This is a genomic window from Geomonas propionica (assembly GCF_016458235.1).
Classification (GTDB): domain Bacteria; phylum Desulfobacterota; class Desulfuromonadia; order Geobacterales; family Geobacteraceae; genus Geomonas; species Geomonas propionica.
This window is the reverse complement of record NZ_JAEMHK010000006.1, coordinates 115,344-229,425: the sequence shown is the minus strand read 5'-3', so window position 1 is coordinate 229,425 and position 114,082 is coordinate 115,344. Positions and strand designations below refer to the sequence as shown.

The following is a 114,082-nucleotide window of genomic DNA, read 5'->3' as shown; positions in this document are numbered from 1 at the left end:
AGTCGTAGATGAGCCGCTTGGTGTACTGGTGGTTGTGCGCGAAGGCTCCGGGATCGTTCTGCAGGAGGCTCGAGTTGAAGAAGGCCCCCATGGTGTTGGCGCCGCCGCCGGGGAAGGCCGCGTTGTAGTCAGAGTTCTTGTTGGCCAAGGGGCGCACCTTCGAGCGCGAGGGGTTGAGCGGGTTGACCGGCAGTGTCGAATCCGTCTTGAGGACGTTCAGCATGGCGATCGCCGCAGCGTAACCATTCTTCTCGGTCTGCAGGACCGCCGGAGTCAGCTGTACCGGGTCGCCGGTGTGGCAGTGGGCGCACGCCGTGCTGAGGATGGTCGATATCTTGCCTGCGCCGTCCTTCTCCACGGGTTCGAAGCCGTGCGGGGTGGCCGATTCCATGTGGCAGGTCACGCAGGGGCCAGTGTTGCCGGTTCCGCGCGTATTGGCCACGCCGATGCTGCCGTGGAGGAACCTGGTCGGAGTATAGTTCCTGCCGGGGAACTCGTAGCCGCCGGTCTCGAAGATCAGCGTTGCGGCGGCCCGGTCATGGGCTCCCGGCGCGGTTGTGTTGCTGAAGTCCATCCCGGCAGCCTGCGCGTCATAGATCATGGTGCCTACACCGCGGCCGGCATGGCAGGGGATGCAGATGTTCGATTTGCTGAGGTCGGGGTAGACGGTGACCTTGTCGTTGAGCTTTACCGTCGGGGAGCTGTTGGCCGACGAGAAGTTGTAATAGCCACGGTAGGCCGGTACCGCGCGGGTGGCCCAGCTGTAGGCCCGGCCGGCCCCGTTGTCGTGGCAGACGTTGCAGGCGGTGACTTCTTTGGTTTTATCCGGCGAGGGGGCGTCCGCAGGCTGCGCGGCACCAGGTGCGACCTTGACCGGGTAGTTCTGCACCACCTTGTAGCCGGGGCCGGCGAAGGGTCTCACGTCGGAGAAACCGCTGGTCACGAAGTTGATGTAACCGGTGGAGGTGTGGCAACGCACACAGTAGTACTGGAAGGTCAAGTTGACCGGCTCGTAGCTGCCGCGGGTCTTGAACTCGTAGCGGGTTCTCGCGCCGGAGAGGACGTCGCCGTGTCCGGACTCGGCCCACTCGGCGTTGGCCGACATCGCCGTGGTCGGGTCGTGCGGGTTATGACATTTGCGGCAGTTGCCGATGTAGTTGGAACTCAGGTACGAGGCGCGGTAGGTGCTGTTGTTGATGCTCGCGGTCATGTTGCCGAAGTGCTGCGGCGCGAGCCTCACCTGGATGTCGTTGGGGTGCGACAGCCCATGACATTTGTTGCACTTGCGCGAGGCGTCGGGGTTCTGCGTCGCCACGCCACTGCCGCCGCCGTGACATTTGGCACAGGACTCCGGGTGACCGGGGTGGGGCTCGTGACAGTCGGCGCATCCCGCACCGTTGTTGGTGTTGTGCGTGGAGTTCAGCCACTCCTGGACGATCAGGGCGCCGGTTCCCGGCGAGACCGAGCCGGCGTGGCAGCTTGCGTCCATGCACTTTTGGGACTGGGCAAGCTTAGAGACTCCAGTGGCATTGTTGGTGGAACCACCCCCGCACCCCGCCACCAGGAGCGTAGTGAGAATGAGGAAAACAAGGCTTTTTAGCAGCATAGCACGCCCTCCCAAAGATTTAAGACGCTACCTTATAGCATTTTCCAGAGCAAAAAAGTATAGAAAAATGAGTGTTAGCTCACAGCCGGTCAAATTCGCTTTTTGTTAAGTTGACTTCACTTCTGCAATATTGTATTAATCACCAGTCCAATCGCGTCAAGTACGCACGTGGTGAGGGATTGAGCCGCTTTAGTAGTGTTAATGTAATTTAATTTAAGCGCTGGTAGCAGTGTAGGAGACCAATCATGTTTCTGAAAAAGCATACTGTAGCGGTCATGTTCCTTCTCGGTATCTCCTGTGCCCCCCTGCTCGCCCCGGGCACGGCAAACGCCATCCCGGCGTTCAGCCGGCAACACAAGACGGAATGTTCCACCTGTCATACCATCTACCCCGAACTCAACGAGTTCGGCGATGCCTTCCTGAAAAACGGCTACGTCTACCCTCACAAGAAGGAGGGGGCGAAGGCGGCAGCTAAAGACACCGAGCCGGGCAACGAGTGGTCCTTCATCTCGGGTTTGCCCCAGCAGATACCGCTCTCGCTTACCGCGACCGCAGACATCGCCTACGACGAAGATGCCGCTGACGGCAACAAGGTCGACCTTTCCACCAGGTCGATCACCCTGCAGGCCGGCGGTTCGTTCCGCGACATGTTCGGGTTCTTCGCCACCTACAATCTCTACTCCCAGGGGATGCAGCGGGCTTCCTCGCTCACCAATCCTGCCAACAACACCAACGTTCCCCCCAGCAACGACCCCGACCTGGACGAGCTGTTCCTGGTCTGGCGCCAGGCCGTCGGTAGCCCGGTCAACGTGAAGGTGGGGCGCTTCGAGCCGAAGCTTTCGCTGTGGAAGAAGAGCAACCGTATCCTGCCGGTACCGTCCTATGCCTCGACCACCTACCGCGTCGGCGCCTCCCCCTTCAGCAGCGATGCCACCGAGGACGGAGTGGAACTGAACGCCCTGCTGGGTAACCGCGTCTTCGTCGCCGGCGGTGTCGTGGATCGCAACGGCCAGGACCGGGAAGACGGCTACGGGCACATCTCCTTGAAGATCGGCGGCACCGACTTCAAGGGGCAGGAGCCCGAGGTCGACCTGGAGAAGGACAGCCTGTGGGACTACCTGAGTGTGACCCTCGGCGGCTTTGGCTACTGGGGGCAAAACGGCGAGTTCAATGCCAGCGGCGTGGCGCAGAACCTGAACAACTTCAGGAGGATCGGCGCCGAGGCCGACATCCTTTACCAGCGGCTGCACTTAAAGGGGAGCGGCAGCTTCGGTCGTGATTCCAACCCCGAGTTCGGCGTCATGAAAGCTCCCGTCGACAGCAAGGCCTATGCCCTCGAGGCCGAGTACTACATGGGCGCGCCGGTGAACCTCGTCCCGCTGTTCCGCTACGAGTACCTGAATGCCGGCGACGGCGTCATCAAGCGCCTGACCCCGGCCATCACCTATGCTCCGCTGCAGAACGTACGGATGTCCATTGAATACACACACAGCATCGCCCCGGAAGGAACCGGCAACATCGCCTTTGCTTCCATCGCCTTCAGCATGTAGCTGACGGTCCGGACATGCCCAAACGGCGGACGCCGCCGACATAAATTTGGAGGACGTACTATGAAGAAGCTCCTGGTTACCATGCTCCTTGTTGCAGCAACCGCTGCCACCGCCCATGCCGGGCTGAAGGTTGTCGGCAAGGGGGACGCAATGCGTCTCGATCCTTCCTCGTTCCCGCCGAACATGAAAGCCAACTACGAGATCGTCAGGGTCAAGTGCGTGAAATGTCACACCCTGGAGCGCACCATCGTCGCCATCCAGACCGGTGTCGCCCCCATCTCCGGGCAGCCCTTCGACCGTAACGCCACCAAAGCCTACGGCATCAAGATGCTCAGGAAGCCGGACTCCAACATGACCAAGGCCGAAGTGAAGGCCTCCGTGGACCTGATGAACTACCTCCTCGCCGAAGCGGAGAAGTAATTATAATGAAAGACCTGACCTTGCGTACCCGCCTGATCGGGTCCTTCCTGATCATGGCCTTGTTGGTCGCCTTCACCGGCGGCTTTGGCGCCCTCAACATCAAGAGGGTCGGCGGACAGATCCAGAACATCCTCGAGCAGCTCGCCAAGCAGCAAAAGCTGGTGCTCCTCATGGGAGTGACCCAGAAGTACTGCCACGTGAGCCTGATGCAGGCGGCCCTGGTTCCCAACGACCCGGAGAAGCTCCAGGAGTACATCGACGACTATCAGATGAAGCGGGACACCCTGCTTAGTCAGGCCCAGATCATCCTGGAAGGGAACAAGAAGCTGGGAGTGCTCCCGGTGGCCAAGGGGAGCGTGGTCGAGAAGCGCACCCGGCAGTTCCTGGTCAGCTTGGGCGAGTTCGAGAAGGTCGCCGATGAGTTGATCGCCCGCAAGCAGACGCTCATGAAGGGGGTCCCCGCCGGGGCGATGAGCCAGGCGGCCAAGGATGCGCTTGCCGACCAGCGGCTGAACCAGCTTGCCAACGAGGAGATCGCCACCGCCAACGACAAGGCCAAGGAGGATCTGGACGACATCCTGGTCGAGGTCGGCAACCGGATGACCGACGCGAACAAGCAGGTGAGCGACATCCAGCAATCCGCGGGGATCACGTTCGCCGCGGTTATCCTGGTGGCGGTGGCCCTGGCGATTCTGCTCGGGCTCCTCATCACCCGCAACATCGTTTCCCGCCTCTCGGTGATGGCCGAGGCGGTCAACAGCGGCTCCGGGGGTGACCTCACCGCCCAGGTCGCGATGGGCAATCACGACGAAATCGGCAAACTTGGGAGCGACTTCAACGAGATGGTCGGCAAGCTCTCCGGGATGATCGGCAAGGTTTCCCGCTCCTCCAACGAGTTGGCCGGCATCTCCGATACCATGGCCAAGGCCTCGCATTCGGTGGTCGGTTCCGCCAAGACCCAGGCCGAGAGCGTCTCTAAGACCTCCGCCGCCATCGTGCAGATCAACACCTCGGTGAAAGGGGTGGCCCACGGGGTCGACTCCCTCTCCATTTCGGCTTCCGAAAGCTCTTCCTCCATCCTGGAGATGGCTTCCAGTGTCGAAGAGGTGGTGCAAAACATGGAGAACCTGGCCCTCTCCGTGAACGAGGTGAGTTCCTCCATCGTCGAGATGGGGGCCTCCATCAAGCAGGTCGGCAACGGCGTGGTGAGCCTCATGGAAGTTTCCACCGCCACCGCCTCCTCCGTCATGGAGATGGACAGCTCCATCAAGCAAGTGGAAAGAAACGCCAACGAAACTGCCGCCATTTCCAAGGCGGTTCGCATCGACGCCGAGACCGGGCGCGAGGCGGTCGACGCCGTCATCAACGGCATGCAGGAGATCAAGCGCGCCTCCAAGATCACCAGCGAGGTCGTCACCACCCTCTCCGAGCGTGCCGCCGACATCGGCGACATTCTCTCGGTCATCGATGAGGTGGCCGAGCAGACCAACCTTCTGGCCCTGAATGCCGCCATCATCGCGGCGCAGGCCGGCGAGCACGGCAAGGGGTTCGCCGTGGTGGCCGACGAGATCAAGGAACTCTCCGAGCGCACTTCCAGTTCCACCCGGGAGATCTCCCTGGTGATTCGGGGCGTCCAGGAGGAGACCCAGCGCGCCGTCGAAGCCATCGACCAAGCCGAGCGCTCCATCGCCGACGGCGAGCTGTTGTCGCAGAAATCGGGCGAGGCGCTCACCAAGATCGTAGTCGGCGTCGCCGAGGCGACTGCCCAGGTGAGCGAAATCGCGCGCACCACGGTCGAGCAGGCCAAGGGGAGCCAGATGATCCGCGAGGCCATGGAGCAGGTTTCCGAGATGGTGTCCCAGATCGCCAAGGCGACCCGCGAGCAGGGGCAGGGGAGCGAGCTGATCATGGCTGCGGTCGAGAACATGAAGAGCCTGACCTCTCAGGTGCTCTCCTCTACCCGTGAGCAGAACAAGGTGGGCAACCTGATCGCCCAGTCCACCGAGAGCATCACCGAGATGATCCGCCACATAAAGCGCGCCTGCGACGAGCAGACCCGCGGTTCCGAGCAGATCGTCATGTCGGTCGAGGATATTCAGCAGGCCACCGATGCCAACCTCGAAGCGACCCGGGTCATGGATGAGGCGGTTTACAAGCTCTTCCGCCAGACCGAGATGCTGAAGCAGGAGATGGACGCGTTTAAGATTTAGAGCGCGCCGAGAATTTTTTTGCAGCACCGACTAAATCCCCCTCTCCCCGAGGGGGACTTTTTTTGTTATAAGGGGAGACCGGCCGCGGCGCGGGGCCGGAGTCGAGCCATGGTAGAGCACTCTCTTCTCCGCTCGATTCCTGCTTCCCCCCTTCGCAAAGGGGGGTAACGGCTACAAACCTTTGAACGTGTCAAGGAGTGACCATGAGCAGGATTGCCGATAGATTCGCAGCATTGAAGTCACGCGGGGAAAAGGCGCTGGTGACCTTCGTCACCGCAGGCGACCCCGACCTCGCCGCCACCGAGCAGGTCGTGCTGGCGCTGGAGCAGGCGGGTGCCGACCTGATCGAGCTGGGGGTTCCCTTCTCCGACCCCATGGCCGACGGGCCGACCATCCAGCTCTCCTCTGATCGCGCACTGGCCGCAGGTACCACGCTCCCCGGGATACTGGAACTGGTGACCCGGCTCAGGACCCGGACCCAGGTGCCCATCGTCCTCATGGGATATTTCAACCCGATCTTCGCCTACGGCGCCGAGCGTTTCGCCTGCGACGCCGCCCAGGCCGGCGTGGACGCCCTCCTGGTGGTCGATCTTCCCCCCGAGGAGGCGCCCGAACTCAAGGAGCACACCGACCGCTGCGGTCTGGACCTGATCTTCCTGCTGACCCCCACCTCCGACGCCTCCCGGGTCGATTCCGTAGCGCGCCAGGGCTCAGGCTTCATCTACTACGTCTCCGTCACCGGGGTCACGGGTGCGAGGACCGCCGTCGCCGATACGCTGGCCGATCGCGTCACCGAGGTGCGCAACGCGCTGAGCCTCCCCCTCGTGGTGGGCTTCGGCATCTCCACCCCCGAGCAAGCGGGCCAAGTGGCCCGGGTCGCCGACGGCGTGGTGGTGGGAAGCGCCCTGGTGAAGTATTTCGAGAAGTACCAAGGTGAGGAACTGCTGCGGGAGGTCTCCTCCTTCGTCTCCGCTTTAAAACAAGGGGTGCGGCAGGGGGCTTAGAAATAATCGTCCGTGTTTTCAGAAAGTTAGCGGCGGCGCCGCACCGTTTTGTTTGACATAGCATGAGCGATCTGCTAAGAATCAGCGCTGATTTACGTCTTAATAAAACAACTTGGGGCATTTCCCCAAAAGAGGGCACATATGGCTTGGTTCAAAAGGGATAATCCGCCGATGGCGAAGGCTGGGGAGCACAAGGTAAAGGTCCCGGAAGGGCTCTGGACGAAGTGCGTCAGCTGCAACGAGACCATCTATACGAAGGACATCGAAAACAACCTGAACGTCTGCCCGAAGTGCGGCCATCATTACCGCGTCTCCACCAAGAAGCGTATCGAGCTGCTCATCGACGAGGGGACCTTCACTGAGTTCGACGCGGGCATCGTATCGGTCGACTTTCTCGAGTTCAAGGACAGCAAGAGCTACCAGGATCGCATCGACCAGGCACTGGCCAAGGGGGGCAGCAAGGATGCCATCGTCTGCGGTTCCGGCAAGATCGAGGGGACCCCGGTGCAGCTCTGCGTCTTCGACTTCTCCTTCATGGGCGGCTCCATGGGGAGCGTGGTCGGCGAGAAGATCACCCGCGGCATCGAGCGCGCCCTGGCAGAGGGCACCCCGTGCATCATCGTCTCCGCCTCCGGCGGTGCCAGGATGCAGGAGAGCATCCTGTCGCTCATGCAGATGGCGAAGACCTCAGCGGCGCTCGCTAAGCTGCGCGAAGCCGGTCTCCCCTTTGTCTCCATCCTGACCGACCCGACCACCGGCGGCGTCACGGCGAGCTTCGCGATGCTGGGCGACATCAACATGGCCGAGCCCAAGGCGCTGATCGGCTTCGCCGGTCCCCGCGTCATCGAGCAGACCATCCGCCAGAAGCTCCCCCAGGGCTTCCAGCGTTCCGAGTACCTGCTCGACCACGGCATGGTTGACGTCATCGTGGAGCGCGCCAAGATGAAATCGCAGCTCTCCAGCATACTGAAGATGCTGTACAGAAACTAAAACAGGTCGAGGTTGAGGTTGAGTAGACCACGACCGTAGCAAGGAAAGGTTAAGGCAGAGGAGGTTACACCCTTCACAGTCTTAACCTTTCTTTTTACCTGCTCCTCAACCTTAACCTTAACCTTAACCTGAGGTCACCATGGTCTCCCTTTCCCAACTGGTCCTGTTCGCCTTCACCTCCACCGTGCTTATCTTCACCCCCGGCCCCGACATCATTTACGTGATGACGCGGGGCGTGGCGCAGGGGAGGAAGGCGGGCCTCGCGGCGGCGGCGGGCTTCGCACTGGGGAATTTTGCCCACACCTTCTTCGCCATCGTCGGCCTCTCCGCCCTGGTCACCTCCTCCGCCACCGCGTTTGCCTGCGTGAAGTACGCCGGAGCGGCGTATCTCATGTACATCGGCTTCAAGATGCTGCGCAGCAAGGCTTCCCTGGTTCAGCATGGGGCGGCAGGGGAACTGTCGTGCTGGGTCATCTTCCGGCAGAGCATCCTGGCCAACATCATGAACCCTAAGGTGGCCCTCTTTTTCCTCGCCTTCTTCCCGCAGTTCGTGGACCGGGCCCGCGGCGGAGTCCCGATGCAGATGCTGATCCTCGGTAGCACCTTCGTCGTGCTCACCATGCTCGGCTTCGGCGTGGTTGCGCTCCTCTCCGGGGAGATCGGACGCTGGCTGAACCGCAGTGCGGGCGCCGGGAACCGGATCGGGCAGGGGGCCGGGTGCATCCTGATCGCCCTGGGACTGCGTCTGGCCTGGCCGGAGCGGTAGCCGGAGTCACCGGGATTAATATGGACTTTTTCACCTTCTTTACCTATAATCCCCGCCTGTCATGACCTACGCCGATACACTTGCGCACATCTATGCCCTTGGTCGCTTCGGCATCAAGCCCGGGCTGGAGAGGATCACGCGCCTTCTTGCCAAGTTGGGGAACCCGCAGAACGCCTTCAAGGCGGTCCATATCGTCGGCACCAACGGCAAGGGGTCGACGGCCTCCTTCCTCTGCTCCATCCTCAAATCTGGCGGCTACCGGACCGGGCTGTTCACCTCGCCGCACCTGATCTCCTTCACCGAGCGCATCCAGGTCGACGGCGCCGAAATAGGGGAGGCGGACGTGGTGCGGTTCGCAGAGATGGTGATGGCCGCCGCGCCTGCGGAAACCACCTTCTTCGAGATCGTCACCGCTCTCGCCATCCTCCATTTCGCGGAAGCGGGCGTGGAGATCGCCGTTTTCGAGGCGGGGATGGGGGGGAGGCTCGATGCAACCAACATTCTGCCGGGGGTACTCTGCGCCATCGCGCCGATTTCACTGGAACACACCGATTATCTTGGTAAAACTATCGAGGATATCGCCGCGGAAAAGGCCGGCATCTGTAAGCCCGGCGCCCCCATAATTTCGGCACGACAGGAGCGGGACGCCCAGTTCATCATCGAACACCAGGCGGCCCAGCTCGACGCACCGCTTTATCGCCAGGGAGAGTCTTTCGACGCCTTCTGGCTGGACGGCCTGCTCAACTACCGCGGCGTCGGCGTCACGCTGGACGGCCTTTCCTGCGGTCTTTACGGTCGCTACCAAAGCGGCAACGCGGCGCTTGCCCTGGCTTCTGCGGAGCTGATGCGGGCGGTCGGTTTCCCGGTGACTCCCCAGGCGATGATCGCCGGCCTGGCGAATGCGCGCTGGCCTGGTAGGATGGAACTTTTTCCCGGTCCGCCGCGCCTATTGCTCGACGGGGCCCACAATCCGGCAGGGGCCACCGCGCTCGCCGAGGCGCTTGCCGACGTCCCGCGCGGCCGGCTATTTCTGGTGGCCGGGGTGATGGCGGACAAGGAGCTTTCCGGGATACTGGCGCCGCTGCTGCCGTTGGTGGACCGGGTCTTCGCCGTTGCTCCCGCCCTGGAGCGCGCCCTTCCCGCTGGAGAATTGGCCACCTACTGCTTCGGCGCTGGCGTGGAGGCGATGGAGGCGGGGAGTGTGGCGCAGGGGATCGAACTGGCCCGGAACCTGGCCCAGGACGACGACCTGATCCTGGTCTGCGGGTCCCTGTTCACCGTGGGCGAGGCACGCAGCCACCTGAAGTCCCGGAACTTCGAGCCGTTCAGAGGGTGAACAACCACCAAGAACGTTCTACGTTCTATGTTCTACGTTCTGCGTTGAACGACAGAACCTTTACCCTCAATTGTTGCTGGTGCTGGAAATTACTCCCTTGTGGAGTCGGAGAGCTTTTAACCTAGAACCTAGAACGTAGAACACGTTTCAATGTTTCTGTTGGAGTCCGATGAAACCTGCAAGAGCCTTGTGGCTCCTCACATACCTGCTGCTGACAACGACTGTTGCCCATGGCAAGGACAACGCAATGTCTTTCAGCAAGGCGCCCCCTGCCCCGAAGGCGGCCCCTGCTGAGAAAGCGGCCACATCCGACAAGGCGGTGTTGCCTGACAAGGAGGTGACCCTGAAGGCGGATTCCCTCTACGTGGACACGCCGACCGAGAGCTACCATGCCCAGGGGCACGTGCAGATCATGCAGGGAGGGGCTTCCCTGCTCGCCGACAGCGCCGTCTACCGGCGCCTGACCAGTGACGCCCTCGCCGAGGGCAACGTGCTGCTTGAGCGCGGTGGCGATACCATGAAGGGTGACCAGCTCTTCCTGAACCTGCTCACCCAGAAAGGGGAGCTCCTGAACGGAGAGCTCTTCATAAAGAAATCGAATTTCCGGCTGCGGGCCCCGCGGCTTTTGAAAACGGGCGAGGATGACTACCAAGTCGAACGCGGCGTCTTCACCACCTGCGACGGCGAGCACCCGAGTTGGCGCTTCGAGGCGAAGAAGGTGGACGTCACCCTGGACGAGTACGCCACCGCCAGAAACGCGGTCTTCTACGTGGACAACGTCCCGATCTTTTACACCCCATACCTGGTCTTCCCCGCCAACACCGAGCGGCAGTCAGGTCTCATGATCCCGAAACTCGGCTTCTCGTCCAAGAAGGGCTTTTACGTGGATCAGCCCTATTACTGGGCCATCGACCCAAGCCAAGAGGCTACCTTAGACCTCGACATCGAAAGCTCGCGCGGCGTCGGCACCGGCGTCGATTACCGGTACCTGCGCCCCAACGACAGCCAGGGGCGCCTGCGCGCCTTCGGTATCTACGACACCAACGAGTCCAAGTTCCGCGGCGAGTTGCAGCAAAAGCATCTGGAACTGCTGACGCCTGAATTGACGCTCGCCTCCACCGTGCACCTGGTCTCGGACCGCAAGTACTACCTCGACTACGGCGAGTTCTCCGGCGAATACAATCGCCAGCTGCTGGAGTCGTCGGTCTCCTTCGACCGGCGCTGGGAGCGCTACGGCCTTTTCGGTGCGCTACGCTACGACCAGGACCTCGAGGCGCCCAACAACCGCGCCACGCTGCAGCGCCTCCCCACCTTCGGCTTTATCGCCGCCGGAGAAAAGCTGGGGCCGGTGTTCTTCTCCATGGATTCCAGCCTGACCAACTTCGAGCACGCGGTGGGGCCGACCGGGCAGCGCCTCGTCCTGCACCCCCGTGTCAGCTACTACGCGAAGCCCGCGGGTATCCTGGACTTCTCCCTCTTCGGCGCGTTCCAGCAGCGCATGTACAACGCGCACGGCGACACCGCAGAGACCGGCTGGCGCCAGATCGGCCAGGCCGACGGCGGCGGCGCACTGTCGCTGCCCTTGGAGCGGATCTACGACAACGGCACCCTGCGGCACCTGCTGGTCCCCGCGCTGCAATACAACTACGTGCAGCGGCGCAGTGACGAAGACCTCCCCTTCTACGACTACGGCGACCGGGTGCTCGGGCAGAGCATCGCCTACTGGTCCGTCGCCAATACCTTCACCCGCAAGTACGTGCGGGAAGGGATGCCGGACGAGTACCGGGACCTCCTCTACCTGAAGCTTTCCCAGGGGTACCAGTTTACCGGGCAGCGCCGCGACCTGCTTACCCTGGTGGACGAGGGGAATCGCCTCACCGACCTGATGCTGGAGAGCGTGGTTACCCCGCTGAAGGACCTGTCCCTGCTCGTCGACGGCCGCTACAACACGAACGACAACGTGGTGTCCACCGCAAACCTCGGGCTGCAGGTCAAGGGAGAGGGGCGCAACCAGGCCAGCATCACCTATCGGTACAGCCGCGAGGAACTCGACTACCTCGGGGCCGGGGTCACCTTCCCGCTCACCAGCCAGCTCACGGCGGATCTATTGGGGCGCTACTCCTTCGACAAGGGGGGCTTTCTCGAATCGCGCTACGCCCTGGAGTACCGGCAGCAGTGCTGGAGCGTGATTCTCGCCTATTCGGACCGGGTCAGCAGCCACCAGGTAAGCGGCGAGAAACAGTTCACCATCAACTTCTCGCTGGCCGGACTGGGATCGCTGGGGCCGATCCAGACCTTCTAAGTCGGGTTGACGGCAGCGCTCCCAGGCTAAGAAGTTGACACTTTTGCTTTTCCCGGTGTATCTACAATAGTCGGCTGAAAAAGGGCGCCGCTTCGCAGAGGTCCCGACACAGAGCCGGCCGGAGGCGTTATGCAGGATGTTTTCACACCCACATCGTTGCTGGTTACCGGTGGGGCGGGGTTCATCGGTTCCAATTTCATCAACCACTTCATGGCCGGCAACCCGCAGTGCCGGGTGATCAACCTGGACATCTTGACCTATGCCGGCAACCTGAAGAACCTCACCGCGGTCGAAGGGAGCGCCAACTACCGCTTCGTGAAGGGTGACATCTGCGACGGCGAGCTGGTGGCGCGTCTGCTGGCCGAGGAGAAGGTCGATGCCGTGGCGCACTTCGCCGCCGAGTCGCACGTCGACCGTTCCATCACCGGCCCCGACATTTTCGTGAGAACCAACGTGCTGGGGACCCAGACCCTTCTGGAGGCGAGCCGACAGCACGCCGAGAAGCTCCCCGACTTCCGCTTCCTGCAAGTCTCCACCGACGAGGTGTACGGTAGCCTCGGCGCCGAGGGGTACTTCACCGAGGAGACGCCGCTGGCGCCAAACTCCCCTTACTCCGCGAGCAAGGCCGGGGCCGATCTCCTGGTGCGCGCCTACTTCGAGACCTTCGGTCTGCCTACCTTGAACACCCGCTGCTCCAACAACTACGGGCCCTATCACTTCCCGGAGAAGCTGATCCCGCTCATGATCCACAATATCCTCAAGAAGCGTTCCTTGCCGGTGTACGGCGACGGCCTCAACGTGCGCGACTGGCTGCACGTGAAGGACCATTCTGCCGCCATCGAGCGCGTGCTCAAGCAGGGCAAGCCCGGCGATATCTTCAACGTGGGCGGCAACAACGAATGGAAGAACATCGACATCGTGAAGCTGGTGTGCGACCTGATGGACGAGCGCCTGGGCCGGGCCCCGGGAGAGAGCCGCGAGCTGATCACCTTCGTCAAGGACCGCAAGGGGCACGACCGGCGTTATGCCATCGATGCCTCCAAGTTGAAGCGCGAGCTCTCCTGGGAGCCGAGCTACACCTTTGAGCGTGGCATCGCCGAGACCATCGACTGGTACCTGGCCAACCAGGGGTGGGTCGAAGAGGTCGTCAGCGGCGCCTACCGCGAATACTACGAGCTGCAGTACGGAGCGACGGCATAAAAAAACGAGTTCTACGTTCTATGTTCTACGTTCTAGGTTAGAATCTCCTCTTGGTTTGCCGGCTGCGGTCGTCGGTCGCGGCAGGGCAAACAGGTTTGGGGTTAACGTAGAACATAGAACGTAGAACGTAGAACGTAGAACCGGTTCTATGGGGTTTGAGATGATTCTGGTAGTCGGCAGCAAAGGGATGTTGGGGCAGGAGTTGATGGCGCTGTACGGGAACGCGGCGCGCGGGGTCGACGTGGACGATATCGACATCACGGACCTCGAATCGGTGCAGCGGGTGCTCCTCACCCTGAAGCCGTCCGTCGTGATCAATGCCGCCGCCTACACCGACGTGGATGGCTGCCAGTCCAACGCGGAACTGGCCATGCAGGTGAACAGCGAAGGGGTCGCCTTCCTGGCCATGATCACCAAGGAGGTCGGCGCCAAGCTGGTCCAGGTGAGCACGGACTACATCTTCGACGGCCAGAAGGGCTCTCCCTACGTCGAGGACGACCTCGCGGGCCCGCTCAGCGTCTACGGGGAGTCCAAGCTGGGGGGCGAGATGAACACCTGGTTCAACCCCGACCACCTGGTTGTGCGCACCCAGTGGCTCTACGGCCACGGTGGCAAGAACTTCGTGGAGACCATGCTCAAATTGGGCGCGGAGAAGAAGGAACTGACCGTGGTGGACGACCAGATCGGCTCCCCCACCTGGACCCGCGACCTCGCCCTCGCCATCAAGGCGCTGCTGGACAAGGGATGCCAGGGGACCTACCACGCAGCCAACTCGGGGTACGTCTCCTGGAACGGCTTCGCGAAGGAGATCTTCCGCCTGGCCGGACTCGACGTCGCCGTCCTGCCGATGACCACCGAGCAACTGAACCGTCCGGCGCCGCGGCCGCTCTATTCCACCCTGGACTGCGGCAAGTTGCAGCAGGACACCGGCTTCGTACCGCAGCCCTGGCAGGAGGCGCTCAAGCGCTACCTGGAGTTGAGACCCGTCAAATAGCGCCTGGGGACTGGCTCCGCAGGTGCCGGTCCCCTTTCCCACGAACCTTGGGCGAAAGTTTATTCGCCCCCACAGACGTTAGGGCATCACAACCGACTAACCGGAGGACATCATGGAACGCGGAGAGCGTCCCTGGGGAACATACACCGTCCTGGACGAGCACAACGGCTACAAGATCAAGCGCATCGAGGTGCTGCCCGGCCAGAGGCTTTCGCTGCAGATGCACCATCACCGCAGCGAACACTGGATCGTGGTCTCCGGTACGGCCAAGGTCACCTGCGGGGAAAACGTGAAGATCATCAATATCAACGAGTCGACCTTCATCCCGATCGGGTCGACGCACCGCCTGGAGAACCCCGGCGTGATCCCGCTGGTGATCATCGAGGTGCAAAGCGGCGAGTACCTGGGCGAGGACGACATCGTCCGGTTCCAGGACGACTACCACCGCGTCGAGGCTCCGGGTGCGGAGAGCGTCGCCGAGGCCGCTGTGGAGCCCATCGTATAAATGCACAAACAACTGAGCCTGCTCAGGGAATTCTCGGTGCCCCTGGCCGGCGGCGTCATCGCCGCGCTGCTGTGGGCCAACCTGGCACCTGAGCAGTACCACCACTTCCTGCACGACCCGCTTTTCGCGGGTCTTTCTGTTCACTTCGTCACCAACGACCTGTTCATGGCGTTTTTCTTCGGCATCGCCGCCGTCGAGATCACCCAGAGCTGTCTGCCGGGGGGCGATCTACACCCCCTGCGGCGCGCCGTCAACCCGCTGTTGGCCACCGTAGGAGGGATCCTGGGGCCGGTCGCGCTCTACCTGCTCCTCAATGCCGCCTTCGGCGCTCCCGCACTGTCCCGTGGCTGGGGCATCCCGACCGCGACCGACATCGCGCTCGCCTGGCTCGCCGCCCGCTTCATCTTCGGCAAGGGTCATCCGGCCATCTCCTTCCTGCTCCTGCTGGCGATAGCCGACGACGCGGTGGGACTGGTGATCATCGCGCTTTTCTACGGCGATCCGCTGGCGCCGGTGCAGCCGGGATGGCTGCTTCTGTGCGTCGCCGCGCTCACCCTTTGCTGGGGGCTGCGTCGCGCCAGGGTCTTCAGTTACTGGCCCTACCTCATCTTCGGGGGGGCGCTCAGCTGGTTCGGGCTGCACGAGGCCCATCTGCACCCGGCTTTGGCGCTGGCCTTGGTGGTTCCCTTCCTGCCGCACCCGCCGGTGGAGAAGCGCCACATGTTCGACATGGATCCTGACGACCTCACGCCCCTCTCGCGCTTCGAGCATGACTGGAAGCTGTTCGTCGACGTGGGGCTCTTCGTCTTCGGGCTGGTCAACGCCGGCGTCGCCTTCGGTTCCGTCGGATCCGCCACTTGGCTGGTGCTGGCCTCCCTGATCTGCGGTAAGGTGATCGGCATCGTCAGCTTCGGGCTCATGGGGAGCAAGCTCGGCTTCCCGCTCCCCATCGGGGTGGGGCTGCGTGAGTTGATCGCCACCGGGCTCGTCGCCGGCATCGGTTTCACCGTGGCGCTCTTCGTCGCCGGAGAGGCGTTCCCCGATTCCGCCGCCGGCCCCTCCGCCAAGATGGGCGCCATGTTGAGTCTTTTCGCCTTCATCCCCGCGGTGCTGGTCATGAAAACGCGCCGCTCCAGGCAGGGAGGCGCGTAGTCGTTTCGTTGTTCCTTCCCCCTCCTTTGGCGGGGATTATTGCAGAGCTGGAGGAAACCATGTACATCGTCATCCTGGCGGGCGGCTCCGGCACCAGATTCTGGCCGCTGTCCCGCAAGAGCACACCGAAGCAACTCATGTCCGTCTTCGGCGGCAAGTCCATGCTGCAAAGGACGGTGGAACGGGTCCTGCCGCTGGATCCCAAGCGGGTTATGGTGATCACCAACGCCTTGCAGGCCGCCGAAACCCGGGCCCAATTGGCGTACATAGAAGGGGTTCCGGTCGACGTGATCGAGGAGCCGGTGGGGCGCAACACGGCGCCTGCCATCGGCCTGGCCGCCGCTATTATCGCGCGCTTCGATCCCGACGGCATCATGGTGGTGCTCCCTGCCGACCACTACATCGTCGACGAAGAGACCTTCCGCGCCACCCTGACCGCCGCCCGTTCCGTGGCCGTGAGTGGAGCGCTGGTGACCCTCGGAATCACCCCGACCAGGCCCGAGACCGGCTACGGCTACATCGAGGCCTGCGAGCCGGCCGATTCCGGTGCCGCGCCGGTGAAGCGCTTCGTGGAAAAGCCGAACCTGGAGCGCGCCGTCGAATTCTTGGCCTCCGGGCGCTTCTACTGGAACAGCGGCATGTTCGTCTGGGAAGCCTGCGCCATCCTGGACCAGATCGCGCAGCACATGCCCGAACTCTCCCAGGCCCTGGCCCGGCTCACCTTCGAGTCGGACGTCTGGGAAATCTCCGACCTGAAGCCTCAGATCGCCGAGATCTACGGCAGCATCAAGGGGGAGTCAATCGACTTCGGCGTGATGGAGAAAGCGCAGGACGTGCAGGTCATTCCAGCGTCCTTCGGCTGGAGCGACGTGGGGAGTTGGAGCGCGCTTCCCGAGGTGATGGAGGCGGATGCGGCGGGGCATGTGCTGATCAACTCGGCCGGTGCCGTATCCGTGGGGGCCAAGGAGTGTCTTGCCTACGGCAACGGTAAAATGGTAGCCTTTGTCGGCGTCAGCGACCTGATCGTGGTGGACACCCCCGACGCGTTGCTGGTCTGCTCCAAACAGGCCGCCCAGGACGTGAAGAAGGTGGTGGAAGAATTGGAGCGGCAGGGGAAACAGGAACTGCTGTAAAAGATCAAAGGATCAAAGGCGGAACACAGAGGGCACAGAGGAAAAGCCGAATCTACACAGAGGACAGGCACGAAGGTTTTGTTTTTCCCCTGAAGTAGCTTTTCCTCCCGGACCTCTGTGGGCCTCTGTGTCCTCTGTGGTAAAGCTTCTAACCTTTTTTTGAGGTTTGTATGTACGGCTGGACCGGAAAGTTGCTGCATGTCGATCTCACCCGTGGCATCTGCGAGCGCAGGGAGATTCCCACCGAAATTCTGCACGCATATCTTGGCGGACGCGGGTTGGGCGTCCGGCTGATGCGCGACTATTTCCGCCTCGGCCCCTTCGAGCCGGACCTGCCGCTCATCTTCGCCGTCGGCCCGCTGTGCGGCTCCAATTCACCCACGGCGGCGCGCCTCTCCTGTGTCTCACGTTCGCCGCTTACCGGCACCATCTACGACTGCTCGGCGGGGGGGCGCTTCGCCTGGCGGCTCAAAGCGGCCGGGCTCGACGCCGTCTTCATAACCGGCAAAAGCCCCCAGCCGGTCTTTCTCTCCATCGATCCGGCACGGGACGAGCTGCATCCAGCCCAGTTGCTGTGGGGCAAGGGGGTGAAGGAGACGGTGGCGGCCCTCAGCGAGCGCGGCTCGGTAACCACCATCGGCCCCGCCGGCGAAAACGGCGTCCTCTTCGCCAACATCATGATGGGGGAGGGCAACTCCATCGGCCGCGGCGGCCTGGGCGCGGTCATGGGGGCCAAGGGGCTGAAGGCGATCACCGCCCAAGGGGACGGCACGACCGCGATCGCCGATAAGGAGCGCTTCGACCGCGCCCGCGGCGACGTGATGCGCCTGTTCCGGGCGTCGCCAGTCATCTTCGGTGAGTTGGGCATCGCCGAGTATGGCACGCCCGCCCTGGTCGACCTGATGGCCCAGCGGCGCATGGCCCCCACCGAGAACTTCCGCTCCACCTTCTTCGCCGACTCGGGCAACTACTCGGGACCCGCGATCCGCAAGGAGTGCGGCGCCAAGAAGGAAGGGTGCTACGGCTGCCCGATCCAGTGCAAGAAGGCGAGCGCGGCCGGAGAGCCGCTGCCGGAATACGAAACGGTGAACCACTTCGGTGGCTTGAACGGCATCAGCGACCTGCACGCCATCGTCAAGGCCAACTCACTGTGCAACGAACTCGGGCTCGACACCATCTCCGCCGCGGCGACCCTGTCCGCGTTCGGCGAGGCGCGTGGTCGTTTCCCGGATGCAGCCGAAGTGGCGAGCCTCCTTGCCGACATCGCCTACCGGCATGGCCAGGGAGAGCTGCTCAGTCTCGGCTCGCGACGCATGGCGGAATTGCTGGGGAAGCCGGAACTCTCCATGAGCGTGAAATCCCTGGAGCTGCCCGCTTACGACCCGCGCGGCGCCTACGGCATGGCGCTCGCCTACGTCACCTCCAACCGCGGCGGCTGCCACCTGCGCGCTTATCCCATTTCGCACGAAATCCTGAGAAAACCGGTCCCCACCGACCGCTTCTCCTTTTCGGGCAAGGCCCGCATCATCAAGATCGCCGAAGACGTCAACGCGGCGGTAGATTCGCTGGTTGCCTGCAAGTTCGCCTTCTTCGGCGCAACCCTCGAGGAGTACGGGGAGCTTATCTCGGCGGTGACCGGCGTGGAGTACGGGCCGGAGTCGCTGAAAGCGATCGGCGAGCGGATCTACCTCACCGAGCGCTTCTACAACTGCGCCAACGGGTTCAGCCACACCCACGACATGCTGCCGCGCCGCTTCTTCGAGGAGGCGGGGAGTGCCGGAGAAGGGATCGACGTCCCCCCCATCGACCGGGCTCGCTTTGAAGAAGAGCTGCAGAAGTACTACCGCATCCGCGGCCTAGACGAGGATGGCCGCTTCGGCGACCGGGACCTCCTCGCGGAGCTGCCCTGATGCCTGCCATGGCAACCAAATAGAAGCGGTGAGATATGCGAGACCAGATCAGTAAATACACGGGAAAACTTCTTGCCGACCGCTCGGCCTGCGTCGACGGCATCGCCTTCGCCGCGCAGGACGACGTGCTGATCGCGGCCGGTGCGCCGGAGTTGGCCGCGCTGGCTGGCGCCACGCTGTCGCGCCTGAATTCCCTGGCGCTGGTGGCCGCGCGCCCGTCGCTTCCCTTCGCGGATTTCCTGATTGCCAGGGCGGGGCAGGGGGAGGAGTGCATCGTGCCGCAGGACACCGAGACCCGGACCTTCCTGCACGACATCCCCTTCCTGCGCCGCAAGGACCTCGCCGGGGATGCCGCTCCCATCCTGGCGCGGCTGCTCGGTAACCGGAAAGGGGTGATCGTCGAAGGGGTCGGTATCGTCGCCGTCGGCGCCATCACCGTGGAGCAGTCCTTCATCAACTACTCTTCCGTGTTCCATTCCACTTTCGTGAAATACCTGCAGGACGTGCTGGTCGACGGTTTCCTTCTGCCCGGCGAGCGCGAGGCCTTCGACTCTTTCCGGCAAGAGTGGTTGAGACCGCTCTCCGCCTCGGGGCTCGACTTCGTCGGCGCACTTTCCCTGGAGAAGGAAGAGATTCTTGCCGAGATCGAGCGGGTGGGGCGCTACACCGTTGAGCGGGGGCTGGTGGACTCCTTCTTCGGCAACATCTCTGCGGTGGCCGGCGAGCGGATCTATATTTCGCAGACCGCGGCGAGTCTGGACGAGTTGAAGGGGTGCATCGACCCGGTCCCCGCAGACAACTCCTCGACCACCGGGATTACCGCATCCAGCGAGCTTTTGGCGCACCGCAAGATCTACGAGCAGACCGGCGCCCGTGTCATCCTGCATGGGCATCCCAAGTTTTCCGTGGTGATGAGCATGCTCTGCGACAAAAAGGCGGAGTGCGCCATCAAGGACTGCTGGAAGGACTGCCCCCACGTGCGGGAATTGGGGGGAACCCCTGTGGTCGCCGGCGAGATCGGGGCCGGGGGGCTCGCCAAGCGCGTGCCGCCGGTGATTGGCGCCAGCGGTTCCGCCATCGTCTACGGCCACGGCGTCTTCACGCTGGGACGCGAGGGTTTCGGCGAGGCCTTCGCCGCCATGGTCGACGTTGAGAATTTCTGCCGCGAGGAATACTTCCGGCGGTTAGGCAGTACTAACGGCTCAAAATCTGATTGTTAACGCAAAGGCGCAAAGACGCAAAGTACGGCGTAAAGCTTTGGGTTTTTACCAGCCGTGTTTTGGTCTTCTTTGCGACTTTGCGTCTTTGCGTTAATTTTGTGGTTTTGAGGTTTTAGGAGGTTGTTTGTCTGAGAAGAAGAACATAGCCCGCGCCGCTGGTGTCTTGGGAGCGGCCACCATGCTCTCCCGCATCATGGGCATGATCCGCGACATGGTGGTCTCCCGCCTGTTCGGCGCCGGCCTCTACACCGACGCCTTCTTCGCCGCGTTCCAGATCCCCAACATGCTGCGCCGCTTCTTCGCGGAGGGGGCGCTCACATCGGCATTCGTCCCCACCTTCTCGGAATGGCACACCAACAAGGGGGAGGAGGAGACCCGCGCGCTGGCCAACGTCTGCTTCACCGCGCTGACCATCGTGATGGCCGGGATCACCATCCTCGGCATCATCTTCTCGCCGCAACTCGTGCACCTGATGTTCCCGGGGTTCTCGTCCAACCCAGAAAAGCTCTCAGTCACCATCCTGTTGAACCGGCTCATGTTCCCCTATATCTTCTTCGTGAGCCTGGTCGCCCTGTGCATGGGGATCCTGAACACGCTGCGCCATTTCTTCACCCCGGCCATCTCCACGGTATTCCTGAACATCTCCATGATCCTGTCCGCCCTGCTGCTGCACGACCGGTTCCAGGTCCCCATCGTCGCCCTGGCCGTGGGCGTGCTGATCGGCGGGGTGCTGCAACTGCTCCTGCAACTGCCGGTCCTGTACCGGATGGGCTTTCCGCTCAGGCCGAACTTCAACCTGGACCATCCGGCCCTGAAGCGGATCACGCTGCTCATGGGCCCCTCGGTGTTCGGCGTTGGCGTCTACTACCTCAACATCACGGTGGGTTCCATCCTGGCATCCCTGCTCCCCGAGGGGAGCGTTTCCTACCTCTACTACGCGCAGCGGCTTTTCGAGTTCCCGCAGGGGATCTTCACCGTGTCGGTGGCCCAGGCGGTGCTCCCCTCCATGAGCCGGCAGGCGGCGGCCGGTGACATGGACGCCCTCAAAGAATCCCTCTCATACGGCGTCCGGCTCACCCTGTTCATCACCATCCCGGCAATGGTCGGGCTCATGTTCTGCGCCACCCCGATCTTCTCGCTGCTGTTCATGGGGGGCGCCTTCGACTACGCCAAGGCGGTCAACTGCGGCACCGCGCTCCTTTACTACTCGGTGGGGCTCGCCTTCGTGGCGCTGGTGCGCGTGCTGGTCCCGGCCTTCTACGCGCTCAAGGATACCAAGACCCCGGTGGCGGTCGCCTTCGCCGCTTTCCTGCTCAACCTGCTCTTCAGTCTCATTCTGATGGGGCCGATGAAGCACGGCGGGCTGGCGCTGGCATCGTCGCTTTCCGCGCTGGGCAACATGCTGCTCCTGCTCTGGTTCTTGAGGAAGAAGATCGGTCCCTTCGGCGGCCGGGCCATTTCCGTGGCCGGCGTGAAAGGAATCATCGCCTCCCTCCCGATGGCGCTGGCGGTGTACTGGATCATGCGCCTCATCGACTGGTCGCCGCCCGGGAAAAGGCTCCTGAAAGGGGGCGTGCTGGGGGGAGGGGTGCTGGCCGGGATGGCCATCTTCCTGGTCTCGGCGCACCTGCTGCGTTGCGAGGAGGCCGGTGACGTGATCGGCCTGGTCAAGAGAAAGCTGTTCAAAAAGTAGATCGGGTTTTTTAGGAGAAGGATATGAGGAACCAGGCGGCGGTTACTGCGTGGTTCATGTACGAAACCTCTGCGGGATACGGTGGGGTGGCGCAACCTGCTGCCGGTCATCATCCCCTGCCACAGGGTGGCGGCGCGAGCGGCGGCATGACCGGATTCACTGCTCCGGGTGGGACGGACTCCAAGCGGGGGCTCTTGTCGATGGAAGGGGTGATTTTAGATACGAAAGGCGGCGTGACCCGGGCGAAAATCGGGTAGTTATGCACAGGATTTCCACCGGGGTTGCCACCTAATTAGGAGTAGCTAATTCTGTCTGAGGTCGATAGACCACGTATGTATACGATCTGTGCTAAGTTGCTGATTTTTCGTTCGAATATCGTCATGGCCAATATTTATGCAGAACGCGGAAAGTGCTTAAAAGCCGTAGGTTTCTCAGTTTGTCAACATCGTTTTCCACAGCTTATCCACATAAAATGTGGATAAGCCGCTGGTATCGTAAAAATATTAATTAGATTGAACCTTTCTCTAATTTCTTGGCCTCTTCCCAAAGCAGGTCCATCTCCTCCAAGGTGGCATCCTGCAGCTTCCGGCCGCCTCCGTGCAGGGTCTCCTCGATGTGGTTGAAACGCCGGGTGAAACGCTGGATGGTCTTCCTGAGTGCCTCCTCCGGGTCAAGCGACAGGAACCGTCCCAGGTTCACGATGGCGAAGATGAGGTCCCCCAGCTCCGATTCCATCTCCTGTTGGTCCCCGGCTGCCATCGCCTCCTGGAACTCGTGCAACTCCTCCATCACCTTGGCGAAGACCTGGTCGGTGTGTTCCCAGTCGAAGCCGACCCGGGCGGCCTTTTCCGTGATCTTCTGCGCCTTCATGAGCGCAGGGAGGTGCGGCGGTATTCCCGAGAGCGCGGACTTGCGCTCCTCCCCCTTCTCACGCTTCTTGATCTTTTCCCAGTTCTCCACCTGCGCGGCACTGTTCTCGATCACCTCGTCCCCGAATACGTGGGGGTGGCGGCGCACCAGTTTGTCGTTGATGGCGTCCAGAACCTGGTCCATGGTGAAGGCGCCGCGCTCCTCGGCGACCGCGGCATGGAAGATGGGTTGCAGGATGAGGTCCCCCAACTCCTCTTTCAGTAGCTCGTCGTTGTTGGCGTCGATGGCCTCGATTACCTCGTAGGACTCTTCCAGCAGGTAGCGCTTGAGCGAGTCGTGGGTCTGTTCGGCGTCCCAGGGGCAGCCCCCGGGCGCGCGCAGCCTGCGCATGATCTCCATGAGGCGGTCGAAACGGTTCTGGGTGCTTTCAGTGGACATGAGTGGATCTCCGGAAGGAAGTATTCCCTCCCCCGGAGGGGGAGGGGCAGGGGAGGGGGATGGGAAGCTACTTGAGCCCGCCCAGGTACTCGACCAGGGAGTCGATCTGCTTTTTCGAGAAGGTGTCGTAGGGGGGCATGGCGGTGCCGGGGTAAACCTTACCAGGCTCCCGGATCACCTGCTCCAGAAAGCGCCGGTCCCGTTTGCTCCCGACGTGGGACAGCTCGGGGCCGACCACCCCTCCCTTGTCTTTGACGATGTGGCAGTCCCGGCAGCGCTCGTTGAAAAGCTCCTCGCCGAAGAGCTCCAGTTGGGCCGCCGACTGCTTGGGCGCGGGAGCCTGCGCCGGCTCCTGCTTGGAACAGCCGCAGGAGAGGGCGATGGCCGTCGCCGCAATGACGAAGCTGCGTCGCATGCCGTTCACCTATTTTCCCTTCAGGTAGGTGGAGAGGAACTGCTGCTTGTACTCCACGAAGCGCCCTTCCTCTATGGAGGTGCGGATCTCGGCCATCATGTTCAGGTAGAAGTGCACGTTGTGAATGCTGGCCAGGATCGCCGAAAGCACCTCGTTGGAGGTGAACAGGTGGTGCAGGTACGCCCTGGTGAAGTTGCGACAGGTGTAGCAGGTGCAGTTGGGCTCCACCGGGTAGAAGTCACGACGGTAGTTCTTGTTGGTGAGCCTGATGCGACCGCGGTTGGTGAAGAGCGTCGCGCTCCGCGCGTAGCGGGTCGGGATGACGCAGTCGAACATGTCGATGCCGCGCTCCACGCTCTCCAGGATGTCCTCGGGAAGCCCCACGCCCATCAGGTAGCGCGGCTTGTCCTCGGGAAGATGCGGCGCCGTGTAGCCGACCACCTGCTTCAAAAGTTCAAGCCCTTCGCCCACGGAAACCCCGCCGATGGCGTAGCCGGGGAAATCCATCTTCACCAGCGCCTTGGCGCAACGCTTCCTGAGATCCTCGAACACGCTTCCCTGCACGATGCCGAACAGGTACTGGTTCTCGCGCGAGTGCGCGTCGATGCACTGCTTGGCCCAGCGGATGGTCTTCTCGGTGGAGCGCTCCGCGTACGCCTTGTCGCAGGGGTAGGGGATGCACTCGTCGAAGTTCATGATGATGTCGGCGCCCAGGGCCTCCTGGATGGCGACTGCCTTGGCCGGGTCGAGGAAGATCTCCTCGCCGGTGTCCTCGTGGCGGAAAAAGACCCCCTCCTCGGTGATGCGCTTTTTCGGCAGCGAGAAGACCTGGAACCCGCCGGAGTCGGTGAGGATGGGGCCGTCCCAGCACATGAACTTGTGCAGGCCGCCCGCCTTCTGCACTAGGGCTTCGCCGGGGTGCAGGTGCAGGTGATAGGTGTTGGAGAGGATGATCTGGGCGCCGGTTTCCTTCACCTGCGCCGGGGTCATCGCCTTCATGGCGGCGTGCGTCGCCACCGGCATAAAGATCGGGGTCTGGATCTCGCCGTGGGCGGTGGTTACTACGCCGCGGCGCGCGCCGGACTTGGGGTCCTTCTTGAGCAGTTTATAAATCATGAACCTTCCTGGCTTTAATGTTTTACTGAGGGTGCCTATCCTAATTAGCAGAGCGGGGTCAAAATTGCAACAATACGGCGCCGTAAGCGTTATTTCAAAACAGGGTTAGTGCAGTTTAGAAGGGGCTAAGGTGTCTGAACCATTAATTGTATGCTGTATACAAAAAACTGTTGCATTTTCGTATAACGGCATTTAATATGCGCGTCTATCAACCCGCCGATTTTTATGTTATAGGTACCATCCACTGTTGCTAATGTGAGTTCAATAAAGGAGAGATCATGCAGACACTGAGCCCGTGGCGCGGTCCCCCATCCCCCCCAAGCGGAAGCCGCGAGTCCGCCCCGTGAACGGGTCTTCGGGACTTGTACTCCTCCGGTGTACGCACGCAATCCAACTCATCTGAAATCGAAAAAAGGCAAAGGGACAAAAAACATGCGAATCTTATCTAGCTCTGTGGGAAGAAAGATCCTGATGTCCATCACGGGACAGCTCCTGATCATCTTCATCCTGATCCACCTGATCGGAAACTCCACCATCTTCTTTGGCCCCAACGGCATCAACGCGTATGCTGAGCATCTGCACAGCCTGCCGCCGCTGGTCTGGGCCTTCCGCCTGTTCATGCTGGCAGCCATCTCCGTCCACATCGCTTACGGCGTCACGCTGACCCTTGAGAACAAGGCAGCCAACCCGGGCGCGTACGCGGTGAAAAGGAACCTGAAGGCGAGCTTCGCCTCCGAGAACATGATCTGGACCGGCCTGCTGGTCGCGGGCTTCATCCTGTACCACCTGCTCCAGTTCACCATTAAAGGCACCCCCGACATCGTAGTCGGCCTCGACTCTGCCAACCGTCCCGACGTGTTCAGGATGGTGGTGACCAGCTTCGGCAACGGCCTGATCTCCCTGGCCTACATGTTCGCCATGCTGATGCTGTTCCTGCACCTCTCCCACGGCATCCCGAGCTTCCTGCAGACCATGGGGTGGAACAACGAGAAGACCATCCCGGCCTTCGGTACCGGTGGCAAGGTCATCTCCGCCATCCTCATGCTTGCTTATATCTCGATTCCTGCGGTCATCCTGGCCGGCTTATTGAAACTTTAGGGGGTTCAAGTGATACTCGACGGAAAATGTCCGAAAGGACCGATTCAGACCTCGTGGGACAGGCACCGCTTCGACCTGAAGCTGGTTAACCCCGCTAACAAACGTAAATACAAGGTTCTCGTCGTCGGCACCGGCCTGGCCGGTGGTGCAGCCGCAGCCTCCTTGGGCGAGCTCGGCTACAACGTCGAAGCCTTCTGCTACCAGGACAGCGCACGTCGCGCCCACTCCATCGCGGCGCAGGGCGGCATCAACGCCGCCAAAAACTACCCGAACGACGGCGACAGCATCTACCGCCTGTTCTACGACACCATCAAGGGCGGCGACTTCCGTGCCCGTGAGGCGGACGTTTGGCGTCTGGCCCAGGTGTCCAACAACATCATCGACCAGTGCGTGGCCCAGGGCGTTCCGTTTGCCCGCGACTACGCCGGCTACCTCGACAACCGCTCTTTCGGCGGTGCGCAGGTTTCCCGTACCTTCTATGCTCGCGGCCAAACGGGTCAGCAGCTCCTGCTGGGCGCCTACTCGGCTCTGTCCCGCCAGGTGAAAGCCGGCACCGTCAAGCTCTTCGCCCGCACCGAGATGCTGGACCTCGTGGTGGTCGACGGCGAGGCCAAAGGTATCACCGTCCGTGACCTGATCACCGGCGAGATCCGCACCCACGTGGGCGACGCGGTCGTCCTCGCCACCGGCGGTTACGTCAACGTGTTCTACCTCTCCACCAACGCGATGGGCTGCTCGGTCACCGCGAACTGGCGTGCCCACAAGAAGGGCGCCTTCTTCGCGAACCCCTGCTACACCCAGATCCACCCGACCTGCATCCCGCAGTCCGGCGACCACCAGTCCAAGCTGACCCTCATGTCCGAGTCGCTCAGGAACGACGGCCGCTGCTGGGCTCCGAAGAAGAAGGGCGACAACCGTCACCCCAACGACATCCCGGAAGAAGAGCGCGACTACTACCTGGAGAGGAAGTACCCCTCCTTCGGTAACCTCGCTCCCCGCGACATCGCCTCCCGCGCAGCGAAAGAGCAGTGCGACGACGGGCGCGGCGTCGGCCCCGGCGGCCGCGGCGTGAACCTCGACTTCTCGGCTGCCATCAAGCGCGTCGGCGAGCACACCATCCGCGAACGCTACGGCAACCTCTTCGAGATGTACGAGAAGATCACCGACGAGAACGCCTACAAGCAGCCGATGCGCATGTACCCGGCACCGCACTACTCCATGGGCGGCCTCTGGGTCGACTACAACTGCGAGAGCAACGTCCCGGGCCTCTTCGTCCTGGGCGAGGCGAACTTCTCGGTCCACGGCGCGAACCGCCTGGGCGCCTCCGCGCTGATGCAGGGTCTGGCCGACGGCTACTTCGTCATCCCCTACACCATCGCCAACTACCTCGCCAAGACCAAGCCGGGCGCCGTAACTGCGGACCACGCCGAGTGCAAGAAGTCGGTCGAGGACGTGAAGGCCTACAACAACCGCCTCATGAACATCAACGGCAAGAAGACCGTTTCCGAGTTCCACCGCGAACTGGGCAAGATCATGTGGGAAAACGTCGGCATGGCGAGAAGCGAGGAGACCCTCAAGGACGCCATCAAGCGTATCCCGGTCCTGCGCGAGGAGTTCTGGAACAACGTCAAGGTCACCGGCAAGGGCGAGGAGCTCAACCAGCAGCTGGAGAACGCCGGCCGCGTGGCGGACTTCCTCGAGTTCGGCGAGCTGATGGCGAAGGACGCCCTGCACAGGAACGAGTCCTGCGGCGGCCACTTCCGCGTCGAGCACCAGATGCCCGACGGCGAGGCCAAGCGCGACGACGAGAACTACTGCTACGTCGGAGCCTGGGAGTTCAAAGGTGTCGACAAGGAGCCCGAACTGCACAAGGAGCCGTTGACGTTCGAAAACGTCCATCTGGCGGTAAGGAGTTATAAATAATGAACCTCACACTTCACGTATGGCGCCAAAGTGGCCCCAAAGCTCCGGGCAAGCTCGAGCAGTACGAGGCCAAAAATGTTAGCCCCGACCAGTCCTTCCTGGAGATGCTCGACGAAGTAAACGAGCACCTGATCAAAGAGGGCAAAGACCCGATCGCATTCGACCACGACTGCCGCGAGGGGATCTGCGGCATGTGCTCCCAGGTCATCAACGGCGTGCCGCACGGCGGGCGTGAGCGTACCACGGTCTGCCAGCTGCACATGAGAAGTTTCAACGACGGCGACACCATCTACATCGAGCCGTGGCGTGCTCTCGCCTTCCCGATCCAGAAGGACCTGATCGTGGACAGAAACGGCCTTGAGAAGATCATACAGGCCGGTGGCTACACCTCCTGCCACACCGGCGGGGTTGCCGACGGCAACGCCATCCTGGTGCCGAAGATCGCGGCTGACTACGCCATGGACGCTGCCGAGTGCATCGGCTGCGGCGCCTGCGTCGCCGCCTGCCCGAACGGCTCGGCGATGCTCTACACCTCGGCAAAGGTTGCCCAGTTGGCCGCACTGCCGCAGGGCCAGGCGGAGGCCGCCGAGCGCGTCTGCGCCATGACCGAAGCGATGCAGGAAGCAGGTTTTGGCAACTGCTCGAACCACTACGAGTGCCAGGCTGCCTGCCCGAAAGGGATCAACGTCAAGTTCATCGCGAAGCTGAACCGCGAGTACCAGAAAGCGCTCCTTAAGTAACAGGGCCGTGTTAGAAGAAGCGGGGCGGAAGGGAAACCTTCCGCCCTTTTTTTATTTCCCCAGCCGTCATTGACGCGGGTGTAAGGCCCGATTCTGCTTGATTCCTACCTCCGTTTGTCTTACTTATGCAGGCATTACCAGATTTTCGGATCGGAGCCACATGGACCAGCTGTTCACCTACCTTTTCGTCGTCAACATTTTCCTCACCTTCATCGACGCCACCGTCGGGTACCACGCCGCACCTGCGATCGCTTTGCTCGCCGGCAGCGGTGAGGAGGAGGCCGAGCACACCGCCCGCGGGATCCGCAGGCTCCTGTCCTGGGTGGTGATGCTGTACATGTTCTTCAACTGCCTGGCCTTCTTTGATCGCATCCCCTGGCTTTTATACGGCACAGCAGCGGTCCTGGCCGTCGATATCGCAGCACAGGTCGTCATCTTCCTCAAGATGACCGGAAACAAGGGCCGCTGACATGGAAAAGATGTACCTGACGCCGGCCGAAACCGTGCGCACCATCGTAGACAACGGCAAGAGGGTGCTGACCCAGTCGCGGCTGCGCACCTTCGTGTTGAGCCTTTTGGCCGGCTTCTACATTGGCTTCGGCGCGCAACTGGCCACGGTGGTAACCCAGGATGCCGCGGCCTTCGCCGGCAAAGGGGTGGCCGCACTCCTGGGGGGGAGCGTCTTTTCCCTGGGCCTCATGCTGGTGGTTGTCTGCGGCGCCGAGCTTTTTACCGGAAACAGCCTTCTCACCAGTTCCGCGTTGCACGGTGAGATCACCTGGGGACAGCTCCTGGAGAACTGGGGCATCGTCATCGTCGGCAACTTGGCAGGATCGCTCTTCTTCGCCGCCCTCATGTTCGAGTCCCAGCTCTGGATGAACGGCGCCGTAGCCGAGACCGCCATCAGGACTGCGGCGGCCAAGTGCCAGCTCCCCTTCGGCGTCGCCCTGGTGCGGGGCATCCTGTGCAACTGGCTGGTATGCCTCGCCGTTTTCATGGCCACCGCGGCCCGTGACGTGTCCGGCAAGATGCTCGCCTGTTACGCGCCGATCATGGCCTTCGTCGCCAGCGGCTTCGAGCACTCCATCGCCAACATGTACTTCATTCCGACGGGACTGCTCTTGGCGGGGAAGCTGGGACGCGAGGTGCCCGGCCTGTCCTGGGGCGCCTTTTTCCGCGACAACCTTTTACCGGTCACGCTGGGGAACATCCTGGGGGGCGTGCTCTTCGTCGCCTTCGCCTACTGGTACGTGCACCTCAAGGTGGATGCCCCACGCTGAAGGAAAACTCCCGGTGAGAGCCCCCTTCGTTTGCGGCGACACTGTCATTGCGCGTTCTGCCACTGTCATTATCCAGCATAAAGTCAGCCCACCGCATAGCAGTAATGACTCTAGTTGCGCCGGGGCTGAAAAAAGTGTTTATCAGCCTCGGCTAATGTGTTATTTTTAGCCCTCGTTTTTTCCGCTGTTACTATCGGCAGCGCATGAGGGCAACACATGAGCGAGACGCAATCTCCCATAGCGAGGTTCAAGTCCTGCATATGGAAGGGGGGTAGCTCTACGATGGAGCAACACCTCTTTGTGCTTTTGTGCATCACGGCCGTCGTCGCCTCGTTTTTCGTCGTCATCCCAAGCAACTACCTGCAGCACCTTCCCCCCTACATCAACGTCTGCGTCACCGTCTTCGGCGTGCTCACTCTGCTGCTTCTGGCTGAGGCCCGTCGGGGGCGCTACCATACGACGGCGCTCTTCTTTCTGTTCCTGGCCCTGATGAACCTGATCTGGTTCCCCAATGGCGCCTCGGACGGAAGCCTCCCCTTATATTTTTTCTGCCTGTTGATGTACCTGCCCATCTTTTTCAGAGGACGTGCGCGCTGGCTGCCTCTGCTGTTGACCTCCATCGATGCGGCCGCGCTGATGGCGTTGGAGTTGCGCTTCCCGCAGTGGGTTACCCCGTTTGCCTCGGAGCAGGACCGTATGGCGGACAACGTGGTCGGATTCGCGGTGACCACCGTTTGTTGCGCCGTTATGCTGTGGTCGCTGCTGAGGAGCTACGAGAAGGAGCAAACCCGGCTGGTCGCTGTTAATGAGGAGCTGGAGCGCGTCATCGTGGAGCGCACCGCTGTAGAGGGCGCGCTGCTGCAAAACCGGGAGCTGCTCAACTCGGTGATCGATGGGACCACGGACGCCATCTTCGTGAAGGACATTAGCGGGCGCTATCTTCTTTTCAACGAGGCGGCCTGTCACATGACCGGGAAAGGGCAGGACCAGGTGCTGGGCCGGGATGATCGCGAGGTGTTCGACTCCGAAGTAGCTGCCGCGATCATGGAGGTGGACCAGGAGGTGTTGAACGGCAACCAGGCCCAGTTGATGGAGCGGAAGTTGCGCGCCGGCAGCGGCGAGCAGTACCTCGTGGAGGTGATCAAGGGGCCGCTGCACAACAAGGAGGGACAGGTGGTCGGCCTGTTCGGCATCGCGCGTGACGTTACCCAGAGCCGGCGCATGGCTGAGGAGCTGCGGCTGCTTAATGAGGAGCTTGAGCGCAGGGTTGTCGAGCGGACGGCGCGGCTGGAAGCGGCCATGAAGGAGCAGGAAGCTTTCAGCTATTCAGTCTCCCACGATCTGCGCGGTCCTCTGCGGCACATCAACAGTTACGGTTCCATATTGCTGGAAGAGTTCGGGCCCGAGCTGGCGCCCGAGGCCCGGGGGTACCTGGAGCGTATCCGGACCTCGAGCAAGAGGATGGGGGATCTGATCGACGACCTGCTGGAACTATCCCGTATCGGGCGCTCCGAGTTGAGCCGGGTCACCGTAAGCCTGAGTGAACTCGCCTTCGGCATTGGGTGCAAGCTGCAGGATGCCGAGCCGGAGCGGCGGGTCGATTTGCTGATCGAGCCGGGGTTGCAGGTCGAGGGCGACCGGCTGCTTCTGGAACTGATGCTGGAGAACCTGGTGGGCAATGCGTGGAAGTACTCCAGCGTACGGGAGCGGGCGCGGATCGAACTGGGTTGCTGCGTGCTTGGCGATCGCGATGCATTTTTTGTCAAGGACAACGGCGTCGGCTTCGACATGGCCTACCAGGACAAACTGTTCGGGGCCTTCCAGCGGCTGCACGGGGCGGAATTCGAGGGGACGGGAATAGGACTCGCCACGGTCAAGCGGATCGTGGAACGGCACGGCGGGGCGGTCTGGGCCCAAGGGGTGGTGGACCAGGGCGCCACCGTCTATTTCACCCTGCCGCGGGTCTAGGAGGAGATGGGATGGTACGATTTTGCCGGTTGCTGTTGGTCTGCCTGGTGGCTCTCGTGCTGAGTGCGGCGACTTGGCAGAGGCAGCTGCTTTATTTCCCGACCCATCATGATCGCAGCAACGGATTGACGCCGTGGCGCGACCAGGGCGAGGTTATTGGTTTCGCGCGGATCGTGCCCAGTCCCAAAAATGTCTGGCTCATGCTGCACGGAAATGGGGGACAGGCAGCCGACCGTGCCTACGCACTCCCTTCGTTTTCCGGCGACGACAGCGTCTACATCCTGGAGTACCCCGGATACGGCCTGCGCCCGGGTGCCCCTTCCAAAGAGGCACTGAACCAGGCGGCGCAGCAGGGATACCTTCTGCTCCGGCAGCAGTACCCGGAGAAGCCGGTCTGCGTGGTAGGCGAATCCATCGGAAGCGGCCCCGCGTGCTTTCTAGCCGGAGTCCAACCACCCCCGGACAAGATCGTGCTGGTGGTGCCGTTCGACAAACTGCATCGGGTGGGGCAGCACCACTACTGGTTTTTACCGGTGCGGCTGCTCCTTCCCGATGACTGGGACAACATCGAGGCTGTCAAGGGGTATCGTGGCAAGGTGGAGATCTTCGGCGCGAAGCAGGACAAGGTGATCCCCGAGAAGTTCGCCAAAAGCCTGGCGGAGAGCCGGCTGGGGACGGTGTTCCGGGAGATCGAGGGGGGGCACAACGACTGGGCGACGCCGGGACGGGTGACGATCCGGAACCCTTAAAAGCAAGAAGCCTCAACGCAAAGACGCAAAGGCGCGAAGGCGCGAAGAAAGGCTGAAGACCAGGTTTTCCCCCTAAAGCTTTTCCTTGCGTCTCTGCGCCTTCGCGTCTTTGCGTTAGGGCTTTTCGTTTAAAAAAAGGCGCCGCCGATTCCGGCGGCGCCTTCCTTTTTAGGCGATCCTGGTGAACTTCTCTTTGGGGACCAGGCAGACGGCGCACTTGTCGGGCGCCTCGTCGTACACAGTGTTGCCGCAGACTTCGCAGACGTAGACGGCCCGGTCGGCGAGGTCGACGCCGTTTTGCACCGCCGCCAGGGCCTGCTGGTACAGGTCGTGATGGACCTCTTCCACCGCGAGCGCGAACTTGAAGGAGGTTTCCGCGGCGCGGTGCCCCTCCTGCTTCGCCTGCTCGAGAAAGGGCGGGTACATCTTCTGGAACTCGAACCCTTCTCCCTCGATGGCCTCTTTCAGGTTGTCAACGGTACTCTTGATCCCGTCCATGGCGCGCAGATGGGCATGGGCGTGCACCGTTTCGGCATGTGCCGCAGCGCGGAACAGTTTCGCTACCTGCGGCAGCCCCTCCGCTTCGGCCTTCTTGGCAAAAGCGAGATACTTTCGATTGGCCTGGCTCTCTCCAGCAAACGCCTCGGCAAGGTTATCCCTAGTCGACATCTCTTCCTCCTCATTATAGAAAATGTGCAGCTTGAATATAACGAGGCATCGGTTCCAGTCAAGGCGCTCCATAGATTATATTTGCTTGATATGTATACGGATTTTGGGGCGAGGCTTGCATTCTTGACATTAACATATGCCAATGTAATCTTCATTGGCGTCGCTGACGAGCGCCGGTGCGCCTTACGGCGACACCTGTGAGGCCCTGCATGGCACAAGAGATTACGACTCTTCAGGAGATGCTCGACCGGATCAACGATTCAGGGAACGACCAGGGGCGTGTCTCTTTGGGGGAAATCGTGGAATCCGTCGGCAACCGCTCCTTCGGTCCACTGCTGCTCATGGTGGGGGTTATCGCAGCCTCGCCGTTGAGCGGCATGCCGGGAGTGCCGACGGCGACCGGGATCCTGATCCTGCTGATCGCGGCGCAGCTGTTTTTCGGCCGGGACCACTTCTGGCTGCCTAAGTGGCTACTGCGGCGCTCGCTGGGCACGGACCATGTACAGAAGGCGATCCGGTGGCTGCGCCCTGTGGCGCGCTTCATCGACCGCTGGTTGCGGCCCCGCCTGCCGGCGCTGATCAAGGGCGGAAGCATCTACCTGATATCGTTCAACTGCGCAGCCATAGCGATCGTGATGCCGATGATGGAGCTGGTTCCCTTTTCCGCGCATGGCGCGGGCCTGGCCCTGTCGGCCTTTGGCCTTGCCCTCATCTCGCGCGACGGCCTGCTGGCGCTGATCGCCTTCGCCGTCACCGCCGTGAGTTTCGGTCTCGTCATCTACAACTTCAACTGACTTTACGGAAGATATTCCTCGCGTACCGGTGAAAACACCTCGACGGCCACGGAATTCTCCAATATCTCGGCGTTGTGCTGAGCCCCGCCTGCGATGCACCAGCTGTCCCCCGGCCGCACCTCATGCTTTTTGCCGTCGATGCTGAGCCTGATCCTGCCGCTCACCAGGTACCCGGTCTGTTCGTGCGGGTGGCTGTGCAAGGGGAGCAGCGCCCCTTGTTCCAGCAGGAACTCCACCATCAGCGTCTTTTCCCCGTGCACCAGTGTCTTCTGTCGGATTCCCGGCAGCACCTGCTGATACCCCTCCTCGCTGCTCTTCTCGAACATTTCCTCTCCTTTTGTTCCCCCTCCCCTTGCGGGAGGGGGCGCTTTTAGGATGCCTACGCCCCTGCCAACGCGCCGGTCTGGCGCAGCGCCTCGTACAGTACGATGCCGGCCGAGGTGGACAGGTTCAGGCTGCGCACCTTGCCGATGATGGGGATGCGCACCGCCGTCTCCGGGTTCGCCTCGATCAGTTCCTCGGGGAGCCCTTTGGTCTCCTTGCCGAAAACGATGAAGTCGGCGGGGTGAAAGTGGAACTCCAGGTAGCTCTGCGGGGCCTTCTTGCTGGTGTAGATGAAGCGACCGGCCGGAAAGGCACGCTTGAGCGCGTCGAGATCATCCCAGTAGCGGATATCGACTTCGCTCCAGTAATCGAGGCCGGCGCGCTTCAAGTAGCGGTCGTCGGTGGAGAAGCCGAGCTTGCCGACCAGGTGCAGGACGGTCCCGGTCGCGCCGCAGAGTCTGGCAATGTTGCCGGTGTTGGGTGGAATCTCGGGCTCCACCAGCACTATGTGAAACGGTTGTTGTAAGGACATCGGTGACCTCGAAAAGGATGCTTTTCTGGAAGCAAAAACGGACTCTGTCACAGGGAAAAAAAGGACAGAATGAGACGATTTTCGAGCCCGAAAATGAGCTTCCAGGGTAGGTGATATTTGTAGCTCAAAGCAAAAAATAAGGCAAAGATAAACGGCTAAAAGCCTGTAACGGCGGGGGGTTGTCTGGGGGGTAAGCTCTGTAAGCTTGCAATTTATCGACAGATAGTCTATAATGCTCGCTTCATACACCTACCGGAGGCAGCTTTGGATACGCCTGACAACAGTGGTCACTTTGGTCGTTTCGGCGGCAGATACGTGTCGGAAACGCTCATGCCGGCGCTGCTCGAACTCGAGCAAGCGTACAATTATTTTCGCAACGAAAAGGGGTTTCAGGAGGAGTTCGCCTACTACCTGCGCCAGTATGTTGGCCGTCCCAATCCGCTCTATTTCGCCGAGAAGCTGAGCCGAAAAATGGGGGGCGCCAAGATCTATCTGAAGCGCGAGGACCTGAACCACACCGGCGCGCACAAGGTGAACAACACCATCGGCCAGGCACTTTTAGCCAAGCGGATGGGTAAGAACAAGGTGATCGCCGAGACCGGCGCCGGGCAGCACGGCGTGGCGACGGCGACCGTCGCGGCCCTCTTCGGCATGGAGTGCGAGGTCTTCATGGGCGAGGAGGACATCCGCCGCCAGTCCCTGAACGTGTTCCGGATGAAGCTCTTGGGCGCCAAGGTCAACCCGGTCAGTTCCGGCACCGCGACCCTGAAGGACGCCATGAACGAGGCGATGCGCCAGTGGGTCACCAACGTCGAGGATACCTTCTATATCATCGGCACCGTCGCCGGTCCCCATCCCTATCCGGTCATGGTGCGCGACTTCCAGGCCATCATCGGTCAGGAGGCGAGGGCGCAGCACCTGGAAGCGGAGGGAAGGCTTCCCGATTACCTGATCGCTGCGGTAGGGGGAGGGAGCAACGCCATCGGGCTCTTCCACCCCTTCGTCAACGACGAGTCCGTGCAGATGATCGGCGTGGAAGCCGCCGGCTACGGCATCGACAGCGGCAAGCACGCGGCCCCGCTTTCCGCCGGCAGCGTCGGCGTGCTGCACGGCAACAAAACCTACCTTCTGCAGGACGAGTACGGTCAGATAGCCCACGCCCATTCCATTTCCGCCGGACTGGACTACCCTGGCGTCGGACCGGAGCACTCCTACCTGAAGGAGATCGGACGGGCCAGCTACGTCTCCGTCACCGATGACGAGGCGCTGGACGCGTTCCAGGTGCTGACCCGCGAAGAGGGGATCATCCCGGCCCTGGAGTCGTCCCACGCGGTTGCCCATGCACTGCGTCTGGCTCCGACACTTTCCGCCAATGAGAGCATCGTCGTCTGTCTGTCGGGCAGAGGCGACAAGGACATCCATACCGTAGCCGATGTTATGGGGGTTCAGCTTTAATATAGAAAAATCGAGGTTTTAGTGGGGGAGGTCCGCTGAGCGGGGCTCCCTTTTTATCTGGCATGGTTGCATAAATTTAATGTGTAGCTTGCAATGTTAGTCGGATTTGATTACACTAATAACCTCAGATTGGCGACGAGCCAATGTGATTCCAATGAAAGGAGATGATTGGCGCGGGCTTCACTACCGACATTTAGTATCACTACCTAAAGCCGGCAAAAGCCATTCAACAGCGATTTATGAAACGAAAACTTGCATTGCTGGTCGCGGTGCTCATGATGACGGCATCGTGCGACCAGTCCCACCTGCAGCAGGCGCAGGTCCCGGTGATTCCCTCGGTGTCGGAGTCGGACCGGGCGCTGCTGACCTGGGCGGAGGGGAGTGAGAAGCAGGGTGAGAAATCTCCCGCCTCGCCCCCGGCCGTGCAGATGGATCTGCCCAAGGCGGCAGAACTCGACGGGAGGAAGAAACTGGTTCCCGCCATCTATGCCACGTTCGCCCGCAGGACGACTCCTGCACGGGCCAAGTGGCTCGCGGAAATCTGCTACGAAAAAACGGAAGGAACCAAATTCACACCGCTGGACCTGGCTGAGATAGCCCTGGCGGAAACAGGCGGCCACAAACTGTCGTCAAGAGCGGTATCCACCAAGGGTGCCCTCGGGGTCTGGCAGTTGATGCCGGAGCGTGCGGAAAGCCACGGCTACACGACCCAGGACATGTGGGACGACGAGAAGTGCGCGGAAGCGGCCGTGAAGGAGCTTTACGAGAAGCTCGATATGGCCAAGGGCAACAAGGCGCGCGCGAAGCGGCTGTACTGCGGCGCGGGGCCGGCGGCGAGAACCTACGACAGGATCCGCAAGCGCTTCAGAACGGAGATACTGCGGGAAATGCAAAGGGGCATGCTGATGCAGCAGGTCGCGGTCAACCATTAGTCCTTTTGCTGTTTGATGTTTGGTTGTGCTATAGTGGGCGGGTTCTTTCGGGGACCCGCCCTCTTTGTTTCCGGGCTACCGCCTTTTTCAGGAGTATTGCTGTGAGAAAATTGTTTGGCCTTTTATTGGTGATTGTCCTTCTTTCCGGGTGCAGCAAGCTGGTGACCGCGCCGCTGGTCACCGTGCAGGACCTGAACGTGGTTTCGGTTGATCCGAGCGGCGCCGGCATGGAACTCTACCTGCGGGTGCAGAACACCAACAGCTTTGACGTGAAGCTGCAGGGTTACAGCTACGACATCAAGATCATGGCGCTGCCGCTGGCCAAGGGGGGCGCGCGGGAAGAGATCAACTTCCCCGCCCACGAGGAGATCGACGTCCGCATTCCGATCCGCATCACTTTTGCCGATCTGCTGGAAATCTTCAAACGCAAGCCGGACCCGGACAAGATCCCTTACCAGGTGGCAGCGGGGCTGGACCTGGAGACCCCGGTGGGGCAGATGACCGTTCCGGTCAAAAAGAACGGCACCTATGCCATCCCCAAGAAGTACCGTCCGGCAGCCCTCTTCGGCAAGGTCGCCGACCTCTTCAAGTTCTAGTCACGTTACGGACGAATCTTCCGCTGGTCACCTCTCCCTGTGGGAGAGGGTGCCCGAAGGGCGGGTGAGGGAGGGTGCTCGCGCCAATCCCCTCACCCTGACCCTCTCCCGAAGGGAGAGGGGATTGTGGACGCCTGTGGCATAAGATCACCGCCTTCTAAAATTTTGTTGGAGATGTCATGAACGTTGTAGATATCACGGGGCTTTCCAAGAGCTTTGGCTCCCGTGTCCTGATGGACGGTGTCACCTTCGCCGTGGGCGAGGACGAGCGGGTGGGGGTGATCGGTGCCAACGGCGCCGGGAAGTCGACGCTCCTCACCATCCTCGCCGGGGCCGAGGACCGCGACGGCGGCTCCATCGCCATGAAACGTGGGGCCTCGGTCGGCTACCTGAGCCAGGAGCCGGTGCTCGATGACAGCGCCACCGTCGCCGCCGAGATCGAGAGCGGCCTCACCGCCATTCGCGCCGCCATGGCGAGCTTCAACGAGCTTTCCGAAAAGATGGCGGCCAACCCTCCCGACATGGACCGGCTGCTCGCCCGCCAGGGGGAACTTACCGTCTGGATCGAGCACCACGGCGGCTGGAACACCGACCATCGCGTGTCGGAGATGATGACCCACCTGCAGCTCCCCGATCCGAACCAGATTATCGGCACCCTTTCCGGCGGCACCAAGCGCCGCGTCGCCCTGGCGAAGCTGTTGTTGCAGGCGCCGGAGCTGCTGCTTCTGGACGAGCCGACCAACCACCTGGACGCCGACACCACCCAGTGGCTTCAGGACCATCTGAAGGCGTATCCGGGCGCCGTCATGCTGATAACCCACGACCGCTATTTCCTGGACCAGGTGGTGACCCGGATGCTCGAGCTCGAGCGCGGTGCCCTCGTCTCCTACCAGGGGGGATACTCGACCTACCTCACCCTCAGGGAAGAGCGGCTCATGAACGAGGCAAACCGTCGCTCGCGCCTTTTGAACCTGCTGCGCATCGAGACCGACTGGATCCGGCGCGGACCCCCGGCGCGCTCCACCAAGCAAAAGGCGAGGATCGATCGCTACAACGCGCTGGAAGAGAGTCTCTCCGGCCCAGGGCGCCGCGACCTCAAGATCGGCTTCAACACGGAGGAAGGTCTGGGCGGGACTATCCTGGAGCTGGACGGAGTGGCCAAAGGGTATGGCGACAGGACGCTGGTGAACAGCCTCAGCTTCGGCATGAAGCGCGGCGACCGGATCGGCGTGATCGGCCCCAACGGCTGCGGCAAGACCACCCTGATCCGGATGATCATGGGGGAGGAGGAACCCGACCAGGGGAAGGTTGTTGTCGGCAAGAAGACCAAGATCTCCTACTTCGACCAGCTGCGCGAGGTGCTCGATCCCAACCAGACCATCTACGACTTCTTCGGCGAGGGGGACTACGTGACCACCGCCAACGGGGAGAAGCGCCACAAGATCGGCTACCTGGAGGACTTCCTGTTCTCCGGGGAGGACCGCAGGCGTCCGGTGGGGAGCCTCTCCGGCGGCGAGAAGAGCCGGCTTATCCTGGCGAGACTCATGCTGCAGGACTCGAACCTGCTGGTGCTGGACGAGCCCACCAACGATCTCGACATCCCGACCCTGCAGCTTCTGGATGCCTCCATCGCCGCCTTTCCCGGTTGCGTGCTCATGGTGACCCACGACCGCTTCTTCCTGGACAAGGTCGCTACCGGCGTACTGGCCTTTGAAGGTGACGGCAAGACAGTCTTCTACGAGGGGAACTACAGTAACTACCGCGAGCGCAAGGAGGCGGCCCGCGTGGCCGCTGCCGTACAGCGGGTCGAAAAGAAGGAGGCCCAGGCGGCCAAGGTGGAGAAGCCCAAGAAGGGGCTCACCTACGCCGAGCGGATCGAGTTGGAAAAGCTGGAGGGGAGCATCGAGGTGCTGGAGCAGGAGTTTGCCCAGGTGCAGGAACTTTTGGGTGATCCTTCGCGCTACGACACCGTCGCGGGCGGCATCACCGCCATCACCGCCGATTACGGCAGGCTCGAGGGCGAACTCGCCGCGGCATACGGAAGGTGGGAGGAGTTGGAGACGAAGAAGGGCGGGTGACGGTGGATGCCGGAGTCGTTCCATGTTTTGCATATAAAAAGGCTTCTGCGGGGTGTCCCTGCAGAAGCCTTTTTTCATGGGCAACTCCCTCACCCTGGCCCTCTCCCACAGGGAGAGGGGAATGTGGTGGGGGCGTTAAGGGGACAGGCACCTGGCGGAGCCAGTCCCCTCGTCAATTACTTTTGAAAATCTCTTTTGCCAGCCTCAAGCTTACCTTCCTCTTGGTTGCTATCGCGGTGCGGTTGATGGTCTCCAGCGCGTAGACCAGGGACGGGATGTCGCGACGCACCTTCAGGAGCATCTCGTCGATCACGTCGTCGGGCAGGGTCATCTGCCGGTCTTCGGCGAGCTTCTTCAGGATCATGCGCCGGGATTCGTCGTCGGAGACATCCATGCGCGCCACCAATCCCCACAACAGCCGGCTGGTCAGGTGCCCGTCCAGGTGCGGCAGTTCCTTGGGCGGCGTCAGGCCGGCTATGGCGATCTTTCTGCCCGAACTGTAGAAGGCGTTGAACAGCTCCCAAAGCTCGACCCGCAACTCCTGGCGGTCCGGCAGCAGGTTCAGGTCGTCGAGGATGAGGGCCTTGGCGCCAGCGAAGTGTTCGGCAAGCCGGGATGGCCCTTCGCTGCCGTAGCTGCTGCCGTAGAGGGCGCCGGCGTCGCGGAATGAGAAGTACCTGCCATCGACTTCGGTGCAGAGGGCGGTCAGCAGGTGGGTTTTGCCGGACCCTTCCGGGCCGTAGACATAGAGGAGATTCTCGGCGTCGCTGCCGCTGGCAAGCCTCTGCGCGAACTGGTAGGCGGTCTTGTTGCCGCCGCACACCACGAAGTTCTCGAAGCAAAAGCGCGGCACGACCGGAAAGTCAAAGATAAGCTGCATCTCTAGAACAACCTTCCCTGCGGCGGCTCGGGGGCGATCCTGCCGAAATGGCTGTAGGCCGCGGCGGTTGCCACGCGCCCCCTGGGGGTGCGGTTCAGGAAGCCGTTTTGGATCAGGAAGGGCTCGTAGACATCCTCGATGGTGTCGCTCTCCTCGCTGATGGCGGCCGCGATGGTGTCGAGCCCCACCGGTCCCCCGCCGAACTTATCGATGATGGTCAGCAGGATGGCGCGGTCCATGGTGTCGAAACCCATGTCGTCGATCTCCAAAAGCGCCAGCGCCTGGTCCGCCACCTCGCGGGTGATCACGCCATCGGCGCGCACCTGTGCAAAGTCGCGCACGCGGCGCAGCAGGCGGTTGGCGATCCTCGGTGTGCCGCGGCTTCTGCGCGCGAGCTCCAGGGCGCCGTCGGCGGCGATCTCCATGCCGAAGATGCGCGCGGAGCGAGTGATGATGAAGGCGAGTTCCTCGTGGGTGTAGAATTCGAGCCGGGAGATCACGCCGAAGCGGTCCCGAAGCGGCGAGGAGAGCAGACCGGCGCGGGTGGTGGCGCCGACCAGGGTGAACTTGGGGAGGTCGAGCTTGATGGTGCGCGCGCTCGGTCCCTGGCCGATGATGATGTCGAGCTGGAAGTCCTCCATGGCGGGGTAGAGGATCTCCTCCACCACGTGGGAGAGGCGGTGTATCTCGTCGATGAAGAGGACGTCGTGCGGTTCCAGGTTGGTCAGGATGGCGGCGAGGTCGCCCGGGCGCTCGATCACCGGCCCCGAGGTGGACTTGATGTTGACGCCCATCTCGCAGGCGATGATGTTGGCCAGGGTGGTCTTGCCGAGGCCCGGCGGGCCGTACAGCAGCACGTGGTCCAGCGCCTCGCCCCTGCCGCGCGCGGCGTCGATGAAGAGCCCGAGGTTCCCCTTGGCCTTTTCCTGTCCCACGTAGTCCGCCAGCGCCCGGGGGCGCAGCGATGCTTCAAGGAGGTCGTCTTCGGATCTTTCGGCGCTGATAAAGCGGGTCATACCTCTCCTTGCCGGCGGCTGGTGCCGCCCGAATGCAGGGAGCCAAATTATAACAGTTGAGGGTAAAGGTCAAGGGGCATGCCCGGCCCGTCGGGGGACCGCGATGGATCGCGGGCATGGTAAGAAGAGTTGTCGCGGGGAAGGGGGGCCGTGAGGGGCCGCATCCTCTAGTAGCGTCCCAAACCGTTCTTGCTGCTCCGGCTCGTCAGCTATTTCATCAGTTTCTTCAGCGCCTGCTTGAGAAGCGACTCCACGGTGGCGTCTTCCGGAAATTTCAGCTCGGCCAGTGCCTTTTGCACTACGGCCTCCTTGTAGCCCAGGTTGATCAACGCGGAAAGAATGTCCTCGCGGATCTCCGGCTTGGGAGGGGCGGCGGCAGTCCCAGGTGCGGCGGCCGTAATCCCCAGCTTCTTCATCTTTTCCTTGAGTTCCAACACCAGGCGCTCGGCGGTCTTCTTGCCTATGCCGGGAATGGCGGAAAGCCTCGCGATGTCCCCCCTTACCAGCGAGTCGGAGAGTTCCGCCGGCTCACTGTTGGAGAGGATGCTGTTGGCGAGCTTGGGGCCCACCCCGGAGACGCCGATCAGCAACTGGAACAGCTCCTTCTCCTGCTGGGTGCGGAAGCCGTACAGGTTGATGGCGTCCTCCTTGACGGAGGTATGCACCTGCAGGGTCGTGGTGCTCCCTTCGGCGGGGAGGGCGTAGTAGGTGGAGAAGGGGATGAAGACCTGGTAGCCCACGCCGTTCACGTCGAGGATGACGTAGTCGGGGGCCTTGTGCGCGATCTTGCCGGTGAGAAGGGCGATCATTTAAAACCTCGAAAGCGGATTAGTACTATCCTGCGCTGTAAAAGTCCCCCTTTGGCAAAGGGGGGAACGGCAGGTAGCGGAAGCCGATGCGCCCCCTGATAAGGGCTCTACCTGATGCTCTTCAGGAGGGTGCGGATGCCGGCGGAGTGGGCGTGGCAGACGGCTACGGCGAGGGCGTCGGAGGCGTCCTCCTGGGCGATTTCGGGGAGGTTCAGCAGCGCCTTGATCATCTGCTGCACCTGCGTCTTCTCGGCGCGGCCGGTGCCGACCACCGCCTGCTTCACCTGCATCGCGGTGTACTCGTGGACCGGAAGCCCCACGTTGACCGCCGCGACGATGGCGGCCCCGCGTGCCTGGCCGAGCTTCAGTGCGCTCATCGCGTTCTTGGCGAGAAAGACGTCCTCGATCGCAACCACTTCCGGCTGGTACTCGGCGATGATCGCGGAAAGGCCGGTGAAGATCTTCTCCAGGCGTTGCGGGAAGTCCTTGGCGCTCTGGGTGAAGATGGCGCCGTTGTCGATGTGGACCAGGCGGTTGCCCTGCTTGGAGATGAGTCCGTAACCGGTCTTGCGCGAGCCGGGGTCTATGCCGAGAATGATCATGTCAAAACCTTAAGACCGTTAGCCACGGAGAAAATCTGAGAACTTCGGAGAGAACCAAACAAAAGGAATTGGTTTAACTCACAAGCTTTTGCCTTTCTCAGATTTCCTCAGATTTTCTCCGTGGCTAATGGTTTTGCCTTTGCTTCCAAATAAAAAAGCGCGGGGGATGCCCGCGCTCTTAGTACCACAAAACGACATGCTTATGCTACATCATCTTTTCCATGTCCTCGGCGGAGATGTCGAAGTTGGCATAGACGTTCTGAACGTCGTCGTTGTCCTCAAGACGGTCCATAAGCTTCAGCATGTTCTCGGCGTTCTTTCCTTCCAGCTTCACCATGGTCTGCGGGATCATGGTGATCTCCGCGGCCTCCGGCTTGAACCCTGCCGCCTCGAGCGCGCTCTTCACCTGGTGGAACGCGGTCGGGTCGGTCAGTACCTCGTACTGCTCGTCTTCGTCGACCACGTCGTCGGCGCCGGCCTCGATGGCGGCCTCGAACAACTTGTCGAAGTCGGTGCTCTTCGGGTACACCAGGAGCCCTTTCTTGTCGAAGAGCCAGGAGACGCAGCCGGTCTCGCCCATGTTGCCGTTGCACTTGGAGAAGGTGCTCCTCACGTCGGAAACGGTGCGGTTGCGGTTGTCGGTCATGACCTCCACCAGCACCGCGGTGCCGCCCGGACCGTACCCTTCGTAGGTGGTCTCCTCGTAGTTCACGCCTTCCATCCCGCCGACGCCCTTCTTGATGGCGCGCTCGACGTTGTCTTTGGGCATGTTCTCGCCTTTGGCCTTATCGATAGCAGTCCTCAGGCGCGGGTTCCCATCGGGATCGCCACCGCCGAGTTTCGCGGCAACGGTAATTTCCTTGATCAGCTTGGTGAATACCTTGCCGCGCTTGGCATCGGCGGCGCCCTTCTTGTGCTTGATGGTACTCCATTTATTATGTCCTGACATGACTGCTTCCTTTCCGATCAGTTTGTGGATGAAAACGCGAAATACTAACATGCCCAAAAGTGTGTTGTAAAGTGAGAAAATGGCAGTTAAACTGTGTGCGCTGGACCCGCCCGAGCGGGGATTCGACTCCATAGGGGAGAGATCATGGACATGATTCGCCGGATACTGAAAGCCTGCTCGCCTTTGTTTGTGCTGCTCTGTCTCATGCTGTCCCCCATCGGTTGCACCAAGGTGGTCTTCAGAGGCGATGCCCCCCCCATACTGGCCCAGGACGAACTGCTGCGTCCCTTCAAGAAGGTTGGAACCATCGAGGTGCACCGTGTGCGCTACGGCGACAAGGCCGACCTCACCCCTGCAGATTACAGCTGGGCCAACGATGCCCTGCGCGCGGAGGCCGCGAAGATCGGCGCCGACGCCGTGATTTTGCCCGAAGTAAAAATCGAGATGGACACCTACATCTTCTTCCCCAAGAGCGAGATCACCGCGCGCGGGACAGCCATAAAATTCCGCTGACTTTTTCCTCCCACTGAGAGAATTCCGTTGATAAAGGACTCACATTTTTGAGATAGTGTCGCCCGTATACACTATCGTGGCCGAGTGACTCGGCCGCCATGAATTCAATTGATACGGAGGGAAGCCATGAAAGCGGTACTGATGGAAGGTTTCGGCGGCGTCGAGGTGCTCAAGGTGGGCGAGGTGGACAAACCTGTCCCCAAGGAAAACGAGGTGCTGATCAAGGTTCACGCCACCTCGATCAACCGCCCCGACCTGGTGCAGCGCGAGGGGAAATATCCCCCCCCGCCCGGTGACTCCGACATCCTGGGACTCGAAGTGGCCGGCGTCGTCGAGGCGCTCGGAGCGGGCGCGACCGGTTGGAAGGTGGGTGACCGCGTGGTGTCGCTGGTCGGTGGCGGCGGTTACGCCGAGTATGCCGTGGCCTACGCCAACCACCTGATGCCGATCCCGGACAGCGTGAGCTTCGAGGAAGCCGCCTGCATCTGCGAATCCTACATCACCGCGTTCTTGAACGTGTTCATGATCGGCGGGCTGGAAGATGGCCAGACCGCGATCCTGCATGGCGGCGGCGGTGGCGTCAACACGGCCGCTATCCAGCTCTGCAAGGCCCTCGTGCCCAACGCGAAGCTGATCGTCACCGCCTCGCCGGAGAAGATCGAGCGGGTCAAGGGGCTCGGTGCCGACTTGGTGATTAACTTCCGCGAGACCCCGGACTTCAGCGAGGCGGTCAAGGAGTTCACCAACAAGAAGGGTGTTGACGTCATCCTCGACCACGTCGGCGCCAAGTACTTGGCCCCCAACATGAACTCCCTGGGCTACAAGGGGCGGCTGGTCGTCATCGGCGTCATCTCCGGCATCAAGGCGGAGCTCAACCTGGCGCTCATGATGGTGAAGCGCCAGCAGATCATCGGCAGCGTGCTCCGCTCCCGTCCGGTGTCCGAGAAGGGTGAGATCGCGGCCGAGTTCGTGCGTCGCGCCATGCCCAAGTTCGCCGACCGCACCATCGTCCCGATCATCGAGAAGGTGTTCCCCATCGACCAGGTGGTCGAGGCGCACCGGATGATGGAAGAAGACAAGCACTTCGGCAAGATCGTGCTGAAGATAGCGCAATAACAAAACCCAAAAGCGGAACACAGAGTACACAGGGGAGCACGGAGGACACAGAGAGAAAGGCTTGAAGGTTTTAAACCCGCTTCAAGTTTTTCCCCTGTGCCCTCTGTGGACCTCGGTGTCCTCTGTGGTAACGCTTTTGGGGTTTCAACAAAGGAGAGTACAGCTACAGGATGGAAGCTTATTCGGATTTTTTCTTCACGGTGTGGATCAGGTTCTTCTTCCTGCTCACCCCCTTCTTCGTACTCTCCACCTTCCTGGCCATGACCCCGGAGTTGACGGCGAGCGAGCGGCGCTCCACGGCACTGCGGGTCACCCTCGCGGTCCTGGTCGCCTGCTTCGTCCTGTACTCCTTCGGCAACACCCTCTTCTCGCTGTTCGGGATCACGCTCGACTCGTTCAGGATCGGGGCGGGGAGCCTCCTCTTCCTCTCGGCGGTGCACATGGTGCACGGCGACGACAGTGCGCCTCCCAGCGAGAAGCGCGGCGCCATCTCCGTGGTACCGCTGGCGATTCCAGTTACCGTCGGCCCCGGGACCACCGGCGCGCTCCTGGTCATGGGCGCCGAGGTGCAGCACAACTGGCAGGTGTTCGTTGGCCTGGCCGCCCTGGCCATGGCGGTTCTCTGCGTGGGGATCCTCTTGGTCTGCGCCTCCTTCATCGAGCATATCGTCGGCAAGAAGGGGATCACCATCTTGAGCAAGCTGACCGGTCTCTTCGTCGCCGCGCTCGCCGCCCAGATCGTCTTCACCGGCGTCAGGAACTTCCTGAAGATCGGCGCGTAAGTCAAAAGCCTCAACACAGAGGACACCGAGGATCTCAGAGGACACAGAGAAGTGCTTGAAGGTTTAAACCTTCAGCTTTCCTCCGTGTCCTCTGTGCGCTTCCGTGTTGTCTGTCTTTGGCTTTGATTTATGTGCAACAGTTAATTCCTGATTGACTTCCTGCCCCGTTTCACGTTATGTTCCGCGTGGTCTTTACCTGTTTGACAGTTCCAACTGTCAGGACAACCTCGATGGGAGCCGGCTGGAACCGATGGTGAACAGCAGAAAACTACACGTTGCAGCCGCGTTCGCTGTGATCTTCTTCCTGGTCTTCGCAGGTATGAGGATCGCGCTCCTCGACCGTTCCCCCAGACCCAAGCCCAAGCCGCGCGCCGTCCTCAACCTGTCTGTCCAGAAGGCGCAATCCGCCTCCAATTGCAGTGACGCTTTCCCCCTCCATGCGGTCGATGGTGAATTCCACCGCCATAACCTCAACGCGCCTGCCGGGCGCTTCTACGCCTTGACCCGGCTGGTGGCCGCCCATACCGAAAGCCCCTGCACGAAGACCCTGCACGGTCGTTCCCCACCCTCCTGCTGATTCCCTAATTTGTCTTGAAACTGGCCGGTGTGCTGTACCTTGCCTGTCGTATCCGCGACAAGGCCGGTCGCTTCATGCCCGGCGCCCAAGCAGCGTCTTGCCCCGCCTGGTCCAACCTGCGGGCGCGCTGTCGTCTCTTGTCGCGTGCGGGAGCCTTGCCACGTCCCTTCGGGGACACCAGCGTCGGAAATGCCATGTCCCTTATATCCATCGTCATACCCGTATTCAATGCCGAGACGACCATAGCCCCCCTGTGCCAGGCCCTGGTCTCTCAACTGAATGATCAATACCGCATCGAGATCGTGCTGGTGAACGATTACAGCCGCGACGGTTCCGATGCCGTCTGTCGCCAGCTCCACCTTGCTTCCCCGGAGACGGTCACCTACCTCTCCCTGTCCCGCAACTTCGGCGAACACAACGCTGTGATGGCCGGGCTGAACCAGGCGCGAGGCGACTACGTGGTCGTCATGGACGACGACTTCCAGAACCCGCCCTCGGAGGTGCCCAAGCTGCTGGCCGAGATCGCCAACGGGTACGATGTCGTCTACTGTCAATACCCGAGAAAGAGCGACAGCTGGTTCCGCAACCTCGGGAGCTACTTGAACGGGACTCTCGCCCGCGTCACCCTGGACAAGCCGGCGAGCCTCTACCTCTCGAGCTTCAAGGTGATGAACCGCTTCCTGGTGGACCAACTCATCGCGCACAAAAGCCCGAACGTCTACCTCGACGCGCTCATCCTGCGCAGCACCCGCAACATCGGCACCGTGGAGGTGCGCCATGATCCGCGCCGCGAAGGAAGATCCGGTTACACGCTCAAGAAACTCATCGATCTCTGGGGCAACGTCTTCGTGAGCTATTCGCTGATCCCGCTGCGCCTGCTTGCGGTCGCGGGAGCGGTCCTGACCCTCGCTGGAGTCTATTCCGTCTCCGCCATGCTGATCCGCGGATGGCTTCCCATGTTGAACGACCCAAGTGACCTCGAATCGTTGAATTCCATCACCATGTTCTTCCGCGGGGTCCAGTTGCTGGCCACAGGGGTGGTCGGCGAGTACGTGGGGCGCATCTATCTCAAATTGAACCAGGAGCCGCAATTCATCGTCAGGGAAAGCTGGGCCGCGGGGAGGGAGCGCAATGGCAGCTAACATGAGCGCCGCGATGCTCGCGGCAGGGGACACCATCCCCCCCGATCACGCCGCAGGAGTGGTGGCTTCGCGCAGCGGTGGCTTCGCCCTGCACGACGACACCTTCGTTGACCATTGGATCGCCGCGTCCCGGCGGGGATGCTCGCTCAACAACATGCTGGTGCCGCTGGATGCGGTGCAGGGGTGGCACAGGGAACCGGCCACCGGCAACATCCGCCACGATAGCGGCCGGTTCTTCAGCGTGATGGGGGTGCACGTCCGGCACCGGGTGGGGCACCACCACCTGGAATGGGATCAGCCGATCATCGAGCAGCCGGAGGTGGGGATTCTCGGGATCGTGGCAAAGTACATCCACGGCACGCTCCACTTCTGCCTCCAGGCCAAGGAGGAACCGGGCAACGTGGGAGGTGTCCAGCTCTCCCCGACGGTCCAGGCTACCTACAGCAACTACACCAGGGCCCACGGGGGGGCGAGGCCGCTCTTCATCGAACCGTTCATCGAGCCGGACCCCGCCCGGAGGCTGTTCGCCCGACTGCAGACCGAAGATGGCGGCAGGTTTCTGTACAAGTCGAATCGCAACATGATCATGCTCGCGGGTGATGAGCTGCCGGTGGAACTTCCGGAGGGATTCATCTGGCTGACTCTGCGCCAGATCGCCTCCCTTATCCGCCGCGACAACCTGGTGAACGCCTGCACGCGCAGCATCCTGGCCTCTCTCGCCGGCGCCGGAAGCGCGGGGCGGCCGGTCACCGCAGCGGGGCGGGACGGGCTGTGCGACACGCTGCAGTGGCTGGACGACCGCAGGGCGGCGACACACATGCTGACCAGACGCATCGGGCTGAACGATCTCCGGGAATGGCGTCTGGACGAGAAGGGGTACTTCTCCCATGTGTCCAGCGCGTTTTTCCGCATCGTGGGGCTGAAGGTCTCCTCGCAAACCCGGGAGGTGGGCTCTTGGGGGCAGCCGATCATCGAGAATCCCGCCTCCGGGATCATCGGGCTGCTGCTTCGCGAAGGGCCCGAAGGAACGGAACTGCTGATGCAGGCCAAAGCGGAGACCGGCAATCGCACCACGGTCCAACTCGGTCCCACGGCCCAGTTCACCCAGGGAAACTACGAAGGAAACGGGAAGCTGGAAAAGCCGTTCCTGTTTGAGGAGTTCGCCGCGCCCGGCCGCTTCCCGCTGGTTCACGAGAGCCGCCAGGCCGAAGAAGGGGCGCGGTTTTACCGCGAATACAACCTGCACCGCATCCTGATGCTTCCCGAGGGAGCCGAGCTGGCGCTGCCCGCCGACTATCGCTGGCTTACGCTGCGGCAGGCACTCGTGCTGGTGCACCTGGGTGAGCAGGTCAACTCGTGCGCGCGGAGCATCATGTCGTGCCTGCTGTGATGACTCTGCGGGTGCAGGAACAGGAGGGTGGTGGGGAAAGGGGGACACTATGCATGGTGTGAATCACACCGTCAGCTACTGGGAGTATCTCGGAGAGTACGCGCCGCGCCGCGAGGAGTACCTGGACGCGGTGGACCGCGTTTTTTCCTCGGGGCGGCTGGTACTGGGGCGGGAGGTGGCGGAATTCGAACAGGGGCTGGCGGGGTATTGCGGGGCCGCGTTCGCCGTCGGCGTCAACTCCGGAACGGACGCCATCCTCCTGGCATTGAAGGCTTTGGGGATAGGGGGCGGTGACGAGGTAATCACCGTCTCCAATACCGCCGTCCCTACCGTGGCCGCGATCCGTGCCAGTGGGGCGACGCCGGTCTTCGTCGACGTCGAGGAGGACACGTACCTCATGGATGCCTCCCTCGTCGAGGCCGCGGTCACCCCGCGTACCCGTTGCCTGCTGCCGGTGCACCTGTGCGGGCAGATGGCGGACATGGTGCCGTTGCGGGAGATCGCCGGCCGGCGGGGGCTGCGGGTGGTCGAGGACTGCGCCCAGGCCTGTGGCGCCACCTACCGGGGACAGCGGGCCGGCAGCTTCGGTGACGCGGGAGCCTTCTCCTTCTACCCGACCAAGGTGCTCGGGGCGTACGGCGACGCCGGCGCAATGACCACCTCCGATCCGGAACTTGCCGCGCGGATCAGGCGGCTGCGCTTTTACGGCATCGAGCAGGGGTACCACGCCGAGGAGGAGGGATTCAATTCCCGGCTGGACGAGGTGCAGGCGGCGATCCTGAACCTGAAGCTTCCCCGGATCGAGGCGGCGGCGTCAGCCCGGCGCGACATTGCCCGCATATACGATGAGGGGCTAGCCGGGGTGGGGGACCTGGGCCTTCCCTTCGTTGGCGGAGAACGTCGGCACCAGTACTACCTGTACACGGTGCGCACGCGGCGCCGCGACCGGCTAATGGAGTTCCTGACCGGGGAGGGGATCCAGACCAAGATCAACTACCCGCACCCGGTGCACCTGATGCGGGGCTACTCCACGCTCGGATACCGGGCGGGGGACCTGCCGGTCACAGAGCGTCTCGCCCGCACCATCCTCTCGCTTCCCATCTACCCGGAACTGCCGCAAAGTCATGCAGAAAGGGTGGTGGAGGCGGTGCGCCGCTTTTTCCGCGAGGGGCGATGAACCAGCAGCGCCCGGTCAGGATGCTGTATAGCCGAAAAAACGCACCGCTCGCCTCGTTGGAGGGGAGGGCGCTCCGGCTGCCAGTCGGGCCAAGTTATCTGCCGTCCCGCGGAAGGGGTACGGCTGGACAGGAGAGGACATGAAGAAGCGACGCAAGGCGGCAAGAGAAGAACAGGGGACGCTCGCACAGGCAGCGCCGGATGGTGACGAGGAACTCAGCCTGTGGCGCGACCCCCTGGTCCATGTCCTGCTGGTCCTGGTGGTGGGACTGGCAGCCTACTCCAACATCATCTGGGCCCCTTTCGTCTTCGACGACGTGCCGTTTCTGGCCGGGAACCCGCTGATCAAGGACTTCGGGTTCTTCGCGGACCCGCAACGCGTATTCGAACTACCCATTAATCCCGACCTCAAGCACAACTTCGTGCTGCGCCCGGTCGCCTACTTCACCTTTGCGCTCAACCACGCTCTGCATGGACTTGATGTCGGGGGCTATCACGTGGTCAATCTCCTGCTGCACCTGGCGGACGCCCTGCTCGTGTACCTGCTGCTGTGGCTCACCTTGAGGACGCCGGTGCTCCGGAGCGATGGGGATGGGGACCAGCCCGCGCAGCGCTACTACTACCTCCCCTTCGTATCCAGCCTCTTGTTCGTTTGTCACCCGCTGCAGACCCAGGCGGTGACCTACGTCATCCAGCGCTTCGTGCCGCTGGTAGCCTTGTTTTACATCGGCGCGCTGGTCCTTTATGCGGCCGGCCGACTGGCCGCGGGCAAAGGGGCCCGGACGGCATGCTACCTGGGGGCGTTTTTCGCCTGCGTCCTGGCCATGAAGACCAAGGAGAACGCCTTCACCCTGCCGGTCGTGATCCTGCTCTACGAAGTGGTCTTCTTCCGGGGCGCGGTCACCGCCCGCCGTGTACTCAGTCTGGCCCCCTTCGTGCTGACCATGGCAATAATCCCGGTCAAGCTGATGCAGCTATCGGCGATGTCGGCGACGACCGCGGGGGCGAAGGTCGCGGGCGCGGTGAACCTGATCAACTTCAAGCAGATCTCTTCCTGGGAATACCTGATGACCCAGTTCGGCGTCATCGCCACCTATCTCAGGCTGCTGTTCATCCCGGTTGGCCAGAATTTCGATTACGACTACCCGCTGCAACAGACGCTGCTGGCCCCGGCCGTCCTGCTTCCGCTGGCCCTTCTCGTGGGGCTTGCAGGGGGAGGCGCCTGGCTGTTGTTCCGGACGCGGGGGCGTCGCGGGATGGCGTGCGCGCCGCTCGCCCTTGCCGGCTTCGGCATCTGGTGGTTCTTCATCACCCTGAGCGTGGAGTCGAGCGTGGTGCCCATCGATGATCTGATCTTCGAGCACCGGGCGTACCTCCCCTCGGTTGGGTTCTTCATCGCAGTGGTCACCGGCGCCTTTTCCTTGCTGCCGCTGCGGGAGGGGGAACCGCTGGGGACGTCGCGCTTGGCGATTGCGGCCTTCGCCCTGTTGGTCACGGTAAGCGCGGCGGCTGCATATGCGAGAAACAGTGTCTGGGAGACGCCTGTTTCCCTCTGGCGCGACAACGTGCGCAAGAGTCCGGGCAAGCCCCGCTCCCACTTCTCGCTGGGGGTGGCGCTGGCGGACACCCTGCCACCCTGGCACACCGATGATATCAACGTCATGCTGCAGCCAATGAACGCCAGGCAAAACGAGGTGCTTGCCGAGCTGGTGCGGGAATTCAAGACCGCCATCAGGCTTGACCCGCAATCGGGGGCCGCATATACCTTTCTGGGCGGAGCGCTGCTGGTTCAGAAAAGGTTTGCTGAGGCATCCGATGCGCTGGCCCGTGCCGCCGCGCTGGAACCGCGGGATGCCCGCCCCCCCGCGTTCATGGGGCAGGTCCTCGAGGCGCAGGGGGACCTGGCGGGTGCGCGCCGCAAGTACCTGGAAGCCATCGCCGTCGATCCCTCCGCCCAGTATGCGCACCTTTTCCTGGCGCGGCTTTGCGTCCGGGAGCGCAGGCATGCGGAGGCGCTTGCCGGATACGAAACGGCCTATTCCCTCTCTCCCCGGCCCGACCTGGAACCGGAGATAGCCCGGCTGCGGCAAGTGGTGGGCGTGCGGTGACCCGGGCTGGACAACAAAAAAAGGGGGCTCCGTTTACCGGAGCCCCCTTTTCCTTCATCCCTTTTATCTTTTATGCCTGTTCGTTCATCCTTACAGGCTCAGCTCCCCATGCCCGTTGCACAGCCTGTCGCGCTCGGCAATGACGTCGGCGTCCTCGAGGTAGTCATCGAAGTTCATGTCGCGGTCGATGATGCCGCCCGGGGTGATCTCGATGATCCTGTTGGCCACGGTGGATACGAACTCGTGGTCGTGGGAGGCGAAGAGCACCACCTCGGTGTAGGAGATGAGCCCGTTGTTGAGGGCGGTGATCGACTCCAGGTCCAGGTGGTTGGTGGGCTCGTCCAGGATCAGCGCGTTGGCGCCGGTGAGCATCATCCGGGAGAGCATGCAGCGCACCCGCTCCCCGCCGGAGAGGACGGCGGTTTTCTTGGTCGCCTCGTCGCCGGAGAAGAGCATCCTGCCCAAAAAGCCGCGCGCGAAGCTCTCACCCTCGGTGGGAGGTGAATACTGCCCCAGCCACTCGATCAGGTTCATGTCGCTCTTGAAGTAGTCGCCGTTCTCCTTGGGAAAGTAGGCGTTGGTGATGGTGACGCCCCAGCGGAAGGTCCCCGCGTCCGGCTCCATTTCGCCGGCGAGGATCTGGAACAGGGTGGTCTTCGCCAGGGAGTTGCTCCCCACGAAGGCGATCTTGTCCCCCTTCCTCACGATCAGGTCCAGGTCCTTGAACACCTGCACGCCGTCCACGGTCTTGGTAAGCCCCTTCACCTCGAGGATGATGTCGCCGCAGGGGCGCTCCGGTTTGAACACCACCCACGGGTACTTGCGGGAAGAGACCGGCATATCCTCGATGGTCAGCTTCTCGAGAAGCTTCTTCCTGGAGGTGGCCTGCTTCGCCTTCGATGCGTTGGAGGAGAAGCGCTGGATGAACTCCTTCAGTTCGGCGGCCTTGTCCTGCACCTTGCGGTTCTCGTCCTGGCGCTGCTTCAGGTTTAACTGGCTCGCCTGGTACCAGAAGTCGTAGTTGCCGACGTAGACCATGATGCGGCTAAAGTCGATGTCGGCTATGTGAGTGCAGACCTGGTTCAGGAAGTGACGGTCGTGGGATACCACGATCACGGTGTTCTGGAAGCGGTACAGGAAATCTTCCAGCCAGGAGATCGACTTCAGGTCCAGGTGGTTGGTCGGCTCGTCCAGGAGGAGTACGTCGGGATTGCCGAAGAGCGCCTGCGCCAGGAGCACGCGCACCTTGTCGCCCGCTTCCAGCTCCTTCATCAGTTTGCCGCGCAACTCCTCGGGGATGCCCAGGCCGTTCAGCAGCACCGCCGCCTCGCTTTCCGCCTCGTACCCGTTCATCTCGGCGAAATCCGCCTCCAGTTCTGCGGAACGGATGCCGTCTTCCTCGCTGAACTCAGGCTTGGAATAGATGGCGTCCCGCTCGGCCATCACCTCGTAGAGTTTCTTGTGCCCCATGATCACCGTGTTGAATACGGTGTGCTCGTCGTAGGCGAACTGGTCCTGCTTTAAGACCGCGATCCTGCCCTTGCCGACCGAGATATCCCCCTTGTCGGGCTCGATGTCGCCGGCCAGGATCTTCAGGAAGGTTGACTTGCCGGCGCCGTTGGCGCCGATCAGGCCGTAGCAGTTGCCGGGGGTGAACTTTATGTTTACGTCCTTGAACAGTACCCTCTTGCCATAGGAAAGGGTGACGTTTGATGCGCTGATCATGGTTGCTCCTTCTGCGAAAAATGAAAAGACCACAGGTTAGCCTGTGGTCGTGAACCTCGTATTTATAACATCCCGGCAACTGGCAGGGCAACGTCTTTTTTCTCTTGTGGCAGGATTTTAACTGTACCGGTGACCCAGTACGGCGCTGTCGCTTTTCTTATAAAAAAATGCTAAAGTCACGCCCAGCGCTGTCGAGGAGACAAAGATGCCAGTCTCGGTCGGTCCGGCCATTGTCACAAGCGCCGCCGCCGAGCAGCCTATGGAGCATACATGAAGATTGTCGACAAGATGAACCGCGACCGGCAGTTCATCTCTCTTGAGTTTTTCCCGCCCAAAGACAAGAAGGAGTGGCCCGGTTTCTTCCAGGTGGTCGATCGCCTGGCGCAGCTCAATCCCCTCTTCGCCTCGGTCACCTACGGTGCCGGCGGCAGCACCAGGGGGGATACCCTCGAGATCGTGAGCCGGTTGAAAAGCGAGCACGGCCTGGACACCATGGCGCACCTGACCTGCATCGGCGCGTATCGCGGCGACCTGCAGCTCTTCCTGGACAGTCTTGCCGAGGCCGGGGTGAACGACGTCCTCGCCCTGCGGGGCGACCTTCCCAAGGACGCCCCCCCCGAGTTCTCCGCCTGCCGCACGCTGTTGCACGCTTCCGACCTCGCCGCCTTCATCAAGGAGTCCCACCCGGGCATGGGGATCGGCGTGGCGGGGTATCCCGAGGTGCACCCGGAGGCGGTAGATGCCGAACACGACCTCTCCTACCTGAAACTGAAGCTGGACCAGGGGGGCGACTTCGCCATTACCCAGCTCTTTTTCGACAACGCGCTCTACTTCGATTTCGTCGCCAAGGCCCGTTCCATCGGCATTGACAAGCCTATCATTCCCGGTATCATCCCCGTGGTCAGCCTCAAGGTGATACAGCGCATCATCTCCCTTTGCGGGGCGAAGCTCCCGGCTGCCCTCCTGGCACAGCTGGAGGCGGCCGACCGCGCGGGGGGGGCGGCCGCCGTTCAGGAGGTGGGGGTGGCCCACGCGCGGAGACAGGCCGAGGAACTGTTGGCCGCCGGCGTTCCCGGGGTGCACATTTACACGTTGAACCGGGACCAGGTGGTGCTCGACCTGGTGCAAGGACTGCTGCCGTAGGACCTGCAATGCAATCTGATTGAAATGGCGGCTGCTCGTGACTGCCGCAAGGGGGCGAGGTGAACAAGTTACTGCTTTTCCTGCTGCTTGGCGCGCTCATCATCTGCGCGCTTCCCTCTCGGCTCCTCGCCGACTATTACACCTACACCGACAACCGCGGTGCGGTGCACATGACCAACAAACTGCAGGCGGTCCCGGCCAAATTTCGCGCCACCATGAAGGTGACGCGCGAAGAGCCGAAAAAGCAGCCTGCCGTCCAGGCCCAGGACGCCGCGCAATCCGCGCCCGATAACCAGTCGGTGCAGCAGGAGGCGCCGGCGGTGGAGCCGGGGCGCTTCGCGCAGCTGGCGTCGCGCCACGTCTGGCTCAAACCGCTTCTGGCCGTCGCCGTTATCGTTGCCCTCTTCGCCGCGGCCTGCAAACTCGCCACTTTGCTCTCTTCGCCCATGCTCTCCAGGGTGATCTACATCTCCTTTTTCATCGGGGTCATGGTCTTTCTCTACAAGACCTACGTGGACTACATGGTCGAGAGCAGCATGAAAATCAAGGAGCGCGCGGTTACCATGATGAAGAAATCCTCCAACCGCGAGCTGCCTGACCCGGCCGCCGGAGCCCCGGCAGAGCCTCGGGTCACACCGATGCCAGCTTCTGATTCAATGAACCGGCAGTGACGCCGGCTGCAGCACAACAAACCTAGGAGGGTGCCACAATGCTTGTACGAGACAGGATGACGAAAAACCCGATAACCATCATTCCCGACATCTCGGTGACTGAGGCGTTGCGTCTGATGGGGGAAAAGAAGATTCGGCGTCTCCCGGTAGTAGACCGCTCCGGGCAGTTGGTGGGGATTGTTTCCGATCGGGACCTGTTTCAGGCCTCCCCGTCGCCGGCGACCTCGCTCGCCATCTGGGAGATCCATGACCTGCTCGCCAAGCTGACCGTAGGAAAATGCATGGCCAGGGACGTCATCACTGTCTCCGAGGATACCCCGCTCGAGGAGGCGGCCCGCATCATGGTGGACCGCAGGATCGGCGGACTGCCGGTAGTGAACGCGGGCAAACTGGTGGGCATCATCACCGAGTCCGACCTGTTCAACATCCTGCTTGAGCTCCTGGGCGGGCGCCGCCAGGGGGTGCGCCTCACCGTCGCCACCACCGGCGCCAAGGGGACCCTCGCCGACGTCACCAAGACCATCTACGAGGCGGGCGGCAACATCGTGGGGCTTGGCTTCAGCGAGGTCGAAGGCAACAATGCCGACACCTGGGTCAACACCTTCAAAGTGCAGGGGGTGACCAAGGAGAAGCTGGTGGAAGCGATCCGTCCGCACGTGCGCGAGATCATGGACGTGCGCGAAACTTCATGATCCACGGGGGCGTTATGCACCTGATCCAGATCCTGCTGCCGCTTTACGACAACGAGGGGAACCCGTTCACCCAGGACGAGTTTCTCAAGGTTCGCGACGAGCTCTCGGAGCGCTTCGGCGGCATCACCACCTACATGCGCTCTCCGGCGCGCGGGCTCTGGAAGGAGACCAAGGACACCACGGTCCAGGATGACATCGTCATCTACGAGGTGATGACCCCGAAACTGGACCGGGCCTGGTGGCGGGAGTACCGGCAGCAGTTGACGGCCGATTTCCGGCAGGCGCTGTTGATCATCAGGGCGAGCGCGGTGGAACTCATCTAGCCGCCGGCGCCGCAAGACCGAAAAAAAGCCGGGTGCCGCAGGCGACCATCATGGTCGCCGGGCACCCGGCTTTTTCATCGCTGGCTCTCAGGTCCTAGAACCGCTCGAAAGAATCGTCGTCCATCTCCAAGTCGGCCCCGACGGCCTTGCCCACCTGTCCGGAACCGCTCTGCGCAGTCGCCGCCTTGGCCACAGTCATCTGTTTGGCGCCCGGCTTATCCTTTGCCTTGGCGTGCGTGACCGGCCTTGCTTTGGTCCTGGCCTCGTCTCCTGTCTTGAAGAAGGCGATGGTGCTCTGCAACTGCTCGGCCTGCGAGGCGAGTTCCTCGGCGGTGGAGGACATCTCCTCGGAGGCGCTGGCGTTTTGCTGGATGACCTGGTCGAGCTGCTGGATCGCCTTGTTGATCTGCTCGGCGCCGGTGTCCTGCTCGCGGCTGGCGGCGCTGATTTCCTGGACCAGTTCTGCGGTCTTCTGGATGTCCGGCACCATCTTAGCCAAAAGTTCGCCGGCCTTTTCCGCGATGCTCACGCTGTTGGCGGAGAGTTCTGAAATCTCGCCCGCCGCCTTCTGGCTCCGTTCCGCGAGTTTCCTCACCTCGCTGGCGACCACGGCGAACCCCTTGCCGTGCTCGCCGGCCCGGGCAGCCTCGATGGCGGCGTTCAAGGCCAGCAGGTTAGTCTGGCGCGCGATTTCTTCGATTATGTTGATCTTGCTGGCGATTTCCTTCATGGCATGGACGGTTTCCAATACCGCCTTGCCCCCGTCCCTGGCGTCTTCCGCCGATTTCACCGCAATCTTCTCGGTCTGGATGGCGTTGTCGGCGTTCTGGCGGATGTTGGAGGTCATCTGCTCCATGCTGGAGGAGGCTTCCTCGGCGGCGGCCGCCTGCTCGCTCGCGCCTTGCGACATCTCCTCGGAACTGGAGGAGAGTTCCTGGCTCCCCTGCGCCACGTAGTTGGTGGCCGCCTTCACCTCGGTCACCACCTCTTTCAGCTTGTTCAGCATGGTGCTCATGGCGGCGAGGAGCTGCCCGGTTTCGTCTTTGGAGGTCTGACCTATCTCGAAGGTCAGGTCGCCGTCGGCAAGGCGGTTGGCCGTGTCGACGCCCACCTGCAGCGGTTTCTTGATGCTGGACGTGACCAAAAAGCTCAGGGCGACGGCAAGGAACAGGGCCACTAGGGAAATGGTGATCAGCAGCAAGACCACATGCTGGGTCGCCTTCTGGACCACTCCCTTCTCCTGTTCCATGATCTTGTTCGACTCCTGGGCCATCGTGATGGCCGTAGTCTCCATCTTATGGCTTTCATCCTTGAACGCATCAACAGCGGCATTGGCCTCGGCCGGATTCCTGAGCTTGCCGTCAATGATGGCGGTGGCTACCTTGGCAAACCCCGCCTTGTAGCTGAGGAAGTTGTCTTTGATGGTCTTGACCTGTTCCACGTCCTCCTTGCTGTGCACGACCTTTTCCAGGTCGGCGAGACGTTCGTTCAACTTCGTCTCTTCCTCCTTCCACTTCGCGTAATACTCCCCGACCTGCTTGGCGTCCGCGATGTTCAGGAACATGTCCTTTTCATAGCGCCTCATCCCCACGACGTTGGACCTGGCCCTCGCCGCATGCTCCGCGATTTTGGCCTCGGTGTCGAGGATGTTGACGATCGTGTTTTCGCTCTCCTTGACTCCCCAGTACCCGGTGCCCGCGATTCCCGCGAGCAGCAAGACGACGAGCCCGAAACTCAGCAACAACCTTGTACCGATCTTCATGTTCTTGAGCATTTTTATTCCCCCCTTAGGCGCAGTGCCTATCTAATAACCTTCCCTTAACTGACGTATCGGTCGTGCCCTGGTATACGGAATGCTCCTGTTGGAAGCCATGCTTTCTAAAATTCCCACAGCGGGCTAGGGCAGGGTCACTTCTTTGTCCCTTTTTCCCTGTGTCAATGTGAGTATCGGGTGCAATGTTATTTTCTTAAGTAAAGAATTGAGATGTGAGGGGAATGTAGTCACCAGTGACCAAGGCTCACGGGGGATAAGTGATGGCGGGTAAAGATTTGAGAGAGGATAAAAGGGCGTATGAGAGTTTGCGGAGAGGGAGCCCCCGCCTTAATTCTGGCTGGGGGGCTCGTATTTGTATCCGGCCCCGTAAATGGAGTGGATCAACTCCTGGTCGGGGGCGACCGCGGAGATCTTCTTGCGCAGCTTCTTGATGTGGCTGTCGATGGTCCGATCGCTCACTATGCGCTGGTCGGTGTAGATCCGGTCCATCAACTGGGAGCGTGAATAGATGCGTCCCGGGTTCTGGTAGAGAAAGTGGAAAAGTTTGAATTCCACCACGGTCAGGTCGAGGTCGTGCCCGTGCCACTGGGCCGAGTACCGGTCCGGGTCGAGGGTGAGGCCGCCGGCGGACGGTGCCGGCTGTTCCACGCTGCGGCGCAGCACCGTTTTCACCCGCGCCACCACCTCGCGCGGGCTGAAGGGCTTGCAGATGTAGTCGTCGGCGCCAAGCTCCAGGCCGAGCAACCGGTCGATCTCCTCGACGCGGGCCGTGATCATGATGATGGGGAGTCGCGAGAAGGTGCGTATCTCCTTGCAGATCTCCAGGCCGTCGCGTCCGGGGAGCATCAGGTCGAGCAGCATCAGGTCCGGCTGCTGCTCGCGCACCCGCGGCACCACCTCCGTGCCGTTGGCGATCCAGACGGTCTCGAAGCCGGATTGCTTCAGGTAATCCCCCAAAAGGCTGGCCAGTTTTTCCTCGTCCTCGACGATCATGATGGTCTGTGTCATGTCCGACTCCCGGTAAGCGGCAGTTCTATCCTGATCAGCACCCCCCCCTTGGGGGAGGGGAGTGCGACGATGGTCCCCTCGTGCGCCTCGACGATGTTCTTGCAGATGGCAAGGCCGAGCCCGGCGCCACCCAGGGCGCGGTTCCTGGAATTCTCGACGCGGAAGAGGCGGTCGAAGAGCTGGGCCAGTTCCTCCGGCTTCACCCCGGGTGCCGAGTCGGCGAACTCCACCAGGGCCCGGCCGTCGTCGCGCCTGAGCCGTACCGACAGCTCACCTCCCTGGTCGGTGTACTTGAGCGAGTTGTCCAAGAGGTTGCAAAAAAGCTGGTTCAGCCGGACCGCGTCCGCGAAGACGGTCAGTTCCTGGTCCGGAAGTTCCGGCCGTAGCGCGATGTTCTTGTGGCGGAACTTGACGTCGAACGGCTCCAATGTGTCCTCCAGGAGTTCGGTCAGGTCGACCAGTTCCTTCCTGTAATTGAGCGCGCCAATGTCGGACATGGAGACTTGGTACAAATCTTCCACCAGCCGCCCCAGGTGCATCACCTCGGCGTGCAGCGAACGCATCGACTCCGGCCCCAGTGGGCGCACCCCGTCTTGCAGCGCCTCGATCTCGCCGCGCAGGATGGAGAGCGGCGTGCGCAGTTCGTGCGAGATGTCGGCAAGGTAGCGCCGGCGGGCCCGCTCGTTGTTTTCCAGGGAGAGGGCGAGGGTGTTGAAATCGCGGGCGAGTTGTCCCAGTTCGTCGGTGGACTCCACCGGCACCCTGGTGTCGTATTCGCCGGAGGCTAGCCGGTGCAGGGAGCCCGCGAGCCTCTTGATCGGCTCGACCAGGCGGTGCGCCAATGGTAGCGAGAGCGCCGCCGTCACGAGCAGCATCACGACGGCCACCAGTCCCATGGTGAGCTTTTGCTGCTTCACGAAGAGGAGCTGGTAGGTGTCGGTGAGCCGCTGCCTTGGGCGCAGCGCCAGGTACCCGATCACCTCGCCGTCGCTGGTCAGCTTCTTCACCTGCGCCGTGTCGAGGTTGCCCTGCGTTCCTTGGATCAGGCGCTTGTCGGGATCGAGCAGCACCACGCGTCCCTCGAAACGGTAGGCGAAGCGCGGCGGTAGGTGCTGCCCCTGACCGCTCATGTTGGCGAAGTCGCGCCGCGCCATCCTGCGCTGGGCGCTGTCGCTGTCGCCCCCCTCACGTCCTTCCCGGGTCGCGGATACCATGTCGAACCAGGTGGAGGACTCCTGTTGCAGGAAGTCCCAGTTGCCGTTTTGGCTGTAGGACTGCTCCAGCACGTGGGCCAGCCGCTGCAGGCGGTCCTTCTCCATGGTGTTCACGTAGGCGAGAAAGCCGTGCCCGATGCTCCACTGCATGATGAGGAACATGGAGATTACCACCGCGCCGGTTGCTGCGAGCATGGTGCAAAAGAGCCTGTATTTTATCTTTACCTTCATGAGATCCACCGTTTAAGTCACTGGTACAGTTTGTTATTAACATAGTTGTCATCATTGTGCCATTGCATCTTTGTGCGGAATTGAAATTCCACATTTGCTCCACAATTGTTCCTTATTGTGCTGGTAGCTTGAATCTCAAAGAATGAATGAGCCTGGCCGCGAAGTCACGGCGCCGGGAAACAAAACACAGCAACTGTCACAAGAAAGACGGCTGAGGCCGCAAGGAGAAGATCATGAAAAAGCTCGTCGCATTGGCATTCGTTATGGTACTTGCCGGGGCTGCCACTGCCCAGGCAAGGGTGGATCTCAGCGTCAACATCGGCATTCCGGTAGCGGCGCCGCCTCCGGTCGTCTACCCGGCTCCGGCCCCGGTGGCCTACGCCGAGCCGCCCAGCTTCATCTACTCGCCCAACCTCGGCTTCTACGTGTCGGTGGGGCTCCCCTACGACGTGGTCTACACGGACAACTGCTACTACCAGTACCGGGAAGGCTACTGGTACATGGCCACCAGCTATCGCGGACCGTGGACCTACGTCGCACCGCGCCGGCTCCCCTACGGGCTGCACCAGCACCGCTACGAGCAGATCCGTTACTACCGCGACCACGAGTACCGCACCTACCTGAGCGACCGTGACCGTTACCGCGGCAACTGGTACCGCCCGGTGGCCGAGCGCCGCGACGGGCGCTGGGGCGAGCGCAAGGATTACTACCGTGACGGCTACCGCAGTGGCTATCGCGACGCCAACCGCGACGAGCGCAGGGACGACCATCGTGATGACCGTCGCGACGACCGCAGGGACGACCATCGCGACTACCGGGATCGTCACTGATCCCACGGCTGGCTGCCTCCTCCCGCAACGCATCTTCCGGGCTCTCCTCCTTCTCCTGGAGGGGCGGGGCGGGAGGGGGAAGCCTTTTCTGACGGCAAAACGCACCATTAGATAAAATTAGGCCATTTTTTCTCAGTTTCGTGTTATACTCCCGGTTCTAATGAGTCACGGACCCCATGGGCCTTTCAGGCTTCTGGGGTTTTTTGTGGCGTCACACCAAGAAACAGGAGCATCAGTGGATTTCAAACAGTTTAACTTGCACCCCAAAGTCCAGGCCGGCGTAGAGGCCGTGGGCTACCAGGTTCCCACCCCCATCCAACTGCAGGCGATCCCCCCGGTCATCGCCGGGCAGGACGTACTGGGGCTGGCCCAGACCGGCACCGGCAAGACGGCCGCCTTCGGTCTTCCCCTGCTGCACCGTCTGGCCGACGGCGTGCGCGGTCAAGTGCGCGCGCTGGTACTCGCGCCCACCAGGGAACTCGCGGAGCAGATCAACGAGTCGCTCAACGCGCTGGCACAGCAGACCCGGCTGAAAAGCATCACCGTCTACGGCGGTGTCAACATCAACACCCAGATCAAGAAGCTGAAGGAAGGCGCCGATATCGTGGTCGCCTGCCCGGGACGCCTGCTGGACCACATCTCCCAAGGGACGGTGAATCTCTCCAAGGTCGAGGTCCTGGTCCTGGACGAGGCGGACCAGATGTTCGACATGGGCTTTCTCCCGGATGTGAGAAAGATCCTCCGCGCGCTTCCCGGCAAGAGGCAGAACCTCATGTTCTCAGCCACCATGCCCGACGACATCCGCCGGCTGGCGCACGAGATCCTGTGCCGCCCGGTCACCGTGCAGGTGAGCCGCACCGCCCCCGCGGCGACCGTGTCCCACGCACTCTACCCGGTCGGGCAGCACCTGAAGACCCCGCTTCTCTTCGAGCTTTTGAAGCACACCGACACCGAGAGCGTGCTCATCTTCACCAAGACCAAGCACCGCGCCAAAAGGGTGGGGGAGCAGCTTGAGAAGGGGGGCTACAAGGCCACTTCGCTGCAGGGGAACCTGTCCCAGAACCGCAGACAGGCGGCCTTGGACGGCTTCAGGGACGGCACCTACCAGATCATGGTGGCAACCGACATCGCCGCGCGCGGCATCGACGTCTCCTTGATCTCCCATGTCATCAACTACGACATCCCCGACACCCCCGAGGCGTACACGCACCGGATCGGCCGTACCGGGCGCGCCGCCAAGACCGGCGACGCCTTTACCATGGTGACCGGCGAGGATGAGGCGATGGTGCGCAGCATCGAGCGGGTGCTGGGCGCGAAGATCGAGCGGCGCCGCGTGGAAGGCTTTGACTACACGGTACCCGCCCCGAAGAAAGACGCCGAGTTCGCCCGCGCCCCGCGCGAGCCGCAACGCAAGAAGCAACCGGCCGCCGCGGCCCAGGGCAAGCCTGGTGAAGCCAAGAGCGCGCAAGGTACGGGGAGACCCGCCCAGCCCGGCAACAGCCGCGGCCCCGGTGCATCCCGTGGCCCCGGCGGCAGCCGTCAGCAGGCCGGGGCGCGTCAGGGTGGCAGTCGGCCCGCCGGCGCCGGCGCCGGTGAAGGGCAGCGCGGCGGCGCGCAGCGTCCCGGCAACCACGCCGCCCGGCGCAGCGGCAAGTAAGGCTGCCGAAGGAGGGGACTGGCTCCGCGAGGTGCCTGTCCCCTTGGGGCATCGGTGAAGTCGGCAGGGCTGAGATGAGCGTCCCGCTAGGGGGACAGGCACCTGCGGAGCCAGTCCCCTCTGACCAACACAATCCGCTAGAGCCAAAGAAAAAGGGGAACGTCCTGCGACGTTCCCCTTTTTCCATTTTAGCTGTCGGCCTCAGTCTCCCAGCCACCCCGCCTCGGGGAGCTGCACCGGGTCGCAGACCGCATCGATCTCCTTCGCCTTGGCACCGCAGTTGCCGCATTCGACGGTGGGCTGCAGCGTGAGCTGGTGGACCTTGTCTATCTCTCCTCGCGCGGTCAGGGCGCAGATGTGCTCGCTGTGCCCTTCCTTGTTGCATGCCATGGTGGTCACCTCCTTGAACGTTATGTCATAAGGGCTGGTGTTCATAGTTACGCTACAGTTGTAGCTACTCCATTCTACGCTTTTCTGCTAAAATTGTTGTCACAGAAGAAGTTAACTGCTGTCAGAGGAGGTATGCCATGCTTGGATCGAGATGCCCTAAATGCAACGGCAGAGGAAAAATCCTGATGGCTTCCCGGCAGTCCGGTTACGACGTCGAGGAAGTTCCCTGCACTATGTGCAAGGGGTCGGGAAGAAAATAGGGAAACGCGGCAAGGAACAGGCAACAGGTGGGACGCCCGGCGTTACGGGCAATGAAAAAGGGGGGGGCGTTGCGGCCTCCCCCTTTGCTCGTTCTCTGCATCGTTACCAGGGCATACCCCGGAAGGCTCAGTCGCCGGCGGAGGGTTCCGAGATCGGCACCAGCAACAGGGGGCACTTGCTGCGGCTGCAGATGCCGTGGGCGACGCTGCCGGTCCAGAAGGCCGCCATGCCGGTCTTGCCGTGGGTGGGGAGCACCATGAGGTCTATCTTCGCCTCCTGCGCGGCCCGGGCGATGGTCTCCGCCGGATCGCCCCGGAGCACGTGGGCCGAGGCGTGAATCCCCTCCGCTACCAGTCCCCGCACCAGTTCGCCCAGGTGCTCCTCGGCGTCGCGCGCCTCCAGGTCGAGCATGCGGGTAGCGGTCGCCGGCAGGGTGCGCGCCGTCACCTTCTCGTCCGGCGGCAGCGACTCGTAGGTGGGGATCACCGTGATGATATGCAGGTCGGAGTTGCAGATGCGCGCTACCGATTTCACCACCGGCAGCCCCTTCTCGTGCTCGGGATCGGTGTCCAGCGGCAGCAGGATCTGGCAGCAGCAAAACGGCGGCGGCTCGCCCCGGTCGTCGGGGTGGGTGATCAATACCGGCAGGGTCCCCCCGGCGATCACCTTTTGCGCGATGGAGCCAAAGAGCAGGTGAAAGGCCTTGCCGCGCCCGTGCGAGCACATGACCACCAGGTCGTGCCCCAGTTCCGCCGCGTGGGCCACGATGCTGTCGGAGACCAGTTGGGTCTCGGTCTCGTGCACGTGGCATTCGACCTTGGGGATGCCGGCAAACCAGGTCAGAGCGACCTGTTGCAGGTAGGCTTCCGCCTCTTCCGGCCCGGTCAGGTGCTTCTGGCCATGCACCTGGCTCGGGGCGTCCTTCTCCACCACGTGGAAGAGGGTCACCTGGGCCTGCAGTTTTTCGGCCATGAATCGGGCTGCCGGAAGGGCGGCCTCGGCGAGTTTGGATCCGTCCATCGGGACGAGAATGTGCTTGAACATGGCGATCATCCTGGGAAAACGGTTGAGTAAATCAGGTAGATGTTGAGGGCGACGATGAGGCCTGCCGCCATGGCGGCACAAGCGGTGGTCGCGGGTTTATTGACCAGGTCCCCCATCAGGTCGGCGCGGCGGGTGAACAGCACCAGCGGGATGATGGCGAAGGGGAGCCCGAAGGAGAGCACGACCTGGCTGATCACCAGGGTGCGGGTCGGGTCGAATCCCATGGCGATGACGAACAGGGAAGGGGCCATGGTGACCACGCGCCTGATCCAGGGCCTGATGTGACGCTGGATGAAGCCCTGCATGATCACCTGCCCCGCGCTGGTGCCGACGCTGCTGGAGGAGAGGCCGGAGAACAGCAGGGAGACCCCGAAGATGAACTTGGCCGCCGAGCCGAGCAAAGGTTCCAGGGTCCGGTAGGCCTCCTCGATGGTGGCGATGGAGGTCTTGCCGGTGGCGTAGAAGGTGGAGGCCGCCATGATGAGCATGGCCATGTTCACGAAGCTCGCGATCCCCATGGCGATCACCACGTCCATGATCTCGTAGCGGTACAGGGTGCGCAGCTTTCTCCTGTCCTTCACCACGATCCGCCCCTGCATGAGCGAGGAGTGCAGGAAGATGGCGTGGGGCATGACGGTGGCGCCGATGATGCCGGTGGCCAAAAGCACGCTTTCGCGCCCCGCGAAGGCCGGCCGCACCACGTGGCCGGCGATGTCGCCCCAGTTCGGGCTGGCGATGAAGATCTCGGCGACGTAGCACAGGGCGATCACGGCGACCATGGCGGAGATCACCGCCTCCAGCGGTCTGAAGCCGAAACGCTCCATGCCCAGGATGGCGATGGTGGCGAGGGCGGTGAGCAGGGCCCCTGCCAAAAGCGGGATGCCGAACAGGAGCTGGAACCCGAGCGCCGCCCCCATGAACTCGGCCAGGTCCGTCGCCATGGCCACCGCCTCCATGATGACCCACATGGTGATCGACACCGGCTTGGGGAACTGGTTGCGGCAGTGCTCGGCGAGGTTCTGCCCGGTGGCGAGCCCGAGCTTCGCCGAAAGCGTCTGGATCAGCATGGCGATCAGGTTGCTGGAGATGATCACCCAGAGCAGCAGGTACCCGAATTGGGCGCCCCCCTGGATGTTGGTGGCGAAGTTGCCGGGGTCGACGTAGGCGACGCTGGCGATGAAGGCTGGGCCGAGGAAGGGGAAGACGCGGGCGAGTCGTGACTGCTTCGTTTCGCGCGACAGGGCCTCCAGGGCGGACTGGACGGTCCTTGAGTCAAGGTTGCTGCTGCTGTTTTTGGGCAATGTCACCTCTGCGGTGGTTGTTGGGCGAAAAGGTCAACTAATTCTATCTGGGATGGCACCAAGAGCAACAGCATGCTTTGAAAAAGATGCGCAGCCGTCACCCATTCGAAATGAGTTGGCACCGGACCTGAGCGCATGGTAAAAGCGAGGATGAGGTAGTATAGCCGAGGCGGTCATGGCGGCCGCTGCAAAATTGTTTGATAATTATCATTATCTCGGCTAGAATCTGGCGTCCTATCAACGGGAATGGAAAATGCCGGAAGACAAAAGAAATATATTGGAAGACAGCGAAGATCTCGGCGCCGCCTGTCAGAAAGCGCTCGCCGAAACCTCGAAGGCATTGAAGGCTTTTTCCTTCTATCCCGACAACCATCCCTTGCGTTCGCAAATACTCACTTCTGCCTATGAGGCCATCACCAACCTGGTCAGGCTTGCGCCGGTCACCCTGATCGTGCAGCGTGGCGGCTTCGCCATCGCCGGCCGCCAGGAGACCATCGAAAGCAACCCGATGACCAAGGCCCTGGCCCAGGAACTCTTCGCCCGCGAGCTGCAGCGACTCACCTTTCTCCCCGAGCTGTCCCAGGCGGATCTCGCCGCCCTCCTTTCCGCGCTGGCGGTGTCGCCGCAAAAGATCGCCGAGGAAGGGGGCGTGGGCGGCATGTTGGCCCGAAACGGTATCAGCACCGTCATGGTGAACCAGATCGACGTGACGGCTGTGTACACCAAAAAAAACGTGGGGCAGGCCGAGGAAGAGCCGGGCGACGGTGGCGCCGAGGTTTTCGTGGAGGGTGCGCCCGAGGCCGCCCCGGCACAGGGGAGCGTGGCCGGGCAGGGATCCGAACCCGGGCTCGACGAGATTCTGGCCGCGCTGATTGCGGAGACCGACGAGGAACGCTACCGGCAATTGGCGCGCCTGCTGCTGAAAAAGGCGCTGCCGCTGAAGCTTGAGGGGAGCCACGACCGCCTCTACGTAGTGCTGACGCGCCTGGTGGAACAGCAGGCGGATTCGGGCAAGAGCACGGCCTGCTGCGACGCGGCGCACACGGTGCTTCAACAACTCATCCAGGGGGAGATGGCGGAACACCTGCTGAACCACCTGGAGGACGTCGATTTTCCTGACAAGGAGGCGATCTGCCGCATGCTCCGGCTGGCCGGTGCCGAGGTGGTTGACGCCGTAGTCCGGCGCCTGACCGCGACCGGCAGCAGGTCCGCCCGCAAGGCCCTGGCCACCGCCGTGGTCCGCATCGGGGTGCAGGCGCAGCCGCAGTTGCTGGTGCTGCTCAAGGACGCCAGGGCGCAGGTGGTGCAGATGGCGGTAGCCATCCTGGCCGAAATCGGCAACCGGGATGCGGTGAAGGGGCTCGTGCTGACCGCGTATCACCCGGAGAGCCGGGTGCGCACGGAGAGCATACGGGCGCTGGCCCGCGTCGGCGGCATGGAGGCCACCGGCGTGCTCCTCACCCTGGTGCAGGAGGGGGACGAGGCGACCGCGCGGCAGGCGATTTCCTGCCTGGGGACCTGCAGGAACCAGGCGGCGCTCGACCCGTTACTTAAGCTGGTAGGGAAGCGCGACCTGAGGGGGAAGCTGCACGCGCTCCAACTGGAGGCGCTCAAGGCCATAGGGAACATCGGCGACCGGCGCGTCCTGGGCGCCCTTTTCAAGCTGGTGCGCAGGCGCTACCTGATCGGCACGACGCGCCGCCTGGAGCAGAAGCTCGTTGCCGTTGACGCCATCGCCGCCCTGGGCGGGGACCAGGCGCGGGCTTTCCTTAAGGGGTACGCCTCGGGGAAAGGAGATCTGGCCGGTGCCGCGGCTGCGGCGCTCCAGGTGATGGCGCAGCGGGAGCCAGGGCATGAGTGAGATCACCAAACAGGATGTGCAGCGCGCCGCGATGCTGTTCACCGCGTCGATCAAGTCGGTGCTGCTTTATCCGCTCGCCCATCCGGCGGTGCGCCAGCCCCTGCAGGAGTTGGTGGGGCTCATGGGCGAGATGATGGGCGAGCGGCACGAACTGCACCTGGGAGTGGTGGAGGGGACCTTCTTCATCGAGGGATGCCTGCTGGTCGCCCCCAACGCCGCCGTCGCCGAGTTGGTCGAGCGCCTGCTGCAAAAGGGAATCGACGCCGTAACCATCTACCCCGCAGTCACTCCCGACGACCTCTTCGGCTTTGCGGCGCTCCTGGCGAACCGGAAGGTCGACGCCGACACCTTCGCGGCAGAGTTGGAAAGAAAGGGGATCAGCAACGTCCGCCTCGGCATCGACGAGATGGTCGCCGGCGAGGCGGAAGGGAAGGGGGAAGCCCTGGTTCCCACCGCCATCTACCGCGACGCGCTCAAGGCCGTGCGCGACACCATGCGCGAGATCGACAACGGCAGGATCCCCAGCGGCGAGTGGATCAACGGCGTGGTGGAGAACATGGTCTCGGTGACCATGGAAGAGCCGACCACCCTGCTTGGCCTCGCCATGATCAAGGACTACGATAACTACACCTTCAGCCATTCCGTCAACGTAGGCATCCTCGCGCTCACCCTGGCCGCTTTCCTCGGCCTCGAAAAAGAGGCGCTGCACGAGATCAACACGGCGGGGCTATTGCACGACATCGGCAAGACCAAGATCGACAAGACCATCCTGAACAGCCCGGGGAAGCTCTCCGACACCGAGTTCAAGGAGATGAAGCGTCACGCCGAGGAAGGGGCCGAGATCGTCAAGAAGATGAAGAACATCCCCCCCGCGGTGGCGGAGGCCGTGCTCGGGCACCACATCCGCCACGACCGCACCGGCTACCCCGAGTGGGCGCGGGAGATGCACTTCGGGCTGTACACCGAGATCGTTTCCGTGGCCGATTGCTACGACGCCATTACCACGCTGCGCACCTACCAGCGGCCGACCCTGCCCAAGGAGGCCATGGAGATCATGCACCGCCTGGCCGGCTCCTCGCTGAACACCGAGCTGGTGGAACAGTTCGAGACGATGATGGGGGAATATCCGGTGGGGAGCCTGGTGCGCCTGGACACCAACGAGATCGCGCTGGTGCTCAAGCCGCACCCGATGGAGTGCGCGGAGCCGTCGGTGAAGATCCTGCTTGACGCCCAAGGGCAGGCGCTGGCCGCGCCCCGGCTGGTGAGCCTCGCCGCGCAGGGGGGCGCGCGCTACGCCTCCATCATCGCGCCCGTAGACCCGCTCTTGAAGAACATCGACGTCGCCAGCCACCTGCTGGCCTGAACCGCGCGCCGGCAAAAGGGGACTGGCTCCGCCAGGTGCCTGTCCCCTTAGGCTTGGGTAAGGTGGCTGGGCAGAATGGAGCGTACCGCTAAAGGGACAGGCACCTAACGGAGCCAGTCCCTTCTGCTACAAAAAAGGGGGGACGGCTTTCGCCGTCCCCCCTTCGTGCGTCTAAAGCGTGGCGTGCCTGTCTAGGCGGACCACTGTCCGTGCATGTTGCAGTACTCGCGCACCTTGATGTCGGCGGCGGTGATCGGGAAGGTCGCTTCCGGGGCCTGGCCCGGCTGCAGCTGAGCGCGGTAGACCTTGCCGTCGGCGATCACTTCGATCCACTCGATGTAGTGGGCGCTCTCCATCGGGTGCGGGATGCTCCCCACCTTGACGGTGATGGTCCCTGCGCCGCGCTCGATGACCGGTACGTGCTTCTCCTTGGAGGCGTCGACCGTGTTTTCCTTCTGCAGTTTCATCTCCTCACCGCAGCAGACCAGTTGGCCGCCGCCGGCATGGAACACCTCGACTATATTGCCGCACATTTCACACTTGTAGATTTCCAGAGCCTGAGCCATTTAATCCCTCCTGTTTGGTGGTTGATTTGAGTGCCGCTATTTGAGACAGGCGGCAAGGTTCGCCGCCAAGATCTTGTTGTTTCCTTCCAGGAACTTGTTCTGGAAGATGGCGTCGTCGCCGAAGACGAGGAAGGAGCCCTTCCCCAGGGTGCCCGCCACCACGACGCCGAAGGAGGCGGTTTCCTCCTTGGACTGCTTCTGGTCCTGATCGACATCGATCCAGGCCTGGAAGCCGGTTGCGGCGATGACGCGGGCGTTGTCGGTCTGGTTGATCAGCCCCCAGGCGCCATGCACGCTGAAATCGGAGACCCCCTTGAACAGGGGATGCTCCTGGAACCGGTTGACCCGGAAGTTGATCAGTTCCCCGTCGATCACGTTCTCGCGCTCCTGTACCACCCCGTTGGTGTGGCTTACCTGCAGCCGGTCCAAAAAGGAGGCCATGGGGGGGGCGATGTGCAGCATGATGGCGACACGCCCGCCGTTCTCGATGAACCTCGCCACCGCCTCGATTTCGTTAGGGTGCAGCGGGGTGAAGGCGCCGCTGATGATGAGCGCGCGCGCGCCGGCAAGTGTCGCATCGGAGAGGGGCTGGTCCACGGTGCCGACCTCGAGGCCCGCCTGCTGCAACACCTCCGCCAGCCCGGAAAGCTGCAACGGTCCCTGCTCCTTCACCTGAAAGCGTTCGCCGTGCCCGTTGTCGAAAAGAACCTTGTCCGCCGCCAGCACGGGTGCGGTCATCATTAAGAAGGCCAGTACAATTATACTCATGAATCTCAAAGCGCCAGTCATTTAATCCCCCATTGCATAAAAATTTAAAAGAGACCTTTTTGATCCTGTTGGTCCTTATAGCAGCATTGTTTCGGCCACGCAACAACTTTTTTCTGTCTACGGGACTGCTACCGTTGACAGCGGGGCGGGCGCCGATGTATTACAGGTAACCGAGCAATGTCATCACAGATTCTGGGGGCAACACATGATCGTGCATATAGTGCTTTTCAAGCTCAAAGAGGCCACCGCTGAGAACGTCGAGGCTGCCAAGCAGCGCCTTTTGAGCATGGACGGCAAGGTAGAGTTGCTGCGTCACCTCGAGGTGGGCGTGGACCTGATCCACTCCGAGCGGTCCGCGGACATCGCCCTGTACACCAAGTTCGACTCCCTGGAAGACCTGCAGGCCTACCAGGTGCACCCGTACCATGCCAACGAGGTGGCCGCCTACATGAGGAGCGTCTGTTCCTCCGTGGTCGCCGCCGACTACGAAGTCTGATCAAAGCACCACATAAAGAGCAATGAGGAGGAGTAACTGATGGAGTTGTGTGCCTGTGGCAGCGGCGTGGCTTACGCCGAATGCTGTCGCCCCGTTATCAAGGGGGAGCGCCGCGCTGAGACGGCAGAGGCGCTGATGCGCGCGCGTTACGCCGCGTATGCCAACGTCGAGACCGATTTCATATTCGAGAGCACCCACCCCAAGCACCGCGAGGGGTATGACGCCGAGGGGACCCGCGAGTGGGCGGAGAAGTCCGAGTGGCTGGGACTGGAGATCGTCTCCACCAAGGACGGCGGCAAGGATGACGCCACCGGCGAGGTCGAGTTCATCGCCCGCTGGAAAGAGCAGGGGCAGGACCGGGCGCACCACGAGCGCGCCCTGTTCAAGAAGGAGAAGGAAACCTGGCTCTTCACCGACGGCAAGCCGGTGACTGCGCAGCCGATCGTGAGGACGTCGCCCAAGATCGGGCGCAACGATCCCTGCAGCTGCGGCAGCGGCATCAAGTACAAGAAGTGCTGCGGCAAGTAATCCGGCCGCGGTAACACGGCCGAGGCAGGAATGGCCGTGGTAGGAATGGCCGAAGCATGAATGGCTAAAGCATGAATGGCAAAGGGGCGAGTGGAAAATCCACTCGCCCCTTTTTCTTTGGGCTCATATTCCCCCTCCCCTTGCGGGAGGGGGGTAGGGGGTGGGGGAGGATGCCAACATCTCAACTGGTTGCGGCTTCACCCACCCCCCGTCCCCCTCCCGTCAAGGGAGGGGGGCAAGGACCGGTGCTTCCACTTGTCCCCTACTTCTGGCTCGCCACCAGCGCCTGGTTCACGTCCTCGATGATATCGTCGATGTGTTCGATACCCACCGAGAGCCGGATCAGGTCGGGGGTGACCCCGGAAGCGATCTGCTGCTCCTCGGAAAGCTGGCGGTGCGTGGTGCTGGCCGGGTGCAGCACACAGCTCCTGGCGTCGCCCACGTGCACTACGAGCGCCACCAGCTGGCAGCTCTCCATGAACTTCTTGCCCGCCGCCGCGCCACCTTTGATGCCGAAGGTGAGCACGCCGCTCGCCCCCTTGGGGAGGTACTTCTGCGCCCTGGCGTAGCTCTTGTGGCTCTCCAGCCCCGGGTAGCTCACCCAGGAGACCGCCTCGTGCTTCTCCAGGTACTTCGCCAGCGCCAGCGCGTTCTCGGAGTGGCGCTGCATGCGCAGCGGCAGCGTCTCCAGCCCCAGGTTGAACAAAAACGCGTTCATCGGGGCCGGGCAGGGGCCGATGTCGCGCATGAGCTGCACGCGCGCCTTGACGATGTAGGCGAGCTTGCCGAAGGTCTTCAGGTACTGCAGGCCGTGGTAGCTATCATCAGGCTCGGTCATTTCGGGATACTTCCCGTTGTCCCAGTCGAAGTTGCCGCTGTCCACGATCACGCCGCCCACGCTGGTGGCGTGCCCGTCGATGTACTTGGTGGCGGAGTGGATCACGATGTCGGCACCGTGCTCGAGCGGGCGGCACAGGTACGGGGTCGGGAAGGTGTTGTCGATGATGAGGGGCACCTGCATCTTCTTGGCGACGCGGGAGAACTTCTCGAAGTCGAGAATGTTGAGCCCCGGGTTGCCGATGGTCTCACCGAACAGACAGCGGGTCTCGGGGCGGAAGGCCGCGACGATGGTCGCTTCGTCCGCCTCGGGATCGACGAAGGTCACTTCGATTCCCATTTTAGGGAAGGTATTGGAGAAGAGCGAGAAGGTGCCGCCGTACAGGGTGCTCGCCGCGACCACGTGCTGGCCGGCGCGGCAGATGTTCATCACGGCGATGGTGGAGGCCGCTTGGCCGCTGGAAGTGGCCATGGCCGCGACCCCGCCCTCCATGGCGGCGATCTTCAGTTCGAACCCTTCCGCGGTCGGGTTGGAAAGCCGGGTGTAGAAATGCCCACCGACCTCGAGGTCGAACAGTTTGGCCACGTGCTCCGCGCTGGAAAACTTGAAGGTCGTGCTCTGATAGATGGGCAGGATGCGCGGGTCGCCGTCCTTGGGGGCGAACCCCTCCTGGATCGCCTGGGTCTCGATGCGCCAATTCTTCTTCATTGTTCCCTCCTTCGTGAGTCATATAGCAAGGCAAGGGCCGCACTATAGCATGATTGTCGCGGCTGTTGCAGGGAAATATTAGAATGGCGCTTTGGTGGCCTGATCGCCGGGGGGAATACGCCTTGCCCCGTATTCCGGAATGTGTTAAAAAATTGGACACCAAAATCAAGGAGGGGATGCATGCCCGTCGCAGATAAGATCGCCGGATTTATTGCGAAATCGTCGTGGATCAGGAAGATGTTCGAGGAGGGTGAGAAGCTCAGGAAGGAGTACGGAGCCGACAAGGTCTACGACTTCACCCTGGGGAACCCAGATGTCGAGCCCCCCGCGGCGTTCCAGGACGAGTTCCTCAAGCTCGCCAAGCAGCCGGTCCCGGGCATGCACCGCTACATGAACAACGCCGGCTACCCCGAGACCAGGGACGCCGTGGCGCGCATGCTCTCCGCCGCGTCCGATCTCCCGGTCCAGGGAAGCCAGGTGGTGATGACCTGCGGTGCCGGTGGGGCGCTGAACGTGGTGTTGAAGACGATCCTGAATGCCGGTGACGAGGTGATCCTTCTTACCCCGTTCTTCGTCGAGTATCGTTTCTATATAGACAACCACGGCGGGGTTCCGGTCGAGGTATGGACCGACCGCGAGACTTTCCAGCTCGATATTCCGGCCATCGCCGCGGCGGTCACCAACAAGACCCGCGCCATCATCATCTGCTCCCCGAACAACCCGACCGGCGTCATCTACCCGGCTGAAAGCCTGCAGGCCCTCGGCGAGATGATTGCCGACAAGGAAGCGGAGCTCGGCAAGCAGATCCTGGTCATCTCCGACGAGCCTTACGCCCGCATCGCCTACGACGGCAAGAGCGTGCCCAACATCTTCCGCTACGTCCAGAACTCGGTCATCGTCACCTCGCACTCCAAGGACCTGGCGCTTCCCGGCGAGCGCATCGGCTACCTGGCCGCGAGCCCCAAGATGAAGAACGTGGACCATTTCATGGAGGGGGCGGTATTTTCCAACCGCGTACTCGGCTTTGTGAACGCGCCGGCTTTGATGCAGCGCCTGGTGGCCGGACTGCAGCATGTCTCCGTCGACATCGACGCCTACCGGGTCAAGCGCGACCTGCTCTACGACTCCCTCACTGCCCTGGGCTTTTCCATGGTCAAGCCGGACGGCGCCTTCTACCTGTTCCCGAAGTCGCCGATTGCCGACGATGTCGAGTTCGTGAAGATGGCGCAGAAACACCGTATCCTGCTGGTTCCTGGTGCCGGCTTCGGCGCCCCCGGCTTCTTCCGCATCGCCTACTGCGTGGACCAGGGGATGATCGAACGGAGCATCCCGGCCTGGCGCGAGCTGGCCAAAGAGGCGGGCCTCCCCGGCTAAAGGGACTACCATGACCGAGACCATTCTTATAGTCGACGACGAGGAGGGGATCCGCTCCTCCCTGGCCGGCATCCTCGAGGACGAGGGGTACCGCACCGTCTGCGCTGCCGACGGCGTCGAGGCCCTCGCCCTGTGCCAGAAGGAGGTTCCCGGGCTCGTGCTCCTCGATATCTGGATGCCCAGGATGGACGGCATCGAGACACTCAAGCACCTGAAGGAGCTGCACCCGGCCTTGAACGTCATCATGATGAGCGGCCACGGCACGATCGAGACCGCGGTCAAGTCGACCAAGCTGGGCGCCTACGACTTCATCGAGAAGCCGCTCTCCCTGGAGAAGGTGGTGGTGACCGTCGAGAACGCGCTCTCCATGAACCGTCTCAAGGAGGAGAACGCGACGCTCAGGGGGCAGGTGCAGCAGGGGCACGAGATGATCGGCAACGCGCCCGCCATGCTCCAGCTGGCCGAGCAGATCCGGCTGGTCGCACCCACCAACGCCTCGGTCCTCATCACCGGCGAGAACGGCACCGGCAAGGAGTTGGTGGCGCGCTCGGTGCACTACCACAGCCAGCGTCGGGACAAGCCCTTCATCGAGATCAACTGCGCGGCTATTCCTGAAGAACTGATCGAGAGCGAGCTCTTCGGTCACGAACGAGGCGCCTTCACCGGTGCCGTGGCGCAGAAGAAGGGAAAGTTCGACCTGGCCGACGGCGGCACCCTGTTCCTGGACGAGATCGGGGACATGTCGCTGAAGACCCAGGCTAAGGTGCTGCGCATCCTGCAGGAGAAGAAGTTTGAGAGGGTGGGTGGCACCCGGACCCTGGAGGTCGACGTCCGCATCGTCGCCGCCACTAATAAGCTCCTCGAGGAGGAGATCAAGAACGGCACCTTCCGCGAGGACCTCTACTACCGCCTGAACGTGGTCCCTTTCAAAGTCCCGCCGCTGCGCGAGCGCCGCGAGGACATCCCGCTTCTGGCCGGCTACTTCCTGGACGCCTTCTGTGACCAGGAGGGGAGGGAGCGAAAGCGCATCGTCCCGGAGGCGATGGAATCGCTCAAGCGCTACGAGTGGCCCGGCAACGTGCGCGAGTTGAAGAACATCGTGGAGCGCCTGGTGATCATGACCCCCGGCGGCACCATCACCATGAACCATCTCCCCGACGACTTCGTCTCGCCCGGCAGCCGGGAGGGGGCGGGGGGGAAGCTGGACAGTGTACTGGAGCTCTCCAGCCTCAGGGAGGCGCGCGAGGAGTTCGAGCGCGAGTTCATCATGCAAAAGCTCGAGGAGAACGACTGGAACGTCTCGAAGACTGCCGAGGCGATCGAACTGGAGCGGAGCAACCTGCACAGGAAGATCAAGAGCTACGGCATCGACATGAAGAAGTAGGAAACAGGTAGGGTAAATGTGTAAAGTTTGGAACGAAAGTTGCCGAAATAATTTAACTTTTTATTTTTACGTGTAAAGTTTCGCGGGGCCGTTTTTTTCCGTTAGTAAGCAGGTACTATTTTTTGTAAAGTTTGCGCTGTAACTTTTTGAAGTTACAGCGCTTTTTATTTTTAGGTGTAAAGTTTCGCCGGTTCCCCGTTAGTAAGCAGGTGGTCAAAACTTTGTAAAGATTGAGCTGTAACTTGCTTAAATAGCGACGTCTTTTTTTTGCCGTGTAAAGATTCTCCGGCGACCGAAATGGTCGTTTTTTTCAAAACTTTACAAGTGAATCGGGGTGGCAAGCGGGGTACCCCATAGTTGTAAAGTTTGGTGCGAAACCCTCGGGAATCACTTGATTTTCTGCTTCGAGCGTCATGTTGTGCCGGGCCATTAGTAGGCTGGTGGTCAGCGGTTTGTAAAGATTGAGCTGTAACCTGCCTAAATCACGAGGGGTTCTTCGGCAAGATGTAAAGATTCTCCGTCGGCCAAAATTTTTGATGCCCGGAATCTTGACAGACGCTTCGGGTGATATACCATTTGATATAGTTACCTTTTGACAACCAGTGGAGGCGGCATGGAAGAACTCACAGCACGGCAGCGTCAGGTTCTCGACTACATCGTTTCCTTCCTCGGCAGCAATGACTACCCGCCCACCTTGAGGCAGATTTCCGGGGAGATGGGGACCAGCGGCACGGTCAGTACCCTGCGCATTCTTGAGGCGCTGGAGCGCAAAGGGTATATCTCGCGCGAGGCCGGTGCCTCCCGGGGGATCCAGCTGAAGGTGCCTGCGCCCAGGGCGGGGGTGCTGAAAATCCCGATCGTCGGAGCCATCAACGCGGGGAGACCCGACCTGCCCTTCGAGGAGATCGAGGGGTACTGTCGCTTCGAGGAGGAGCGTGCTCATGGCGGCACCTTTTTCCTCAGGGTCAGGGGGGATTCCATGATCGAGGACGCCATTCTTGACGGCGACCTCGTTCTGGTCAGGCCACAAGCAACGGCCCAAAACGGCGACATAGTTGTGGCGATGGTAGATGGGGAGGTGACGCTCAAACGCTACTATTTCGAGGATGGTCATGTCCGATTGCAACCGGCCAACCGGAACATGGAGCCTATCCTCGTGACTTCATCACATGACTTCGTGATATCAGGCAAGGTGGTTAAAGTGTTGCGTGATATCGAACATTAACGTTGTGGAGGGTTCGCAATTATTAGAAAAATATTTATTTGTACTTGACATAATATTCTACTTGAAAGGGAAACCTCTTGTGCTAGTGTCATGCTTATAGCTGACTTTCTGAACAAATCTGGCACAACTTCTCTCTTCTAGCGCTCCTGGCTTTCCTAAAGCTGTGTGGAGGTGTGTGTCATGAGTGAGTTGCTTAAGGTCAAACTGACCAAGTTCGTCACCGGTGAGCGGTTCCCTGTTGTGGTGACTGCGACAGGGATGCCGGAATACTATCCCAACATCTTCCTTACCAGTACTCTCCGGGTGGAGCACAAGCAGGGCAAGACGCTTTTCAATGCCGCCTGCGCCGTCAAGGATCTCCGTTACTGGGAATTGCTGACTGGCGTCGATCTGGTCGAACGCATGCTAAGCGGGCAGTTCCTGGAGTTGGAAGAGGCAGAAGGGCTTGTGGAGACTCTGTGGCACAGCTGTAAAAGTCTGCAGCAGCAGCTCGATGGTAAGTGGGCGATCGCTCTCGCGGCGAGGAGCAAGGTCTGCCAACTGGACAGCTACCGCGACATACGCAGGGCGGCAAAGGCGACGGCCGCTTCTCTGTTAAAGCCCGGGACTGTGGCCGGGAAGCTCGTTTATGTGGCTAAGTATCTGAAGTTTCTAGGCAAACAGGCGGTGAGGGCTGCTATGGATTCGGAACGCCAGATCGCACTGGAGCATGAGCTCGCAGACTTGCTCTGTGCCATAGGCAGGCGGATTCCTGAAGCTCACACGGGCTACCAGTTTGCGGAATACCAGCGCCTGGGTCTTACCTATCAAGTAGAAAGCCTGGTGCGCGAAGTCATAGAGCCGGGCCACCCTGCCAACCCCTGGAGCAAAAAGAACCAGTTGCGCAACAGCATGATCGTAAAGGTACTGCTCAATCTCGGCATCCGCAGGGGGGAGTTGCTGAACATCCGTATCGACGATATCGACTTCAGGGAGAACAAGATCAGCATACGGCGACTGCCCGACAACCCGGATGACCCCAGGCTGTATGAGCCCAACGTGAAAACCTTGGCGCGGTCGCTGCGGATGAACGATGCCACCGCAAACGTGCTGCATGACTATATCGTCTCCGAGCGTAGCAAGTTCAAGGGGGCGAGGAAACACGACTTTCTGGTAGTTTCAAGTCAAGATGGAGCGCCGCTCTCCCTTAGCTCTCTTAACCTGATTTTTGCCGAACTGCGCAGAAAAGTGCCAGGTATTCCTGTCGATTTCAACTGCCATATCTGCCGTTTCACCTGGAATGACCGTTTCAGTGACCTGTGTGATTTGAAGGGGATCGATGCTGAACGGGAAAAGAAGATCCGTTGCGACATTATGGGATGGGTGCATACCAGCGAGATGGCGGCTGTTTATACCAAACGCACCGCCCAGGCAGCTGCTGACCAGTATCTACTGATCTGCCAGGAAGAGGCTGCCGGCGGGAATCTGGCGAGGCTGATCAATGAAATCACTTCGGACCGCATCTAAGCAGGGTAAGGGAGTCAAGCTGCCACAGACTTCCTGGACCAAGGAAAAACAGCAATTCTGCCCAGGCGATGATGTGTGGCGCCTCTATGATGGCGGGGTGTCCAGGACCTTGACCTTCGAGCGCTGTCGCTCCTGTTGCCACTCTGAACTGGTGCAGTCGCTGAAGGCCTACCTGGTTTATTTGCTGCGCTTCCAGTCTCTTGACGCGTGCAACAACTTCCTAGAGCGCTTTCTCAAGCTGGCCAAGCACTGCAGCCTCCTTGCCGGCGGGCCTGTTGCCACGATCACGGTAGACGGCGTGATAAGTTATCGGGCTACCTTGGACAGGGATCACGAATATCTCTTACACGCGATCCGCGCCAGGGTGGAGGACTGGGTGCAACTAGGGTATCCCGGCATAGATCCCGATGTTCCCGAAATGCTGCGCAAGCTGAAGCTGAAGAAGAACGATTCCGGTGTCGCAGTTCGCACCCACCACCCGGTCAAGGGACCGTTCAACGATGAAGAGTATCATGCCATCATTCAGTATCTCCTCGACACCTTCGCAGCCGGCCAGATAGATCTCTTCGACCTAGCTCTTGGGTTCTTGTTCGTGGTGTTCGGACCGCGGCCGGTATCATTCGCGGCCCTGCGCATCAAGGACTTCAGCGTCGAGAAAGACAGCTACGGGATCGATTGCTACACCCTGAGGATACCAGCGGCCAAACGCCGCAGCGGCGGCCGCCGCACTCACTTGAATGTTCGAAAGCTCAGCGAGGAGTTCGGGCAGATGCTGTCCGGGCTGGTGCCGATGGTCCAGAAGCGTTTTGCGAAGGAGATCGCTGCCGGGCTTGATCTGCAAGAACTTCCCTTCTTCCCAGGCAAGGACGCAAGCAGGGGGTACTGCGTCTCTTCCAGTGAAATCTCGGAACAAATCGAGCGCTGCTTTAACGCAGGTGTGCCCATCATCTGCAACCGTAGGGGATTACAGGGAACAGTCCTCCACGTAAATCCCAGGCGTTTTAGGATCACCTTGGGAACGCGCATGGCTGAAAGTGGCAAGCGCGAACGGGAAATCGCTGAGGCCTTGGGGCAAACCTCGATGGTTTCGTCGAGGGTGTATATCGAGGCTACCGGCAAGCTGCGTCATGTGATCAATGAAAAAGTAATGCCACTGGTGGAGCCGTTCTCCAAGTATTTTCTAGGAACGATTGTCCAGTCGGAAGCGGATGCGTTCCGTGGCGATGATCCGTCAAGCAGGATCCGAAGCTTCGATGGCTCGCTCAAAGGACGGGCCGTGGGTACCTGCGGCAAAAGCGGTTTTTGTGGCGGCTTCGTGCCGCTCCCCTGCTATAGCTGTCGCAAGTTTCAGCCTTGGGCTGATGCTCCGCATGCCGAGTTGCTAGCTTGGCTCGTGCAGGAGCGACAACAAAAACTTGCCGCTACGGGAGACGAAACGTATGCCTCGGTGAATGATGAAGTTATCAAAAAGGTTGCGGATGTTGTCCTTCGCTGTTCGATGCTTCAGGGCCGGAAGAATGCGCCAAAGGAGCTCCCACGATGAGTCCAGTGCTGCCTTTTACACCTTGTCAGGGCATCAAAGCCCAAAGAGAGGTCGAACTCTTTATTGAATACTGTAAAAACAGGCTCGATCTCTACGGATCGGACCTTGACTGGAACAGCGTGCGTTGGGAAGTTGCTTCGCAACACCGCCGCAAGGGGCACTACGGCAAGCGGCTGGGGATGGTTTTTTCCTCGCTCGGATCAGCGCGACATCGCGCAATTCCGATGCATCCTGAATATGTGGACTTTGCCAAGGCGTACCTTCGGCACGAAATGACGTTCAGCGGCGAAAAGAACTTCACGGGCACGCTTTCTGGGGCGCGCATTCTGGAGGCAGCCTTGGCCGATTGCAGCAGAGATGGCGTGCCGCGGGTTTATCTCACTGATGAGGTGGTTGCGGCTCGAGCCGTGGAAATCATCGATGAGCACTACTCATCGGTGGCCTCGAGGTATCAGTTCGGCTGGCGCCTGGAGAAGATCATTGCTTTCCTGGTGGCCAAGGGGCTGGTCAGCAAGCCTTTTGACTGGAAGTCACCGCTTCCTCCGCCACAGATAGGTACTTTGCTTGGCGAGGAGCACGACCGCCGCAGGGCGGAAAAGCTCCCTTCCCGGGAAGTACTTGAGGCGCTGGGGGCTATCTTCGATATGGCTGAAGAACCGCGGGACCAGGTTATCACTGCAGCGCTTGCGCTTTTGTCTGCCGCTCCCGGCCGGATCTCGGAGGCTGTTACCATTCCGAACGACTGTGAGGTGTGGCTCCCCAATGACGATGGCACCAAGGATCTCGCTCTGCGCTGGTATCCGGCCAAGGGCGGTCCCAAAGGGCTGAAGCACTTGGTAAAGGTGATGGAGCCTGTGGTGGTGAAGGCCCTGGAGCGGGCACGGCGTTACACCGAGCTGGGAAGGACGTTGGCGCGGTGGTATGAAGAGCACCCGAACCAGCTGTTCCTCCCTCCGGATGTGGAGCACCTGCGGCAAAAAGAGCTGCTGACCGGCGACGAGTTGGCCCGGATTTTTGGCTGGCGCGATGGGTACAATGCACCCAGGCAGGCGAAGCACTACGGCCTGACCATCTTCAAGAGCACGGTCTTGATACCCAATAGAAGGCGCAAGGACGGTTCTCGCTCCCAGTCCCATAAAGAGATCAATCTTTACTCCTTTGCCGAGGTAGAGAAGAAAATCATCAGCATGCTCCCCCCTGGCTTTCCCTGGCTCGACCGGGAAAACCAGATCAGGTACAGCGAGGCGCTGTTCGTGGTGCCCAAGGCCTTCTTCGATGGCAGTCATGGCTTCATGCCAACCATGTTCATGGCGCTGGATATCTCCGCCATAGGCACGCAGTTGGGAGGGGAGAGGCCCGACAACAATATCTTTCTCCGCTTCGGCTTCAGAAACCCCGATGGGAGCGTGATGAGGATGACCACACGCCAGTTGCGCCATTGGCTGAATACCATCTGTCAAAGGGGCGGCTTATCGGACCTGGAACGGGATATCTGGTCCGGACGGGTGGTCGGTGCCGGCCGCAAAGGGGGGAGTGTTAATCGTCAGGGGCTGGCCTACTTGCACAACACTACGGAAGAGATCATGGATGCAGTCGGGATGACGTCTCAGGAGACCGATCTGGGGCCGTCGCTGGCCAGCAGTTTTGAGAGACTCCCGATAACGCGGGAGGAATTCATGGCGCTTGAGAACAAGCCGCCGGTTCATGTCACCGAATTCGGCATCTGTTTTCATGACTTCGCCTTGCTTCCCTGCTCCCTGCACGCTGATTGCCTGAACTGCATGGAACACGCATGTATCAAGGGGGAGCCGGAGAAGACCGCCAGGATTCGCCAGTGTCACCAGATCGTCCAGGAGCAGTTAAGGCTTGCGCAAGAGGCGGTAGGGGAGGGGTATCTGAAGGCCGAGCACTGGTACGAACATCAGGCACTGACAGCGAAGCGGCTCACGGGGCTCTTGGAGTTGTTGGACGACGAGACCCTGCCGGTAGGGTCGCTGATCATGCTGACGAACCCGTTCCAGTATTCTGCCTTCCGTAACGCTGTCACTGACAGGGCGACGCTGCTCGGGGAGGCTGAGACCCTTGCCCTTGCCGACGCTCTCACGCCGAAGCTCTCGGCGCTGCCGGGCGGCGAGATCAAATCCGGTTGTTAGCCATGAAACACCTCCGTGTCGATCAATGCCAGTCCATTGCCCAGCTCATAACGAGTTTCCGAGGAGCGATACGCTGGAACGATGTCATCGATCTCGGGGAAGAAGTTACGGGATACAGGTACAGTCGCCAGTCGCTCGAATGCAAAGATGTCATCAGGGCTGCCTTTACTCAGGCGACGCAAAGGGAGCCGGCGAAGGTGGTGGGCAGGAAATCGGCGGAGGTTCGGGTGCTTGAGGCCCGAATCGAGCGCCTTCAGGAGGAGATACAGCTTTTGAAGACGGTGGATGCGCAGAATCGTGAGCGGTTTGTTTTGTGGACGGAAAATGCCCGCAGGCATGGACTCGACGAAACGAAGCTGAACAAGCCGCTCACCAGGGTCGAACGTCGAGCCACTAGGGAGTGACGTCATGCGTAAAGGGTGTAACGGCAAGATGGTTGGCGAGGAAAACGTAGCCAAGCTGAAGCTGTGGCTCGATCAGGTGGATGCCATCCCTATGCACGGGGGGAAGCCCAACAAGTCGGAGATCGCCAGGCTCGCGGGTCTGGCCGATCGGCAGCCGCTGGATAACAACCCGGAGTGCCAGAGGCTGCTGGCTCTTGCGGTGGCAAGCAAGGGGGGAGAGCTGCAGAGCCGCTACGATGAGGAAAGGGCCCGGCAGGAGAGGCGGATTCGCGAACTCGAAACCCGAGCCGACAAGGAGATGGCAGAAAATTTCGAGCTTAAACGGATGCTCAAGAAGCTCCAGCACGTCGAGCAGATACTCGAGGCCGGCGGCCGGGTGATCCCGTGGCAACGATAGTGGTGCAGAACGTCGCCTTCGCCGGTACTTCCACCGGCGCCATCTTTACCGGGGCCTGTGCAGACGGTAGCGTGCACAGGCTGGTGGCGAGTCGGGATGTAATGCCGCGCCCCCCGGTGGTGGGCGAGGTCTGGTCAGTGTCCGGGGTCGTGCAGACCCATCCGGTGTACGGCAGACAGGTGGTTACCCGCAAGGCGGTACTGGAGCGCCCCAGCGGCAGGCTGATCACAGCTTGTCTTGCCAAGTCCACCGTATTCCCAGGTATCGGACCTAAGACGGCTGATCAGCTCTGGCGGCGGTTCGGTGAGGACATCTATGCCATGCTCGATAAGGGCGATCCCGCGCTCTTCGAAGTCCCCCTGCACTCGAAGCTGCTGGCCAGGATCCTAGTTTCGGGGTGGCAGACGCTAGCTCTGGAGTCGGATACCTATCGCTGGCTGGACCGGCATGGCGCCCCGGTGTCAGTAGCCGAGAAGATTGCGGATATCTACCAAGGCCAGGCGGTCGCCAAACTGGAAGATAATCCTTACCGGCTGCTGGCTTTTTGCGGTTGGGAAGTGGCGGACCGCATCGCCCGATCGATGGGCGTCGCCGCGGACGATCCCCGGAGGCTGGTGGCGGTTGTCGATACCGCGGTCATGAAGATGCTGAGGAACAAGCATACCTGGGAGTCTGAGGCGGACTTTCTAAAGTCTGCGGTTCAAATCGGGGGCTTGAAAAGGCAGGCGGCGGCCCGGGCGGTAGAGCTTGCCATGGCCGACAATGCTGTGCTGCCGGTGGCAGGTGGTTTCCAGGGGATAGGTCCCGCCTCCATGGAGCGGTACATCGCAGACATGGTCGCTAAAATGGCTGCTGGAGAGTTTCAAGCATCGCAGCTGTCGTTACGTTTTGCTGCGGACAGGACGTTTCTTTCCTCCTTTCTCGCAGCATTCCACGAAACGAATGGGTTAAGGTTGAACAAGGCCCAGCAGGACGCCCTTTCGATGGCTCTCAGGGAGCCGATCTGTATCGTCTGTGGCGGGGCTGGGGTGGGCAAGACCTGGGTGCTGAAGGCCTTCTGCACGGCGTCGGAGCGGCTCGCGAGGAAGGTCTACCTTCTGGCGCTCTCGGGGCGCGCAGCGCGCCGCATGGAGGAGGCGACGGGCCACCCTGCCTTGACCATCGCTTCTTTCCTGCACCGTGTCCGCCAGCGGGAGATCGTCCTGGAAGACGAGCCGGTGATTGCCGTGGATGAGGCGAGCATGCTCGATCTCCCCATCAGCTACCGCTTGCTCAGGCATCTGGAGCCGGGGTGTCGCTTGCTTCTTCTCGGCGACCCGGGACAACTGCCCCCGATTTCCTTTGGGATCGTCTTCCACACCTTAGTAGAGTCGGCGCTGCCAAAAGTCGAACTGACCCAGGTGCACCGTCAGTCCGCGGCGACCGGCATCCCGCAGGCGGCAGCTGCGCTTCGTGCCGGTGTGGTGCCGGGATTTTCGGCTTATGCTGGCAGGTGCGCCGGGCTGCAGTTCATCGACTGTACGCCAGAGTCGGTCCAGGATCTGTTGTGCGATCTGTACCGGGACTTGGGTGGGATCGACGAGGTCCGGATATTGTCGCCGGTCAAGGCGGGCCCGGCGGGGACTCATGCCATCAACAGGGCATTCCATCAAGTCATGGCCGCCGGTGTACCAGCAGGGGCAGGGGGATTCGCGGTCGGAGAGCCGGTGATCTGGACGCAGAACGACTATGACCTGGGGCTGATGAACGGCTCGTTGGGCATTGTGGTTCGCGCTGACGGCCCGCTCGTTGTCAACTGGGATGGGCTGGAGGTGTCCCATACGGATCTGTCGCGGATGGAGCATGCCTACGCAATAACGGTCCATAAAAGCCAGGGTAGCCAGTTCAAGCGTGTCATCATACCCATTTTCAATAATAAGCTTCTGGACCGTACCATGGTGTACACCGCTATCACCAGGGCTCGGGAGCAGGTGGTACTGCTGGGCGCGCGGTCGGCGCTTCATAAGGCGGTGACCGAGCCACCAAGTTCGAGCATTCGCAGGACAGGCCTAGCATTGGCGCTTGAGAAGGCAACGGCCCGATGACTGTCAACATCTTGCAGGGTTTCGGAGTAGGAGAAGACCATGACAATCCTAGAAGAATACTACCTGTTTGTTGCAGCAGAAGAACGGTACCTGCGAAATACCGACCAGTGGGATAGACTAAAGGCTTAGATCGCCCTGATCATGTCTCAACGTGATAAGAAGAGAAACGACGCTCCCTGTTGCTACGAGCAAGGTGATAATGTCATCAATCCTTGAGTAATTATCGATGCTGTTGCGGGGAACTATCAGGTACAAGACTGAAACAACAAGTACAAAGACGAAATATGTGCCAACTAGTGTTCTTTTTGATCTTACATTGGGCAATTTCATATTCATCTCCTGCAGGCTCAGTGCATTAAAATCAATATCTTTTGCTGCAGGAAATTTACAGCTTTTGGGATGTCAATCACCCCTACTCCACCAGTTGCGGTGCCGCGTATTGGAAAAACTATCCGCGAGAAGTTTGATCAAGACCTTGTCGGTCTGCAGTGAGCTTCACGGTTTTTCCCGGTGATTGCAGTCAGGATACCCCGTACACCCGTAGAAATTGCCAAAGCGCCCGTTCCTGAGCTTCATTGGCCGGCCGCACTTGCTGCAGGTGCGATCCTCCCCGTGTGGCGGTACGGTCTGCCTCTGCCCCGCACCTCTTCGTGCAGCACCGTGATTTTGCTTCCATCCGCAGTTCTCGCACTCCCAGTAAGGCCCGTACTTTCCTTTCATCCAGGCACAACGCGCGCCGCACCCTTCGCAGCGAGGGTTTTCGGCCTTCGTTGTCGCTCCTTTCATCTTTTCCGCTTTGGCACCGCGCTCTAGTGCCAACAGCGCTGCGAAAGCGAGCGTCATTGTCTCGCTCTCTACCCGCACCATCATTTCACTGGTCCCCATCGAGTACGAAAGCGGATTCAGAGATCCGAACCAGATCACCTTCTCGTCGATCAGCACCGCTTTTTCGTGGATGTCCCCGCGTGTGTCAACGATGCAACCCATCTGCTCCAGCCCGTCTAGTGCAGCCTTGCCGTCTTCAGGAGCGATGGAGCCGTTCTTTCTGGGGGAGCGGGTGACACAGCGGATCCGAACTCCTTCACCAAGCTTGCGGCGGAAGGTGACTGCGTAGCCGGCTACCCTTTGCGGCGTGATAAATCCTGAGTAGATAGCTATACTGTGCTGCGCCTGTTCGAGGTCGGCCAGAATCACCTGGTCGAATTCCCTCTCGTTAAAAAGTCCGGTTTGTTCAGCCTCGGCCGAAAGATCAAACTGCTTTCCTAACTTGCGGAGATCATCGACGACCGGATAGAGGGCGAGAACATCGCGAACGTCGACCACCGCCCCTTTGCGCTGCATCTGGAAAAGGATCTCTCTCAGGAAGGCGGTGCCGGGCAGCTTGCTGTCCAAGTAACTAAGGTTGGCACAGACGATCAGGTGCTCCTTGGCACGGCTGAGGCCAACATTGAAAAGCAGGGAGCCTGGATGGTCGGGCGTGGTTCCCTCTAGAAAGTATCCCGCGCGGTGTTCGCCGCTATCCGGAATATCTAGGACCATCACGGTTTTCTCGTCCCCTTGGTAACGATGCACCGTTCCTGCTTGCAGGTTGTTACCGAACTCCGCTAGCGCCTGTCTTAGCAGCTTTGCTTGAGCGGTATACGGTGTGGCCACGCCGATGTCTCGATTTGTGGTCAAGCAACCCTTATCTGCAAAATGGCGACAGAGGTTGCGAATGGCCAGGGCGTTCATTACGTTGTATCGGGATTTGGAACTATCGCGGTTGGCAAAAGGCCCTACGGACGATGTGTCGATAATGGTGAGTGTTGCGTTAAACGGTGCGGGTATTGGTAGATTTTCCTTGCGGGTTTTGCTGGTTCTTAGCTGGTTGTCGTACATGCGGGTGATCAGCTGGCAGATGGGATCCTCCATTCTGTACTGCTCTTGCAGCATGGTGACTCGCTTTGCCACGTATTTCCTGCCCAAACCTATCCCGGCCGTTTCGAACACACTTTTGCCGATGCTGTCGAAGATCGCTTGCTGCTTCGTCAGGACTATCGGCGCTAACTGCTTCGAGTCCCCTGAAATGACAACCTTTTCCTTTGCCATTCCACAGGCATGATACAGGGCTGGCAGCATGACCATTGAAGCCTCGTCAACGACCACCACATCGAAAGCGCTGAACATTTGACTGCTCAAGTAAGCCTTGGTCACTGTAGCCCCGATGATGTGCGCTCCGTCAAGCACGGTCTTCCGGATATCATTCAGCTGTGCCTCGATTTCCGAGAGCTCATCGAGTATGGGGCGGCGCTTGGCATCGAACTCATCGAGCACTTTTTCTGCAATTGAGCGGTCATACGGTGCCATGGAGCGCCGGAGCGTGTCAGCGGCCTCGGCTGCGGCAGCAGTGTGTTGTTGGGCATGCTCTCGTTGATCGCGTGCGGCAGGCAAGAGACTTTCTGCGCGCGCTAAGTCTCTGTTCGCCTTGATCAGATCTTCATCAATCTTTTCCAGTGACCGCATGACCAAGCGACGAAGTGTGCCTGCACTGACGACCGCGGTCCGCTCCAGTTCCAGCTCCTGTTTACGCATCAGTAGCCGTTGCTTGTTTTCCTCGGCCGTCTTGTACACCTTCACGGCATTTTGGAACAGTTCGGCCTGTTTATCGGCTTCGGCTGCAACCTTGTCCAACTGGTTGAAAAGCGAAACCACTTCCGACGCACGTGCTGCCGCCTTATTGATTGCGTCCAACTGGGGTTCGAGTACCATTTTTCGGTCCCGCAGTTCAACACTCCGCCGCTCAACTATCCCATCCACGGTTATTTTGTCCGCCCAGTCTCTCCCCAGTTCGTTGTGGGCGATCGTTCCGACTCTGATTATGCCCCCATCACTGACTAGCGAGCTTTGGCCATCAAAGCGCTTACAGAGCTTCAGAAGTATCTGGTCAACAGCCTGGTTGGTGTTTGAGCACACCAGCAACCTCTTCTCTTGATCGATGAGCTCCAATGCGAGCGCGCTCAACGTCTCGGTTTTACCAGTGCCTGGAGGGCCCCATAGGTAGTAGATCTCATTTGCCAACATCCCTGTCACTGCCTGTTGCTGCAGCTTATTTAGCCCCTGCGTATTCTTCGGGAGAGGATCTGGCTGTACCATCTCTCCTATATTGGCAACGACGGCGTCCGCCAACTTGTGGTTGAATCCGGTTGTCGCACCCTGTCCGATTTTTTCAAGGCGCGCTCGCAGGGCTTCCAGCATCGCGGTGTTATCTACCTTAAGAAGACAGGTGTCGATGTGAGGCCCAAAATTTGCGGACAATGCTATGAGTAGAGTCTCCCCCATTATGGCGGCGATCTTGCCTTCCGCCTGAACACCGTCGACACTTGCCGTGACGGCGGCTCCTTCAAACAGGTCGGCTTCGTCCTCATAGCGGAACTGGTAACCGAAGTCCTGGGCGCCGAGGTCAACGCTCTGACCATCGCGAAGCAGGACTTGTCTTGCAGCGGCACCATCGCGTTTCATTTCCTTAACCAGCTCCTTGAGAGCGGCTTCGTAGATAACGGCGTTGGAGGCATCCTTGGCAACGTTTAGTTTTAGTGTCTTGTCCAGGTTGAAGGTACGTGGGCTCGGTACCCCCGGTATGTTTCCGCAAGCTCGTATGACTCCCTTCTTTGCTGAGGTATGGTTAGCTTGTTGCTGAGAACCATCCCCCGACGCTTCATGGGCCGGGTCCCTTTGGCTGCGGCTTTTTGGCGATGGTGTGGATTCGAACAGATTTCGCTGTTGGTTGGCTCTTACCTTTGTTGGCTGTTGGGTGGGCGTGGTAATACCTGGAAGGGGAGGCTGAGCGCTTTTTGCCGACTTCAGTTGCTCTTTGACTCGATCCCTTAACCTGACGGCTCGAGGGGTCACACGGTGCTCGAGTTCGGCATGCAGGACTTGGAGTAACTCACGGTCTGCGGCTTCAGTCGCGAGAGCTTCAAGTTCGACTATGGATTTTTGCAGATATGGGCGAATAGCCATGGGGGGCTCTATTAGATGTTTTGACTACAATGAAGCCTGTAAAGATAGCAAAAACAGGTCGTGGTCACCTCCATTGTTTCAGTCAGAGTCCACCTCTTCCTTTTTGTCAACTCCGTTTGCGGGAACCCAGTAACGTCCAGATTTGGTGGATTTGTATATCCCGTCGTGATCGGTGCCCGCAAAGAGAATGCGCCTTTTTACCGGGTCGATGGCTATGGTCACTGTGTACGTCGTGGGGATACCATCGTTAGTTGAAAACCAGGTCATGCCTCCATCTTCGGACTTGAAAATACCGGCGTCGGTAGTTGCCGTATAGACAACCTGTGGATCGGCTGGATCAATAGCTATGGTCGCAACGTACGCTGCGGGTAGTCCCGTATTGGCTTCAGTCCAGTCCCCAGCGCCGTTACCTGTTTTGAAGACACCGCCGCCCCAAGTGCCGGCGTAAATGGTTTGGGGGGTAGATGGAGCGATGGCCAGACATTGTATGCCAGTGGTAATCGTGGTCGTTGATAACCCGGTGTTGACGCCGTTCCACGAGTTGCCGCCATCGGTTGTTTTGAAGATTCCGCTGCCATTTGTCCCGGTGGCCGCGTAAACAATCTGTGGAGCAGATGGGTCAATGACGAGGGAGGTGACTATGATGCTGGAGCCAGGGAGCCCACTGTTGACTGGACTCCAGGTCCCACCGCCATCTGTCGACTTGAAGATGCCCTGGCCGTTCGTTCCGGCGTAAAGGGTCTGTGCTGTCTCTGGATCTGCGACGAGCGCCCTTATGTAGGTGTTGGTCAGCCCCTGATTCACCTTGCTCCACGAGTCGCCACCGTTAGTGGATTTGAATATGCCGCTGCCATTTGTCCCGACGTAAATCGTCTGCGGGGCGCTCGGAGGGATCGCGAACGAAAGTCCCATTATGTTGATCAGCCCGTTGCTTGCCGCGTCCCAGGTGTTGCGCCACGATTTGCCGCCATCAATTGATTTGAAAACCCCAACAGATGTGCCTGCATAGACCGTCTTGGGATCTGTCGGGTCAACGCCGACTGCTCGTAATACCGCTCCACTAAGGAAGTCGCTAGACTGTTCTGGGCTGGCACTAGCCAAAGCTGGAGTGGATAACTGTACCAGTGAAAGAATGATCAACGCCTTCACGCCAATTCCTTTCATTAATTTCAGCATGATACCCTCCTTTTCGCAATGGACAAACCTGCCAAGTGTATCACTGTGAGCGGTGACTTCAACATGGTCTTTCTGAGACTGACTCAACTTGTGCTGTGACTAGGTGACGTCGATTGTGGCGGGTGGGCGAGGTTGGTTGAATCACGACTGTGGCAATCGCAACAACCTCCAGAAAGTTGTGATTGCTATTGCGAAAAACAGGCGGTTCCGAGTTGGAGCCGCCTGTGGTCAGTCAAGGATTGCAAACAGAGCTTGATTCGATCATTGTGGGCTCACGAGGATGGAGAAAGGGAAAAAACTCTTCTTCGAAAATCAATAGTTAGAACAAAGTTTTCGAGGAAGCCCTTGCGTCCAAGAAGACCGATCTTTGAACCAGGCATAATAAAGGCCGGTTCCGTTGTGGTGTACAGTACTGGCGTACCCGGAGTCATTTCAATTACATCAACTTGTAACGGATGTTCGTATGCAATCGCGTCTGTGCTCGCTGTCTGTTGTGGTTTCCCTTTACACGCCTTTAGATCGATACCGATTATTTGTGCTACTTCGCCTGTCACAGAGCAATAATCTGCGCCTGTGTCGATATAGCCGTATAAAGGATGCGACTTCCCGGTTACTGGGTTGGTTATTATCAAGGGGAGCAGCGGGTAATGGTTGCCATCGATCTCAGTGAAGGGGTAATCCGTAACGATCATCTCGTCCTCCTGCAAAAATGTCGGGAAGATTACCATGTAAAGAACACCTCCTGCAACAGCACTTTTATCGCCAAGGACCGTTAAAGAGAAGTACGGCCTTGTCATATCCTTTCTTCTTCGCGGCTGCCAACACGCGATGCGGGTTCTTCCCGTATGCAACAATAATTGGTTCAAGAAAGGATTTTAAGGCCACATACTTGCCTGCATGCTTCTCCTGCACCTTAATTGTAAATGGATCTATTTTTTCCGTCATGCTTCCTCCCAGTTCATCAGTACTGGTAGGAACCTTCTATTCTCGTGCCAAGATGTTACGATGTCAGGTAGAGACCCGGTGAGATGGCACCGTGACGCATGGTGCAGGTAGCAGATCTTTGCAGTTATGCGCTGAGAAGGTATCTCGAGGATAACGAGGTGGAATTCTTTGACGCTATCTTTAAGCGAGCTGACAATGCCGCTCTCCAGTGATTCTGGGGGCGGCATTGTCTTTTTGAATTGGTCATGGGGCCGATACTGAATCGCAACAACTCTTCGAAAGTTGCGATTTTGGCTCAGTCGACACGACCACTTCTCATCCGCCTGCAGTTTCGTGCATATTGCGTAGCATTAATATTTGTTACAGAAATGCAGAATAGCCTATCGCTTCTACGGATTTAAGGATGGCGGCCTTGGTATTTTTACTGAATTGTTGGGTGCTGGCTATTGCAGCGAGCTTTTGGGCGTCGATCACCGGTATCAGGGATTTACATTGATCGAGATCTTTGAGCTTCTTCGACTCTTTTATGCGCCGTTGTGCGACAATGAGTTTGTGTAGGAAGAGGGTTTCCACCCCCGGAATGCGGATGCTGAAACCTTGAAGATCCACCGTGATCGGGTCAAGGTATAACATCGACATGAATGGCAGGGGGAGTGCACGAATCTTCATTTTCTTCACCGGAACGTAGGGGGCGTCCTTGCCACCTTGACGGTGAACAAGGAATTCAATCGAGAAGGTCCCTTTAATGAACTTCTCAAGCCCATCAAGGTCCATGAGTGGAAGGTATTCCAGTTTTCTCAGGATTTCAGGGATGTCCGTTTCGCAGTTTCTTGCAACTTCGACGGCGAAATCTATGTCATCTGTTCTGAGGGTGTAAGCCAGTCTGTGAAAAGACCGATAAACCACCATCACCCAAGATCCGCACAGGATGCCGTCTTCGAAAAAAACTTACCCTGGATAAATCTTGCAATAATTGTCTTACGTCATCCGGAAATATTGCTGGGTCTGCCTTCAATTCCATTCAATACGCTCCTTTTGTCCTGTCTGATTAAAAAAATTATACGTGGCAACATTTCCGAGAAGACTTTTTTTCTCCTATTAGTGGAGCTAGATACTTAAGCCGCTTTTCAAGGACGACGCAGTTATTCCGGTATGCTTCACGTTGTTCTAATTGCTTCTTTAGGTCAGGGACCTCTTTCACGTTGACGTGTCGCGATACGACCTTGTCTCCCTCTCTCCACTGGAGGTGAAGGTATTCGTAGACGCGCCCCCTCACCTTGATCCGCTTAACGACTAGGCACCCCTTTGGGTAGGCGCTTAACACTTGTTTTATCTGTTCTATGAGCTCATGACATCTGTTAAACTCATCGCGTAGCATCCCCTTGATGCCTTCGTCTTCGAATTTTCCATTTCGCATACTTACCTCCAGGTTTATCCAACAAACCTTGCGACGCCAGGCTCGATGTAGGATAAATGACTTATCCTACATTTGGCAAGATAAAATCGTTTTGTTGGATAAAGTCTATCGCGAAGATGAAATAACTGCAAGCAGGTATTGAGCCGCCGGCTCCTCGGGATTTTGGGGGGAGCGTGTTATGATTACCGTAAGTGCGGCTTGTGGGATTCCAGGGATTAATGTAGTATCTGCGTCCGTTGGTCGCATTGCCTAGACACAGTCCTGTTGTTGCTTCAGGGGATCGTTGTCTGGACAGTCACCTGACGCATGCCTGTTGTCGCTTCAAGAAAAAGTTGCTGGGACGATCCGACTGGCGCGGCTGCGAAAATCCTGACGCCCGCGGCTGCAGGCGCCAAAAATCCGGCGGCAAAGCCGGTCTCTCTTCTTTATTTCCAATAAAAACAGCTAGTTAGGTGCGGTGGCGGTGTCGCGGATTGTTGGCGTGCGGCCGGCAATTATACATACACTTTACACTGACCACCTGCCTACTAAAACGGTAGCGGGGCGCCATGTTCTTCAGACTGTTCCTCATTTTACTGATCGTGCCGGCCATCGAGATCTACCTGATCATCCAGGTCGGCCAGGTGATCGGCGGCGCGGCCACGGTCGCCATCCTGCTGCTCATGAGCCTTTTGGGCGCCTGGCTGATCCGCCACCAGGGGGGACGGGTGCTTACGCAGATCCGCGACGAGCTCGCCCAGGGGCGGCTTCCCGCCGCGCAGTTGCTCGACGGGGCCCTCATCTTCATCGGCGGCGTGCTCCTCACCACCCCCGGCTTCTTCACCGATTTCCTCGGCATCTTCTTTCTGATCCCGTTCACCAGGCGCTTCATCAAGCTCTGGCTGGGCCTGTGGCTGCAGAATAAGATCTCCCGCGGCGGCTTCGTGGTACGCCGCCACTTCTGACCCCTTTACGCTGACATCCCCTGTGGCACCTACCCCCACCCCCTAACCCCCTCCCGCGAGGGAAGGGGGGACTGTTCCGCATCTTCCCGCATCCCTCCCACTCTCCGCTCTGATTGCGCCTCCACCTTTTTCGGCTACTATTTTCGGGTTGTCCGCGCGGCCGCACCTGCGTCCGTCGGGCGGAAAGGGGAAGACCAATGCTGGTGGTGGAAGAGTTTCGCGGCACGCAGGTGACGCAGCAGCAGGTCGAGATGGTGGAGCGCAAGGGGACCGGCCACCCGGATCAGATCTGCGACTGTATCATGGACTCCATCTCGGTAGCTCTCTCCCAGGCTTACCTCTCCGAGTTCGGCACCATCCTGCATCACAATATCGACAAGGGGTTGCTCGCGGCCGGTCGCGTGGACCTGCGCTTCGGCGGCGGCGAAGTGATCGAGCCGATGGAACTCACCATCGGCGACCGGGCCACCTTCACCCTGGGCGGCAAGGAGATCCCGGTGCACGACATCGCCGTCGACGCCGCCAGGGGATGGATCTCGCGCAACCTGCGCCACGTGGATCCGGAGCGCCACGTGCGCTACCGCCTGAAGCTCGCCCCGGGCTCCCTGGAGCTGACCGACATCTTCGCCCGCCCCGGAGCGGTGAGGGGGGCCAACGACACCTCGGCCGCCGTCGGCTACTATCCCCTGAGCCCGACCGAGCGCGCCGTGCTCACCCTGGAACGTGAGCTGAACAGCGGGCGGTTCAAGACCCTCTTCCCCGAGACCGGCGAGGACGTCAAGGTCATGGGGCTTCGCAACGGGACCGAACTCGACCTCACCGTCGCCATGCCTCTTCTTGCCGGGGGCATCGACTCCGAGCGCGATTACTTCGAGAGAAAGCACGCCGTCGAGATGGAGATGCGGCACTTCCTGGAAAGGGGATGCCGGGGCTTCGAGCGCGTCCGGGTGCACTACAATACGCTGGATCAGGCCGGGCGCGGCCTTGCCGGAGTTTACCTGTCGCTGCTTGGAACCTCCGCCGAGGACGCCGACTCCGGCCAGGTCGGGCGAGGCAACCGCGTCAACGGCCTCATCCCCATCGGGCGCCCGATCGGCACCGAGGCAGCCGCTGGCAAGAATCCCATGAGCCATGTCGGCAAGATCTACAACGTGCTGTCGCACCGGATGGCGCGGGAGATCTGCAAGTCGGTGGCGGGGGTGCAGGGAGCCTACGTCATGCTGCTGAGCCGGATCGGCGAACCGGTGGACCGGCCGCAGATGGCCAACGCACAGCTCGTCATGGAACCCCGGCGCAGCGTGGCCGAGGTCGAAGGGGAGGTGCGGGAGGTCATGCAGCGCCAACTAACCGGTATCACCGAGTTCTGCAGTGCCCTGGCCCGGGGGGATTTTCCGGTCTGTTAAAAATTGGCTAAAGAACGGCGCGTTTCTGCCGAATGCAAATATACGCATCTTTATCTGCCTGCTCTGCTTTGCCGGGTGCTGGCCTACGCTACCTAATCGATGCGCGCGAGGAGGACGAAACATGGGGCTTGATGCTGCAGTGCTCAGCGAGGCCAACACCACCGAGGAAGAGGTCAGGAAAACCATTGCGGATATCACCAAGGGGGTATTCTCCACCATGGTGATGCTGGACGTGGTCGACGAGCCTCCCCTGGCTGAACCAGTCTTGACCTTCCACGAAACCGTGACCAGCATGGTGGGGCTCGCCGGCAGCCACTCCGGCATCCTGGCCATCCACTGCCCGAAGAAGCTGGCCCTGCAGGTCACCTCCAATATGCTCGGCATGGACGTCACCGAGGTCGACGAGGATGTCAACGACGCCATGGGCGAGATCGCCAACATGGTGGGGGGGGACGTGAAGCACATCTTCTCCCCCAAGGGCGCCGACATCAACCTCTCCATCCCCACCGTCATCTACGGCAACGACTACGCCCTGGAGAGCATCTCCAGCGCCGAATCGCTGGTGATGCCCTTCGTCTGTGGTGAGGAGCGCTTCCTGCTCTCCTTTAAAATCGGCAAGTAGTCTTTCTCTCGTAAGTCGTTCCACCGACAGCGGCCACCATAGCGGTGGCCGCTGTTCTGTTTTTTCCCCTTTCGTGATCACCCCGCCGGTGCGTTGTCGCCGGGTTCAATCAATACAAAAGGTTGACAAGGTCGCGGTTAGCGTTGAAAATGAGCATCTGTTGAATTTGGGACGTCCGCGGCGCGACTGCGGGCGGGCCATGAACTAACCCGGAGGGTCCTTGGACACCGTCTTTGTCGAACTGCTGGTCATTGCCGTCCTCATTCTGCTGAACGGATTTTTTTCCTGCGCCGAATTCGCCATCATTTCCATCCGCAAAAGCAGGGTAGCCCAACTGGTCGCCATGGGTGACCAACGGGCCGCGCTGGTGGAGTCGTTGCAAAGTGATCCGCACCGCCTGCTGGCCATCGTGCAGATCGGCGTCACCGTAGTGGGCTCGACCGCCTCGGCGGTGGGCGGCGTCATCGCCGTGGACTACATCCGCCCCGTGCTGCAGGTTTCCTCCATCGCCATGATCCGCAACGCAGCCGAACCGCTCGCCATCGGTATCGTCGTCAGCGCCATTTCGTACCTGCAACTGATCCTCGGGGAACTGGTTCCGAAGACCGCGGGGCTGCAGTACGCTGAACCGGTCGCGCTGCGAGTGGTGAAGACCATCACCGTCCTGGCCCGGGTGGCGGGGGTGCTGGTGTCGTTTCTGAGCTATTCCACCAAGTTCACCCTGGCCCTGTTCGGATTGAAGGGCGAAGGGAAGGCATTCATGACCCGCGAGGAGGTGCAGCACATCGTCGCCGAGGGGCATGAAAGCGGCATCTTCAGCGAGACCGAGCACACCTTCATCGACAACCTCTTCGATTTCACCCACACCGCGGTGCGCGAGGTGATGGTGCCGCGCACCCGCGTGGTCGCCTTCGACCTGAACCTCTCCAACGAGGAAATCCTGAACGGGGTGCTGGACAACATGTATTCCCGCTACCCGGTGTACCTGGGCAGCATCGAGGAGACGGTCGGCTTCATTCACGGCAAGGACCTGTTGGGGCGCATGGTGCGCGAGCCCGACTTCGACATCCGTTCCATCGTACGTCCGCCGGTCTTCGTCCCGGAAGGGAAGAAGGTGAGCGAGCTCTTGAAGGAGATGCAGAAGACGCGGGTGCACATGGCGTTCGTGGTGGACGAGTACGGCAGCATCAGCGGCATCGTGACGACCGAGGATCTACTCGAGGAACTGGTAGGGGAGATCGAGGACGAGCATGACGAGGGGGAGCCGAGCCGGGTGCAGGTGCTGGCGGACGGGAGCTTCCTGGTGGACGCCCTGATTTCCATCTCGGATCTCGAGGATCTCCTGGAGGTCGATTTGGGTGAGGATCTTCCCTACGACACGCTGGCGGGGCTCATTCTGGACCGGATCGGTCGTTTCCCCGAGCAGGGCGAGAAGGTCAAGTTGGGCGAGTACCTCTTGACCTGCGAGGAAGTAACCCGCACCGGCATCACCCAGGTGAAGATTGTGAAGAGGCAGGAAGAGCAAGACAAAGATAAAGATTAAGACAGCAAAGCGGATACCTTAACCTCTGTCTCAATTCCCGGTTCTACTCAATCTCGATCTTAATCTGCCTCTGCCTCACCTATGCCTTTTACCCAACACGACCGAGGTGAGGATGGAGATGGTCAGGGAGCCGATGATGACGCCGAGGGAAAGCAGCAGCGGGATCTCGACCAGGTTCGACAGCAGCATCTTTCCCCCGACGAAGGCGAGAATGACGGAAACCCCGATCTTCAGGTGGGCGAACATCTCCATGACGTGGGCCAGCAGGTAGTACAGCGAGCGCAGCCCCATGATGGCGAAGACGTTGGAGCTGTACACGATGAAGGGGTCGTGGGTGACCGCCAGCACTGCGGGGATGGAATCGACAGCGAAGATCACGTCGCTCGACTCGACCACGACCAGGGTCAGGAACAGAGGAGTGGCGGCCCAGATGCCGCACCTCTTGATGAAGAAGCGGTCGCCGAAGGATCGCTTGGTAATGGGGATGAAGCGCCGTACCAGCCGCACCAGCGGGTTGTGCTCCGGGTGCACCTCCTCGTCGCCGCCAAAAGCCATCTTGAAACCGGTGTAGATCAGCACCACACCGAAGACGTAGACCATCCAGTGGAAACGCTCGATGAGCTCTATCCCCACCACGATGAAAATTCCCCGCATCACCAGCGCACCGATGATCCCCCACTTCAGTATCTTGGGCTGATGCGCCCGCGCCACCTTGAAGTACGAGAAGATCATGATGAAGACGAAGAGGTTGTCGACGGAGAGCGACTCCTCGATGATGTAGCCGGTGAGGAATTCCAACGCCTTGGCGGATCCCATCACGTACCAGACGCCGACGTTGAAGGCCATGGCGAGGGCGACCCAGACTGCGGTCCAGGCCAGCGCCTCGCGGAACCGTATCTCGTGACTCTTCCTGTTGAAGACGAAGAGGTCCAGGATGAACATCACGGTAATGATCCCCGCGAAGGCGATCCACATCATCTCTCTGTTGGTCAAAACTCCCTCCGATTAATGCCCCATCTGCTCCAGGCGGGCGATACGCTCCTCCATGGGGGGGTGCGTGGAAAAAAGCTTCATCAGCATCCCCGCGCTGAGCGGGTTGACGATGAACATGTGTGCCGTCGCCGGCCGTGCCTCGTACATGGGCAGGGCCCGGGAAGACTGGTCCAGCTTCCTGAGCGCGTTGGCCAGGGACAGCGGCTTGCCGCACAGTTTCGCGCCGCTTTCGTCGGCCTGATACTCCCGGCTCCTGGAGACGGCGAGCTGGATCAGCATGGCGGCGATGGGCGCGATGATGACAAGTGCCAGGCCGCCCCAGCCGCCCCCTTCCTCGTCGTCGCTGCGGCTGCCGAAGATGGCGGCCCACTGCATCATGTTGGCCAGCAGCGAGATGGCGCCCGCGATGGTGGCGGCGATGCTGGAAATGAGGATGTCCCGGTTGGCGACGTGGCTCAGCTCATGCGCCATCACCCCCTCCATTTCCTCCGGGGTGAGGATGCGCAGGATCCCCTCGGTCGCCGCCACCGCGGCGTGGTCCGGGTTTCTGCCGGTGGCGAAAGCGTTGGGGCTCTCCGAGGGGATGATGTAGACCCGTGGCATCGGAAGTCCCCCCTGCACGGCGAGCCTCCGGATCATGCCGTAGAAGGCGGGGTTTTCCGCCTCGGTGATCTCCTGGGCGCCGTACATGCGCAGCACGATCTTGTCCGAGAACCAGTAGGAGAAGAGGTTCATGGCGCAGGCCATAAAGAAGGCGAGGTACATGCCGCCCCGGCCGCCGATGGCGCTTCCCAGGGCCACCATGATCAGCGTGAGCGTGGTGAGCAGGACTGCAGTCTTGAATCTGTTCATGACTTACCTCCTTGTCGGATCGCCTGGTCAAATAAAAAGACCTTTACCCAGGCGCTTGCACTGGATAAAGGTCTTGCTTGCTCTGACAGGATTGTCATGCCCCATGTCCGGGCCTCTCGGCCGTCTTGACGAACACGGGTCGGTTGCGCGTCAACCGATAGCTACTCCCCTTTACCAACATGAAATATAGGTAAGGGAGGGACCGGTGTCAACCGTTTCTTTGCCCCCACTCACGCCGGGGGACCAAGCATCACCCCGCGATGCTCTCGGTGAGCAGGATGGCGTCGGCCAGCTGCCGCATCGAGATTCTGCGGTCCATGGCGAGGCGCTGCATCCTGCGGAAGGCCTCAGCCTCGGATAGCTTGTCCCGCTCCATGAGCCGCCCCTTGGCCTTTTCGATCACCTTCCGGCTTTCGATGCTCTCCTTCAGGGATGAGACTTCTTCCTTGAGCCGTTCCACCCGGCGCGCCGCGGCGATGGAGAGGACCAGCGCCGCCACCAGCTCCTCCTCCCGGACCGGCTTTGCCAGGATGGTCGAGACTACCGACTCGCCCCAGGTCTGCACCTCCTCCAGATCGCAGCTCTCGGCGATCATCACGATCGGCAGGCTGAGCTTGTCCCAGAGCTTTTTCACCGTGGCGACGATGTTTTGGTCGCCGGCCCGGAACTCGACGACTGCCACCTCCGGATGGTCGGCCATGGCTTCGCTCAGCAGCTCGCTTGAGCTGCCGGACGCTATTATTTCAGCAAAACCGCGCTCCCGCAGCCTGTTTTTTAGGCTCCCCAGGAGATCCTCGTCGTGAATGTACAGGACCGCTTTTCCCATGAATTTAACCCCCTTACGACGATTGGAACTGCCCTGACGGGCAGGTTACCCGGTTAAAGAGCATAGAGCGTTCCAAAATGCGGCGCCTGCCCCGACAAAGGCGAATTCCAGGAACACGCTACTGCTGCCCCCTCCCCTTGCGGGAGGGGGGCAAACTGCTTTTCCCCGAACAATAAAAGTCCCGCTTCCGGTCTATTTCATTAATGTTTCCGGCCAGCGAGCCGATAATGTGGCTATGCCCCTGCAAACGGCGGGGCGACCGCTGCACCTGTGTCAAGGGGCGCAGCGGCATCAAGGCAGCCCCACCGGTAGCCAAAGGAGCCCATGTTGTTCATCTCCCGATCCGCAGCAATCCATAGCCGAAGCACCCTGGCCCTGGGCATCTGCGCCTGCGTGCTGCTGGTCCTGGTCACGGCCGTCTGCCGTCCCCAGGCAGGTCCGGTGGGAGCATTGGCTATGGTCTTCGTGGGAGGGTTGCACGCCCTGCGCCTGAAGTGGCGCCGGCAGTCGGAGGACGAACTCAGGCGCAGCGAGGAGCAGTTGCGCATCTCGCAGCGCATCGCGCACATCGGGAGCTGGGACTGGGATGTGGCCAGCGGTCGGCTGGACTGCTCCGAGGAACTCTGCCGCATCTTCGGGATCCCCTTCGAGGAGGCGCCGCAGACCTTCTCCGGCTTCCTCGACCTGCTTCCGACAGCGGCGCGTGAGGCGATGACGGCCGCAGTGGAACACTCCCTCTCCGGCGAAGACTCCTTTGCCGTGGAATATCCCTTGGTGCGACCTGACGGCAGCGAGCGATACCTGTCCCAAGTGGGGGAGGTGTTCCGTGACTATACCGGCACCGTGCTTCGGGTGGTTTGCGTGGTGCACGACATTTCCGAGCGCAAGGAGGCCGAGAGCGCCCTCTTCTTCGAGAAACGCTACCGCGGACTGATCGAGAACCTGCCTCAGCGCATCTTCCTCAAGGACTGCAACCTGGTCTATCTCTCCTGCAACTCGAGCTTCGCCCGCGAACTGGGACTGGAGCCGGCAGACGTGTTCGGCAAAAACGACTACGACCTGTTCGAGCCGCCGCTGGCCCGCAAACGCCAGGAGGAGGACCAGAAGGTGATGGCGGCGGGGACCCCGGTCGAGCGCGACGAGCAGCGCGAAAGGGACGGCAAGTGGGTCAGCAAGGCGCTCATCCCGCTCAAGGACGACCACGCCCGGGTCTACGCCCTGCTCGGCGTGCTCACCGACATCACCTTCCGCAAGAAAGCCGAGGAACAGTTGAAGGAGAGCGAGGAGCGCTTCCGCAACACCTTCGAGCAGGCGGCGGTCGGGATCTGCCACATCGCCTTGAGCGACATCCTGATCCGGATCAACCGGCGCTTCTGCGACATCCTGGGCTACACCCAGGAGGAGCTCCTGGGGTGGAGCCTGGAGCAGACCATTCATCCCGACGACCGCGCCGCCGAGCAGGGGCAGCTCTCCCGGCTGGTCAACCGCGAGATCGACAACTACAGCATCGAGATGCGCCAGCTCAGGAAGGACGGCTCGGTGGTGTGGGTGAATCTCACCAAGTCGCTGGTGTGCGGCCCGAAAGGTGAACCCAAGTACCTGATCGGCGTCATCGAGGACGTCACTGCCAAGCGCGAGGCCCAGGAGCTGCGCCGGGAGCGCGACTTGGTGCAGGCGGCCAGCCAGGCCAAGAGCGAATTCCTGGCCAACATGGGGCATGAGATCAGGACCCCGATGAACGCCGTGATTGGGCTCAGTCGCCTGGCCCTGAAGACCGAGCTCATGCCCAAGCAGCGCGAGTACCTCGAGAAGATCTGCTCGGCCAGCAGGACCCTCTTGAACATCATCAATGACATCCTCGACTTCTCCAAGATGGAGGCGGGCAAGCTGGAGCTGGAAAAGACCGAGCTGAGCCTGCAGGAGGTGTTGGGCAACATCTCCGACATGCACCACCTGAAGGCGCAGGAGAAGGGGACTGACTTCAAGATGCGGCTCGCCCCGGAACTCCCCAGAAAACTCCTGGGCGACCCGCTGCGCCTCACCCAGGTGCTGAACAACCTGATTGCCAACGCGCTCAAGTTCACCAACCGGGGCGAGGTCGTGGTCGCGGTGAAGCCGGTGGATCAGCGGGACGGTGTGGTGCAGGTCAACTTCTGCGTCCAGGACACCGGCATCGGCATCACCACGGAACAGATGGAAAGGATCTTCACCCCCTTTACCCAGGCGGATAGTTCCACCACGCGCCGCTACGGCGGCACCGGTCTCGGTCTCTCCATCAGCCGGCAGCTGGTCGAACTGATGGGGGGGGAGCTGAAGGTGCAGAGCATTCCCGGCGCGGGGAGCAGCTTTTCCTTTACGGTGGGCTTCGCAGTTCCGGCTGCCGGGAAGGCGATCCCGGAGGCGCGGGAAGAGGAGCTGCGCAACCTGAGGCTCCTGGTGCTGGACGGCAATCCCGCGGCGGTGGAAGGGGTCGCGGAGATGTTGCAGGGGATGCCGATCGACCTGCAGGCGGTGCCGACCTTGGCGGCGGCCAGCGAGGCGATCAAGGCCGCCCCGGCTGGGCAGGCCCCTTTCGACATGGTGGTGGTCGACGCCGTCACTGCCGGCGAAGATGGATTGGAGCAGCTCTCCCGCAGCATCTCGAGCCGGTACCACGGGGAGGTGCCGGTCCTTGCCACGGTGCCGCCGGAGCAGTTGGAGGCGGTGCGGCAACTGGGTGACGAATGGGGACTGAGCGCGGTCTATCCCGTTTCGGTGCGCCCTTCGCTGCTGGTGGACGGCATGATCCGGGCCCTGGCGCGGGCCGTCGCTCAGAAGTCGGAATCGATGCCGGCTTCCGCCCCGGTGGCGCACCCGGTGCGGACGGCGTCCGAGGGTCGTTTCGAGCCGGATCGGTTCGCGGCCGAGAAGGCGAAGCTCGAACGCCTGCTGGCCAGAAACAGCCTGGACGCCAAGAGACAGTTCGAGAACTTCTGCCGCGAGGTGCCGCGTGGCAGCTGCGCCAAGGAGCTGCAGGCGCTCCAGGGGTGCATGGAAAAGCTCGATTTCAGAAAGGCTCGTCAGCTGCTGTCCATTTTCCCGGCAGCGCAACAGTTCCACACCGACAACAGGGAGCAGCTATGAAACGCCAGACGGTGATGATAGTCGACGACACCCCCGCCAACATCGAGATCCTGAGCGAAAGCCTCGGGGACGACTACGAACTGTTCTTCGCCACCAGCGGCCTGGACGCCCTGGAACTGATCCGCGCCGATAAGCCGGACCTGATCCTTCTTGACATCATGATGCCCGGGATGGACGGATTCGACCTCTGCCGCATCCTGAAGGGCGATCCCTCCACGCGCGACATCCCTGTCATCTTCGTGACCGCCATGATTGAGGAGGAGCAGGAAATCAAGGGGCTCGAACTGGGGGCGATAGACTATCTCACCAAGCCGATCAGCCCGCACATCGTCCGGGCCCGGGTGAAGAACCACTTGGAGCTGAAGCGCTACCGCGACCTTTTGGAGACGCTGGCAAGCGCTGCCGACCGCGCCAAGAAGGAATTCCTGCGCAGCGTGAGCCACGAGCTGCGCACGCCGCTCACCCCGATCATCGGCATGACCGATCTGGTGCTCAACCAGGAGGAGGACGACAACAAGCGGAAGTACCTGGGCATGGTGCAAAAATCGGCGGCAAGGCTGTTGGGGATCGTCGAAGACCTGATCGAGACCAGCCGCCTGGAAGGGGAGGGGGGAGCGCCGGAGAACGCCACCTTCCATCTGCAGAGTTTCATGGACACCGTGACCATGGAGGCTCGGGCCATGGCCGACGGCAAAGGGCTCACCTTCAACGTCCACATCGAGCCCGCGCTGCCGGAGGTGATCGTCACTGACCAGGGGATGCTGCACAAGGTGCTCACCATGCTGCTCGGCAACGCGGTCAAGTTCACGCCCGCGGGTGCCGTCGGGCTGGAGGTGCGGCAGCAGGAAATCGCGGGGGAGCAGATGCTCCAGTTCTCCATCTCGGACACCGGCGTCGGCATCGACCAGGCGGACCTGGATCGCATTTTCAGCGACTTCACCCAGTCCGACGGTTCCATCACCCGCTCCTACCCCGGCCTCGGGCTCGGACTCACCCTGGCGCGGCGCATGACCGAGCTGTTGGACGGCAGCATCTGGGCCGAGAACGCCCCCGGCGGCGGCTCGGTATTCCAGTTGCAGATCCCGCTGGTGCTGCCGGAGGCCGATGGCGTCCTGTCTACCCCAAATTAGCTGTGTTGGGCCGGCCAAAGATGCTATAGTGCTGCGTCATGACACAACTAGAGCGAAAACACGTCCACGTAGCCTGCGCCATCATCGAGCGTGATGGGCTGGTACTGTCGGCCCGGCGCAGCGCGTCCATGAACCTGCCTTTGAGGTGGGAGTTTCCCGGTGGGAAGATAGAGCCCGGAGAGGGGCGCGAGGAATGCCTGAAACGTGAGCTTGTGGAGGAAATGGGAGTGGAGATAGCGGTGGGGCGCGCCCTCACGCCGGCCACCCACAGCTACCCGACCTTCGACGTGACCCTCTATCCGTACGTCTGCAGCATCGTTTCCGGCGACATCACCCTGCACGAGCATTCCGCTATGACCTGGCTGCTGCCGGAGCGGATGCTGGAGCTGGAGTGGGCCGACGCCGACCTCCCCATCATCCTGGAGTATCAAAATTCCTACAGCACAAGTTCCTGAGAATCCTCCAGAACATCCAGCAGATCGTCCATCTCTTCGTCGCTAAGCTGCAGTATGGCCGCCTCGGTCTGCTCGGCGAGGTCGATCTCCGGCTCGTGCACAAGCCCGATCCCCTTCATCTTGCACGCCTTGTTCACCAGCCGCACCACAGTCAGCACGATGTCCTGGGTGTCGAAGTTGTCGTCGTGGTGGTTGGCGACCACGTTGTAATAGACCTTGGGCATATTCCAGTGTTCCATGAGCCGGCACCCCTGCTCGACGTGCAGTTCGGCGAAGATCTCCAGCAGCAGGTCCTCCTCGAGCGCCGCGTGCGCCACCCCCATCTGGTTCAGCCGCTCCAACGCCTTCAACAGGTACAGCTTGCCGATGTCGTGCAGTAGCCCGGCCATGTAAGCCTGATCACTGTGCTGCGGGTATCCCGCGTGGCGCGCGAGCCACCGGCTCCCCAAGGCGCAGGCGTGGCTGTGCAGCCAAAGCGATTGCAGGAAGCTGTTGATGGTCCTGTTTTCTGACGTGTGCAGGCTCGCCTGCGACGCTGCCATGGCGAGGTTGGCGATTTCCTGCCCCCCCAGCCTGACCACCGCCTCCTTGATGGTCTCGGTCCGGACCCGGCCGATGTACATGGGTGAGTTGGCCAACTTCAGGATCTGCCCCGCCAGGGACTGGTCCTCGTTGGCGAGATCGGTGACCTGGGTCATGGTGAAGTCAGGAGTCTGCAAAAGGTGCAGGATGTGCACCGCAATGGGATGGAAGACGGGGAGGTCGATGGGCTGATTAGTCAGCAGACGCCTGATGGTGAGCGACAGGGGCATGACGATTCTCCTTGTGCTGGGCTCTGGCCAGGGGTCAGTTTAATCCACCCGGCCGACCCTTAACAATACAAATCGGCTGGTTGCGCTGGAACTTGAGCGCCGGTATTGCGGCCGGAGATGAGGGTGCGTTGAGGAGAAAAAGGTTGCCTTGCAGCGGCGATTCGGTCAACTATGAACGCGCGGCAAACAGCAGCACAACGGAGCGGATATGTCAGCAGAGTATAAAGGCAAGAAGGTAGCCGTCGCCATGAGCGGCGGCGTGGATTCATCGACGGTCGCGGCGCTTCTGAAAGAGCAGGGGGCGGAGGTGATCGGCATCAACATGAAGCTCTTCAACCGGGAAGGCGAGGACCCGCACGCCAAGGGTGACGCCCAGATCGTGGCGGAGTATCTCGGCATAGAGTTTCACCAAGTGCACCTGCAGGAGGAATTCGGCCGCCTCATCATGGACGACTTCCGCGCCCAGTACGTAGCCGGCGAGACCCCGAACCCGTGCGTGCGCTGCAACAAGTTCGTTAAATTCGGGCTGCTCCTGGACAAGGCGCTGGAAGTGGGCGCCGACTACCTTGCCACCGGGCATTACGTGAGGACCAGCAGGGACCAAAACGGGACCTGGCACCTCTTGAAGGCGGCCTACCTCGCTAAGGACCAGTCCTATTTTCTTTACACCCTCACCCAACGGCAGCTGGCCCGCGTGATCTTTCCGCTGGGTGACATGCCGAGCAAGGACGAGGTGAGAAGGCTGGCCGAGGGCTTCGGCATCCCGGTGGCGCAAAAAAGCGACAGCCAGGAGATCTGCTTCGTCCCCGGTGACGACTACGTCGCCTTCCTGGAAAAGGACGGCGGGCTTGATGGCAGAAGCGGCGAGATCGTCCACGTGGACGGTACCGTGCTCGGGCGCCACAACGGCACCCACCGTTACACCATCGGGCAGAGAAGGGGATTGGGCATCGCCTGGAAAGAGCCGTTGTACGTGGTCGCCATCGACGCCGCCGAGGCGAGGGTCGTGGTGGGCGAGGTCGGGGGATTGTTCGCTCCCGGGCTGGTGGCGTGCGATCTGAACTGGGTGGTTCCGGTCGAGGGGGACGTCGTCGAGACCACCTGCAAGATCCGCTACCGTCAGGAGCCGATCGCGTGTCGGGTGAAGCTCTTGGGCGAGGGGATGGGCGAAGTCTTTTTTGCCGAGCCGCAGAAGTCGGTGACAGCGGGGCAGTCGGTGGTGTTCTACCAGGGCGACGAGCTGGTCGGCGGCGGCCGCATCGTCAAGGCGCTTTAAAGACAATAAGCGGTTAGCAAAGTACGCCGAGAACGCGCGAAGGGCGCGAGGAAAAGCCTTCTAGGGGTAACCCCAAAAAGCTTTTTCTTCGCGCCCTTCGCGACTGCTTCGTGTTCTTCGCGTAACCGTTTTGGTGTTTTAGGAATTAAGCTGGCTGTTGCAGTAGGTGCAGACGTTGAGCCATTTCTGGATCGCCGTTGCCTGCTCCTCCCACTCCTTGCCGAGCCTCAGTTTCAGGAAGGTGGCGAACACCGAGTCGAAGAGCTGGGTCCCTTTCTCAAGCAGCAGCATCCTCTCAAAGAAGACCGCTTCCCGCTCCATCGCCTCGTCCACCGTGCTGTCCTTCTCCAGCTGGACCGCCGGCGACTTGAAGGAGGCGAAGTGGAACAGCTCCCCCTTCAGGGTCAGCTTGTAATGGTCGTCCCCCGCCTCCATGTGCAGCGTCGCCTCGGTGATCTGCTTCTTGTTCAAGAGCGCGCTTCTCACCTCGTTGAAGTGGTCCTGCGGGCCGGCGACAGTGATCTTCTGCGCGCCGTTCTCACCTGAACCAAGGAGCACTACGCGATCGTCAAGGTAGGCCACGAACGCTTCTTGGGCGAGCAGCACGCCTGCCTGGTTTACGGTGTACTCGGAGGACTCGTTCATGGTCTGGTACATGAGCCAGAGCATGAAGTCGGTGCCGAGCCACTGGTTTTCCTTGATCAGTTCCAGGTAGTTGTCGCCGCCGGCCTTGTTGGCCTGCGCCAGCAGCACCTTGTTGCCGTCGTCGAGCACGCTTTCGGCGCGGGCGTAGGGATGGAACGCGGAAACCCTGAGCCCCTCGAAGGTCTTCTTGAACATGTCCTCGAACAGTTCGATGACCTTGGGCGAGAGCGAGCTGAAGGTGAGGATGCCGTTCTTGGTGTCCCAGACCGCGTCGTAGGTGGCCGGGGTGGGCAGGGTCTGCGACAGCAGCATCGCGTGCACCGCCTCCTTGAGGTCCTCCCTTTTCTGCTTGGGGACCTTGGCGAAGCCGGGGTTTTCCGCCAGGAATTCCTCCTTGGCCTTCTCCAGGTGCGCCTTCAGTACCGCGGAGGGGACGGCGCGCTTGTCGCGGCGCAGGGTGAACATGAAGTAGTGCTCGCGGCAGCAGGCCGCGGGGGAGTCGAACTCGGCGATTCTAGGATCGTCCAGGTGCACCCAGCCCACCGACATTTCCTCGGTGCCCTGATCGATCGGGTTGAACTTGTTCGCTGCCAGTTGCTTGGTGACCCAGGCGTGGAGTTCGTCCTGTTGCGGGAGATCCCCCTGAACCTTGAAGTGGCAGACGCTTACTGTGTTGGCGAGGATGCCCATCGATGATTCTCCTTCTTGCATTTCTTGTCCCGCGCGAGCGGGGACAGCATGGATACACCTTTTGCCCTTGGGGGGCAAGTTAAAAAGCCCAAAGAGTCAAAACCATTGGCCACGGAGAAAATCTGAGAAAATCTGAGAACACCCGAAAGGCTTTTGAAGGTAAACCTAAAGTCTTTTGACTTTGCTTTAGCTTCTCTCGCTTTGCCTTTCTCAGAAGTCCTCAGATTTTCTCCTTGTGAACGGTTTACCTCATCTTCTCCAGCACCTTCCCCTTCTCTCTGGCGTACTCCGCTTCGCTCAGCGCGCCTCTTTCGAACTTTTTCTTCAACACCTTCAGCTCGTCTTCGGCGCCGGGAGCGGCTGCCTTGCTCTCTCCCTTTTTCCCCCGCTCTTTCAGTCGGCTCGCCTCACTCTTGATGTCCACCAGGTCCATCTTCAACTCGGCGTTGCCGTACCAGTGGGTGTAAGCCGGGTTCTGGTGATAGGCCCCCTTGACGGTGCGGGCGTAGTCGTACTTCTTCATCTTGAAGAAGAGCCGCTCGATGTGGGAGGTGTCCTCGTAGAGCATCTGGCTGTCGGTCACCAGACGCTGCCCGCTCAACGGGTGTGGCGGGCGGTTTTCGGGCATCGGATCGAGGAGCCCCCGGTCGTTCAGATCCCAGATGACGTGCTCCGCTTCCTTCAGGATGGCGATGCTCTGGCTGCGCACCTGGTCCCCGCGCTCCAGCTCTTTCCTGGCGAAGGAGGGGGCGTGGCAGTCGCTGCAGATGTTGACCATGTCGCCTCGGGCCGGCTGCGCCTTGGCGGCGGGGTAGGGGACGCCGCCGGAATTCATGGTGATGCCGATGGAAACGTTGTGGGTCCCCTTGGGCATGTGGCAGGTCTGGCAGTCGGGCCCGGTCTTCCTGCCGGTGCTGGCGTTGAGCGTGCCGTGCAGCGAGGTCTGCCACATCTCCCACTGCGGGTGGTCCGGCCCCATGTGACACTTGGCGCACGAGTTGGGATCGCGCACGATCTTCAGGTCGGTCATGTGCTTGGAGTGGCAGGAGTCGCAGGCGTCCTCGACGCTGTGACAGTAATTGCAGCCGATCTCCGCCATCTCCGGCGACTGCTTCAGGAACCGGGCGCACTGCACGTCCGAGCGCGGCGCCTCGTCTCCTTCTTCGTGGCAGAAACGGCACTCGCCCGGCTTGCGGTCGGAGAGGTTCCTGGTGCAACCCCACCCGGAGTGCAGCCCCATGCCGTGACGGCTGGCGCGATGTTCCTGGTATGCCTTCTGGTGGCAGGGGGCACAGACTTTCATTCCCACCTTGGCCTCGCCCTTCACGATCTTGTCGTGGTCGCTGCCGTGGCACTTCTCACAGCCGACTCCGGCCTTCGCGTGGGCGCTCCCTTGCCATTGAGCCACGGCGGCGGGAGTTTTCTCGGCATGACAGGGAAGACAGGGTTCGGCGGCGCCCGCAAGAACCGGCGCGGACAGCAGTAACACTGCACAGATCAGTGACTTCATCATCGGGTCGACTCCTTGCCTTCCAGTTGCTTTTGGTACTCCTGATCGGTGATCAGCCCCTGACTACGCAGCCGGCGCAGCCTGAGTACCCGATCGAGGTCGGCGGGAGGTGCCGGGGCGGCCGCGTCCTCCAGCCCGGAGACGAGGAACAGTTGCCCCTGGTAACTCACCGCGATGGCGGAGCCGTCAGGGACGAAGACACCTCTGGAGCCGGCAGGAAAGGTGGCTATCGCTTTTTCCTTCCGGTACAGGTGGCCGTCCAGAAGCAGATAACGGCCGGAAGGGGAGAGGGCCGAGTTGACGGCGGCGCTCGGCCAATTTTCAACCGGCTTACCTTCCGGCAGCGATATCCTGCGCGTGGCCTTGTCCGTGTCTGCAATTACAAGCGACTCGCCGTCCGGCGCGTACATCACCTTTCCTTGCCCGAGCTGCACCTGCCCCACTTCGCTCCCCCCACCGGTGTCGAGGTTGCGGATCAAAACCCTCAAGTAGGGGGTGAATAGGGGGGGGTCCTTCAAAGAGGTGAAGGCGATCTCGTCGCGGTAGGGGGAAACGGCGATCAAGAGCTGGTTATACAACAACTGCTCCGGGAGCTTCGCCACATGTGGACGCAACGTGACGTCGTTCAAGGTGGTGGCGACAGGTACTCCACTGCCGTCCCACTGGAAAAGCAGCGAGACCATCTGCGACCCGAAACTGTATTTCCTGATGTTGAGCGCTCCGGCGAGCACCTCTTTTTCGGAACGCCAGGCGACGGAGGTGATCCTTCCTGCCACCTTGGTTTCGCCAAGGGTTGCCCCGTTAAGATCCACGATGCGGAGCAGGGACCCCCCAGTGGTGGCAAGGGCAACCGCCAGCCTGTGGCCGCCGGGAGAGAAACTGAGCGCGCTGGCGCCACCGTTCGCCACCGTCACGCGTTTTCCCTGCAGGTCGGTCAGCGCGACAGTACCGTCGGTAACCGTGGCGAAGTGGCCGTTTCGTCCGGCATCGAAAGGGGTACCCGAGTCGGAGCGGGCAACGGGTTTGACCTGGAATCCGGCGGGGAGTTGGGCCGGCAGCGTAGCGGCGCAACCAGTCAGGGAGCCGAGGGCAATGACGGCACATAGAGTCAGCAGCAAGTTCTTCATGACACCTCCGTTTAGCGGGCGCCAGTGTACTCAATTTGCCGAGCTAAGACAACATGCAACAATGCTTGTGCCACCCAGCTAGCTGTATACTGCTTCCCCCCTCCCAACCTCCCCCCTCCAGGGGGAGGGGCTGGTGAGTACTTGCCCCTGGAGAGGGAGGGGGCATGAGTTCCCGCCCCCGGAGGGGGAGGGTCAGGGAGGGGGAAAGCTCCAGGACACTCTAAGTGACAGTGTGGCGTGCTCTGTGTGGAGTCGATGTGGTAGAATCGCTGCATTGTCTTTGTCAAAGGAGGACGCCATGCACGTGGCATTGCTGCAGATGAGACTGTTACTGCCAAGCCGCACGCTCAAAGAGAAGAGGGCGATCGTGAAGAGTGTGCTGGCGCGTGCGCGCAACCGGTTCAACGTGGCCTGTTCCGAGAGCGCCCTCAACGACCAACCTGCTGACGCCGAACTCTGCTTCGTCACCGTGTCCTCCAGCGCCACCCGCGCCCGGCAGCTTTTGCAGGAACTGGAGTACTGGCTCGTGTCGGAGCGGCCGGATGTGCAAATCATCGACCTGCAGGTCGAAGAGCTGTAGCCGCATTGTCGCTTCCCACCCATTGCAAAATGTGTTAGCTTCCGCTTCTATGAATCCGCTAATCGGGGTGACCGGGCATGGCACAAGATGACCTCAATAAACTGACCATCGACAAGCAACGTTACACCCCAGGCGGTGGCGCCCCGCGCAAGCGACGCACCCTGGTGATAACGGTGCTGGTGCTTTTGGCCCTGGTGCTGGGGCTCTGGACCCTGGCGAGCAGGCGCAGCGTCGAGGTGGAAGTCGCCACCGTTTCCCTCGTGTATCCCTCGCAGACCTTCTCCCTTTTGAACGCCAGCGGGTACGTGGTGGCCCAGAGAAAGGCGGCGGTCGCCTCCAAGGCCACCGGCAGGCTGGAGTGGCTCGGCGTGGAGGAGGGGAGCGTGGTGCGCGCGGGACAGTTGCTCGCCCGCCTGGAGAACCGCGACGTGGCGGCCCAAAAAGGGCAGGCCGCGGCGGCGCTTTCAGCGGCCCGCGACACGCTGGAGCAGGCCAAGGTGGAGCGGACCGACGCCGCCCGCGCCCTGTCCCGCGCGAAAGAGTTGATCGGTCAGGGGATCATCGCCCAGGCCGACTTTGATACCGCCCAGGCGCGCTACCAGCGCGCGGTCGCCGCGGCGGCCGCAGCCCAGGCCAACATAAACGGAGCCCAAAGCGCCCTGGGTGGAGCCGAGGCTTCCCTCGACTACACCCTGATCCGCGCCCCCTTCGACGGCGTGGTGCTCACCAAGAACGCCGACGTCGGCGACATCGTCTCGCCGCTGGCCGCCGCCGCCAACGCCAAGGCCGCCGTAGTGACCATGGCCGACATGGGATCGCTGCAGGTGGAGGCTGACGTCTCCGAGGCGAACCTGGCCAAGGTCAAGGTGGGCCAGCCCTGCGAGATTCTTCTCGACGCCTTGCCCGACGTCCGTTTCCGCGGCGCGCTCTACACCATCGTCCCCACGGCCGACCGCAGCAAGGGGAGCGTCATGGTCAAGGTGCGCTTCCTGGACCAGGACAAGCGCATTCTCCCCGAGATGAGCGCCAAGGTTGCCTTCTTGGAGCGCGAGCTGAAAAAAGGCGAGGCAACGCCTCGGGTCGCCCTGCCGCCGTCCGCCGTCGTGCACCGGGACGGCAAAAACTACGTCTTCAAGGTGGTACAGGACCGAGCGTCGCTTACCCCGGTGGTTCTGGGCGCAAAGCTCGGTGACATGGTAGAGGTCGGCTCCGGCGTCAAGGCCGGCGACCGCATCGCCACCAAGCCGCTGGACAAGCTGCGCGATGGCAGCCGCGTCAAGACGGCGGAAAAGTAGTCATGGCGGAAAACAGCGAGCCCATCGTCCGGATCAGGAATCTCTCCAAGGCCTACCGCCGGGGCACCCAGGTGATCCCCGTTCTCACCGGAATCAATTTCGATATTGCCAGGGGCGAGTTCGTCGCCCTCATGGGGCCCTCCGGCTCCGGCAAGAGCACGCTCCTCAATCTGATTGCCGGCATCGACAGCGCCGACCAAGGTTCCATCCAGGTGGCCGACGTCGAGAT

Annotated in this window: 102 protein-coding genes (2 of these 102 only partly in view); 67 read left to right on the top strand and 35 right to left on the bottom strand. The window is 61.1% G+C overall.

Annotation, left to right across the window (positions count from 1 at the left end):
• Positions 1–1,606: the 5' portion of a cytochrome C gene (locus JFN90_RS10210; RefSeq protein WP_199395017.1), read on the bottom strand. Its footprint begins 233 nt before the window's first position; only the first 1,606 of its 1,839 coding nucleotides appear in the window; the start codon lies at positions 1,604–1,606; its stop codon lies off the left edge, out of view.
• Between the two features lie 245 nt (positions 1,607–1,851).
• Between JFN90_RS10210 and JFN90_RS10205 the strand changes: the two genes are divergently transcribed.
• The 17 genes from JFN90_RS10205 to JFN90_RS10125 all read left to right on the top strand — a co-directional run bounded on the left by JFN90_RS10205 (position 1,852) and on the right by JFN90_RS10125 (position 22,248).
• Positions 1,852–3,156 (top strand): cytochrome C, encoded by a 1,305-nt coding sequence (locus JFN90_RS10205; RefSeq protein WP_199395016.1) that lies wholly within the window; start codon positions 1,852–1,854, stop codon positions 3,154–3,156.
• Between the two features lie 60 nt (positions 3,157–3,216).
• A complete protein-coding gene (locus JFN90_RS10200) occupies positions 3,217–3,576 on the top strand; it encodes a cytochrome C (protein WP_199395015.1) in 360 nt (119 codons plus the stop codon).
• Positions 3,577–3,581: 5 nt separating this feature from the next.
• Positions 3,582–5,786 (top strand): methyl-accepting chemotaxis protein, encoded by a 2,205-nt coding sequence (locus JFN90_RS10195; protein WP_199395014.1) that lies wholly within the window; start codon positions 3,582–3,584, stop codon positions 5,784–5,786.
• A 203-nt stretch (positions 5,787–5,989) separates the two neighbouring features.
• On the top strand, positions 5,990–6,790 hold the full coding sequence (trpA, locus tag JFN90_RS10190) for a tryptophan synthase subunit alpha (protein ID WP_199395013.1): 801 nt from the start codon (positions 5,990–5,992) through the stop codon (positions 6,788–6,790).
• A 141-nt stretch (positions 6,791–6,931) separates the two neighbouring features.
• Entirely contained in the window at positions 6,932–7,780 is an 849-nt protein-coding gene (gene accD / locus JFN90_RS10185) for an acetyl-CoA carboxylase, carboxyltransferase subunit beta (RefSeq protein WP_199395012.1), read from the top strand.
• A gap of 139 nt (positions 7,781–7,919) precedes the next feature.
• Complete coding sequence (locus JFN90_RS10180; RefSeq protein ID WP_199395011.1) at positions 7,920–8,546, top strand: LysE family translocator; 627 nt, start codon at positions 7,920–7,922, stop codon at positions 8,544–8,546.
• Positions 8,547–8,607: 61 nt separating this feature from the next.
• The gene (locus JFN90_RS10175) at positions 8,608–9,882 is read left to right on the top strand and encodes a bifunctional folylpolyglutamate synthase/dihydrofolate synthase (RefSeq protein ID WP_199395010.1); all 1,275 of its coding nucleotides are present in this window, start codon (positions 8,608–8,610) and stop codon (positions 9,880–9,882) included.
• A 247-nt stretch (positions 9,883–10,129) separates the two neighbouring features.
• The gene (locus tag JFN90_RS10170; RefSeq protein WP_236018933.1) at positions 10,130–12,184 is read left to right on the top strand and encodes an LPS-assembly protein LptD; all 2,055 of its coding nucleotides are present in this window, start codon (positions 10,130–10,132) and stop codon (positions 12,182–12,184) included.
• A 129-nt stretch (positions 12,185–12,313) separates the two neighbouring features.
• The gene (gene rfbB, locus JFN90_RS10165) at positions 12,314–13,384 is read left to right on the top strand and encodes a dTDP-glucose 4,6-dehydratase (protein ID WP_199395008.1); all 1,071 of its coding nucleotides are present in this window, start codon (positions 12,314–12,316) and stop codon (positions 13,382–13,384) included.
• Positions 13,385–13,544: 160 nt separating this feature from the next.
• Positions 13,545–14,378, top strand: coding sequence for a dTDP-4-dehydrorhamnose reductase (gene rfbD, locus JFN90_RS10160; protein WP_199395007.1), 834 nt, complete (start codon positions 13,545–13,547; stop codon positions 14,376–14,378).
• 112 nt (positions 14,379–14,490) lie between these two features.
• A complete protein-coding gene (locus JFN90_RS10155) occupies positions 14,491–14,883 on the top strand; it encodes a phosphomannose isomerase type II C-terminal cupin domain (RefSeq protein ID WP_199395006.1) in 393 nt (130 codons plus the stop codon).
• Positions 14,884–16,035: a Na+/H+ antiporter NhaA gene (locus JFN90_RS10150; protein ID WP_199395005.1), complete on the top strand. Its 1,152-nt coding sequence runs from the start codon at positions 14,884–14,886 to the stop codon at positions 16,033–16,035.
• A 59-nt stretch (positions 16,036–16,094) separates the two neighbouring features.
• Complete coding sequence (locus JFN90_RS10145; RefSeq protein ID WP_199395004.1) at positions 16,095–17,168, top strand: mannose-1-phosphate guanylyltransferase; 1,074 nt, start codon at positions 16,095–16,097, stop codon at positions 17,166–17,168.
• A 170-nt stretch (positions 17,169–17,338) separates the two neighbouring features.
• On the top strand, positions 17,339–19,078 hold the full coding sequence (locus JFN90_RS10140) for an aldehyde ferredoxin oxidoreductase family protein (RefSeq protein WP_199395003.1): 1,740 nt from the start codon (positions 17,339–17,341) through the stop codon (positions 19,076–19,078).
• A gap of 35 nt (positions 19,079–19,113) precedes the next feature.
• The gene (locus JFN90_RS10135; RefSeq protein ID WP_199395002.1) at positions 19,114–20,298 is read left to right on the top strand and encodes a class II aldolase/adducin family protein; all 1,185 of its coding nucleotides are present in this window, start codon (positions 19,114–19,116) and stop codon (positions 20,296–20,298) included.
• A gap of 124 nt (positions 20,299–20,422) precedes the next feature.
• On the top strand, positions 20,423–21,991 hold the full coding sequence (gene murJ / locus JFN90_RS10130; RefSeq protein ID WP_199395001.1) for a murein biosynthesis integral membrane protein MurJ: 1,569 nt from the start codon (positions 20,423–20,425) through the stop codon (positions 21,989–21,991).
• Positions 21,992–22,014: 23 nt separating this feature from the next.
• Positions 22,015–22,248, top strand: a complete 234-nt coding sequence (locus tag JFN90_RS10125) for a hypothetical protein (protein ID WP_199395000.1) — start codon at positions 22,015–22,017, stop codon at positions 22,246–22,248.
• Positions 22,249–22,498: 250 nt separating this feature from the next.
• On the opposite strand, the gene mazG is transcribed toward JFN90_RS10125, so the two are convergent.
• The 3 genes from mazG to tgt all read right to left on the bottom strand — a co-directional run bounded on the left by mazG (position 22,499) and on the right by tgt (position 24,830).
• Positions 22,499–23,299, bottom strand: a complete 801-nt coding sequence (gene mazG / locus JFN90_RS10120) for a nucleoside triphosphate pyrophosphohydrolase (RefSeq protein ID WP_199394999.1) — start codon at positions 23,297–23,299, stop codon at positions 22,499–22,501.
• Positions 23,300–23,366: 67 nt separating this feature from the next.
• Positions 23,367–23,714: a c-type cytochrome gene (locus tag JFN90_RS10115; RefSeq protein ID WP_199394998.1), complete on the bottom strand. Its 348-nt coding sequence runs from the start codon at positions 23,712–23,714 to the stop codon at positions 23,367–23,369.
• Positions 23,715–23,723: 9 nt separating this feature from the next.
• Complete coding sequence (gene tgt / locus JFN90_RS10110) at positions 23,724–24,830, bottom strand: tRNA guanosine(34) transglycosylase Tgt (RefSeq protein WP_199394997.1); 1,107 nt, start codon at positions 24,828–24,830, stop codon at positions 23,724–23,726.
• 432 nt (positions 24,831–25,262) lie between these two features.
• On the opposite strand from tgt, the gene JFN90_RS10105 reads away from it, so the two are divergent.
• The 7 genes from JFN90_RS10105 to JFN90_RS10075 all read left to right on the top strand — a co-directional run bounded on the left by JFN90_RS10105 (position 25,263) and on the right by JFN90_RS10075 (position 32,588).
• Entirely contained in the window at positions 25,263–25,928 is a 666-nt protein-coding gene (locus JFN90_RS10105; RefSeq protein WP_199394996.1) for a succinate dehydrogenase cytochrome b subunit, read from the top strand.
• A gap of 9 nt (positions 25,929–25,937) precedes the next feature.
• On the top strand, positions 25,938–27,851 hold the full coding sequence (locus JFN90_RS10100) for a fumarate reductase/succinate dehydrogenase flavoprotein subunit (RefSeq protein ID WP_199394995.1): 1,914 nt from the start codon (positions 25,938–25,940) through the stop codon (positions 27,849–27,851).
• Positions 27,851–28,591, top strand: a complete 741-nt coding sequence (locus JFN90_RS10095) for a succinate dehydrogenase/fumarate reductase iron-sulfur subunit (RefSeq protein ID WP_199394994.1) — start codon at positions 27,851–27,853, stop codon at positions 28,589–28,591. Before JFN90_RS10100 ends, JFN90_RS10095 begins: the two co-directional genes overlap by 1 nt.
• A 160-nt stretch (positions 28,592–28,751) precedes the next feature.
• Positions 28,752–29,060 carry a hypothetical protein gene (locus JFN90_RS10090; RefSeq protein ID WP_199394993.1) on the top strand — a complete coding sequence of 103 codons (309 nt, stop codon included), beginning with the start codon at positions 28,752–28,754 and terminating at the stop codon, positions 29,058–29,060.
• 1 nt (position 29,061) lies between these two features.
• The gene (locus JFN90_RS10085) at positions 29,062–29,871 is read left to right on the top strand and encodes a formate/nitrite transporter family protein (RefSeq protein WP_199394992.1); all 810 of its coding nucleotides are present in this window, start codon (positions 29,062–29,064) and stop codon (positions 29,869–29,871) included.
• 282 nt (positions 29,872–30,153) lie between these two features.
• A complete protein-coding gene (locus tag JFN90_RS10080) occupies positions 30,154–31,839 on the top strand; it encodes a sensor histidine kinase (RefSeq protein ID WP_199394991.1) in 1,686 nt (561 codons plus the stop codon).
• Positions 31,840–31,850: 11 nt separating this feature from the next.
• Complete coding sequence (locus tag JFN90_RS10075) at positions 31,851–32,588, top strand: alpha/beta hydrolase family protein (protein WP_199394990.1); 738 nt, start codon at positions 31,851–31,853, stop codon at positions 32,586–32,588.
• 168 nt (positions 32,589–32,756) lie between these two features.
• Here JFN90_RS10075 and JFN90_RS10070 read toward each other — a convergent pair whose 3' ends face one another.
• Entirely contained in the window at positions 32,757–33,257 is a 501-nt protein-coding gene (locus JFN90_RS10070) for a rubrerythrin family protein (RefSeq protein ID WP_199394989.1), read from the bottom strand.
• A 209-nt stretch (positions 33,258–33,466) separates the two neighbouring features.
• Between JFN90_RS10070 and JFN90_RS10065 the strand changes: the two genes are divergently transcribed.
• A complete protein-coding gene (locus JFN90_RS10065; RefSeq protein WP_199394988.1) occupies positions 33,467–34,051 on the top strand; it encodes an exopolysaccharide biosynthesis protein in 585 nt (194 codons plus the stop codon).
• Between the two features lie 2 nt (positions 34,052–34,053).
• Here JFN90_RS10065 and JFN90_RS10060 read toward each other — a convergent pair whose 3' ends face one another.
• Together JFN90_RS10060 and JFN90_RS10055 are read right to left on the bottom strand one after the other, a co-directional pair.
• Entirely contained in the window at positions 34,054–34,377 is a 324-nt protein-coding gene (locus JFN90_RS10060) for a cupin domain-containing protein (RefSeq protein WP_199394987.1), read from the bottom strand.
• Positions 34,378–34,430: 53 nt separating this feature from the next.
• Entirely contained in the window at positions 34,431–34,907 is a 477-nt protein-coding gene (locus tag JFN90_RS10055) for a tRNA (cytidine(34)-2'-O)-methyltransferase (protein WP_199394986.1), read from the bottom strand.
• Between the two features lie 264 nt (positions 34,908–35,171).
• Here JFN90_RS10055 and trpB point away from each other — a divergent pair, with 264 nt between their 5' ends.
• The 4 genes from trpB to JFN90_RS10035 all read left to right on the top strand — a co-directional run bounded on the left by trpB (position 35,172) and on the right by JFN90_RS10035 (position 39,968).
• Complete coding sequence (gene trpB / locus JFN90_RS10050; RefSeq protein WP_199394985.1) at positions 35,172–36,362, top strand: tryptophan synthase subunit beta; 1,191 nt, start codon at positions 35,172–35,174, stop codon at positions 36,360–36,362.
• A 239-nt stretch (positions 36,363–36,601) separates the two neighbouring features.
• Entirely contained in the window at positions 36,602–37,294 is a 693-nt protein-coding gene (locus JFN90_RS10045) for a transglycosylase SLT domain-containing protein (RefSeq protein WP_199394984.1), read from the top strand.
• A gap of 101 nt (positions 37,295–37,395) precedes the next feature.
• On the top strand, positions 37,396–37,890 hold the full coding sequence (locus JFN90_RS10040) for an LEA type 2 family protein (RefSeq protein ID WP_199394983.1): 495 nt from the start codon (positions 37,396–37,398) through the stop codon (positions 37,888–37,890).
• A gap of 179 nt (positions 37,891–38,069) precedes the next feature.
• Positions 38,070–39,968 carry an ABC-F family ATP-binding cassette domain-containing protein gene (locus JFN90_RS10035; protein ID WP_199394982.1) on the top strand — a complete coding sequence of 633 codons (1,899 nt, stop codon included), beginning with the start codon at positions 38,070–38,072 and terminating at the stop codon, positions 39,966–39,968.
• A 172-nt stretch (positions 39,969–40,140) separates the two neighbouring features.
• Here JFN90_RS10035 and JFN90_RS10030 read toward each other — a convergent pair whose 3' ends face one another.
• The 5 genes from JFN90_RS10030 to JFN90_RS10010 form a co-directional block, all read right to left on the bottom strand.
• Positions 40,141–40,848, bottom strand: coding sequence for a DnaA/Hda family protein (locus JFN90_RS10030; RefSeq protein WP_199394981.1), 708 nt, complete (start codon positions 40,846–40,848; stop codon positions 40,141–40,143).
• Positions 40,849–40,850: 2 nt separating this feature from the next.
• A complete protein-coding gene (ruvB, locus tag JFN90_RS10025) occupies positions 40,851–41,864 on the bottom strand; it encodes a Holliday junction branch migration DNA helicase RuvB (protein ID WP_199394980.1) in 1,014 nt (337 codons plus the stop codon).
• Positions 41,865–42,073: 209 nt separating this feature from the next.
• Positions 42,074–42,673 carry a Holliday junction branch migration protein RuvA gene (gene ruvA / locus JFN90_RS10020; protein ID WP_199394979.1) on the bottom strand — a complete coding sequence of 200 codons (600 nt, stop codon included), beginning with the start codon at positions 42,671–42,673 and terminating at the stop codon, positions 42,074–42,076.
• A gap of 107 nt (positions 42,674–42,780) precedes the next feature.
• Positions 42,781–43,275: a crossover junction endodeoxyribonuclease RuvC gene (gene ruvC, locus JFN90_RS10015; RefSeq protein ID WP_199394978.1), complete on the bottom strand. Its 495-nt coding sequence runs from the start codon at positions 43,273–43,275 to the stop codon at positions 42,781–42,783.
• A 205-nt stretch (positions 43,276–43,480) separates the two neighbouring features.
• Positions 43,481–44,224 carry a YebC/PmpR family DNA-binding transcriptional regulator gene (locus JFN90_RS10010; RefSeq protein ID WP_199394977.1) on the bottom strand — a complete coding sequence of 248 codons (744 nt, stop codon included), beginning with the start codon at positions 44,222–44,224 and terminating at the stop codon, positions 43,481–43,483.
• Positions 44,225–44,368: 144 nt separating this feature from the next.
• Between JFN90_RS10010 and JFN90_RS10005 the strand changes: the two genes are divergently transcribed.
• From JFN90_RS10005 to JFN90_RS09970, 8 genes are all read left to right on the top strand, one after another.
• On the top strand, positions 44,369–44,737 hold the full coding sequence (locus tag JFN90_RS10005; protein WP_199394976.1) for a hypothetical protein: 369 nt from the start codon (positions 44,369–44,371) through the stop codon (positions 44,735–44,737).
• Between the two features lie 126 nt (positions 44,738–44,863).
• On the top strand, positions 44,864–45,853 hold the full coding sequence (locus JFN90_RS10000) for an NAD(P)H-quinone oxidoreductase (protein WP_199394975.1): 990 nt from the start codon (positions 44,864–44,866) through the stop codon (positions 45,851–45,853).
• A gap of 170 nt (positions 45,854–46,023) precedes the next feature.
• A complete protein-coding gene (locus JFN90_RS09995; RefSeq protein ID WP_199394974.1) occupies positions 46,024–46,635 on the top strand; it encodes a MarC family protein in 612 nt (203 codons plus the stop codon).
• A 250-nt stretch (positions 46,636–46,885) separates the two neighbouring features.
• Positions 46,886–47,212, top strand: coding sequence for a hypothetical protein (locus tag JFN90_RS09990; protein WP_199394973.1), 327 nt, complete (start codon positions 46,886–46,888; stop codon positions 47,210–47,212).
• 194 nt (positions 47,213–47,406) lie between these two features.
• Entirely contained in the window at positions 47,407–48,354 is a 948-nt protein-coding gene (locus JFN90_RS09985) for a glycosyltransferase family 2 protein (protein WP_199394972.1), read from the top strand.
• Positions 48,344–49,744: an NDP-hexose 2,3-dehydratase family protein gene (locus JFN90_RS09980; protein WP_199394971.1), complete on the top strand. Its 1,401-nt coding sequence runs from the start codon at positions 48,344–48,346 to the stop codon at positions 49,742–49,744. The genes JFN90_RS09985 and JFN90_RS09980 overlap by 11 nt, the downstream gene beginning before the upstream one ends.
• A 49-nt stretch (positions 49,745–49,793) precedes the next feature.
• A complete protein-coding gene (locus JFN90_RS09975; RefSeq protein WP_199394970.1) occupies positions 49,794–50,921 on the top strand; it encodes a DegT/DnrJ/EryC1/StrS family aminotransferase in 1,128 nt (375 codons plus the stop codon).
• Positions 50,922–51,060: 139 nt separating this feature from the next.
• A complete protein-coding gene (locus JFN90_RS09970; RefSeq protein WP_199394969.1) occupies positions 51,061–53,028 on the top strand; it encodes a tetratricopeptide repeat protein in 1,968 nt (655 codons plus the stop codon).
• Positions 53,029–53,118: 90 nt separating this feature from the next.
• On the opposite strand, the gene JFN90_RS09965 is transcribed toward JFN90_RS09970, so the two are convergent.
• Positions 53,119–54,753, bottom strand: coding sequence for an ABC-F family ATP-binding cassette domain-containing protein (locus JFN90_RS09965; RefSeq protein WP_199394968.1), 1,635 nt, complete (start codon positions 54,751–54,753; stop codon positions 53,119–53,121).
• A gap of 270 nt (positions 54,754–55,023) precedes the next feature.
• Between JFN90_RS09965 and JFN90_RS09960 the strand changes: the two genes are divergently transcribed.
• From JFN90_RS09960 to JFN90_RS09945, 4 genes are read left to right on the top strand one after another with little or no spacing between them, the layout of a single operon-like run.
• Positions 55,024–55,896 carry a methylenetetrahydrofolate reductase gene (locus JFN90_RS09960; protein ID WP_199394967.1) on the top strand — a complete coding sequence of 291 codons (873 nt, stop codon included), beginning with the start codon at positions 55,024–55,026 and terminating at the stop codon, positions 55,894–55,896.
• A gap of 59 nt (positions 55,897–55,955) precedes the next feature.
• On the top strand, positions 55,956–56,567 hold the full coding sequence (locus JFN90_RS09955) for a DUF4124 domain-containing protein (protein WP_199394966.1): 612 nt from the start codon (positions 55,956–55,958) through the stop codon (positions 56,565–56,567).
• A gap of 38 nt (positions 56,568–56,605) precedes the next feature.
• A complete protein-coding gene (locus JFN90_RS09950) occupies positions 56,606–57,259 on the top strand; it encodes a CBS and ACT domain-containing protein (protein ID WP_199394965.1) in 654 nt (217 codons plus the stop codon).
• A gap of 14 nt (positions 57,260–57,273) precedes the next feature.
• Positions 57,274–57,582, top strand: coding sequence for a hypothetical protein (locus JFN90_RS09945; protein ID WP_199394964.1), 309 nt, complete (start codon positions 57,274–57,276; stop codon positions 57,580–57,582).
• 94 nt (positions 57,583–57,676) lie between these two features.
• Here the strand turns inward: JFN90_RS09945 and JFN90_RS09940 are convergent, their stop codons facing one another.
• From JFN90_RS09940 to JFN90_RS09930, 3 genes are all read right to left on the bottom strand, one after another.
• Positions 57,677–59,356 carry a methyl-accepting chemotaxis protein gene (locus JFN90_RS09940; protein ID WP_199394963.1) on the bottom strand — a complete coding sequence of 560 codons (1,680 nt, stop codon included), beginning with the start codon at positions 59,354–59,356 and terminating at the stop codon, positions 57,677–57,679.
• Between the two features lie 327 nt (positions 59,357–59,683).
• Positions 59,684–60,364: a response regulator gene (locus JFN90_RS09935; protein WP_199394962.1), complete on the bottom strand. Its 681-nt coding sequence runs from the start codon at positions 60,362–60,364 to the stop codon at positions 59,684–59,686.
• Complete coding sequence (locus tag JFN90_RS09930) at positions 60,361–61,809, bottom strand: ATP-binding protein (protein WP_199394961.1); 1,449 nt, start codon at positions 61,807–61,809, stop codon at positions 60,361–60,363. The genes JFN90_RS09935 and JFN90_RS09930 overlap by 4 nt, the downstream gene beginning before the upstream one ends.
• A 233-nt stretch (positions 61,810–62,042) precedes the next feature.
• Here JFN90_RS09930 and JFN90_RS09925 point away from each other — a divergent pair, with 233 nt between their 5' ends.
• Together JFN90_RS09925 and JFN90_RS09920 are read left to right on the top strand one after the other, a co-directional pair.
• A complete protein-coding gene (locus tag JFN90_RS09925) occupies positions 62,043–62,639 on the top strand; it encodes a hypothetical protein (RefSeq protein WP_199394960.1) in 597 nt (198 codons plus the stop codon).
• 235 nt (positions 62,640–62,874) lie between these two features.
• Entirely contained in the window at positions 62,875–64,296 is a 1,422-nt protein-coding gene (locus JFN90_RS09920; RefSeq protein ID WP_199394959.1) for a DEAD/DEAH box helicase, read from the top strand.
• A 201-nt stretch (positions 64,297–64,497) separates the two neighbouring features.
• On the opposite strand, the gene JFN90_RS09915 is transcribed toward JFN90_RS09920, so the two are convergent.
• The 3 genes from JFN90_RS09915 to JFN90_RS09905 form a co-directional block, all read right to left on the bottom strand.
• Complete coding sequence (locus JFN90_RS09915) at positions 64,498–64,686, bottom strand: hypothetical protein (protein ID WP_199394958.1); 189 nt, start codon at positions 64,684–64,686, stop codon at positions 64,498–64,500.
• A gap of 387 nt (positions 64,687–65,073) precedes the next feature.
• Entirely contained in the window at positions 65,074–65,991 is a 918-nt protein-coding gene (locus tag JFN90_RS09910) for a universal stress protein (RefSeq protein ID WP_199394957.1), read from the bottom strand.
• Positions 65,992–65,996: 5 nt separating this feature from the next.
• Positions 65,997–67,292: an Nramp family divalent metal transporter gene (locus tag JFN90_RS09905; RefSeq protein ID WP_215906752.1), complete on the bottom strand. Its 1,296-nt coding sequence runs from the start codon at positions 67,290–67,292 to the stop codon at positions 65,997–65,999.
• A 277-nt stretch (positions 67,293–67,569) separates the two neighbouring features.
• Here JFN90_RS09905 and JFN90_RS09900 point away from each other — a divergent pair, with 277 nt between their 5' ends.
• Both JFN90_RS09900 and JFN90_RS09895 read left to right on the top strand, forming a co-directional pair.
• Positions 67,570–69,153 carry a HEAT repeat domain-containing protein gene (locus tag JFN90_RS09900; RefSeq protein WP_199394955.1) on the top strand — a complete coding sequence of 528 codons (1,584 nt, stop codon included), beginning with the start codon at positions 67,570–67,572 and terminating at the stop codon, positions 69,151–69,153.
• On the top strand, positions 69,146–70,516 hold the full coding sequence (locus JFN90_RS09895; RefSeq protein WP_199394954.1) for an HD-GYP domain-containing protein: 1,371 nt from the start codon (positions 69,146–69,148) through the stop codon (positions 70,514–70,516). The genes JFN90_RS09900 and JFN90_RS09895 overlap by 8 nt, the downstream gene beginning before the upstream one ends.
• A gap of 191 nt (positions 70,517–70,707) precedes the next feature.
• Here JFN90_RS09895 and JFN90_RS09890 read toward each other — a convergent pair whose 3' ends face one another.
• Together JFN90_RS09890 and JFN90_RS09885 are read right to left on the bottom strand one after the other, a co-directional pair.
• Positions 70,708–71,082 (bottom strand): desulfoferrodoxin, encoded by a 375-nt coding sequence (locus JFN90_RS09890; protein WP_199394953.1) that lies wholly within the window; start codon positions 71,080–71,082, stop codon positions 70,708–70,710.
• 36 nt (positions 71,083–71,118) lie between these two features.
• A complete protein-coding gene (locus tag JFN90_RS09885; protein ID WP_236018932.1) occupies positions 71,119–71,850 on the bottom strand; it encodes a DUF4350 domain-containing protein in 732 nt (243 codons plus the stop codon).
• A gap of 205 nt (positions 71,851–72,055) precedes the next feature.
• On the opposite strand from JFN90_RS09885, the gene JFN90_RS09880 reads away from it, so the two are divergent.
• On the top strand, positions 72,056–72,346 hold the full coding sequence (locus tag JFN90_RS09880) for a Dabb family protein (RefSeq protein WP_199394951.1): 291 nt from the start codon (positions 72,056–72,058) through the stop codon (positions 72,344–72,346).
• A 36-nt stretch (positions 72,347–72,382) separates the two neighbouring features.
• The gene (locus tag JFN90_RS09875) at positions 72,383–72,874 is read left to right on the top strand and encodes a YchJ family protein (RefSeq protein ID WP_199395056.1); all 492 of its coding nucleotides are present in this window, start codon (positions 72,383–72,385) and stop codon (positions 72,872–72,874) included.
• A 262-nt stretch (positions 72,875–73,136) separates the two neighbouring features.
• Here the strand turns inward: JFN90_RS09875 and JFN90_RS09870 are convergent, their stop codons facing one another.
• Entirely contained in the window at positions 73,137–74,420 is a 1,284-nt protein-coding gene (locus JFN90_RS09870) for an O-acetylhomoserine aminocarboxypropyltransferase/cysteine synthase family protein (RefSeq protein ID WP_199394950.1), read from the bottom strand.
• A 180-nt stretch (positions 74,421–74,600) separates the two neighbouring features.
• On the opposite strand from JFN90_RS09870, the gene JFN90_RS09865 reads away from it, so the two are divergent.
• From JFN90_RS09865 to JFN90_RS09825, 9 genes are all read left to right on the top strand, one after another.
• Positions 74,601–75,794 (top strand): pyridoxal phosphate-dependent aminotransferase, encoded by a 1,194-nt coding sequence (locus JFN90_RS09865; protein WP_199394949.1) that lies wholly within the window; start codon positions 74,601–74,603, stop codon positions 75,792–75,794.
• Between the two features lie 10 nt (positions 75,795–75,804).
• Positions 75,805–77,178 carry a sigma-54-dependent transcriptional regulator gene (locus JFN90_RS09860; RefSeq protein WP_199394948.1) on the top strand — a complete coding sequence of 458 codons (1,374 nt, stop codon included), beginning with the start codon at positions 75,805–75,807 and terminating at the stop codon, positions 77,176–77,178.
• Between the two features lie 613 nt (positions 77,179–77,791).
• Complete coding sequence (gene lexA / locus JFN90_RS09855) at positions 77,792–78,403, top strand: transcriptional repressor LexA (RefSeq protein ID WP_199394947.1); 612 nt, start codon at positions 77,792–77,794, stop codon at positions 78,401–78,403.
• A 180-nt stretch (positions 78,404–78,583) separates the two neighbouring features.
• On the top strand, positions 78,584–79,909 hold the full coding sequence (locus JFN90_RS09850) for a site-specific integrase (RefSeq protein ID WP_199394946.1): 1,326 nt from the start codon (positions 78,584–78,586) through the stop codon (positions 79,907–79,909).
• Complete coding sequence (locus JFN90_RS09845) at positions 79,884–81,452, top strand: site-specific integrase (protein WP_199394945.1); 1,569 nt, start codon at positions 79,884–79,886, stop codon at positions 81,450–81,452. Before JFN90_RS09850 ends, JFN90_RS09845 begins: the two co-directional genes overlap by 26 nt.
• Positions 81,449–83,605 carry a hypothetical protein gene (locus JFN90_RS09840; protein ID WP_199394944.1) on the top strand — a complete coding sequence of 719 codons (2,157 nt, stop codon included), beginning with the start codon at positions 81,449–81,451 and terminating at the stop codon, positions 83,603–83,605. The genes JFN90_RS09845 and JFN90_RS09840 overlap by 4 nt, the downstream gene beginning before the upstream one ends.
• Before the next feature lie 2 nt (positions 83,606–83,607).
• The gene (locus tag JFN90_RS09835) at positions 83,608–84,009 is read left to right on the top strand and encodes a hypothetical protein (protein WP_199394943.1); all 402 of its coding nucleotides are present in this window, start codon (positions 83,608–83,610) and stop codon (positions 84,007–84,009) included.
• A gap of 4 nt (positions 84,010–84,013) precedes the next feature.
• Complete coding sequence (locus JFN90_RS09830; RefSeq protein WP_199394942.1) at positions 84,014–84,406, top strand: hypothetical protein; 393 nt, start codon at positions 84,014–84,016, stop codon at positions 84,404–84,406.
• Positions 84,394–86,490, top strand: a complete 2,097-nt coding sequence (locus JFN90_RS09825; protein ID WP_199394941.1) for an AAA family ATPase — start codon at positions 84,394–84,396, stop codon at positions 86,488–86,490. Before JFN90_RS09830 ends, JFN90_RS09825 begins: the two co-directional genes overlap by 13 nt.
• A 495-nt stretch (positions 86,491–86,985) precedes the next feature.
• Here the strand turns inward: JFN90_RS09825 and JFN90_RS09820 are convergent, their stop codons facing one another.
• The 6 genes from JFN90_RS09820 to JFN90_RS09795 form a co-directional block, all read right to left on the bottom strand.
• Positions 86,986–90,489 (bottom strand): AAA domain-containing protein, encoded by a 3,504-nt coding sequence (locus tag JFN90_RS09820; RefSeq protein ID WP_199394940.1) that lies wholly within the window; start codon positions 90,487–90,489, stop codon positions 86,986–86,988.
• Between the two features lie 78 nt (positions 90,490–90,567).
• Positions 90,568–91,665, bottom strand: coding sequence for a WD40/YVTN/BNR-like repeat-containing protein (locus JFN90_RS09815; RefSeq protein WP_199394939.1), 1,098 nt, complete (start codon positions 91,663–91,665; stop codon positions 90,568–90,570).
• Between the two features lie 272 nt (positions 91,666–91,937).
• A complete protein-coding gene (locus tag JFN90_RS09810; protein WP_199394938.1) occupies positions 91,938–92,357 on the bottom strand; it encodes a pepsin/retropepsin-like aspartic protease family protein in 420 nt (139 codons plus the stop codon).
• 64 nt (positions 92,358–92,421) lie between these two features.
• Positions 92,422–92,610 carry a DUF5678 domain-containing protein gene (locus JFN90_RS09805; RefSeq protein ID WP_199394937.1) on the bottom strand — a complete coding sequence of 63 codons (189 nt, stop codon included), beginning with the start codon at positions 92,608–92,610 and terminating at the stop codon, positions 92,422–92,424.
• 360 nt (positions 92,611–92,970) lie between these two features.
• A complete protein-coding gene (locus JFN90_RS09800) occupies positions 92,971–93,540 on the bottom strand; it encodes a GSU2403 family nucleotidyltransferase fold protein (protein ID WP_328755545.1) in 570 nt (189 codons plus the stop codon).
• A gap of 127 nt (positions 93,541–93,667) precedes the next feature.
• Positions 93,668–94,027, bottom strand: a complete 360-nt coding sequence (locus tag JFN90_RS09795; RefSeq protein ID WP_199394935.1) for a hypothetical protein — start codon at positions 94,025–94,027, stop codon at positions 93,668–93,670.
• 548 nt (positions 94,028–94,575) lie between these two features.
• Between JFN90_RS09795 and JFN90_RS09790 the strand changes: the two genes are divergently transcribed.
• The 4 genes from JFN90_RS09790 (at position 94,576) to JFN90_RS09775 (ending at position 98,539) form a co-directional block, all read left to right on the top strand.
• Positions 94,576–94,971, top strand: coding sequence for an FxsA family protein (locus JFN90_RS09790; protein WP_199394934.1), 396 nt, complete (start codon positions 94,576–94,578; stop codon positions 94,969–94,971).
• Positions 94,972–95,168: 197 nt separating this feature from the next.
• On the top strand, positions 95,169–96,374 hold the full coding sequence (locus tag JFN90_RS09785; RefSeq protein ID WP_199394933.1) for a methionine adenosyltransferase: 1,206 nt from the start codon (positions 95,169–95,171) through the stop codon (positions 96,372–96,374).
• A gap of 121 nt (positions 96,375–96,495) precedes the next feature.
• A complete protein-coding gene (locus tag JFN90_RS09780; RefSeq protein ID WP_199394932.1) occupies positions 96,496–96,996 on the top strand; it encodes a chemotaxis protein CheX in 501 nt (166 codons plus the stop codon).
• Between the two features lie 220 nt (positions 96,997–97,216).
• The gene (locus tag JFN90_RS09775; RefSeq protein ID WP_199394931.1) at positions 97,217–98,539 is read left to right on the top strand and encodes a hemolysin family protein; all 1,323 of its coding nucleotides are present in this window, start codon (positions 97,217–97,219) and stop codon (positions 98,537–98,539) included.
• A gap of 75 nt (positions 98,540–98,614) precedes the next feature.
• Here the strand turns inward: JFN90_RS09775 and JFN90_RS09770 are convergent, their stop codons facing one another.
• The 3 genes from JFN90_RS09770 to JFN90_RS09760 all read right to left on the bottom strand — a co-directional run bounded on the left by JFN90_RS09770 (position 98,615) and on the right by JFN90_RS09760 (position 101,210).
• The gene (locus JFN90_RS09770; RefSeq protein ID WP_199394930.1) at positions 98,615–99,532 is read right to left on the bottom strand and encodes a TerC family protein; all 918 of its coding nucleotides are present in this window, start codon (positions 99,530–99,532) and stop codon (positions 98,615–98,617) included.
• Positions 99,533–99,544: 12 nt separating this feature from the next.
• Complete coding sequence (htpX, locus tag JFN90_RS09765) at positions 99,545–100,384, bottom strand: zinc metalloprotease HtpX (RefSeq protein WP_199394929.1); 840 nt, start codon at positions 100,382–100,384, stop codon at positions 99,545–99,547.
• Between the two features lie 250 nt (positions 100,385–100,634).
• A complete protein-coding gene (locus tag JFN90_RS09760) occupies positions 100,635–101,210 on the bottom strand; it encodes an ANTAR domain-containing response regulator (protein WP_199394928.1) in 576 nt (191 codons plus the stop codon).
• 324 nt (positions 101,211–101,534) lie between these two features.
• Between JFN90_RS09760 and JFN90_RS09755 the strand changes: the two genes are divergently transcribed.
• Genes JFN90_RS09755 through JFN90_RS09745 form a run of 3 tightly spaced genes read left to right on the top strand, consistent with a single transcriptional unit; the run spans position 101,535 to position 105,918 of the window.
• Positions 101,535–104,333 carry a PAS domain-containing hybrid sensor histidine kinase/response regulator gene (locus JFN90_RS09755; protein ID WP_199394927.1) on the top strand — a complete coding sequence of 933 codons (2,799 nt, stop codon included), beginning with the start codon at positions 101,535–101,537 and terminating at the stop codon, positions 104,331–104,333.
• Positions 104,330–105,463 carry a hybrid sensor histidine kinase/response regulator gene (locus JFN90_RS09750; RefSeq protein WP_199394926.1) on the top strand — a complete coding sequence of 378 codons (1,134 nt, stop codon included), beginning with the start codon at positions 104,330–104,332 and terminating at the stop codon, positions 105,461–105,463. Before JFN90_RS09755 ends, JFN90_RS09750 begins: the two co-directional genes overlap by 4 nt.
• Positions 105,464–105,501: 38 nt before the next feature.
• Positions 105,502–105,918 (top strand): (deoxy)nucleoside triphosphate pyrophosphohydrolase, encoded by a 417-nt coding sequence (locus JFN90_RS09745; RefSeq protein ID WP_199394925.1) that lies wholly within the window; start codon positions 105,502–105,504, stop codon positions 105,916–105,918.
• Here the strand turns inward: JFN90_RS09745 and JFN90_RS09740 are convergent.
• Complete coding sequence (locus tag JFN90_RS09740; protein WP_199394924.1) at positions 105,900–106,730, bottom strand: HDOD domain-containing protein; 831 nt, start codon at positions 106,728–106,730, stop codon at positions 105,900–105,902. The two genes, JFN90_RS09745 and JFN90_RS09740, sit on opposite strands and share 19 nt — an antisense overlap.
• 208 nt (positions 106,731–106,938) lie before the next feature.
• Between JFN90_RS09740 and mnmA the strand changes: the two genes are divergently transcribed.
• Positions 106,939–108,006, top strand: coding sequence for a tRNA 2-thiouridine(34) synthase MnmA (gene mnmA, locus JFN90_RS09735; protein WP_199394923.1), 1,068 nt, complete (start codon positions 106,939–106,941; stop codon positions 108,004–108,006).
• 138 nt (positions 108,007–108,144) lie between these two features.
• Here mnmA and rdgC read toward each other — a convergent pair whose 3' ends face one another.
• The 3 genes from rdgC to JFN90_RS09720 form a co-directional block, all read right to left on the bottom strand.
• Positions 108,145–109,341: a recombination-associated protein RdgC gene (gene rdgC, locus JFN90_RS09730; protein WP_199394922.1), complete on the bottom strand. Its 1,197-nt coding sequence runs from the start codon at positions 109,339–109,341 to the stop codon at positions 108,145–108,147.
• A gap of 244 nt (positions 109,342–109,585) precedes the next feature.
• Positions 109,586–110,854, bottom strand: a complete 1,269-nt coding sequence (locus JFN90_RS09725) for a multiheme c-type cytochrome (RefSeq protein ID WP_236018931.1) — start codon at positions 110,852–110,854, stop codon at positions 109,586–109,588.
• Entirely contained in the window at positions 110,851–111,978 is a 1,128-nt protein-coding gene (locus JFN90_RS09720) for a WD40 repeat domain-containing protein (RefSeq protein ID WP_199394921.1), read from the bottom strand. The genes JFN90_RS09725 and JFN90_RS09720 overlap by 4 nt, the downstream gene beginning before the upstream one ends.
• A 298-nt stretch (positions 111,979–112,276) precedes the next feature.
• On the opposite strand from JFN90_RS09720, the gene JFN90_RS09715 reads away from it, so the two are divergent.
• From JFN90_RS09715 to JFN90_RS09705, 3 genes are all read left to right on the top strand, one after another.
• On the top strand, positions 112,277–112,558 hold the full coding sequence (locus JFN90_RS09715; protein ID WP_199394920.1) for a DUF503 domain-containing protein: 282 nt from the start codon (positions 112,277–112,279) through the stop codon (positions 112,556–112,558).
• Positions 112,559–112,635: 77 nt separating this feature from the next.
• Entirely contained in the window at positions 112,636–113,853 is a 1,218-nt protein-coding gene (locus JFN90_RS09710; protein ID WP_199394919.1) for an efflux RND transporter periplasmic adaptor subunit, read from the top strand.
• Between the two features lie 2 nt (positions 113,854–113,855).
• Positions 113,856–114,082, top strand: partial view of an ABC transporter ATP-binding protein gene (locus JFN90_RS09705; RefSeq protein WP_199394918.1) — the start only. Its footprint extends 463 nt past the window's final position; only the first 227 of its 690 coding nucleotides appear in the window; its start codon is at positions 113,856–113,858; the stop codon falls past the right edge of the window.

Excerpts from the sequence above, each read along its gene's own strand:
- JFN90_RS10205 (WP_199395016.1), top strand. The coding sequence starts at position 1,852 with ATGTTTCTGAAAAAGCATACTGTAGCGGTCATGTTCCTTCTCGGTATC.
- JFN90_RS10200 (WP_199395015.1), top strand. The coding sequence starts at position 3,217 with ATGAAGAAGCTCCTGGTTACCATGCTCCTTGTTGCAGCAACCGCTGCC.
- JFN90_RS10195 (WP_199395014.1), top strand. The coding sequence starts at position 3,582 with ATGAAAGACCTGACCTTGCGTACCCGCCTGATCGGGTCCTTCCTGATC.
- trpA (WP_199395013.1), top strand. The coding sequence starts at position 5,990 with ATGAGCAGGATTGCCGATAGATTCGCAGCATTGAAGTCACGCGGGGAA.
- accD (WP_199395012.1), top strand. The coding sequence starts at position 6,932 with ATGGCTTGGTTCAAAAGGGATAATCCGCCGATGGCGAAGGCTGGGGAG.
- JFN90_RS10180 (WP_199395011.1), top strand. The coding sequence starts at position 7,920 with ATGGTCTCCCTTTCCCAACTGGTCCTGTTCGCCTTCACCTCCACCGTG.
- JFN90_RS10175 (WP_199395010.1), top strand. The coding sequence starts at position 8,608 with ATGACCTACGCCGATACACTTGCGCACATCTATGCCCTTGGTCGCTTC.
- JFN90_RS10170 (WP_236018933.1), top strand. The coding sequence starts at position 10,130 with ATGTCTTTCAGCAAGGCGCCCCCTGCCCCGAAGGCGGCCCCTGCTGAG.
- rfbB (WP_199395008.1), top strand. The coding sequence starts at position 12,314 with ATGCAGGATGTTTTCACACCCACATCGTTGCTGGTTACCGGTGGGGCG.
- rfbD (WP_199395007.1), top strand. The coding sequence starts at position 13,545 with ATGATTCTGGTAGTCGGCAGCAAAGGGATGTTGGGGCAGGAGTTGATG.
- JFN90_RS10155 (WP_199395006.1), top strand. The coding sequence starts at position 14,491 with ATGGAACGCGGAGAGCGTCCCTGGGGAACATACACCGTCCTGGACGAG.
- JFN90_RS10150 (WP_199395005.1), top strand. The coding sequence starts at position 14,884 with ATGCACAAACAACTGAGCCTGCTCAGGGAATTCTCGGTGCCCCTGGCC.
- JFN90_RS10145 (WP_199395004.1), top strand. The coding sequence starts at position 16,095 with ATGTACATCGTCATCCTGGCGGGCGGCTCCGGCACCAGATTCTGGCCG.
- JFN90_RS10140 (WP_199395003.1), top strand. The coding sequence starts at position 17,339 with ATGTACGGCTGGACCGGAAAGTTGCTGCATGTCGATCTCACCCGTGGC.
- JFN90_RS10135 (WP_199395002.1), top strand. The coding sequence starts at position 19,114 with ATGCGAGACCAGATCAGTAAATACACGGGAAAACTTCTTGCCGACCGC.
- JFN90_RS10125 (WP_199395000.1), top strand. The coding sequence starts at position 22,015 with ATGAGGAACCAGGCGGCGGTTACTGCGTGGTTCATGTACGAAACCTCT.
- mazG (WP_199394999.1), bottom strand. The coding sequence starts at position 23,299 with ATGTCCACTGAAAGCACCCAGAACCGTTTCGACCGCCTCATGGAGATC.
- JFN90_RS10115 (WP_199394998.1), bottom strand. The coding sequence starts at position 23,714 with ATGCGACGCAGCTTCGTCATTGCGGCGACGGCCATCGCCCTCTCCTGC.
- tgt (WP_199394997.1), bottom strand. The coding sequence starts at position 24,830 with ATGATTTATAAACTGCTCAAGAAGGACCCCAAGTCCGGCGCGCGCCGC.
- JFN90_RS10105 (WP_199394996.1), top strand. The coding sequence starts at position 25,263 with ATGCGAATCTTATCTAGCTCTGTGGGAAGAAAGATCCTGATGTCCATC.
- JFN90_RS10095 (WP_199394994.1), top strand. The coding sequence starts at position 27,851 with ATGAACCTCACACTTCACGTATGGCGCCAAAGTGGCCCCAAAGCTCCG.
- JFN90_RS10090 (WP_199394993.1), top strand. The coding sequence starts at position 28,752 with ATGGACCAGCTGTTCACCTACCTTTTCGTCGTCAACATTTTCCTCACC.
- JFN90_RS10085 (WP_199394992.1), top strand. The coding sequence starts at position 29,062 with ATGGAAAAGATGTACCTGACGCCGGCCGAAACCGTGCGCACCATCGTA.
- JFN90_RS10080 (WP_199394991.1), top strand. The coding sequence starts at position 30,154 with ATGGAGCAACACCTCTTTGTGCTTTTGTGCATCACGGCCGTCGTCGCC.
- JFN90_RS10075 (WP_199394990.1), top strand. The coding sequence starts at position 31,851 with ATGGTACGATTTTGCCGGTTGCTGTTGGTCTGCCTGGTGGCTCTCGTG.
- JFN90_RS10070 (WP_199394989.1), bottom strand. The coding sequence starts at position 33,257 with ATGTCGACTAGGGATAACCTTGCCGAGGCGTTTGCTGGAGAGAGCCAG.
- JFN90_RS10065 (WP_199394988.1), top strand. The coding sequence starts at position 33,467 with ATGGCACAAGAGATTACGACTCTTCAGGAGATGCTCGACCGGATCAAC.
- JFN90_RS10060 (WP_199394987.1), bottom strand. The coding sequence starts at position 34,377 with ATGTTCGAGAAGAGCAGCGAGGAGGGGTATCAGCAGGTGCTGCCGGGA.
- JFN90_RS10055 (WP_199394986.1), bottom strand. The coding sequence starts at position 34,907 with ATGTCCTTACAACAACCGTTTCACATAGTGCTGGTGGAGCCCGAGATT.
- JFN90_RS10045 (WP_199394984.1), top strand. The coding sequence starts at position 36,602 with ATGAAACGAAAACTTGCATTGCTGGTCGCGGTGCTCATGATGACGGCA.
- JFN90_RS10035 (WP_199394982.1), top strand. The coding sequence starts at position 38,070 with ATGAACGTTGTAGATATCACGGGGCTTTCCAAGAGCTTTGGCTCCCGT.
- JFN90_RS10030 (WP_199394981.1), bottom strand. The coding sequence starts at position 40,848 with ATGCAGCTTATCTTTGACTTTCCGGTCGTGCCGCGCTTTTGCTTCGAG.
- ruvB (WP_199394980.1), bottom strand. The coding sequence starts at position 41,864 with ATGACCCGCTTTATCAGCGCCGAAAGATCCGAAGACGACCTCCTTGAA.
- ruvA (WP_199394979.1), bottom strand. The coding sequence starts at position 42,673 with ATGATCGCCCTTCTCACCGGCAAGATCGCGCACAAGGCCCCCGACTAC.
- ruvC (WP_199394978.1), bottom strand. The coding sequence starts at position 43,275 with ATGATCATTCTCGGCATAGACCCCGGCTCGCGCAAGACCGGTTACGGA.
- JFN90_RS10010 (WP_199394977.1), bottom strand. The coding sequence starts at position 44,224 with ATGTCAGGACATAATAAATGGAGTACCATCAAGCACAAGAAGGGCGCC.
- JFN90_RS10005 (WP_199394976.1), top strand. The coding sequence starts at position 44,369 with ATGGACATGATTCGCCGGATACTGAAAGCCTGCTCGCCTTTGTTTGTG.
- JFN90_RS10000 (WP_199394975.1), top strand. The coding sequence starts at position 44,864 with ATGAAAGCGGTACTGATGGAAGGTTTCGGCGGCGTCGAGGTGCTCAAG.
- JFN90_RS09995 (WP_199394974.1), top strand. The coding sequence starts at position 46,024 with ATGGAAGCTTATTCGGATTTTTTCTTCACGGTGTGGATCAGGTTCTTC.
- JFN90_RS09990 (WP_199394973.1), top strand. The coding sequence starts at position 46,886 with ATGGTGAACAGCAGAAAACTACACGTTGCAGCCGCGTTCGCTGTGATC.
- JFN90_RS09985 (WP_199394972.1), top strand. The coding sequence starts at position 47,407 with ATGTCCCTTATATCCATCGTCATACCCGTATTCAATGCCGAGACGACC.
- JFN90_RS09980 (WP_199394971.1), top strand. The coding sequence starts at position 48,344 with ATGGCAGCTAACATGAGCGCCGCGATGCTCGCGGCAGGGGACACCATC.
- JFN90_RS09975 (WP_199394970.1), top strand. The coding sequence starts at position 49,794 with ATGCATGGTGTGAATCACACCGTCAGCTACTGGGAGTATCTCGGAGAG.
- JFN90_RS09970 (WP_199394969.1), top strand. The coding sequence starts at position 51,061 with ATGAAGAAGCGACGCAAGGCGGCAAGAGAAGAACAGGGGACGCTCGCA.
- JFN90_RS09965 (WP_199394968.1), bottom strand. The coding sequence starts at position 54,753 with ATGATCAGCGCATCAAACGTCACCCTTTCCTATGGCAAGAGGGTACTG.
- JFN90_RS09960 (WP_199394967.1), top strand. The coding sequence starts at position 55,024 with ATGAAGATTGTCGACAAGATGAACCGCGACCGGCAGTTCATCTCTCTT.
- JFN90_RS09950 (WP_199394965.1), top strand. The coding sequence starts at position 56,606 with ATGCTTGTACGAGACAGGATGACGAAAAACCCGATAACCATCATTCCC.
- JFN90_RS09945 (WP_199394964.1), top strand. The coding sequence starts at position 57,274 with ATGCACCTGATCCAGATCCTGCTGCCGCTTTACGACAACGAGGGGAAC.
- JFN90_RS09940 (WP_199394963.1), bottom strand. The coding sequence starts at position 59,356 with ATGCTCAAGAACATGAAGATCGGTACAAGGTTGTTGCTGAGTTTCGGG.
- JFN90_RS09935 (WP_199394962.1), bottom strand. The coding sequence starts at position 60,364 with ATGACACAGACCATCATGATCGTCGAGGACGAGGAAAAACTGGCCAGC.
- JFN90_RS09930 (WP_199394961.1), bottom strand. The coding sequence starts at position 61,809 with ATGAAGGTAAAGATAAAATACAGGCTCTTTTGCACCATGCTCGCAGCA.
- JFN90_RS09925 (WP_199394960.1), top strand. The coding sequence starts at position 62,043 with ATGAAAAAGCTCGTCGCATTGGCATTCGTTATGGTACTTGCCGGGGCT.
- JFN90_RS09915 (WP_199394958.1), bottom strand. The coding sequence starts at position 64,686 with ATGGCATGCAACAAGGAAGGGCACAGCGAGCACATCTGCGCCCTGACC.
- JFN90_RS09910 (WP_199394957.1), bottom strand. The coding sequence starts at position 65,991 with ATGTTCAAGCACATTCTCGTCCCGATGGACGGATCCAAACTCGCCGAG.
- JFN90_RS09895 (WP_199394954.1), top strand. The coding sequence starts at position 69,146 with ATGAGTGAGATCACCAAACAGGATGTGCAGCGCGCCGCGATGCTGTTC.
- JFN90_RS09890 (WP_199394953.1), bottom strand. The coding sequence starts at position 71,082 with ATGGCTCAGGCTCTGGAAATCTACAAGTGTGAAATGTGCGGCAATATA.
- JFN90_RS09885 (WP_236018932.1), bottom strand. The coding sequence starts at position 71,850 with ATGAGTATAATTGTACTGGCCTTCTTAATGATGACCGCACCCGTGCTG.
- JFN90_RS09880 (WP_199394951.1), top strand. The coding sequence starts at position 72,056 with ATGATCGTGCATATAGTGCTTTTCAAGCTCAAAGAGGCCACCGCTGAG.
- JFN90_RS09870 (WP_199394950.1), bottom strand. The coding sequence starts at position 74,420 with ATGAAGAAGAATTGGCGCATCGAGACCCAGGCGATCCAGGAGGGGTTC.
- JFN90_RS09865 (WP_199394949.1), top strand. The coding sequence starts at position 74,601 with ATGCCCGTCGCAGATAAGATCGCCGGATTTATTGCGAAATCGTCGTGG.
- JFN90_RS09860 (WP_199394948.1), top strand. The coding sequence starts at position 75,805 with ATGACCGAGACCATTCTTATAGTCGACGACGAGGAGGGGATCCGCTCC.
- lexA (WP_199394947.1), top strand. The coding sequence starts at position 77,792 with ATGGAAGAACTCACAGCACGGCAGCGTCAGGTTCTCGACTACATCGTT.
- JFN90_RS09850 (WP_199394946.1), top strand. The coding sequence starts at position 78,584 with ATGAGTGAGTTGCTTAAGGTCAAACTGACCAAGTTCGTCACCGGTGAG.
- JFN90_RS09845 (WP_199394945.1), top strand. The coding sequence starts at position 79,884 with ATGAAATCACTTCGGACCGCATCTAAGCAGGGTAAGGGAGTCAAGCTG.
- JFN90_RS09840 (WP_199394944.1), top strand. The coding sequence starts at position 81,449 with ATGAGTCCAGTGCTGCCTTTTACACCTTGTCAGGGCATCAAAGCCCAA.
- JFN90_RS09835 (WP_199394943.1), top strand. The coding sequence starts at position 83,608 with ATGAAACACCTCCGTGTCGATCAATGCCAGTCCATTGCCCAGCTCATA.
- JFN90_RS09830 (WP_199394942.1), top strand. The coding sequence starts at position 84,014 with ATGCGTAAAGGGTGTAACGGCAAGATGGTTGGCGAGGAAAACGTAGCC.
- JFN90_RS09820 (WP_199394940.1), bottom strand. The coding sequence starts at position 90,489 with ATGGCTATTCGCCCATATCTGCAAAAATCCATAGTCGAACTTGAAGCT.
- JFN90_RS09815 (WP_199394939.1), bottom strand. The coding sequence starts at position 91,665 with ATGCTGAAATTAATGAAAGGAATTGGCGTGAAGGCGTTGATCATTCTT.
- JFN90_RS09810 (WP_199394938.1), bottom strand. The coding sequence starts at position 92,357 with ATGATCGTTACGGATTACCCCTTCACTGAGATCGATGGCAACCATTAC.
- JFN90_RS09805 (WP_199394937.1), bottom strand. The coding sequence starts at position 92,610 with ATGACGGAAAAAATAGATCCATTTACAATTAAGGTGCAGGAGAAGCAT.
- JFN90_RS09795 (WP_199394935.1), bottom strand. The coding sequence starts at position 94,027 with ATGCGAAATGGAAAATTCGAAGACGAAGGCATCAAGGGGATGCTACGC.
- JFN90_RS09790 (WP_199394934.1), top strand. The coding sequence starts at position 94,576 with ATGTTCTTCAGACTGTTCCTCATTTTACTGATCGTGCCGGCCATCGAG.
- JFN90_RS09785 (WP_199394933.1), top strand. The coding sequence starts at position 95,169 with ATGCTGGTGGTGGAAGAGTTTCGCGGCACGCAGGTGACGCAGCAGCAG.
- JFN90_RS09780 (WP_199394932.1), top strand. The coding sequence starts at position 96,496 with ATGGGGCTTGATGCTGCAGTGCTCAGCGAGGCCAACACCACCGAGGAA.
- htpX (WP_199394929.1), bottom strand. The coding sequence starts at position 100,384 with ATGAACAGATTCAAGACTGCAGTCCTGCTCACCACGCTCACGCTGATC.
- JFN90_RS09760 (WP_199394928.1), bottom strand. The coding sequence starts at position 101,210 with ATGGGAAAAGCGGTCCTGTACATTCACGACGAGGATCTCCTGGGGAGC.
- JFN90_RS09755 (WP_199394927.1), top strand. The coding sequence starts at position 101,535 with ATGTTGTTCATCTCCCGATCCGCAGCAATCCATAGCCGAAGCACCCTG.
- JFN90_RS09750 (WP_199394926.1), top strand. The coding sequence starts at position 104,330 with ATGAAACGCCAGACGGTGATGATAGTCGACGACACCCCCGCCAACATC.
- JFN90_RS09745 (WP_199394925.1), top strand. The coding sequence starts at position 105,502 with ATGACACAACTAGAGCGAAAACACGTCCACGTAGCCTGCGCCATCATC.
- JFN90_RS09740 (WP_199394924.1), bottom strand. The coding sequence starts at position 106,730 with ATGCCCCTGTCGCTCACCATCAGGCGTCTGCTGACTAATCAGCCCATC.
- mnmA (WP_199394923.1), top strand. The coding sequence starts at position 106,939 with ATGTCAGCAGAGTATAAAGGCAAGAAGGTAGCCGTCGCCATGAGCGGC.
- rdgC (WP_199394922.1), bottom strand. The coding sequence starts at position 109,341 with ATGGGCATCCTCGCCAACACAGTAAGCGTCTGCCACTTCAAGGTTCAG.
- JFN90_RS09725 (WP_236018931.1), bottom strand. The coding sequence starts at position 110,854 with ATGATGAAGTCACTGATCTGTGCAGTGTTACTGCTGTCCGCGCCGGTT.
- JFN90_RS09720 (WP_199394921.1), bottom strand. The coding sequence starts at position 111,978 with ATGAAGAACTTGCTGCTGACTCTATGTGCCGTCATTGCCCTCGGCTCC.
- JFN90_RS09715 (WP_199394920.1), top strand. The coding sequence starts at position 112,277 with ATGCACGTGGCATTGCTGCAGATGAGACTGTTACTGCCAAGCCGCACG.
- JFN90_RS09710 (WP_199394919.1), top strand. The coding sequence starts at position 112,636 with ATGGCACAAGATGACCTCAATAAACTGACCATCGACAAGCAACGTTAC.